Consider the following 112,499-nt stretch of genomic DNA (forward strand, 5'->3'; position numbering starts at 1 on the left):
GGTCAAAACCTTCACATCCGCCAATGAGGTTTCTTCAATTTGCATGATCCATTCCCCAGTTTAATATATTGAATCTCCTTAGCAATATGTCGACCGGTTTCCATCGCAAAATGGGAGCATGTGCAGACACTTTATTACTTAATAATTTTATCTAATCTTATCTCGCATATTTCGAAAATCATTATCCGCCACCACACAGGGATGACCCCAAATCACCCAATCATCAAACCCAGGCCATCGAAAAATAAATGATTAATGACAGGTATGAATAAATAAAACAAGCTACTTTCTAAAAATCTTAACCCTGCCGCCCTGGCTACCCCGATCGGGAATTTCCCTACTAAAAGATTCATCCAAAGCCTCATGATTTGAAGGCTGATGCCAGACTTTTATTCCTATCAATCTGTCTCGAATGTGACTTCCAGATAAAGACACTTTCCGTCCAGACTTCCTTATAAGCCCGAAATCCTTATACCGTGCCTCCACACAAATATGCCCTCGGCTACTTTCGTCCATCAATATCTCCAATGGACCTAGAGGCCTAGATTGCCCACGGCTCCCGATGAACTCGCCAGAAGAGACTGTTTCACCAGCATTCAAATCCCTAAGAAAAACCCTCGGGAAATCGACCAAAGGAAGACGAAGTCCTTCAATGAAATCCTCGCTACTGCCCCCTCGGAGCCAATCTCCAGGTCTCACATAGACATCCCCCCGATTGGAGATATGTGCCATCACATCACGATCGCGACCTTGATCATGTCGGTTAAATTTCCCATTGGGCGCTGGATATCCCTCAAATTCTGGAGAACGATCTTCCCGAGTAGCTCCACGCCGCTTTGCAATTTGACGTGATAAAGGCTCTAATTTGATACCACCTCGAGCAGGGACACCAAAATCTCTGCTCTCAATATTCAAAGTCAAAGTGGCGGGACGTAAACACTGAACAACGAAAAAGTCTCCGACTTTTTTAAGTGGATCAGAGCCACAAGTGGGATCAAGTATGATCTTCACATCATGCGCAAAGTACTCGGAGACACTTGCGCTAATTATTGCATTAGCTTCGCCACTTGCATCATCGTACTTAAGCAAAAATAAGCCAGGATTTAAATTAATATTTTGCTTCATATTTTGGCTTCCTATTTACTACTCTTCTCTCATCGCACCCTGCCAACGCTGCGTGATTGGCGATAAAATGTACTCAAGAGCGGTTCGCTTTCCAGTAGGCAAGACTACCGACACAGTCATGCCCGCAACTAACTTACTTTTAATTTCTTTTGGAATTGTATCGGTGTCCATTTGGACTTCGGCCTCATAGTAACCTACACCCGAAGACCCATCCACGATCCTATCTCTAGAAATAGAAATCAATTCACCTTCAGCAGGATTAGCTTCAACACTCTTGAATGCTGGAAATGTGATTTGCGCTTCGGTTCCTGGAAAAATATTCTCAACATCATTCGGATCTATTTTCACTGCAATTACGTAATCATTATCAGCGGGAGCAATCTTCATGATTACTTCACGCGGAGTAATTACGGCACCAATCGTGCCCAGAATGCTTTCTTGAACCGTACCACTTACTGGTGCGTGCACCTCTACTCTCCGCAGAGAATCGCGCGCGACGATCAGGTTGCTCTCGATTTCCGATATTTCACTGTTGATCGCATCCAAGCTTTCCGCAGCCTGTCTCCGATACTCATCGGTTGACTGCTGAATCTGCAACTCAAGTGACGATATTTCTTGGTTCGCCCTCGCAATATCAATTTCCGACTGCGAAATTTTCTCTTCCAGGTCAAGCTGGTCTCTACGTAAGCTAAGGACCTTAGCTTGACTGGTGAGCTTCTTTCCCAAAAGGTTTTCTTGCGCATTCAACTCCTGCTCGATTAAAGCCAACGCGCGTTTTGCGACATTTTTCTGGAGCTCAATACCTTCTATTTCCACTTTAGTCTGCTGGATCTGAGTACGTAGAATGCTCTCCGACTGACTTAGCGTCGTGCGCTCAAGGTTAAACCTCTGCATCTCCTCATCAAGAAGACCATGAACCTCTGAATTTCCAACAGCCAGTTTCAATAGCTCTTCGGGAAATGAAAAACTTTCACTCAGGCTTAACTCTTCAAGAAAGCGGAAACGTTTGGCCTTATCTCCGATAAGCTGCAGACTCAATAAATCTTCTGCTGCTTGGTAACGCGTAGGATCCAGCTTGAGCAAAACATCACCTTGCTCAACACGCTGTCCATCGCGCACGAGTATTTCCGATACAATACCACCTTCAAGGTGCTGGATCAGTTTGGTTGTCCCTGCATTTTCCAAGACGCCAGTGGCCACCGCAGCACTGTCCAATCTAGCCGTGTAAAGCCACCACCCCACACCGCCAAAGCAAAAAAATACCAGAACAATACAGTTACGGATAGAGGCCCTCAAAAGGCTGGCTCTAGCGCTAACCCTCGGAGCATTAGGTAATTTCTTGGGTTGAAAAAGGCTTTTCTCAGACGGCATAGAAATATCTGTCATGACGCCAAACCTCTGATTTGACTATCATCGTCACCTTCCTGCGATATCAGTCGATTTCCAGACTTTTCCAAACGCCCCAGCATATCCCCTTTCGTTGTAAAGGAATGCATATAACCATCTTTAATGACGAGGACATAATCACAGACATCTAGCAGAGTCGTTTTGTGAGTGCTGAAGAAAACCGAGGCCCCCTCCCGTTTCATCTCTAGAATACTATAGGCCAGATGCTTTTCTCCGGCTGCATCCAGAGCTGAATCTGGTTCATCTAGAACAATAATTTTAGGAACTCGAAAGTATGCTCGAGCCAATCCTATTCTTTGTCGTTGTCCACCGGACAATGGAGAGCCGTCAGGACCGAGTCTGAAGTTCAAACCACGCTCCAGTCCTTGCACCATCTCCAGCGCTCCAGCGCGGCCTAGAGCTTCTAGTATCGCGGTGCTATCTTCGTCAGCCGGCAGAAAACGCGAGACATTTTCACCTACTGTTCCGGGTAGCAAATCTACGGATTGAGGTAGGTAGCCTATCCCTGCCCCTCTCTGCTCATCAGGCCACTGATCCAGTGGAAAGCCGTCGATTTTAATTTGCCCCGAAGTTGGTTTGGCGGCACCTGCAAGCAGCCTCAGAAGTGTCGACTTACCCGCTCCACTTGGACCGATAACAGCAACTGCTGATCCCGCAGGAACACTGAACCGAATGCCGGAGAGAAGGTTTTTGCCGTTGCCTGTGCGATAGTAAACTTGATCGCAGGCTAGATGCCCCTTCATCTTCGGAAGCGTCGTTTTGGGTTCTGATTGGTTCTTCTGAAGCAATGTGCTGAGACGCTCCATGGCATCGCGCGTTTCCTGGACAGTCGACCAGTTCTTCGCAATACCCAGAACAGGGCTAACCCCTCGCAACATCACCGTGAAGGCCGCGAACCCGACTTCAGCCGTAACCTCATCAAGCAAGTACAGCACCGCACCCACACCAACGATCAAAACCATGAGACCTTTTTGAAGCATGCTCATGATAGACTCGACACGGCGAGCCGAAACCTTCCCCCGCATTAGATCATCAGAGGCCTCGCTCTGGAGAACCGACCATTCGCGCCTGACCCCAGGCAAAAGACCCATCGCGCGCACAACGTCGCTTTTTGATGCAGTCGCTAGACCGAACGCAAAGGCACGATCCTCCAAGGGCTTGGCAGAGCGTCTTGCAGCCTTCCAAATACGTCTTGCATAATAACCCAGAGCAGCGATCACCAATATATAAGTCACAGCGAGCCAACCAAAAACCGGGTGCAGCAAGTATAAAACCGCCACAAAAAGAGGCGTCAGGGAGCTGTCTAGAAGGTTTCCAACAAAACTACCGGTTACACCATCACGGAAGGTCGCAACATCAGCATAGGATTTGAACGCATCCTTCTCACTGCCTTGATGCACGGCATCAAACACTGAGGTTCGCAATTGATGATCAATATCAAAGCCAATTGCCGAAAGGGCGTTATCCCTATAATAACCGATGGCAGCCCATACGATCAGTAGGAATACTGTCAAAATTGTAAGGAATGCGAACGTTTCCCAGCTACGGCTTGTATATACTCGAGAGTGTATTTGCATAAGATACAAAAATGGAGACAGTGACAGGCAAGCAGCGAACGCGCTAACAAGCCAGAGCGTAAAGTAGTGGAAATTGTATCGCTTCAATAATATTGATATATTCATCAATCTGCCAAATGCCCTTAAAAAATGAAGGGCGCAACCAAAGGTTTTCTCAATGTTGTACCAATCTTTTGTACCACTTCAAGAGCTTTGGAACACGGCTCACAGGATATTTGACCCACTGTCGTACAAGGAAACTGTAAGCGAAAGATTCATACCAGTATGCCTCGAAGAGGCATTCAAGTTGTGCGCGTATTATCCAATAGTCTGGTGTCGCAATGAAGTCGGCGACCTAGAATTAATCGCAGTTAGACAATTAAGGAGCGAGGTGAGCACTTTAAACCCTGACCAAATCCGTACCAACTGCCTGCCCTTGGCCTTACAGGCATTTCCTTTTAGATACAAAAACTTAAGTGGAGGAGACCTCGAACTAGGACTGGAGCGAACAACACCTATGTCAGAACGCAACATTGGCACTTATATCTACGACCACCTTGGCAATTTTCAGACAGGAGCGGAGCTCAAGATCCGATCTTTGGAACGCTTCAAAAGCAACTATACATGCCAAAAAATTCTTACAAATAATCTACTTCGGCACTCAATGCTCGAGCCTGTAAATATGCCTGAGCAGCTTTGCAAGAAATGCCAGCTGCCAGATTTTTTTGCTGCCATCGAGCACCCAGATCCGCAACTTTCGCTTCAATCCATCCCAAAATCCGATCAAAAAATGGTACTAACTTTTCTCACGGCGCAACGCCTCTCGCTGTTCAAAATGGCTACGATTATCGGTCAATCAAAGATTTTTCAACAAAAATGACACTATGGCATGACCCTTTCTTCGAAAAAGCCCGCCCGCAATTGCCTAGCCAGCAAAAAGATGGGCGCGTTGAGATCGCAAATGAAAATTTTGAAAAACTAGATTGCCTGAGCTTCTGCCCAGTGGCGCAGAGTGAACTGCATCTGATCTCCCACCATTTACCTATTTGCGCAATGGAAGGCCTGCATGGCCCTGAGGTAGTACTAGACCTTAGGCCAGAAAATATTTTGCGCGCCCCACTCAATCGAGATGGGAAATGGTCTTTACGGTATAAGCCTCTAGCATTGCGCTTACTACCAATCGCCGCAAGCAATGATGGAGAATTGTATTCAGTTTACAAAAAAAACTTCTCCGAAGCCGAAGAAAAAAAAATAATCAATGCAACAGCAAATGGAAGCATATTATCTAATTACGCCAGCGGCAGAAAGAGGCTAACAGATTCCATTAGAATTCTAATTGATGAAAACTACCTAGAAAAGCCTAATGACGGGCATTTTTACAAGATTAACTACAAGTTGACTTTTGACCAAACCGCCTCCATTCCCGATCCATTTTCCTTTCAGCTACTGGTCATCATGATTTTTTCCCAAAAAAACCTACGAGAAAGCGACCTAGAGTACAATCTTTTCCTTAAGGAAATCCAATTTGAGCCTGCCATCACAGAACTCGATTTCACTGACTTTCTCTCAAAAGCCTCGAACATAAATTTCTGAGGCCCCAACTACGCTCAGACCTCAATGTGTAAGTATTAATTAATTTTTTAGCTTTGCAAGAGGGCCTCCTATATGGGTAAAATATTTGATATAAAATTGCCTATCGCCGGTTTATCTTTCAAATTCAGAGCGTGCTGGACTGCTCTGCCTGCTGAAAACTGGACCATTTGAAGCTGGAGTTTTCGGCTAATCTTTCCTGGCTGGGAGAGGAGCGGAAACGTATGAAAGCATCGAAGTTTACGGACGCGCAGAAGGCGTTCATTTTGCGTCAAGGCGAAGACGGGATGCCTGTTGCTGAGATTTGCCGCAAAGCTGGGATCAGTCAGGCGACCTACTTCAATTGGAAGAAAAAATACGGCGGGCTACTGCCGGACGAGATGCGACGGTTGAAGCTGCTTGAAGACGAAAATGCTCGGCTGAAGAAGATCGTCGCGGACCTGACGCTGGACCGCGAAATGCTGCAAGATGTCATCCGCCGAAAGCTCTGAAGCCGGAACGGTCGCGTGAACTCGTTCGCGGGATGTGCGCAGATTGGGCGGTCTCGATCCGCAGGGCTTGTGGGGCCTTGCGCTTTGACTGCTCGAGCTACCACTACAAATCCTGCCGCACGGATCCGGCAGCGCTGAAGGCGCGGATTAAAGAGATATGCGAAACGCGGGTTCGCTATGGTTACCGGTGTGTGCATGTCGTCCTTGATCGCGAAGGTTGGCGCCACAGCATCAAGAAAACTTACAGTGTTTACAGGGCTATGGGCATGCAGTTGCGGAACAAGACACCGAAGCGGCGCGTGAAGGCAAAGCTACGCGAGGATCGCGCCGAAGCCGTCGGACCGAACGATGTTTGGGCGATGGATTTTGTCCACGACCAGCTGGCACTGGGGCAGAAATTGCGCATTCTGACGGTCGTCGACACCCACTCGCGGTTCTGCCCTGTTTTGGATGCCCGCTTCAGCTACCGCGGTGAAGACGTCGTAAAGACCTTGGAAAAGGTCTGCGCAAAAGCGGGTTATCCGAAAACCATAAGGGTCGATAATGGCAGCGAATTCGTGTCGCGTGACCTCGATCTGTGGGCCTACGCAAAGGGTGTGACACTGGACTTCTCGCGGCCCGGCAAACCAACCGACAACGGCTTCATCTTGCGTCGGGGAAAACAGTCTCCCAGACTGTTTCCTCTTACCTCCTCACCTTCAACAGCAAGCTCCGGTCCGAATGCCTGAACGCACACTGGTTCATGACGCTTGCGGATGCCGGTGAAAAACTGGGGGATTGGCGTAGACACTACAACGACGACAGACCACACAGCGCCATCGGATATAACGTCCCAAGCGCATTGCACTTTCCCGGTGACGCAACCAGCCCGTCATCGTGAGCAAGGGCCCGAAACTCCAGCTTCGGGTGGTCCAGAGTTGGTAGGCGCAGCACAGCTTTCGCTCCCAAAAAGAATTGGCCACCGTCTCGCCATTGTCTCTCGGACCAATGGCGTTCCAATGGCTCAATCGCCGATCTTGGCGTGGAGCTCCCTCACTGGCTCCTCATCAATCACCGGCTTCTTGCGGCTTCCCCGCTCAAACACGCCTGAAGCGCCTTCGAGCAGGGCTCGCTTCCATTGATGGATCATCCCCGCCTCTCGCTGTTTGCTTCGCAATCACCTGCCGGTAACAGATGCACCCAAACCGGCTTGCCAGCTCGGCGGCCGTCTCCTCGCCTTTCAGGGCTTCCAGCGTGACCTTCGCCTTGAAACTAGGCGCGTTCTGCTAGCGTTTCTACATCTCTGATCTCCTTCTCACCGAAGACCAGCAGACTGCAAATCGTATCTTACGTCAGTGTCCGAATTTCGGGGGCAGCTCGATCCTCCGCCTTTCACGCATCTCACGCAAAAATGCCCCGCCCCATAGCGGCGCGGCTGCACCATCTTTCTGGGAAATAGTCCACACACGGGATTTTTATTGCATCGAATTGCCCAGTTCGGAGTTCCTTAGGTTGACATGCCCCGTCACAAGGGGCGTTTTCGCGATTATATAAAGAAGGACCATTTCATGCTGACCAGACGCCATTTCATCCAGACGTCAGCCGCGCTGTTCTCCGCGCCGCTGGCAAGCCCCGCCTTCGCGGCCGTGACCTCGCAGCCGGGCAAGTGGGACAGTTGGGATGCCCAAGTGACGCCGGTCGATTATGATCCTGCCACCAGCAACCCTTGGGGCCTGCACAAGCGGTTCCTGCCTGTTCAGGTCGAGACCAAATCGGGCCTGCGCGCCGGTGATATCCATGTCGATGCGGTTGCGCGCTATCTCTACCATGTGCGTGGTGACGGCACCGCGATGCGCTATGGCGTGGCGATCGCCAAGGGGAACCTTTACGAGCCCGGCAACTATACCATCCGCCGCAAGGCGAAATGGCCGACCTGGACTCCGACCCCCGCGATGATCAAGCGTGACCCCGACATCTATGCCCAGCACGCGGACGGGATGCCCGGTGGCCCCTCGAACCCGCTCGGCTCGCGCGCGCTCTATCTGTTCCAGGGAAGCCGCGACACCTATCTGCGCATCCACGGCACGCCCTATCCCAAATCGGTCGGCGGCCGGGCAAGCTCTGGCTGTGTGCGGATGGTGATGGCGCATATCATTGATCTGTACGAGCACGTGGATACCGGCGTCACCGCCCATCTGTATCCGCCCGAGGACATGATCACCGCCACCAGCTGATCAAATGAAAACGGCGTCAGGACCCCCTGACGCCGTTCTTCTTTATTCGGCTGCGGCCGTCTGGACCGCGTCCAACGCCACTTGGGAACAGATCGGGTTCCCGCCCGCCGTGCGCAGCGGCAACATGGTGTATTCCACCGCATTTTCATGCTGGTACCAGTAGCAGCCGTCCTCGGGGTTCAGCTTGATCGCGTTCAGGTTCTGGTAGGGCGCCGCAATAACGCGCACCTCTTCGGGGACTTCGATCAGATAGCCCTGTTCGGTGACCTTCGGCGCGGTGGCACAGGCGGCCAGACCCAGCATCAGGAACGGCGCGACACGCCCGAGTTTAAAACTCATATATCTACCCTCGTATTTTCCGTGACGGGCGATAATCGGCGCCCCGGCTTGCAAAGTATTGTCAGGCTCAACCTATCGCCAAGACTGCAGGAAACAAGTCGAAGCGTGAGAGTTTTGACAGACTTGTGCTCTGAACGAGGGGGGTGGTGGCTTTGCCAGCGGCCAAAACCGACAGCAAAGCCATCAAGGGCCCGCGGGCTTTAGTCTTTTTTGGCCTTTTCGGCGGCGGCTTTCATGCGCGCCAAGAGTTCGGCCTTGGGGGGCTGCTTGGCATAGGGGTTCTTTTCCGTGCCTCGTGCGTTGTGCTCCGAGTGGCGCGGCTTGTTCTTGCCCATCTTGGCGTTGCCCGATTTGCTGTAATCCATTTCTCTCACCTTCTGGCGTTCGATCGACGGTCATGGCTGGAATGGCGCTAGCTCCGCAAGATCAGCCTTGCGAGGCTAGAATCGCAAATGGCGACCCCAGAAGGACTCGAACCCTCAACCTGCCGATTAGAAGTCGGCTGCTCTATCCAGTTGAGCTATGGGGCCACATCCGTGACCCATTCCGGTCACATTCGATGCGTTCTGCGCGCCGTGTTATGGCCAAACCCCCAAGAATTCAAGCTTTCTTGTGCAGATCCGGCACTTTGTCTGATTTCCCGAAGATTGGCCCAATGCCTCCCCGATAAAGCCAGAATTGTTAACCAATTTTACACCAAAGCGGCGAAGACCGCAGACGTTGTAGTTCTGGAGAATGATTATGAGTTTTCTTGCCCACGGGCGCGCCTTCTCCGAGGCGTCCGGGCCGGTCAAGGCCATACCCAAATCCGTTTCAGCCCCCATGCGCCGTGGGATTTCAACGGGTTTTGCCCCGCGACACCCCCGCCTGCACCGCTGCTACAACGCCGCTGTTGTGTCCGTTGTCATCGTGGCTTTCCTGCCCCTGATGGCGCTGATTTCGGTGGCATTGCTGCTGACCCAAGGGCCGCGCATCATTTACTCTGGTGAACGGATTGGTAAGGACCGCGTGCCCTTCAACATCCTGAAGTTCCGCACGCTGGACGACAAGAAAGCCGCCGCCCTGACCGCCAATCAGGTTTTGCCCGCCGGTAGCAACATCGAGACTCCTTTGGGCCGGTTCCTGCGTGCCTCGCGTCTGGACGAGCTGCCCCAGCTGTTCAACGTGCTGCGCGGCGACATGAACCTTGTCGGCCCCCGCCCCGTGCGCGAAGCCATTGCCGTGATAGAACGCGCCCGCGTGCCCGATTATGACCGCAAGTTCGCGGTAAAGCCCGGTTTGGTCGGCCACTCGCAGGCCTACATGACCCACGGCACCACCAAGCGCATCCGCTCGCGCTATAACAACATGCTGATCGACGCGCCGGTGAACTATGGCGCGGAACTGGGCCTTTTTGCCAAGGTCGGTTTCAGCGTTCTGCGCCGTGCCGCCCAAGAGACCCTGAAGCGTCTGCGCGGCATCGGCCCCGATCAGATGGCCGCAACCCGCGCCAGCCAGATGGGCCTGCGCCTGCTGGACGTCCGCACCGGTATCTCGCAGACCATCGCCGCCCTCGACGCCGAGACCATCGTGCTGAATCGTCCGATCGCCCTGCCCTTTACCCACGACCTCAAGGTGCGCATCCAACTGGGCAACGGCCGCTTCCGTCAGGCACGCATCACCCTGACCCCGCTGGACGAGATCGGCGCCCGTTTCGCCTATGATTGCAAGACCGACGGTGGCCGCTACACGATCGAGCGCTACGTTCTGGACCTTGCTGTTGTTGGTCCCGCACGCCCCACCCTGCCCGAGCGTGACGAGCCGTTTGTTTCCCCCGTTCCCGTAACCGCCTGAGCCCAGAGGCCCGCCATGACCCAGCGCATCGCGTTCATCATGCCCCATTTCGACGTCGGCGGTGCCGAACACGTGGTGCTGCGTCTGCTGGCATCTCTGGACCGCACCCGCTTTGCCCCTGTTCTGGTGCTACAATCGCGCAGCGGAGCCCTGCTGGATCAGGTGCCCGCCGATGTGCCGGTCCATGATCTGGGGGGCGCTCGTGCCAGCCGCGCCATTCTGCGCCTTGCCCGCCTGATGCGCCGCGAGCGGTTCGACCTGACCTATACCGCGACCAACGCGGGCAACCTGATGGCGCTGGCCGCGCTGCGCCTGTCCGGCACCCGCACCCGCGCCGTGATTTCCGAACACACGCCCCTGACCGGCTTCTTGGGACATGCCAAGGCCCGCCAACTGCGCGTTGCCCTGATGCGCTGGCTCTATCCCGCAGCGTCTGCACTAGTCGCCCCCCTGCCCCAGATTGGCGAGGAACACCGCACCATCCTTGGCACCAGCCTGCCCCGATTTGCCTGCCTGCCGAACCCTGTGATTGATGCCTTGACCCCTGCCAAGGCCACCCCGCGTCGCCTGAACCAGCTGATCAGCGTGGGCCGTCTGGCCCCGGAAAAGCGGTTCGACCTGATGATCGACGCCTTTGCGCTGGCCCACAGCCGCAACCCCGACCTGCGCCTGACCATCCACGGCGAAGGCCCCTGCCGACCCGAACTGATGGCCCAGATCGACGCCTATGGCCTGAGCGGCATCGTCGCCCTGCCCGGCCTGACCCACGACGTCCCCGCTGCCCTGAACCGCGCCGACATGTTCCTGTGCACCTCGCGCCTTGAGGGGTTGGGGAACGCGATCATCGAGGCAATGGCCGCCGGCCTGCCCGTCCTGAGCGTCGATTGCCCCTATGGCCCGCCCCACCTGCTCGAGGATGGTGCCAGCGGTGCCCTCGTCCGGTCCGACCGCGCCGAGGATATCGCCGAAGAAATCCTGCGCATGGCCTCTGACCTGCCCCGCCGCCAGACCTATCAGCAGCGCGGCCAAGCGATGGCCGCCCGCTATTCCACCCGTGCGTCGATCACCGCGCACGAAGACCTGTTCGCCCTAGCCTGCCAGTAAACGAAGGAGTTTCCAGCATGTCCCGCCCTGCCGTTTTCGAATTCGACAACTCCCGCCGCGATGACTTCGTGACCCTGATGCGCGATGTTTTCAGCGCCGAAAGCGCAGCCCGCAAAGCCGTCGCGTGGGACTGGCTGTTCCGCAAACCCGACATCCGCGGGGCCCGCACCTTTGGCCGCGGCACGGAAAAGAACGGCCAAATGGTCGGCGCCTGCCTGATCCTGCCCCACACCATCTGGATCGAAGGCAAAGAGTCCCAATCGTGGTGGCCCGTCGCCGTGGGGGTTGATCCCCGTCATCGCGGGGCTGGCCTGCCCATGGTGCGCAGCTTCTTCCAGAGCGGGCCGTACTATGGCGGGATGCCCGCGAACGAGGATATCGCGAACCTCTATCGCAAGCTCGGCATGACCGGCGAGGTGATGCTGCGCAACTACTTTGCCCCCCTGCGCCCCGGCCGGATGCTGGCCCGCCGCAAAGGTCTGCCCGCCCCCATCGCTGCGGCGGTGGATGGCGGCTACCGCATGTGCCGCGCGGTCGGTCACCGCTATGCCGCGACCCTGCGCGCCGATGAACGGATCACCAACGTCCTGCACTTTGGCGAGCCCTTCAACGATCTGTGGAGCCGCGCGAAATACGGGTACCGCATGACCTTGGCCCGCGACGCGGACTATCTGAACTGGCGTTTTCAGGACTTCCCGCTGCACAGCTACGACGTGCTGGCCCTGTGGCAAGGCGAGGCCCTGCGCGGCTATGTCGTCACCCGTCTGGAACACAAAGAAGACCGCACCAACGGTCTGATCGTGGATATCTTCACCGAAAGCGGCGACGAGCGGTCCTTTGACCTGCTGGTCCGCGCCGCCAAGCGCCAACTGGAACGCCAAGGAGCCGAGCAAGCGATCCTGCAACTGCCCGAATGTGCGTGGCCCGTGCAGGGCCTGCGCGCACTGGGGTTCCTGCACAGCAAACCGATGGCGCTGCTGCAACTCCATGCTTCGGATGACGGGATGAATGCGCGGATGCCGTCGCTGCACGAGCACTGGTACTTTACCCGCGCAGACAGCGATCAAGATTACTGATCCGCCGCCGCCCCGCGCCCATAGGTGTCGGGGTGGTATCCGGTCTTCTGCCAGCACCAGTCCGGCCAATCGATCCCCCGCAATGCACCCCGCAACCGGTGCGCCGCCAGCAGCAGCGACAGCGGCATGGCATAGGCGATCACCTCGGCGGTCACCATCACGGTCCGGTCCATTTTCCCCAGTGGCCTGCGCGGCGCGCGGTCAAAACTGGTGTTGGGCTGGTACAGGCTTTCCATCGCCTCGGCGCTGCCCCTGACCCCCAGGAACCCCAGCAAAGCCGTCCGCAGCTCGCCATCATCGGCGTGCAGTTCCTCATAGCTCAGGTAAAAGCAGTTCGGTTTGCGCGACAGGCGCTTCAAGTACCGGCCGAACAGCGTGTTCACCACCGCCGCCCGCGTGATATCCGCATAGCGTTTCAGCCCTGTCGTCGGCGTCCGCCCGAAACCGGACAGGCGCGACAGGATCATCCCTTCGGTCCGCCGGTGGACCAGCACGAACTTGGCGTCCGGAAAATCGCGGGACAAATGCCGATACATCAGCGTGTGATGTGGGGACTTCTCGACCCACGCTTCGGCCCCCGCATTGCGAGCGTGGCGATCCATCACAATGCGGAACAGATCGGCGTATCCCTTGGCCACGCGCATATCGGCGGCCAGAAGCTCTGGCGTCAGTCCCAGCAATTGACCGTAGTCCGACAGAATGAACGCCTGCGCGAATTTCACACGGCTTTCCAGACGCTTCCACGGACCAAAGGCGCGGGCAAAGTGGGAAAAGTAGATGCTTTCGTGCACGCCGCGATGCTCTGGCGCCTCGACTGCGGCAACGGAATCCAGCGCGGCCAGCTGGTTCGCCATCCACGTCGTCCCCGATCGCTGCAATCCCAGAACAAAGATCGGTGTCACGCGATTACCCTTCCCTTACCGGCGTCCAGATCGAGCTGCTTTGCCCCTGCCAATAGCGGACCAACCCGATCAGCATGGCCAGATTGCCCATGACAAAGAACATCGCCGTCCCGACCGAGGGCAGCTTGCGCACCGCAGGCACCGCCGACGCCAGCGCCACCAGCCCATAGCCCGCAACCTGTCCTAACCCTGTCACAGCATAGAACCACCCATGCGCGATCAGGAAGAGGTTTGTTAAAAACAGCGTTATCAGCGCAAAGGGCGCCATCCGGCGCAGGAATTTGTGCGAAAAGAGCTGCCAGCCATACCACCCCGTCCGCAGCGGGTTCATTAAGCCGCGATACCGCATCAGCGCCCGCCACCCCATCTCGGTCGAGCGGACACGGCGACCCATTTCGCGGCTGGCCTTTTCGGTGACCACCTCTTCGGTCAGGGCATCGGGGGCAAAGGCCAGACGGTAGCCTGCCTCGACCGCCGCGACCGAGATATAGAAATCATCCGCCGCGCCCGCAGGGACATCGGGCACCAGATGGCGGCGCATCGCATAGATCGACCCTTGGGCGGAACACGCCCCGCCAAGCCGTGCCTCGGCGGCCTTGAGCGCCTGATCATAGCGCCAGAACAGCGACTCGGCCTTGCCGATCTGGCCGGCCTTTTTGGCATTCACGCTGATCTGGCCGCACACCCCGCCGACATTCGCATCGCCAAACGGGCGCACCAAGGCCGTCAGCGTCCCCGCCGACAGCATCGCATTGGCGTCGGTAAAGACGATGATCTCCCCGCCTAGCCGCGGCACCACCATATTCAGAGCGGCCAGTTTGCCCAACCGGCCCGGCGTCTCGATCAGCTGCACCTGAGGCAGGCCCATGTCCCGCACGATCTGCGCGGTACCATCGCTGGACCCGTCATCCACCACGGTGATCCGCACGTCATGCCCGTCGGGGTTCTGCAGCGCGAGGCTGTTGCGCACCTTGGCCGCGATACAGGCGGCCTCGTTATGGGCGGGGATCAGGATATCGACCTGCTGGGGGCGCACCTCGGTGGGTTGGCGCCGCACAGGCCCCACCGCCGCCAAACCGATCAGCAGCAGGCCATATCCGAAAATCACATAGGCCAGAAACAGAACCGAGGCCCAGAACACAAACTCCACAGGTCAGTCCCCCTTGATCAAGGCCAGCAGATCGGCTGCGTTGCGCCCGATATCATAGTCCGCTCGCACCCGCGCCTGCCCTGCGGCGGCCATCCGCACGGCGGTATCGTAAGAGGTCAGCGATTTCTCGATCCGCGCGGCCAAGGCGTGGGCATCACCGGGGGGCGACAGGCGGCCGGTTAGACCGTCCTCGACCAGTTCGGGGATACCCGAGAGACGAGAGGCCACCACAGGACGGACCTGCGCCATCGCCTCCATCAACACCACAGGGATGCCTTCGGAGCGGCCAGCCTCGCCCTCGACCGAGGGGACGACGACCAGATGCGCCTCGTCCATCGCGGCGCGCACCACGTCAGAAGGCTGAGGCCCAAGAAACTTGACCCGCCCGTCGGGCAGCGCCGCTGCCTGCGCCTGCAGGGCAGTTTCCTGACTACCGCCACCCACAACCCACAGCTCCCAATTCAGGGATTTCGGCAGATGACCCAAGGCCTTGAGCAACACGTCCACACCCTTGCGCGGCAAAAGCGCGCCGACAAAAAGGATGCGGAAGGGGTGGCCATCAGCGGGGGCGACGGGCAGCGGGGTGTCGCACCGCTCGGCGGGAACGCCGCAACGTATCACGTGGATTTTGTCCTGCGCCACACCGGCCCGCTGCACCAGAAACCGCCGGTTGAATTCGGAAATCGTGCGGACAAACGACGCATCCCGGGCCTTGGTCGCCAGCAGCCCTTGGGTGATGAAGATGTCATGGGCATGGGCCGAAAACCCGAACGGTATCCCGCTAGTGCGAGAGGCAACCCACGCCACCGTCGCCGGATATCCCGCGAACTCTGCATAGAGCCGATCCACCCCTGCCCGACGCGCCGCCTGCCCCAGCGCCAACCCCTGAGGCACCAGCATCAGCGACACCCCCAGATGGCGCGGCTGCCGCCAGAACGCCCCGACAATCCGGCGCACACAGCGCAGCGCCCGCAGGGGGCTGCGCGCCAGTCCCATCAACGCCAACCCCAGCGTGCGGGGCGCGGCATAGCCCAGATGAAAGGCCTGATCGACGATCCCCTGCGCCTCTGGGTGAACGATTTCACCGCTGCGAAAGGGCTTGATATGGAACACGTCCGCTTCATGACCCGCCGCCCTGAAAGCCTGCACATTGGCCAGGGCAAAGGTCTCGGTCACTTTGGGGAAATCACTGACGATGGCCCAGATCTTCATGCCACGTCCTTTCTGTTGACCCGTGGCAAGGCTGCGCCAAGACCCAGCATGATCCACGTGTATTTGTTGTATTCGTTGGGCACAAAGACACTGACCATCATATAGGACATCAGCCCGTACATATACGCCGTCGCCAGAAACCCGATGTTGGCGTCCACCGGTTCGCGCATCACGCGAAAGGCCCCTTTGAACGCGGAAATCACCATCGCGTAGAAAAAGGTCGCCCCGACCAGCCCGTATTCCACCATGATCGACAGGTGCATGTTGTGCAGTTGCCGCCCGAACATCGTCCTGCCCGGCAAGAACCGATAGGCGCTGTCCACGAAGTGCTTCTTGAAGTTTCCGGGCCCCACGCCGAACAGCGGATGCTCGACAAGTAGGTTCACGCCGATCACGTTATAGGTCATGCGCCGACCCAGCGTCCAATCCCCGCCGCCTGCGCCGAAAATGGACCCGATCCGCTCATAGTAACTCTCGGGCAGAAAGGGCAGCATGATCAGCACCAGCATGGACCCGATCACCATGGCCGGCACGATCAGGTGATGCTTGCGATAGCGGTAGGCCAGAAACATCCCCGTCACCGTGTACACGATAAAGGACGACCGCGCGAAGCTGAAGATCAGCGCCATCGTCCCGATGCCCGCCGCCGCCAGATAGAAGCGTTTGTACTTGTCCTGCTCCAGAAACATCACGAGCGCGATGATCACGCCTGTCAGCATCATCGTCGCCGCCGTCGTCGGGTTGTACTGGGACGCCCCCGAGGACCGCTCGAACCCTTCGGCGGTGCGGGCGGTGGTGGCCGCGTCCGAGGTCGAGATCAGGGTCATCCCCAGCTTCACATCCAAGATCAGGATGATGCCAGAGATCAGAGAGGTCAGCGCCAGGATCATCAGCGCCTTTTCGAACCGCGCCCGCGTGTTCACCATGATGATGATCAGGTACATGAAAATGATCATCGCCAAGAGGCGTCGCAGGCTATTGGCGGCCATGACTTTGCTATCGGCCCCCAAGGCGCTGACCAGCATCGACACGCCGAGCAGCATCCCCATGATGGCGATGGGCTGCATCAGGGCGTCCTTTACCATCCCGCGGTGCCGGAAAGCGGTCACAATGACCCCCACCATCGTCCCCAGGGTCATCAGCTTGAACCCGTCACCGGGGAAGATTTTGTCCTGAATGCCATCGAGCTGCGCAAAGAACAGCAGCGCGCTGACCCCCACGAACGGATGCGCGGCAAAGCCCAGCCCGAACACGGCCGCGACCGGCATGATCACCGCCAGTTTGACGTGACCTGCAATCGCAAAGGCCAAAGCAATCAAACCAGAGGTCACACCGGCGGCAATCCCGATCTTCAGATCGGTCATGCCCTTGTTCGGGGCGGGGGTCATGCGCCCGGCCCGACTGGCGGGGTGAAATGGCGGGCGCGGCGGCGCTTGGCCCAAGTGGTCACCGGGAGCCACCAGTAGTTGCCCGCCGCGACGCCGATCTTGGCGCGGAACACCAACCCCTCGACCCACAGAGGCGCAGGGCCAGCGGCGAAATCGTTGATATGAGTGCGCGACAGGAACAGCGGGTCTTCGGTTTCGCGGTTCTCGCCGCGCCCGCCGGTCAGGGTCGCAAAACCGACCTCGCGGGCGATGGCGGCGGACTGGTTGGTCACCCGATCGAAGGGCCAGCACAGAAAGTCCACGTTGCGGCCCAACACGGCCTCCAGCCGATGACGCGCGCGGATCAGGCTGGCGCGGACGCGGGCCTCGAAGGCGGCGCGGTCTTCGGGCTGGCCGTCCACCAGCGCGGGGCTGGTCAGGGCGGAATCGCTGGGGGGCACGGGGGTGCCTTCGGGGGCGGGCATGGGCCCTTCGAACCAGCGGGATTTGTCGCCCTGCCCCAGCCACCACAGGGGCGCGTGGCTGCGCCAGTTCTCGGGCGTCAGGGTCGCGACGGCGGCACTTTCGACCGGCACACGGGCATGATCGGCCCCATGGCAGGCGACCTCGAACAAGGGATCGGCGTCCACTTCGCGCAGCTCGTCGGCATTCATGTAGCCGCGCCAATCGGTGGCCCCTTCGTACATGGTGGGGCGCAGGCCGGTAGACGGGTCGATGAAATCAGCCGAAGCAAAGAACGCAGCAGGCGTGCCATAGCGGCGCATGATCGGCACGGCGGACATCCAGTTATCCAAGTAACCGTCGTCAAAATGGATCATCACCGATTTGCGCGGGATCTTCAGGCCACGGGCACGGGCGGCCTCGAACGCCTCTCGGCTGAAAACGGTCCAACGTTTGCGGCGCAGCACCTCCATGTGGCGCAGGAACACTTCGGGGCGGACCGAGGTATTGCGCGCCCAAGGCAGCCAAGACGCATCCCGCGAAACACTGTGATACACGATCACCGGAACGCCGCCGGGTTTGTGGGCCGTGTGCCCCGCAATCCCCAGACAGATTGCCGCAATGAACAGCGCCACGGGCCAACCAAGCGAGGCCGTCAGCCCCTCTTGGGCCAGCATGGCGGCCCCGAACCCCAAAGACGTCGCGGTCAACTGAGAGGACAGCCTGCGAAGGAAAATTCGGTCCGCCACGGGATCAGTTCCAGATCAGCATGAACGGTTTGCGGGGGTTGTCCTGCCCCACGGTCTGCAATTCACGGATTTCCAGCGCATCGACCTGCGCGGGCGGAACCCCCAGAATGATCGGGCCATCGGGCAGCTCGTCCCAGTCCTGAACCGAGGCCACAGGTGCAATCGCGGTGATCACATAGGGCGCATCACCGTTCCGGCGGGGGTTCGAATGCTCGACCGCCATGGCGACCACATCGCGCAGACGCTTGATTTCCTCATAGGGCAGGAAGCCGGTGACAAAGATATGCTCTTTGGTCCAGTGATCCTCGGTGCTCATCCTTCGGCCGAACTGTTCCGAGAAATTGCGGAACTCGCGGCTGAGGCCCGACATGCGGCCAGTGCGCCAGCGGGCCAGACCGGGGCGCTCCATCCCTTTGCGGGCCGAGGGCAGCGCGTGCCCGCCAAGGATGCTTTGCAGGTCCGAATAGGTCCGCACGCGCATCCCCACCACGTCGATCAGGATCACCGGCATGATCACCGCCAGCGCGCCCACGATGGTCGCGATCACGGTGTTCACCAGCACCTTGGGGAACGACGGATACAGCGCAGGCGTCGCAGGGTTGATCACCTGAATTTGCGAGAGGATCGTCGCCTCGCTCATTTCCAGATTGACCAAGCGGTCGCGCAACTCATCCAGATCCAGCTGTACGGCCTCGTAGCGGGCTTCCAGCTGCTTCAGGCTGCGCTCTTTTTCCGCCTGTTCGGACAGCTGCTTATCCGTGCGGGCCAAGGCCTGACGGCGCAGGTCCAGACGGGCTTCGCGCTGGCGGATTTCTTCTTCGACGCGGGCCACGGGTTGCGAGGCGCGCCCCCCGTCCAGCTGTTCCTTCAGCTTGGCCAGCTCGTTCTTGCGCAGCTGCAGTTCGATCACATCGTCGTCGATGTCCTGCTGGGTCGCGCTGCGGGACAAGAGCAGCACGTCCGCCTCTTGCCACAGGTCGTTGATGTTCAGCTCTTCACGGACCCGCTCCCGTTCGACCAACAGATCGCGCAGCTCGCCCTCGCGCTCGACCTTCAGCTTGCGAACCAGATCGGCCAGCTTGCCCGCTCCGCTCGAGAACTCCTGACGGGTCAGGTCCACATAGGCCTGCGCATAGGCGTTCGCGATCCGTGCGGCCAGCGTCGGGAATTCCGATTGGGCGGTCAGGTTCAGGATATAGGAGCCTTCGACAAATTCGACCTCGATGGAATCGTGGACCAGATTGACCAGCTGGGTGCGTTCATCGACCTCTTTGAAGGTGCCGTAGTTCAGCCGGACATAGGTGCGCCACAGAAACCCTTTGATCGCATCGAACAACCCAGGTTCGGGCAGGGCCTGCTCTCCGTCCGCTTGGGCCAGCAAAAGATCAAGCGTGCGCTCGGCCACGGGGCGGCTGAGCAGAACCTCGATGTGGGTCTGCGTGATGATCGTTGCAGGGTTGAACTGGCTGACCCCCATAAAGGTGCGGTTGAACGCCAGTTCTTCTTCGGATGGCTGCATGTTCATCGTCACCGTCGACTTGTACGCCGGCGAGGTGTTGAGCAGCACAGTATTGCCCATCCACGCCAAGGATGCGGCGCAGATCATGCTCACGATAATGATCCGCTTGTAAAAGCGGAGTAAGTCCCGGTAGTGGTCCAGCATTGGCTGCTCTCCAGCTGGTTCTTGGGCTTTGCCCTTTATTTGTTCAGAATATCTGTACCCAGATCGGCTTTGAAAACAAGCATCTCGTTAGAACAGTTAACGGATTCCGTGACCCTAAGGACACGGTTCGGGGCCTCGGACAACACGCAATGGGTGATTGACGGATCGCCTGCGCCACCATGAGGGAAAAGTTGCACCTTGCGCCCATCCCCTGCGCTGATTTCCCAACCCTCCGCGATCTGCCGCACAATCGCGCCCTTGGGCAGCAATCGCGACAGCAGGCGATAGGCATAGACACCGGGTTTGGGCTGGCGCTGCATGTCATATAGGGGCACACGGGCGTTCCCCACGGTGGTTTGCATCTCTTCTCCCAGTCCGAACCACAGACAGGCCTGCCCGCCATGGGCCAGCACGTTCAGGTTCCGCGCGATCACCGCCATAAAGTGCGCCTGCGGGCTGTAGGTGTCCCCGTAATCCAGATTGGGCCCGCCGCATTCCGAGGACAGCACCGGCCGCCCCGACCATTCCTGCATCGCCTTCAAGCGCAGAGGATCGCGGTCCTCGGGGCCATAGAGGTGCACGTCAGCCACGTCATAGCGAGCCTCGCGCAGGACGGGCAGCAGCTTGCCCCGCACCAGCGCGTCCACTTCGGCACTGCGGGATTTCGCGGGCGGGAACACCAGTTCGGACCCGTCATTCCAGAACTGCCGCACGGTCCAGTCCGCCCGCCCCTGATTGACCAGCGCCACATCCATCACGAAGGCCGCCGTGCCCCCTAGCACAAAGACCCCCTTGGCATCGGCCAGCTTCACCCCGTCATGGGCAGCATTCACATAGGCGATCAGCTGCTCGGTCGTTCCCGCCCAACCGCCCGAGGCATTGGTGTCGCTGACAAACTCGTTCGCGGCCTGCCACATGCGGACGGGCTGGCGCAGGCCCTGCATGTCGGCATTGCCGTCGCCATCATAGCGTTCGACCACTTGGGCCACAAACAGCTGCCACGCGTTGATATCCAACGGGGTGGCGTTCTTGACCTTGTGCGTGGCGGGATCGGTGGCCCAATCCGCGTCACTTTCAAAGGTCACGAAAGGCTGGATGCCCCGCGCCTGAAGGCCCGCGATGCGGCGGTCCAGATCGGTCCAGTCGGGCTGTTTCCCCCCGCCGCCGATATGCCCCCAAGACGCGCTGATCCGCGCCCACGACATCCCCATATCCTGAAGCAGCCCATAGTATTCCGGCGCATTCCCCGGAAAGGCGATGCCCAAAACGGGGGACTGCCCTTCGACGGGCTGGCTCAGGTCCAGATCGGCGGCCTCTGCGGCCATTGCCACACTGCCTGCCGCCAAAGCCATGATGAAACGCGAAAGCATACCCGAAGCCCCCTAGAACCGGAAAATCGACAACTGGTTGCGGGCGCGCAGGACGGCCAAGAACACGGTCAGCCCAACCAGCCCGGCCACCGCCATCCCTGCCAAAGCCCCCAGCGCACCGGTGCCTTGCCAGACCAAGGACAGGCCCCAAGCCGCCACAGCGATCGCCCCCAGCCCAAGGCCAGCCGCCACCACAGGCCCCACGCCAATCCGCGCGGCCCGAACGTCCTGCCAGCACACCGCCCCCAGCACACAGGCCGAGGCCATCGGCCCCAGAACCATCCCCAGCGCCACGGCGCTCACCCCGATCTGTGGCACCAGCCACAGGCCCAGCCCGCTGCGCACCACCAGATCGGCCGCAACTGAAACAGAAATCCAGCGCGCGCCAGCCTCCATCGGTCGGGTCAACAGCCAGATCACCATCACCCGCGCCAAGAGCGTGGCAAAGGGCGGCAGCACCATCACCCACAGCACGGGCAAGAGGGCTGCTTGATCTTCGGGCCCAAAGGCCCCCTGTCCCAGAACATCCGCCACGATCCGCGGCGCAAACAGGGCCAGCGCCCCTTGGGTCAGGATCAGCAGCGCCAAACCTGCCGTCACCACCGACGACAGCGCACGAACCGTTCGCGCCGCCGGGTCAGCTGTCCATTTCGCGAAAACCGGCATGACCAAGGCCAAGGCCAGCGTGTTCCCCAGCAGGGCCGCCACGCGCTGCGCCATCTCCAGCAGGGTCACGCCGCCGACGCCCGCCCGCGCGGCCAAGGCTGTCTCGATCCACAAGGCCGCCTGCCCCCCGGCCACCAGCAAAAGCGCGGCGGCCACATGGGGGCGCGCGGTGGACCCTTTGGCTGGAACGGCGCGGACAAACGGCACCATCAGCGCCAAGGCAACGCCGTTCCCCAGCACAAACGCCATCGCGGCCCAAGACACCGCCTGCGCCGCGTCCAGCGCCATCAGGAACACTGCCAGTACCATCAAGCGCGGCATCAACCGGACCAAGGCAGGCCAGCCGAAAGACCCCCGGAGGTTCAGCGCTGCCCCCGCCAACACTCCCAGCAAAGCCAAAGGCAAGGACGCCGACAGAACCGCAATCACTCGGGCCGCTAGGTGTGCTGCTTCGCCAGTCATCTCGGGGGCAATGGCCGCAACAATCGGGCCGGACAGCATGGCAAACGCAGCCGCCACGCCGACACCCGCCAGCGCCACCCATCCCGCCAGCCGCCACAGCGCCCGCCGGTCAGCCTGAATGGCCACCATCGGCAGAAACACCAGCGTCAGGACTTGGGCCAGCAGCTCTTGCAGGCCCGTCACCAACCGCCGCCCCAGCAGGAACGCGTCCGCCTGATCCGAGGCCCCGAGCGAATGGCTGATCGCAACCGAAATCGCGACGGCCAAGGCCAACCCCAGAAGCTGCGCCAGAAATTGGGAAAGACCCGCTTTCATCGGTCAAACGCCCCGATATGTGTCCGCGTTGGTCACAGTCGCACTCATTTCACCCAGAACCCGAAAGTTTTAATGACACGTTAATGACCGCGTAGACACGACAATTGAGCCAACATTAAGGCGATTGTTCAGAAATCGAGGCTAAGCTCATACCCGTATTTCGGCTTGGACCTGTCATCCAGACCAAAGGATGTCACCGCCTGCCCCGTGCCCGCCCCCAGCAGCAACGTTCGGCTCAGGGTCATGGCGCGTTGGCGGCGCTTGCGGTCGGCTTCGGCCTCGATGCTCAGGCCCCAGACAGTGTGATCGGCCTTGCCATAGAGGTTCAGATCCAGCTTCAGCCCGCTACCGCAGTCCAGATCGCCCTGCACCACGTCGGATTGGCAATAAAGACTCGGGGCCATCCAATACGTCGTCTGCCAATCCAGTTGGGTGGCTGCGGGGCGCTCGTACTCGACCCCCATTTCCAAGGCGCTGCGCATCCCGCGATATTCCGGAATGTCCACAGTGCCGGTCGAGGTCAGCCCGCTTCGCCGTCCCGTGACATCTACCTTTGGTGCCTGCCCATAAGCCGCGTAAAGCCCCGCCTTTGGGTGCAACACCACCGGCCCCGCCGCCCGCTGTCCCGTCAGGGCCAAGGCGCCGAACCCCGCGCCATAGTCATAGTGGCCACGAGCGTCGATCTCTCCTCCGGTCTGATCGAAGCCCAGATCAAAACTGTGCCGCCCCGCCACCAGCGCGGCGTAGTAGCTGACCATCAGCACTTTGCGCAGTCGGTCCACACCATAAAGGCCAGCCGACGCGCCCACCCCGCTGATCGTGCCGGTCGCCAGCTTTGCCACCGCCGTTTCACTGCCGTAGCCGCCCAGAAAGAACCCCTTGAGGTGGCGGGCGTCCTGTTTTTCGGTCTGGCGGGTGTAGGTCAGCAGGGACTGCCGCCCCAGCATGTCGGAATGGGACAGAGAAAAGCGGCCCGTCCCGATCCGCCGCTCGGCCCCGAGGCAATAGTAGATTTCATCGCCAAACGCCCCGCGCACACCGGCAGAGGTTTCCTTGACCTCGGCATGACCCTTGACGTCAAAGGCCTGACTGTGCCCACAACGCAGACCGTATTGCCCGCGCTTCAGGCGGGCGACGGCGCTGGTCAGCATCCCCTCGAACGCGGACTGGTGGCCGCGCAGAGTGGTGGCGAAATCCTTGTGCAGGACGGCGCGCAACCGCTCGGCGATGCGGTCCACCAGATCGTCGCGGATCGCCACACGGGGCAGCACAGCGGGCGCCGACTGATAGGCGCTGTCCGCGGTGTCCACCTGCGCGGTGGGCTGGCAGGAATGGGGCCCCTCGGGCGCTTCGTCGGGGATGGCGATCACGGAAACGGTCTGCGGATTGGCCCAGTTGGCTGGGGAAAATTCCAGCACCTCGGGGGTCACGCGACACTCGGCGTCACCTGCGAGCCGCAGGGTCACAGTCCCCTGAGGCCGGACGGTCAGGGACAGCGGCAGCAGCGCGGGATTGCCCCCTTCGGCGGCGGTCAGATCGGATTGACCGGCCAGAACCGCCGGCTCCAACTCTGCCACCTGCACGGCCCCTGCCCCGCTCGCACCTGTGATCAGGGCACCCACAGCCAACGCGGCGCCCTGCATCGTTCGTCCGGAGAAAGTCCGCAGAAGGGGTCCTGTCATTGCGGCAAGCCTGCTCTGTTTTCTTGGACGACAAGTCTACAAAACAAGGGCCACTGACCTACCCACCTATGCGGTGAAACGGTCTGTCATTCGGCTATCCCCAAAGGGATAGGCGGTTACAAAAACGCCCCGAAGCGGCGGGCAACGGGGCGTTTTGTCAAAGCACTGGAAACGGTCAGCCGCGGCCGCGATAGGGCGGCACGCCCTGATCGGGGATCCACACGCCCTCGGGCATGGGGCCGGTCTGGTAGTGCACGTCGATCGGAATGCCCCCGCGCGGATACCAGTAGCCCCCGATGCGCAGCCACTGGGGCTCGAGGAATTCGACCAGACGGCGCGCGATCGAGATGGTGCAATCCTCGTGGAAGGCGCCGTGGTTGCGGAAAGATCCAAGGAACAGCTTCAGCGATTTGCTTTCCACCAGCCACTGGCCCGGAACATAGTCGATCATCAGGTGCGCGAAATCGGGCTGGCCGGTCATCGGGCACAGCGAAGTAAACTCGGGCGCGGTGAACCGCACGTTGTACTGGACATCCGCTTGGGGGTTCTGGACGCGCTCCAGCACGGCCTCTTCGGGGGACTGGGGCATGACGGTCGCGCCGCCAAGCTGCTTGAGATTGCTATAGATGCTGTCGGTCATGTCATTCGGTCCTGTTCAGACGCCGCGCTTGTTGCCCCAGATCAGGACATGCAGCTGCGGCAGGATACGGGGGGCGAACCATGCGTCCGCCATAGTTTTCTCGGTCAGCCAAAGCAGACCGTCGGCCAAGGCCTGCGGGTCCACGGGCAGATCGGGATCGACCTCGGGATTGCCCGGTTGCAGGTAGAGCGGTAGGTCCGGATGGCGGGCGTGGGCGTCCTTGGCCCAAGTATAATCGGCGTCGTCGAAGATCACGATCTTCATTACCGTTTGCCGCGTGCCCTGCCCCGCCTGCACACAGTCGGCAAAGGCCGCCCAGTCCACAGTTTCGCCGCTGCTGGGGGGTTTGGGCGACAGAACCAGCGTGTCCAGATCGGCGAACCACGGCTTGGCAATGGACCCTTGGGTCTCGCAGGCAAAGCGATAGCCCTCGGCTCGTCCCAGCGCGATCACGGGGGCAAAGTCCTGAATGGCCGGATTGCCGCCGCTGATGCTGATGGTCAGGGGCTGGCCGCCCGACAGATCGCGGGCCTGTTGCCACACAGCCTCTGGCTCCATCGGGAGCCACGTGTGACGGAACGCGCTGTCCACCGCGTGCAGGCTGTCGCACCAGCTGCAACGGTAGTCACAGCCGCCCGCGCGGATGAACACCGTCGGCTCCCCGATCAGGACGCCTTCGCCCTGAATGGTGGGGCCAAAGATTTCAACGATCCGCAGGGTCATGGGCGGTACTCGGCCCATGTCTTTGGGGTTTCGCTGACTTTGACGGCGGTGGTTTCGGGCCAGCGGGCCTTGCACCAGTCGTAGAAGTGCTTTGCCATGTTTTCCGCGGTCGAAGGGCCGGTCATCACATCGTTCAGATGACGGTGATCGAACACATCGTCGATATAGGTCTTCAGGGGCTTCAGCTCGTGGTAATCCCGCACGAAGCCATCGCTGTTCAGCTCTGCCGCCGACAGTTCGACCACGACGATATAGTTATGCCCATGCAGGCGTGCGCACTGGTGATCCGCAGGCAAATGGGTCAACTGGTGCGAGGCCGAGAAGTGGAATTCTTTGCTGATCCGGAACATCACTTGCCCTCCGCATCGCGGGCGGCTTTGTCCGCCACGGCCTGCTCCCAGAAGTCGGGATCGGCATAGGTGGTGGGGTCCGCAACGCCCGCCAGATGGAACGCCTCGCGCCGTTCGACGCAGGTGCCGCAGCGGCCGCAGTGATGCGATCCGCCCTTGTAGCAGGACCACGTGTCGGCAAAGGGCGTGTTGTGGCGCGCGCCTTCGGTGACGATGTCGGCCTTGGTGCGGTGCACGAAGGGGGTGTAGAGCGACACGTCCGCATATCCATCCAGCGCGGCCTTTTGCATGGCCTCGAACGCTTGGGTAAAACCGGGGCGGCAGTCGGGATAGATGAAATGGTCGCCCCCGTGCACAGCGGTCGCCACCGCGTCATCGCCATTCGCCGCCGCCACGCCAAAGGCGATGGCCAACATGATGGCGTTGCGGTTCGGAACCACGGTGATGCGCATGGTCTCTTCGGCATAGTGGCCGTCGGGCACGTCGATGTCGTCGGTCAAGGCCGATCCCGTCAACGCTGCCCCGATGGGTCGCATGTCGATGATGTCGTGGGGCACGCCCAAACGCGCGGCGGCGCGGGCGGCATAGTCCAGTTCTTTGCGGTGGCGCTGACCATAGTCGAACGACACCAGCCGCGTCAGCGTGTGCTGATCCGCGACCATATGGGCGAGGGATACGGAATCCAATCCGCCCGAGCAGATTACAATCGTCTTCATGTTTGTCCCTTGTTTTGATGTACCGGGTAGGCTGCGACCGGTTGGGCGTGCGTTTAGGCGCACCGCCCCGAAATGGCAAGCATTACGAGGCGACAGGGATCATGGTGCCCTGCATCATCGCGACCTGACGGCGGCGCGTCCCGTCATCGGCCCAGATATCGGCGGCCACAACGACCATCCGGCGACCGGCCTTGATGACGCGCCCCACGGCCTCTAGCTGGCCTGCGGCGGGGGCCAGATAGTTGATCTTCATCTCAATGGTCATGACATCGGTGCCTTCGGGCTGGGTGGTCAGGGCCGCGTACCCCGCCGCACTGTCCCCGATGCTGAACAGCATTCCCCCGTGGGCAAAGCCCTGCTGCTGGCGCACCCCGTCCCCCACGGGCGCGGTGATAGTGACGGTGCACTTGGCTACACTGGTCAGCTCGGCCCCGATGGTTTGCATCATGGATTGCTGCGCGAAACTGGCCCTGACGCGGGCCTCGGTCGTGTCGGTCATTGTGGTCCCTCCCTGCCCCGCGATTAGGGGCCAAGGCGGCTCGGTCAGGCAACTGTGACGTCCCGTTCAGTCCGGTTGCACCAGAACACGGGCGGCATTGCGGATGGCGCGGGTCAGCGGCGCGATCGCCTGCGCGGTCAGCCGGTTGAACTGCCAATAAAGCGGCACGTCAAAGGGCCGGTCCGCCAGCAGCACCAGATCCCCCCGCGCCAGATCATCCTGCACCAGAACCTCGGGGTTCAGGGCCCAGCCTATGCCCAGCCGACATGCCTCGACAAACCCTTGGGTCGAGCCAAGCCGGTGGGTCGGCAAAGTGACGGGCTGGCCCAAATGCGCCTCGGCCCAGCGGTCTTGCAGCCGATCCTTGTCGGAAAAGCGCAAGGCGGGCGCGCGGGTCAGGGCTTGTGCCGTTGCGCCATCCGGCATCCACCGCGCCAAATATGCGAGGCTTGCCGTGGGCAGATACCGCAGCGACCCCAGCGCCACAGTCTCGCACCCCTGAAGGGGGCGTTTGTGGGCGGTGACCACGCCAGCAACTTCGCCCCGTAGCAGCCATTCCTGAGAGGCATCCTCGTCATCAATGGTGATGTCGAACAGGAAGCCATCGCCGACCAAAGCAGGCAGGAACCACGTCGCCAAACTGTCCGCATTCACCGCAATCCGCAGGGTGCTAGAGGCAGGCGCCTGCGCAAACTCCCTCCGCACTTCGTTTTCTAACAGGGCCACGGTGTCGAAATGACGGACCAGCCGCATCCCCGCCTCGGTCGCCTGACAAGGCGATCCGCGCAGCAACAGAACCGCGCCGACCTGATCCTCTAGCGCCTTGATCCGCTGGGACACCGCCGATTGCGTCACCCCCAGATCAGAGGCCGCCAGATGGAACGCTCCGCGCCGGTGCACCGCCGCCAAGGCCGCCAGTTGCTGTGGATCAAACATTAGTCCACCTAATCATCCGTCAGATTATTTAATTCGATTAATTGAACTGGGCCGGTTAGGTCAACTGCACACCACCCAAAGGACCGCCCATGCTGACCGCTGCTTTTCACGGATTACTGGTTTCGCTTAGCCTGATCGCCGCCATCGGATCGCAGAACGCCTTTGTCCTGCGCCAAGGTCTGCGGCGCGAGCATGTGGGGCTGGTCGTGGCCACCTGCGCCCTGTCCGATGCGATGCTGATCACGCTGGGGATCAGCGGGATGGGCACCCTGATCGCAGGCATTCCGTGGCTGGCCACAGGGATGAAGTGGCTGGGGGCCGCCTTCCTTTTCGCCTATGGCGTGCTGCGGTTCCGCGCGGCCTATCAAGGCGGCGAAAGCCTGATCCCTGCCGACAAACCCTCGGTCCCTGCACGCGATGTTCTGCTGGTGTGCCTGACGCTGACATGGGCGAACCCCCATGTGTATCTGGACACGGTCCTGCTGCTGGGAACGATCGGCACGCAATACGCCCCCTATCAGGCCCTGTTCGGCGTGGGCGCGGCGCTGGGATCGCTGGTGTTCTTTGTGGCGCTGGGATACGGTGCGCGTCTGCTGGCCCCCCTGTTCGAAAAGCCCCGCGCTTGGGTGGTACTGGAGCTGATCATCGGCTGCACCATGTGGGCCATCGCGTGGTCCCTGCTGGCGGCTTAGGCGGCCTCGGTTTCCAGCATGTTGATCAGCCCGAACAGGTCGTCATAATTCGAGAACGCCGCAGTATGCGGGATCAGCGCAGGTGCGGTTTTGCGATAACCTTCGGTGAACAGGATGAACGGGACCAAAGCGCGTTGCGCCGTTTCCGCATCCACTTCGCTGTCGCCGACATAGATTTCCGGCCCCTCGCCCAAGTCTGCCAAAGCCGTATCCAAGGGCCGCGGGTCGGGTTTGTGCACCGGCAGGCTGTCGCCCCCGTAGACCACGTCGAAATAACCGGCCAGCCCCGTGGCCTGCAAAACGATGCGGGTCGGGCGGATGGGTTTGTTGGTGCAAATGCCCAGCTTGTGGCCCGCCGCGATCAGCCGTTCCAGCGCCGCGACCACACCGGGATAGGGGCGGGTCAGTTCGGTCGCTGAGTCGTAGCGGCGGGTGAACTGGGCCAGCATGTGGTCCTGACGGTGATCGCCGATGCCCCGTGCGGCCCGCATACGGGCGACGAACACCGCCGCCCCGTTGCCGATGAAATCCCGCGCCTGCGCCAAGGTAATGGGCTCGGCCCCTTCGTCCGCCAGCACCTGATTGGCGATGACGTGGATGTCGGGGGCGCTGTCGATCAGCGTCCCGTCCAGGTCGAATACGATGCGCGCCATCACGTCTCCTTCCACTTGATCGAACACCCCATCGAGGGGATCTGGTCCTTGGGGCCCTGCCCCATTTCGGCGACCTGTTTCATCGCCTCGAACAGATCGCGGCGCAGGTCCACCGGCCCCGCCGCCTTGGTCGAGGCATCAAGGCGCCCGCGATATTGCAGTCCCCCATCCGCGTCGAAACCAAAGAAATCCGGCGTGCAGGCCGCATCATAGGCCCGCGCGACCGCTTGGCTTTCGTCATAGAGGTAAGGGAACGGAAAGCCCCGCGCCTCGGCCATCACGCGCATGTTGTCGAAACTGTCCTGAGGATAGGTTTCGGCGTCATTGGCACTGATCGCCACCACGCCAATCCCCATCTCCATCAGCTCGGACGCATCGCGGATGATGCGGTCCAGAACCGCCAACACATAGGGGCAATGGTTGCAGATAAACATGACCAGAGTGCCCTTGGTCCCTGCCACATCGCGAAGGCTGACCTGACGGCCATCGGTGCTTGGCAGGGTAAACTCGGGCGCTTTCCAGCCGAAATCGCAGACGGGGGGTGTGACGGCCATGGCAGGTCTCCTTCAGGAACAGGCGTTGCGGATTGCCGCGATATTAGCGCCGTAAACCTCTGGGTTGTCCACCGACCCACCGCGAAAGACCGCGCTTCCCGCGACCAGCACATCGGCCCCCGCTGCGGCCACCAAAGGCGCCGTGGTCGGGTCCACCCCGCCGTCAATCTCGATATGAATGGGGCGGTCCCCGATCATCTCGCGCAGCTTGCGCACCTTGGCCGTCATGTCGATGAACTTCTGCCCGCCGAAACCGGGGTTCACAGTCATCACGCAGACCAGATCGGTCAGGTCCAAAAGATGCTCCACCGCCTCGGCCGGCGTGCCGGGGTTCAGGGCAATTCCCGCCTTCATCCCTGCCCCGCGAATGGCCTGAAGCGTGCGGTGGCTATGCGGCCCCGCCTCGATATGCGCGGTCAGAATATCGGCCCCCGCATCGGCATAGGCCTCAATGTACGGGTCCACCGGCGCGATCATCAGATGCACATCCATGACCGTTTTCACATGAGGCCGGAACGCCTTTACCGCAGGCGGACCAAAGGTCAGGTTGGGCACGAAATGCCCGTCCATGACATCCACATGGACCCAATCCGCGCCCTGTGCCTCGATCGCCTGAATCTCGGCACCGAAATTCGCAAAATCCGCCGACAAAATGGACGGAGCAATCTTCACCGACCGATCAAAACTCATTCCGCAGCCTCCCGCATCCGGTCCACATCCAGACCGCCCTGAAACACACGGCTGGCCCGCAAATCCGCCGCCGTAATGGTGGACAAGGCCACCGCATCCAGCGGCCCCTTACTCTCTGAAAACAGCCGGTTCGCCTGCCGCAGCCGCGCACGGTCCAAAGCATTCCGGATCGACCGCGCATTGGCGAAGTGGGGCTGCATCCGGCGCATCGAAATATACTCGGCCATCGCCGCCTCGGCCTCGGGATCAAAGACATAGCTCTGCCCCTCCAGCATGGACTTCGAGATCCGCAGCAACTCCTCGTCCGAATAATCGGGGAAATCGATGTGGTGAGCGATACGCGACCGGAACCCGGGATTGGCGGCAAAGAACCGGTCCATCCGGTCCGCATAGCCCGCCATAATCACCACCAGATCGTCGCGATTGTTCTCCATGACCTGAAGCAGGATCTCGATGGCCTCCTGCCCGTAATCCCGCTCGTTATCAGGCTTATACAGGTAATAGGCCTCGTCGATGAACAGCACGCCGCCCATGGCCCGCTTTAGAACCTCTTTGGTCTTGGGCGCTGTGTGGCCGATGTACTGGCCCACCAGATCATCCCGCGTCACCGACACCAGATGCCCCTTGCGCACATAGCCCAAGCGGTGCAGCAGCCCCGCCATCATCCGCGCCACTGTGGTCTTGCCCGTCCCCGGATTGCCCGTGAACGACATGTGCAGGGTCGGCGTCTCGTTCGACAGCCCCATCTCGCGCCGCGCCTTATCGACCAGCAACAAAGCCGCCGTCTCGCGAATGCGCTGCTTGACCGGAGCCAAGCCGATCAATTCGCGATCCAGCTCCTCCAGCACCTCGCGCACGCCCGAGGCCTCGTATTCCGCGGCCAGATCGACAGTCTGTACAGTGCCCTCAACCATCACCCTGCTTCTTTCTTCTTTGCCAAAATACTCCGGGGGTCCGGGGGCAGCGCCCCCGGCCTCTCAATCCAGCCCGCAGGCCGGACCTATCAGCGCCGCACTTCCCAGCCGTAGCGCTGCGACCGTCCGTCCACGTCGATGCGCGACATGTGGAAGGTCGGCTCGACCTCGGGGCGGTTGACGATAAAGCTCATCATCACCGTCTCGAACCCGCGGCTGTTGTCGAAAGCCTGAATGCGGATGTAGGTGCCGGGGTTGGCCTTGCGGCACTCGTCCAGCTCCATCATCACACCCTTGGCGTCGCGCAGGTCGAACATGGGGTTGCCCCACATCTCCCAGTAGGTGTTCCGAGGGTGCGGATCGTCCGTATACTCGAGGCTCACCGCCCACTCTTTGCCAAGGATATATTCGACCTGTTTGTTGATCTGCTCGTCGGTCAGATCGGGAAGAAAGCTGAAGCAGCCCTGTGTGATACGCATGGTAAATCTCCTGAATGTCGGGGGCCGCGCGCGCATCCGGCACGCGGCCGAATGGCTTACATCGCGGGCATCGCCGTCGGCACGAAGTCCGAGGTATCCGTCGAGGTGTAGTTGAAGGTGATGTTCCCCCAGGTATCCAGCGCCGCTTCCAGCGGTTTGCACCACTTGGCTGCTTCACGCAGGATTTCGGGGCCTTCGACTGCGATCTCGCGGCCTTCGTTACGGGCCAGGATCATGGCTTCCAGCGCCACACGGTTCGCGGTTGCGCCCGCCTGAATGCCCATCGGGTGACCGATGGTACCGCCGCCGAACTGCAGCACCACATCGTCGCCGAACAGATCGATCAGTTGGTGCATCTGGCCCGCGTGAATACCGCCCGAAGCCACAGGCATCACCTTCTTGATGTCGCCCCAGTCCTGCTCAAAGAAGATCCCGCGCGGCAGGTCGACTTCGTTATGTGTTTCGCGGCAGACGTTGTAATAGCCCTGAACGGTCAGCGGATCGCCCTCGAGCTTGCCCACGGCTGTGCCGCAGTGCAGGTGGTCGACGCCAGCCAGACGCAGCCACTTGGCGATCACGCGGAAGCTGATGCCGTGGTTCTTCTGGCGGGTATAAGTGCCGTGACCTGCGCGGTGCATGTGCAGGATCATGTCGTTGCGACGGCACCATTCGCTGATCGACTGGATCGCGGTCCAGCCCACGATCAGGTCCACCATCACGATGACCGAACCCAGCTGCTTGGCGAACTCGGCGCGGGCATACATCTCTTCCATGGTGCCAGCGGTGATGTTCAGGTAGTGACCTTTGACCTCGCCGGTTTCGGCGGTCGCCTTGTTCACGGCCTCCATGCAATACAGGAAGCGGTCACGCCAGTGCATGAAGGGCTGCGAGTTGATGTTCTCGTCATCCTTCATGAAGTCGAGGCCACCCTTCAGACCTTCGTAAACCACGCGGCCATAGTTCTTGCCCGACAGACCTAGCTTGGGCTTGGTGGTCGCGCCCAGAAGGGGCTTGCCGAACTTGTCCAGACGCTCACGCTCGACCACCAGACCGGTGGGCGGGCCTTTGAAGGTTTTGACGTAAGCAACCGGGAAGCGCATGTCTTCCAGACGCGCGGCCTTCAGCGGTTTGAAGCTGAACACGTTGCCGATGATCGACGCGGTCAGGTTCGCGATCGAGCCTTCTTCGAACAGGATCAGATCATAGGCCACATAGGCAAAGTACTGGCCGGGCTGGCCGGGGACCGGATCAACGCGGTAGGCTTTGGCACGGTACTGGTCGGCAGCGGTCAGACGGTCGGTCCAGACCACAGTCCAGGTGGCGGTCGAAGATTCGCCTGCCACGGCGGCCGCTGCCTCGATAGGGTCCACGCCCTCTTGGGGGGTGATGCGGAACAAGGCCAGCAGGTCGGTGTCCTTGGGCTGGTAATCGCCATCCCAGTAGCCCATCTGCGCGTATTTCAGAACGCCGGCGGCGTAGCGCTTCTTGGCGTCTTTGATCTCGGTGGGTTTGCTCATGTCGTTCATGGGTCAGGCCTCCTCTGACTGACTCAGGCTGCGCGAGCGGCAGCGATTTGCGGGTTCAGCGCGCCGCTGGCATAGCGGCGGGCCATATCGTCCATGGAAATCGGCTTGATGCGGTCGGACTGACCGGCAGTGCCAAAGCGTTCGAAGCGGTCACGGCACAGATCCTCGAGCTCTTTCATCGCGGGGATCAGGAACTTGCGCGGGTCAAATTCACCGGGTTTTTCGGTCGCGATCTTGCGGAACTGGCCAGTCATCGCCATGCGGCAGTCGGTGTCGATATTGACCTTGCGCACGCCCATCTTGATGCCGCGTTCAATCTCTTCGACCGGCACGCCATAGGTCTGGGGCATCGCGCCGCCATTGGCGTTGATCAGGTCCTGCAGTTCCTGCGGCACCGAGCTGGACCCGTGCATCACCAGATGGGTGTTGGGCAGCTTTTCGTTGATCCGGCGGATGGTCTCCATCGACAGGATGTCACCGTCGGGCTTGCGGCTGAACTTGTAGGCGCCATGCGAGGTCCCGCATGCAATCGCCAGCGCATCGCAGCGGGTGGCCATCACGAACTCGACCGCTTGATCGGGATCGGTCAGCAGCTGGTCGTGGGACAGTTTGCCCACCGCGCCAGAGCCATCCTCTTCGCCCGCCTCGCCGGTTTCCAGCGAACCCAGAACACCCAGCTCACCCTCGACCGAGGCACCGACCGCATGGGCGGCTTTGGTGACCCGCGCGGTGATCTCGACGTTGTAGTCAAAGTCTGCGGGGGTCTTCATGTCCTCGTGCAGCGAGCCGTCCATCATCACCGAGGTAAAGCCGTGACGGATCGCGGACAGACAGGTGGCGTCGTTATTGCCGTGGTCCTGATGCAGCACGATATGGTTGTCGGGGTACATCTCTGACAGGGCCACGACCATGTGGCGCAGCATGATGTCACCGGCATAGGACCGCGCCCCGCGGCTGGCCTGCAGGATCACCGGCGAACCGGTCGCCTTGGCGGCCTCCATGATCGCCAGACCCTGCTCCATGTTGTTGATGTTAAAGGCGGGAACGCCGTAGCCATGCTCGGCCGCGTGATCCAGCAGTTGTCTCAAGGTAATCAATGCCATGTTGGTCTCCTCCCCCTCAGGCTGCCTTGGCTGCCCCTTGCAGGGCCGCGATACCGGGAAGGGTCTTGCCCTCCAGCCATTCCAGAAATGCGCCACCGGCGGTGGACACATAGGTAAAGTCTTGGGTCACAGCGGCGCCGTTCAGGGCGGCCACCGTATCGCCCCCGCCCGCCACGCTGGTCGCACGACCCTGCCGCGTCAGAGCGGCGGCGGTGCGGGCCAGTTGGTTCGTGGCGTGGTCAAAGGGCGGGATTTCGAACGCGCCCAAAGGCCCGTTCCACAGGATCGTGCGGCATTCGCTGAGAACCCGCTGGAAGTTCGACAGCGCGCGCGGACCCGCATCCAGGATCATCGACCCTTCGGTGCATTGGGTGGCGGCCACTACGCGGTTTTCGGCGCCTGCCTTGAACTCGGTCGCGATGACCACGTCCTCGGGCAGATGGATCTGGCAGCCCGACTTGGCGGCCAAAGCGCGGATTTCCGCGACGGTGTCCACTTGGTCGGCCTCGTGCAGGGATTTGCCCATCGGGGCCCCGTCCGCAAACAAGAAGGTGTTCGCCATCCCGCCGCCGATGATCACATGGTCCAGCTTGATCACGAGGTTCTTGAGAACCGCGATCTTGCTGGACACCTTGGCCCCGCCGACAATCGCCACTGCGGGCTGCTTGGGCGCTTCCAAGGCTGCGGTCAGGGCGTCCATTTCCTCGAGCAGGAGCGGACCGGCAAAGGCAGGCATCAGCCCCGCCAGCGCATAGGTCGAGGCATGGGCGCGGTGGGCGCAGCTAAAGGCGTCGTTCACATAGACGTCCCCCAGCTGCGCCAGCGCCGCAGCGAATGCTGGGTCATTCGCCGTTTCACCGGGATTGTAGCGCAGGTTTTCGCACAGCAGGACCTCGCCATCCTTGAGCGCGCGGCTCAGGATCACCGCCGAGTCCCCGACACACACGTCCGAGAACCGCACCGCCCCACCCAACGCCTGCGACAGCGCAGGGCGCAGTTTGTCGACGGAATAGGCCGGGTTCAGCTCGTTCGCTTTGGGGCGGCCAAAGTGGGTCAGGATCACCAGCCGCGCGCCCCGCTCCAGCAGGGTCCGCATCCCGACCGCAAAGCGCTCGATGCGGGTGGCGTCGGTGACAACGCCATCCTCGACAGGGACGTTCAGATCGGCCCGCACCAGAACACGGCGCCCTTTGACGTCGATATCCATGATCGAGGGCAGCATCAGATCAGCCTCCCCATGGCGCAGGCGGTGTCCGCCATCCGGTTCGAGAAGCCCCACTCGTTGTCGTACCAGCTCAGGATGCGGACCATGCGGCCGTCCATGACTTTGGTCTGGTCCATGTGGAAGATCGACGAATGCGGATCGTGGTTGAAATCCATCGAAACGTTGGCGGTGTCGGTATAGCCAAGGATGCCCTTCAGCCCGCCATCGGCCGCCGCACGGATCGCGTCGTTGATTTCAGCGGTGGTGGTGTCGCGGCTGGCCATAAAGGTCAGGTCCACGACCGACACGTTCGGGGTCGGCACGCGGATCGCCACACCGTCCAGCTTGCCGTTCAGTTCGGGCAGAACCAGACCCACGGCCTTGGCCGCGCCGGTGGATGTCGGGATCATCGACAGGGCGGCCGCACGGGCGCGGTACATGTCCTTGTGCATCGTATCCAGCGTGGGCTGGTCGCCCGTGTAGCTGTGGATGGTGGTCATGAAGCCCTTTTCGATCCCGACCGCCTCGTGCAGCACTTTCGCCACAGGGGAGAGACAGTTCGTGGTGCACGAGGCGTTCGAGACAATGATATCGCTGCCAGTCAGATCGCGGTGGTTCACGCCGAACACCACGGTCCGGTCCACACCGTTCGCAGGGGCCGAGACCAGCACGCGCTTGGAACCGTTCTCCAGATGCAGGGCAGCCTTGTCGCGGTCGGTAAAGATGCCGGTGCATTCCAGCGCCACATCCACACCGTCCCAAGGCAGGTCTTTGGGATCACGGATCGCAGTGACTTCGATGGGGCCACGACCGATGTCGATGGCGTTTCCAACGGTTTTGACTTCGCCCGGGTAGCGGCCATGCACGCTGTCGAACTTCAGCAGATGGGCGTTCATCTCCACCGGGCCCAGATCGTTGATCGCGACCACTTCGATGTCATTGCGGCCCGACTCTGCGATCGCGCGAAGCACATTTCTCCCGATACGGCCGAAGCCGTTGATGGCAACCTTGGTTGTCATGGTACTGTTATCCCTTGTTAATCTGGTTCTTGGCCGAGGCTGCGATCGCTTCGGCGGTGATGTTGAAGTGGCGGTAGAGTTCATCTGCGGGCGCGCTGGCGCCAAAGCTGCTCATGCCCACGAAGCCGTCGTTGCGTTCCAGGAACAGCTCCCATCCCTGACGGATCGCGGCCTCGACCCCCACGCGGGGGGCGGTGCCACGGACCAGCACGCGGTAGGCGGCGGGTTGGGCCGCGAACAGCTCGAAGCTGGGGGCGGACACCACAGCGGCGCGGATGCCTTCGGCGGCCAGCATATCCGCGGCCTCTAGGGCGATCTCGACCTCGGAGCCGGTGGCGATCAGCGTCACATCCCGAGCCCCTGCCGTTTCCCGCAGCACATAGGCCCCGCGAGCGGTCAGGTTGGCATCGGTGTGCGTGGTGCGCAGGGTCGGCAGGTTCTGACGCGACAGGCACAGCAGGGTCGGCGTCGCCTCGGACGTGGCGCACAGTTCCCATGCTTCGGCGGTTTCCACGGCGTCAGCGGGGCGGAACACCGTCAGGTTCGGCATAGCCCGCAGGGATGCGATGGTTTCCACCGGCTGGTGGGTCGGGCCGTCCTCTCCCAGACCAATCGAGTCATGGGTCATCACATAGGCGACCGGAACCCCCATCAGCGCAGACAGACGGATCGACGGGCGGCAGTAGTCGGCAAAGGCCAGGAACGTCCCGCCATAGGTAAAGAACCCCCCGTGCAGCGCGATCCCGTTCATCGCTGCGGCCATGCCGTGCTCGCGGATGCCATAGTGGATGTAATCGCCGCTATAGTCGTTGCGGCTGACCGGCTTCATCGCACTGGTGCGGGTGTTGTTCGATCCGGTCAGGTCCGCGGACCCACCCACGGAATTGGGCAGCGTGGCATTCACCACCTCCAGCGCCATTTCCGAGGCTTTGCGCGTGGCGACCTTGGGCTGGTCCTTGGACAGGCGGCGCTTGTAGGCGGTGATCGCGGCGTTCAGACCCTGCGCGTCCGGAGCGGACAGCGAACGGTCAAAGTCCGCGGCCTTCGGGCTGGCCTCTTTGCGGGTGGTCCAGTTGGCGCGGGCGTTGGCGCCGCGGGTGGCGATGGCTTCCCACGCGGCCTTTACCTCGGTCGGGACCACGAACGGATCATGGGGCCAGTTGAGCGCATCGCGGGTTGCGGCGATCTCGTCAGCGCCGAGTGGCGAACCGTGCACCTTGTGGCTGCCCTGCATGTTGGGCGCGCCCTTGCCAATGGTGGTGCGGCAAGCGATCAGCGACGGGCGCAGGTCTTTGCGGGCGTTCTCGATGACGCGGGCGATCGCTTCGGGATTGTGACCGTCCACGGCCTGCACGTGCCAGCCTGCGGCCTCGAACCGAGCGCGCTGGTCCATGCTGGTGGACAGGTCGGTCGGCCCGTCGATGGTGATGCGGTTGTCGTCCCAGAAAACGACCAGACGCCCCAAACCCAGATGGCCAGCCAAATCGATAGCCTCGTGGCTGATCCCCTCCATCAGGCAGCCGTCACCGGCCAGCACATAGGTGAAGTGATCGACCAGCTCGTCGCCGAAACGCGCATTGTGCATCCGCTCGGCCAAGGCCATGCCGACGGCGGTCGAAATCCCCTGCCCCAGCGGGCCTGTGGTGGTCTCGATCCCCATAGCGTGACCGTATTCGGGATGACCTGCGGTGCGCGAGCCCATCTGGCGGAAGTTCCGCAGCTGGTCCGCATCCATGTCCGCATAGCCCAGCAGATGGTTGATCGCATAGACCAGCATCGAGCCATGCCCCGCGCTCATGACAAAGCGGTCACGGTCGGGCCATTTGTGATCGGCGGGGTCCACTTTGACAAAGCGGTTGAACAGAACCGTCGCCACATCGGCCAGCCCCATAGGCGCGCCGGGGTGGCCCGAGTTTGCCGCCTGCACCGCGTCCATGGTCAGGGCGCGGATGGCGTTGGCCATAGTGGTTTCGTCGACTTTGACAGGTGTTTGCACAGTCATGGCAGCCTCCTCAGCTCCGCTTGGATTCTTGGACAAGGCGCAGGATCATCGGGGTAAAGATCAGCTGCATCGCCAGATCCATCTTGCCCCCCGGGATCACGAGCGAGTTCGCACGGGTCATCCAGCTGTCGTGGATCATCGACATCAGGTAGGGGAAATCGATGCCGCGCGGGTTCTTGAACCGGATCACCACAAGGCTCTCGTCAGCCGTGGGAATCCAGCGCGCGATGAACGGGTTCGAGGTGTCGACCACAGGCACCCGCTGGAAGTTGATGTCGGTCTCCGAGAACTGCGGGCAGATGCAGTGCACATAGGCGTGCATCCGGCGCAGGATGGTGTCGGTCACGGCCTCGGTGGTGTAGCCGCGCTTGGAGCTGTCGCGGTGGATCTTCTGGATCCACTCAAGGTTAATCACGGGCACCACGCCGACCTTCAGATCGGCCAGCTTCGCCAGATTGACCTGATCGTTCACAACGGCGCCGTGCAGGCCTTCGTAGAACAGCAGGTCGCTGCCATCCTCGAACGGGGCCCAATCGGTAAAGGTGCCGGGCGCGCTGCCATACCGTGCGGCCTCGTCATCGTCGTGGACATAGTGACGGGTCTCGCCCTTGCCGGTGTCGGCATAGCTGCGGAACACGCCCTCCAGCTTTTCCAGCTCGTTCGCGTCATAGGAAAAGTGGCTGAAGCCCTGATCCCCTTCGGCGTAGCGACGCTCCAGCTCGGCCTTCATGGCGGCGCGGTCATAGCGGTGGAAGGCATCGCCCTCGATCGAGACGGTGCTGACCCCTTCGCGGCGGAAAATCTGGTCAAAGGTACTTTTTACAGTGGTGGTTCCGGCCCCCGAAGAGCCTGTCACCGAGATAATGGGATGTTTCTTGGACATGGGATATTCCGTTCAAAATCAGGCGCGGAACAGGCCGCGATTGCCAAACAGGGCAGAGACTTCGGGTTCGGGCAGATCGTGATAGATGCTCACGCGGTCCACCTTGTCGGCGGTGCCAAAAACCATCGGCGTGCGGGCATGAAGGCTGGCGGGCACCTGCGTCAGAACGCGGTCGGTCCCGGTGGTCGCCTTGCCCCCTGCCTGCTCGATCAGAAAGGCGATGGGCGCGCATTCATAGACCAGACGCAGGCGGCCGTTCTTGTAGCCGGGACGCTCGTCGCCGGGGTACAGGAATATCCCGCCGCGGCACATGATCCGGTGGGTTTCCGCAACCAGCGAGGCCACCCAGCGCATGTTGAAGTTCTTGCCCCGCGGCCCTTCGGACCCCGCCAGACAGTCGTCGATATAGGCGCGCACAGGGCTGGACCAGTGACGATAGTTCGAGGCGTTGATCGCAAATTCGCTGGCCTCGGGCGGGATCATGGTGGCGTCGGTCTGGATAAATTCGCCAGCCGTGCGGTCCAGAATGAACTGCAGCACACCGTTGCCAAAGGTCACAACCAGCGCGGTGTGTGGCCCGTAGATAAAGTACCCCGACGCCAGCAGATGGCTGCCATCCCGCAGGAACGTCGCCTCGCCTTCGGACAGCGCGGGCTGGATCGAAAAGATCGTCCCGATCGACACGTTGCAGTTGATGTTCGACGAGCCGTCCAGCGGATCAATCGCCACCGCCAACGCGCCGTTCACGTCGATCTCGGCCACGGTCTCTTGCTCCTCAGAGGCATACCAGCGCACGCCGGTCCCCTTCAGGGCAAAAGCAAAGGCATCATCGGCCAGCACATCCAACGCCTTCTGGTCGTCGCCATCGGTATTGCTGCCGATGCTTGCCGCCAGTTGTCCCGCAAGGGGGCCCCGTCCGATGGCATCCGACAGTCCGGTGGCCACATCACAGAGCGCATTCATTACCGGCCAGAGCGGCGCGGGAACGCCCTCTCTGGGAATTCGTATCTCTTGCATCATGACTAGGGCCTCCCCTCCCCGATCCGGTGCTGAGGTTGATATTCCCGAGGTTGAGTGATAATTAAATTTCAATTTTCTGTACGGAGTGTCAGGAAAATTTAATGCCACGTATTGATCAGATCACCATCAAGCAGCTTCGGGCCCTACAAGCTGTGGTGGAAGAGAACACCATTCTGGCCGCCGCAGAGCGCCTGCACCTGACCGGTCCGGCGGTTCATAACCAGCTGAAAAACCTAGAGGATCTGATTGGATCGCCCCTCTTGGTTCGCAGCGGATCAGAGCGCAATGTTCCCACCGCCCAAGGGCGTGCCCTGCTGCGCGCTGCCGCAGAGATTGAAACATCGCTGGATCGGGCCCTGCGACATATTGGTGCGTTGGATCAGGGGCTTCAGGGGCGGGTCGTGCTGGGGGTCGTCAGTACGGGCAAGTATTTCGCCCCCAGAATCGTCGCCCTTCTCAAGCGCGAGATGCCCGATGTGGACGTCGCCCTGCGTGTCGGCAACCGAGAGGAGATCATCGAAGCGATGGAGCGCGGCGAGCTCGACCTGTGCGTCATGGGTCGCCCGCCCCGCACCTTTCTGGCCGAGGCCGTGCCCCTGTTCGACCACCCCCACATCATCATCGCCAGTTCGGACCACCCGCTGGCCGCCGATCCCATCGTTCCGCGCGAGGCGCTGCTGCGCGAACGCTTTGTGATGCGCGAGGCCGGTTCGGGCACCCGCATTCTGGCCAGCCGCTTTCTGGACGAGATCGGCCATGACCAAGAGGCGGGCGTGACCGAGATGTCCTCGAACGAGACAATCAAGCAGGCGGTGATCCACGGGCTGGGGATCGCCATGATCTCTGCCCATACGGTGGCGGACGAACTGGAGTCGGGGCGGCTGGTGCGCTTGCGGGTTCAGGGGCTGCCGATCTATCGCAAGTGGTACCTGCTGCCCCAACCGCGCGACGCCAAGCCCGCCGCCGTCAGCGCGGTCGAAGAATGGATCCTCACCCACGCCGGGTTGATTGAGCCTAAGCTGGACCTATCCTGATCCGCCTTTGCAGGCGCAGCATTTTCGCGTTATAGTTGCGGGCATGACCCAAAAATTCGTTGGATTTCTGCGATCAGTGAACGTGGGCGGCACAGGAAAGCTGCCCATGAGCGACCTTGTCCGCATGTGTCAGGACATCGGTTTCACCGAGGTGCACACCTATATCGCCAGCGGCAACGTCTTGTTTTCCACAGCGATGGAGCGGGCCGCAGCCCAACGCGCGCTCGAGGCACGGCTCTTGGAATATTGCGGCAAAACCATCCGCGTCCACCTGCGCACCCCCGAGGAATTGCAGGGCATCGCGGCGGACAATCCCTTTGCGGATCAGGCGGGCAACAAGGTGGCGGTGATCCTGCTGGACACGCCCCCCGACCAGCCCGAAACCAAGGGCCAGAAGGACGAGGAAATCGCCACCGGCACCCGCGAACTCTATGTCCACTACCCCGATGGGATGGGCCGGTCCAAGCTGGTGATCGCGGGCACCGAACAGGGCACGGCGCGGAACATGAACACCATCGCCAAGCTGGTGACCCTGCTCTAGCCCCACGAAAAAGGGCGCCCGAAGGCGCCCTGAATTCTGTGTCTCAGCCAACCCTTAGGCGGTGAAGCCGCGAGCCTTGACCACTTGCAGCAGGGGCATAACCGCCGACATGTCGGGGCCGCTGTCCTGACCGGTCACGGCGCGGCGCAGGGGCATGAACAGGCCCTTGCCTTTGCGGCCGGTGGCCTCTTTGACGGCGTTGGTCCAGTTGCCCCAGGTGCTGCCATCAAACGGGCCTTCGGGCAGCAGGGTCATCGCCTGAGCGATCATCTCGCGGTCCTCATCGGCGACTTTGGGCTCTGCGCCATCGCGGAACAGTTCCCACCAACCCTTGAGGTCGGACAGAACGGTGATGTTCTCGCGCGAGACGGTCCAGAACTGTTCGGCCAGCTCGGCGGGCACACCCAGTTCGGCGATCACGGGCGCGACCTCTTCGAAAGGTTTTGCCGCGTTGATGCGGGCGGTCAGCGGGAACAGATCGTTGCTGTCGAACTTGGTCGGTGCGGAACCGAAGTGCGCAATGTCGAAGCCTTCGATCAGCTCTTCCATCGAGGAACGCAGTTCCACCGGCTGGGACGATCCCAGACGCGCCATCAGCGACAGCAGCGCCATCGGCTGAACGCCGGCAGCACGCAGGTCACGCAGCGACAGGGTGCCCAGACGCTTGGACAGAGCCTCGCCCTGCGGGCCGGTCAGCAGCGAGTGGTGCGCGAACGCAGGGGGCTCGAAGCCCAGCGCGCGGATGATCTGGATCTGGGTCGCGGTGTTGGTCACGTGGTCAGAGCCGCGCACAACGTGGGTCACGCCCATGTCGGTGTCGTCCACAACCGACGCCAAGGTGTACAGCATCTGGCCGTCCGCACGGATCAGCACGGGGTCAGACACCGAAGCCGCGTCGATCGACAGATCGCCAAGGATGCCGTCGGTCCACTCGATCCGTTCCTGATCCAGCTTGAAGCGCCAGACGCCATCGCCGCGCTCGGCGCGCAGCTTGGCCTTATCCTCGTCCGACAGGGCCAGCGCGGCGCGGTCATAGACGGGGGGCTTGCCCATGTTCAGCTGTTTCTTGCGCTTTAGGTCCAGCTCGGTCGGGGTCTCGAAGCATTCATAGAAACGGCCCATGTCGCGCAGTTTCTGGGCTGCCTCTTCGTAGCGGTCCAGACGCAGGGACTGACGCTCGATCTGATCCCATTCGATGCCAAGCCATTCCAGATCCTGCTTCAGGGCATCGACGTATTCTTCCTTGGAGCGGTCCGGATCGGTGTCGTCGATACGCAGGATGAATTTGCCGCCCTCTTTGCGGGCGATCAGATAGTTCATCAGCGCGGTGCGCAGGTTGCCAACGTGGATATAGCCGGTCGGCGAAGGGGCAAAGCGGGTGGTCGTCATAGCGTTCTCCTGTTGGGCATTCGTCTTTCACAGAGGGCGCGAAATGTCCATATTCCCGTAGGGTGGCGCGGCCATGCACAGACGGCATGGCACGCGAATGTGTGGCCGCCGCGCAGGCGTCAGCGCAGTTTCGGCGGGTTGTCGGGGTCCATGCCGGGGGCTTTGGGTTCCTCGCCGCGTTCGGGTTCGGGCAGATCAAAGCGCAGTCCGACCTTGGCTAGCGCCGCCGACATCGGATCCGAGGCACGGAAGAACGACACGTCGATGCTGCCCGCCTCGATCCCGCTAAAGGTCAGCGCAGCGTGAACGGTGCGGGCAATCGCGGGCTCGGCGCCCGGAACGGGATCGACGACACCCAGCATATGACCCAACGCACCGCCCTGATAGCGGACCCCCACCAGATAGGCGAAGCGCGCCAGACCGGCGGCCGAGGCCAAGCGGCTGTCCAGCGACACCAGCAGGCTGTCAGGCAGGCCACGGGGGGACAGGAATTCCTCGATCGTTGCTTCGCCCTCTTCGGGGGCCGAGGACAGGGTATCGGTGATCCACGTCACGGCCTCGGGGGGCAGCAGCATTTCCGACGGCGCAACAGTCAGGTTGACCCCAAGGCCGATCCCCTGCCCGTTCAGCATCTCGGCCAGAACACGGCCCGGCACGGCGGCATAGGGGGCTTCACCCTCGGCGAATTGGGCCAGACGCTGCTCGGTATCGAAAACCACGGCGAACTGGGTGTCCTCGACGGGGAAAAGACGCGGCTTGATGGTCTCGCCCTCGGGCTCTTCCTCGAGCAGCAAGTACAGTTCGGACCCGGACAGCACGTCATAGAACCGCAGGCGGGCGGCTTCGCTGTCGGGGGCGGCTTCCATCGCGGCGTGGGCCTGATCCAGCAGAGTCTCAGTCATCTAGCACCTCTTTGACCTTGGCCCGCAGAACGGGCAGCAATTCTGCCTCGAACCACGGGTTTTTCTTGAGCCATGCGGTATTGCGCCAAGACGGATGTGGCAAGGGCAGGACGCCCTTTTCCAGATGATCGCGCCATTCCGCCACTGTTTGGGTCACCGATCCGCGCCCCCCGATGTGCCAGCGGTGGGCATAGCCGCCCACGGCCAGCGTCAGGCGCACGTCAGTCAGCCCCTCCATCACCCGCGCGCGCCACGTTTGCGCGCAGATCGGGGGCGGCGGCAGGTCGGCCCCGCGCACATCATAACCCGGAAAGCAGAACGCCATCGGCAGGATCGCCACGCGCGAGCGGTCATAGAACTGTTCCGGTGTCACCCCCATCCAGTCCCGCAGCCGGTCCCCAGACGGGTCGGTAAAGGGCTGCCCGCTGTTGTGAACCCGCATTCCCGGCGCCTGCCCCGCAATCAGCAAACGCGCCCCGTTTTGAAACCAAATCACGGGCCGCGGAGTATGATGAGTGACGGTCCCAGCAAATTGGTCCGCACAGATACCGCATTTCGATAGTTCCAGTTTGAGATTATCAAACGCGGGTTGTTCTTGTTCGCGTTTTTTTGACATACTTCCTGCAAAGTTTGCGCTTAGTTAACCGTTATCCTACCTAAGAATAAAACCGCCTAAACAAAGGCCCGAGGCAAGGCATGCTGGAATTCAGAAATGTCAGCAAGTCGTTCTGGACCGGAACGCAGCACAAGGTGATCCTCGATCGCGCGTCCTTTCGCGTGGATCTTGGTGAATCGATGGGCATTCTTGCGCCCAACGGCACGGGCAAGACCACGGTCATCAACATGATGGCAGGACTGGAAAAACCCGACGAGGGCGAGATCATTCGCGGCTGCCGGATTTCCTTCCCCCTGGGCTTCATGGGCGGTGTGATTTCGCGCCTCTCGGCGATGGAGAACGCCCGCTACATCGCGCGGCTCTATGGCCTTGACCCCGATTACGTCGAGGCGTTCTGCCGTTGGCTCTGCGGATTGGGCGAATATTTCGATCAGCCGCTGGGGACATACTCGGCGGGTATGAAATCCAGATTTACGTTTTCCTTGATGCTGGCGCTGGATTTCGACATCTACCTGATTGACGAGGGCATGCCCTCTACAACGGATGTAGAATTTAACAAAAAGGCGGCCGACCTCTTGAAGGAAAGGCTGCGTACAACCACGATCGTGATCGTGTCCCACCAGCCGGAGACGCTGGAAAAATACTGTCGCAAGGCAGCAGTCCTGATGCACGGGCAACTGCATATGTTCGACAGCCTTGAGGAAGCGAAGCAGCTGTATGACTACGAAACCCAAAGTTAAGAAGTTCCGCATCCGGCGAGAGCCCCTTGCCTCGGTCGCGGCCGCCCCTGCGCAGCCCGCCCCCGAAGAGATGCGCGAAACGCTGCTGCGCAAGGTCACGATGGGTGGCGAGGTGTCCTCGGCTGCAGATGTGGAATCAGAAGACGATATCGATGCCATCCGCAAAGAGGGTTTGACCGGCCGCCAACTGCGCTTGGCCCGCCGTTTGGCCCAGAAACACGACATTCCGGCGACTTCGGATTTTGACGCGATCCGCCAACTGCGCAAACGGGGCATCGACCCGTTCCAACGCTCGGCCTCTTTGGATCTGGTGACCTCGGATCCCGAGGAAACTGCGCTGACCCAGCTGCCCCAGACCCTGCCCGAGCGGCGCATGGAAACTCTGCCCAGCACCGAAATGGCCGAGGGCGAAAGCCCCGCAGAACGCCGCGCCCGCGAGATTGCCCGCATTCAGGCCGAGATCAGCGCCCGCCGCCGCAAGAAATCCGGCCTGCTGGCCCTGCGTCTGCTGTTCTTTGTGCTGCTGCCGACCGCAATTTGCGGCTGGTTCTTCTATAACGAGGCAACGCCGCAATACGCGACCACCTCGGACTTCCTGATCCAGACCGCGGACCAGAACAGCGTGGGCGGCCTTGGGGGCCTGTTGCCTTCGCAGATGAACACCAACCAAGAGGCCGTGGCGATCCAACGCTACCTGCAATCGCGCGAGGCGATGTTGCGACTGGACAGCGAACTGGGCTTCAAAGCGCACTTTGAGCAGCCGTGGATCGACCCGATCCTGCGCCTGCCCGACGATGCCTCGAACGAAGACGCCTACAAGCTGTACAAACGTAAGGTCCTGATCGGCTATGACCCGACCGAAGGCGTGATGAGCCTTGAGGTGATCGCCGTTGATCCCAACACCAGCAAGGCGTTCTCTGACGCGCTGATCCGTTATGCCGAAGAGCGCGTCGATAACCAGACCCTGCGCAAACGCGAAGACCAGCTGAGCGAATCCCGCAAATCGCTGGCCGAGGCCGAGCGCCTGCGCCGCGAGGCCCAAGAAGCCCTTGTTGCCCTGCAACAAGAGGCCGCGATCGTGGACCCCGAAGGCGTCATTGGCGCGCTGCGCTCCCAGATCACCCAGCGCGAGATCGAGCTGCAGGAAAAGCAGATACAACTGCAAGCCCTGCTGGACAACTCTCGTCCCAACCAGAGCCGCGTGGACGGCGTGCAGGGCGACATCCGCCGCCTGCAAGCTGCGATCAACGATCTGGAAACCCGCATGAACGAAGCGACCAAGGGCGAGGATTCGCTGGCGTCGATCTCGGCCAAGATTTCGCTGGCACAGGCGGACGTGGCGACTCGTGACCTGATGTTACAATCCGCCCTCCAGAATCTGGAGGCCGCGCAGATCGAAGCCAGCCGTCAGACCCGCTATTTGGCCCGCGGCGTGGAGCCCGTGATCCCCGATCAGGCCACTTACCCCAAAGCGTTCGAGAATACTGTTGTAAGTTTTCTCATTTTCGCCGGAATTTACCTCATGATCTCGCTAACTGCGTCGATCCTTCGTGAACAAGTCACAAGCTAAGGGTAAAAGGGGGTTGCAGTATGCTTGTTGGTGCCAATTAGTGGCATATGTAAGGTATGTGTAGCTGCCCCCTTTTAGGAAATACAAAAAGAGTGATTTCGACTATGACCAAGCCGATTGCCGACGTAACGCCCAACACCTGGGATTTTCTGCTGCGTCCGATGATCAAGCCGACGGGTTTCCGCGAATATGATGCGCGCTGGAAATACCCCGAGGAAATCAACCTGCCCGGCATGACCGCCCTTGGCCTTGGCCTTGGCACCCAGATGCGCAAGCGTGGCATCGAGCCGGTGATCGCCGTCGGCAACGACTATCGCGATTACTCGCTGGCGATCAAAAACGCGCTGATCCTCGGCCTGATGCAGGCTGGCATTCAGGTCAAGGACATCGGCCCTGCCCTGTCCCCCATGGCCTATTTCAGCCAGTTCCATCTGGACGTGCCCGCTGTGGCTATGGTCACCGCATCGCACAATCCCAACGGCTGGACCGGCGTGAAGATGGGCTTTGACCGCCCGCTGACCCACGGCCCCGACGAGATGGCCGAACTGCGCGACATCGTTCTGGGTGGTCTGGGTGAGACTCACGAAGGCGGCTCGTACGAACTGGTCGAGGGCGTCAAGGAAGCCTACATCCAAGACCTGATCGGCGACTTCAAAATGTCCCGTCCGCTCAAGGTCGTTTGCGCGACCGGCAACGGCACTGCGTCGGCCCTGGCCCCCGAAATTCTGGAGCGTATCGGCGTCGAAGTCGTCCCCTCGCACAACGAGTTGGACTACACCTTCCCGAACTACAACCCGAACCCCGAAGCCATGGAAATGCTGCACGACATGTCCGACACGCTGAAGGCGTCGGGCGCAGACATCGCGCTGGGTTTCGACGGTGACGGCGACCGCTGCGGCGTTGTCGACGACGAGGGCGAAGAGATTTTCGCGGACAAAGTCGGCGTCATCATGGCCCGCGACCTGTCGAAGCTGTACCCCGGCTCGACCTTTGTGGCGGACGTGAAATCGACCGGCCTGTTTGCCTCGGACCCCGAACTGCAGGAACGCGGCGTAAAAGCCGACTACTGGAAGACCGGCCACAGCCACATGAAGCGCCGCGTCAAGGAAATCGGCGCTCTGGCGGGTTTTGAAAAGTCAGGCCACTACTTCTTGGCCGAGCCCGTGGGCCGCGGCTACGACTGCGGCATGCGCGTCGCTGTCGAGATCTGCAAACTGATGGACCGCAACCCCGACATGTCCATGTCGGACCTGCGCAAGGCTCTGCCCAAGACCTACTCGACCCCGACCATGTCGCCCTACTGCTCGGACCTCGAGAAGTACGACGTGCTGGCACGCATCGTCGAGAAGCTGGTTGCCAAGGCAGACGCAGGCGAAACCTTTGCTGGCAAGGCGATCAAAGAGGTTGTCACCGTGAACGGCGCCCGCGTCATTCTGGAAAACGGCAGCTGGGGTCTGGTGCGCGCTTCGTCGAACACCCCGAACCTGGTTGTGGTCTGCGAAAGCTCGGAAAGCGATGAGGAACTGCGCGCGATCTTCAAAGAGATCGACGACGTGATCCGCACCGAGCCCGCCGTTGGCGACTACGATCAGACCATCTGATCGCGCTGACCGGAAACACAAAGGCCCCCGATTTCGGGGGCCTTTTTCGTTGGATCAGGCCGCCAGACCGCGCCCTTTGAGCAGCGCCTCGACCCCGGGCATCCGGCCGCGGAAGGCGGTGTACAGATCCTCGGCGGGTTTGGAGCCGCCCATGGACAGGATGTTGGCCTGAAGGCTGGCCGCGGTTGCGGCATCGAACGCGCCGCCCGCCTCTTTGAAGGCATCAAACGCGTCGGCATCCATAACCTCGGACCACATGTAGCTGTAGTAGCCGCTGGAATACCCGTCGCCCGCAAAGACGTGGGCGAACTGCGGAGTCGCGTGGCGCATCCCGATGGCTTTGGGCATGTCGATGGCGGCTAGAACTTCGGCCTGTTTGGCCATGGCATCCTCGGGGGCGGCACCTTCGTGGAAGGCCAGATCGACCAGCGCCGAGCCCAGATATTCCACGGTCTGGAAGCCCATGTCATAGGTCGCAGCCCCCAGAACGGCATCCGCCATTTCCTGCGGCATCGGCTCGCCGGTTTCGGCGTGGACGGCGAACTGGGCCAGAACTTCGGGAACCTCGAGCCAGTGTTCATAGAGCTGGCTCGGCAGCTCCACGAAATCGCGCGCGACCGAGGTGCCGGACATCGAGCCATAGCGCACGTCCGACAGCATCTGGTGCAGGGCGTGGCCGAATTCGTGGAACAGGGTCCGCGCATCGTCATAGGACAAGAGCGCCGCCCGCCCTTCGTCCGGCTGGGCAAAGTTGCAGACGTTCACCACGATGGGGGCCTGATGGTGGGGCCAATCGGCCTGCGACTGGAACGCGCTGCACCATGCGCCGGACCGTTTGGACGGGCGGGCAAAGTAATCGCCGACGAACACAGCGACGTGCTGGCCACCACGGGTCACTTCCCACGCGCGGGCGTCGGTGTGATAGAGCGGCACATCCAGCGTCTTGAACTCGAGACCGAACAGGCGGGTCGAACAATCGAACGCGGCCTCGATCATCTTATCGAGCTGGAAATAGGGCTTCAGTTTCGCCTCATCTAGCGAATGCTCGGCCTGACGGCGGCGCTCGGAATAGAAGCGCCAGTCCCATGCCTCGAGGTCGCCATTGATGCCGTCACAGCGCATCATCTCGGTCAGGACGGCGGCATCGGCATCGGCCTGCGCCCTGGCGGGGGCCCAGACCTGCATCAGCAGATCGCGGACACGCTCGGGGGTGCCGGCCATCTCGGTTTCCAGCTTGAAGGCCGAGAAGCTGTCATAACCCAGCAGTTTCGCACGCTCTTCGCGCAGGTTCAGCATCTCGGTGGCGATACCGCGGTTGTCGGTCTCTCCGCCATTGGCACCGCGGGCGGCCCATGCCTTGTAGGCGGTTTCGCGCAGGGTCCGGTCGGGGCAGAACTGCAGGAACGGCACGATCAGGGACCGCGACAGGGTGATCACCGGCTTGCCATTGCCCGCACGGCGCGCGGCCGAAATCAGGAAGTCCGGCAGACCGTCCAGCTGATCCTCGGCCAGTTCCATTTTCCAGCTCGACTCGTCCTTGAGTAGGTTCTGGGTGAACTGGGTGCCAAGGGACGACAGACGCGACATCACTTCGCGCATCCGATCGGCCTGATCCCCATCCAGCGCCGCGCCAGAGCGGACAAAGCCACGGCGGGTCAGGTACAGAAGGCGCGCGTCTTGCTCATCCAGCCCCAGTTCGTCGCGCTGGTTCCACAAGGTTTCCACGCGGTCAAACAGCGGACGGTTCGCGTTGATATCGCTGTAATGAGCCGAAAGCTTGGGGGCGAATTCGCGCTGCAACTCCTGACGTTTGTCGTTCGAGTCACTGCCCGCGAGGTTGTAAAACACCGACAGAACGCGGTCCAAGGCAAAGCCCGACCCTTCGATCGCCTGAATGGTGTTGGCGAATGTCGGTGCCTCGGGGTTCTGGGCAATCGCGTCGATCTCGGCCTTGTGGGCGGCCAAAGCCGCCTCGAACGCGGGCTCGAAATCGCTGTCGGAAATGGCGTCGAAACGGGGCAGACCGAACGGGCCGTCCCAAGGCTGCATCAATGCGTCAATCATGGTTCAATCCTTGTGATGTCCGCAGACGGGGCAATCGGCCCGCGCCCGCAGGGTAATACTGCGTGTTTCGGCGTAAAGCGCGTCGTGGATCACCATCCGTCCGCGCACGGTCTGACCTGCGCCGGTGATGTCCTTGACGGCTTCCATCGCCATCATGGATCCGATGATCCCCGGCAGCGGGCCCGCGACACCGGCCTCGGCACAGGCGGGGGCCAGATGGGGCGCGGGGGCCTCGGGGAAGATACACTGATAACATGGGGTGCCGTTCGCCGGATCAAAGAGGCTCAGCTGCCCCTCCCACTGGGTCAGGGCGCCGGAAATCAGCGGTTTGCCCAGTTTGGCGCAGATCCGGTTGGTCAGATAGCGGGTGGCAAAGTTATCCGTGCCGTCCAGCACCAGATCGTATTCGCCGATCAACTCTTCGGCAAAATCCTCGGTCAGGCGGCGGTGATAGGGTTTGACGGTCACAAAGGGGTTCAGGGCCAGCATGTGATCTTGGGCGCTGAACACCTTGGGGCGGCCAATGTCGGCATCCGCGTGCAGGACCTGGCGCTGCAGGTTGCCGTTATCCACCTCGTCGGCGTCGATCACACCGATGGTCCCCACGCCAGCCGCCGCCAGATACAGCAGCGCAGGACTGCCCAGCCCCCCTGCCCCGACGACCAGCACCTTGGCCTCCTTCAAGGCCTTCTGACCGGGGCCGCCGATTTCGCGCAAGACGATATGGCGGGCGTAACGCTCTAGCTCGACGGGCTCGAAGGTGGATTTGGGTTTGGCTTCGGCCTTGGGGGCTTCTTTTTCAGCGATCTTGGTGCGGATGGCCCGCAGTCCGACACGGTACACCAGCGCCAGCCCGATCAAGCCGCCAACGATCAGCCACGGCTCCTTGCTGCCGCCAAGGGACATACGCAGCGGCGCCCCGTCCGGCAGCACCAGATGCGCCGCCAGAACGGCAAAATACAGGATCAGGATCATCACCCAGCGCGCGGACTTGGGCGTTTTCATCAGTACGCCGATGCCCCACAGCGCGCCAGCCATCACCAGAAACAGCAGCATAGCGTGTCCTTACTTCGACCCGGTCGAGCCGAAACCGCCGCCACCGCGCGCCGTCTCGCCCGAGAATTCTTCGACCACTGACAAATTAGGGCGAATGACCGGCAGGAACATCATTTGTGCGATACGTTCGCCGGGCTGGATCACAATCGGCTCGTTTCCGGCGGGATTGCGGTTCCAGACGCTAACGAAAATCTGGGCCGTATAGTCGGGATCAATCAGGCCGGTGCCGTTCCCCAGAACCAACCCGTGCTTATGCCCGAGGCCGGAACGCGGCAGGATCACTGCCGCCACATGGGGGTTGTTCATATACAGCGCCAGCCCCGACGGGATCAGAACCGCCTTGGCCTGAGGTTCGATCTGCATGGGCGCGTCGATACAGGCGTGCAGGTCGATCGCGGCCGCCATTTCGCTTTGATAGGTCGGCAAACCCCAGTCATTCAGCCGTTTGTCCAGAACCTTGACCTCGATTTCGGGGGTGAACGACGGGCTGGACATGGGCTCTCCTGACTTGGTGCGATTGCCTGCCATCTAAGGCCCCTTGCGGCGCGGGATGCAAGCACCTGCGGTCAGGAATTCCACAGCTGACCTATCCGGAAGGGGCACTTGGCAGAAAGGTATCTGAAATTTGAATGTTTGCAGAGAGAGGCGCGGTGCACTACCATGTTGGATAACAGTCGTAATTATTCTGCAGATTTTCTTTTCGCCATTTCCGACGCGCCTGTTTCCAAGAAGCCGATTTACTTTGTGCCTCACCGAAACGCGAGAAAAGAACAAGAATGCACAACTGGGATGACCTGAAATACTGCTTGGCGTTGAAACGGTACGGAACCATGTCCGGCGCCGCTCAGGCCCTTAAAACAAACGTCGCGACGGTATCCCGCCGCATACACGGCCTGTCCGAGGAACTGGGCATCCAGCTGTTCGTCAAGGACGGCCAGAAGTGGAAAGCCACCCCCTTTGCCGAGTCCCTGGCCGAGTTGGCAGAAAGCACCGACACCGAGTTGTCGCGCATCCGCCAAGAGGGCGAAGCCAGCAGCGATCCCAAGGAAGTCCGAATCAACTATGACGAGATGATCCGCCAATCGCGCCTGATGAGCGCGGTCTCGAACCTGTTCGAGACGGTGCCGAACATCACGTTCAAGTTACGCTTCGGCTCGGCCAGCCTGGGTTTCGGGGAAACGGACATCTTTCTGACCACCATCCCACTTGAGGAAGGCAATCTGGTCCAAAAACGCGTGGGCACCCTGCGGTCGGCGATCTGGTGCGGCTCTGCCCATCAGGACCGGCTGCAATCGTGGATCCGGGTCGAGGGCAACACCTCGATGGAAGAGCACCACTCTGCCCTGCTGGACGAAATGGGCGAAGAGCACATGATCCTGAATGACGGCCTGCTGTGCGCCGAAGTGATCCAGCGCGCGCCCTTTGCCGCCGCCTTGGTCGAGGATTATGCCGTGCGCCAGCGCGGCCTGCGGTTCCTGCCCCAGTTCGCCAAGAAAGAGCACGCAGTCTGGGCCTATTTCCACGCCACGCGCCGACAGGACAAAGTGATCCATGTGGCGCTGGACTGGATCGCGGAATCCTTCAAGGCCAAGGAAGAGGCTCTGGCCATCCCCGCCAAGATTCCCGATCTGACTTTGAAATCGATTGACGCCTGATCAGCCTTAGCCGCGCAAAAAGGTCGCCAGTTTCTGGCGGCGGCGCGCCGACTGGACGGCCAGCCCAGCGACCATGGCAAGACGTTCGCGGGACAGGTCATCCTTGAGCAGGAAGCCGTCCACATCCAGTCCGTTCAGCACGGAATTGAATTCCGAAATATCCAGACCGGACAGCAGCACGATTCCGATATCGGCACGGGCATCGCCCAGGCTGCGAGTCTCGGCCACGAACTCTGCACCCGTGGTGTCGCCCAAGTGGTAGTCCACAAAAACGACATCGGGCAGACCGTCGGTTCTGTTAGAAAGATCAGTGAAAAATTCTGTCGGCGAGCGGAATCTTTCAAGGCGAACGCTCGCCTCTCTGGTTAGCCAACGCCCCACTACTTCTGCATGCAGGTCATCATCTTCGATGAGCGCAATGCGCATCCCATACCCCAGTTCTGTTCTCTTTGGATTGGCGATTCGCCCGGAACCGCCATTGGAAACGGCGTATACTGGTAACGGGCAGCTTACCCCGGTTGGGGTATAGCAGCTGCTGGAAATACTATAGACAGGTTTCACATACCCTGTACCACAAAACCAGCCCCCAAGTACGTTTATCCGTCCAACACGTCCCATCCATGTAACACAATCCGCGTCCAACTATCGGAATGTAGAAACGTCTCTGCCCGGTTTTTCTTACATCTACTTATGCGCGCATTCGGATATCTGACAAAAACTTGCTGGTGCGACAGTTTTGGGTGTAAACTGATTAAGTCTTATTGGACGGGCACAGACGTGCACTTGTGCATAAGTAACCGGAAACGGGCCTACTTTGACCACAGGCGATGAACAGTCAGCTCTTCAGTTGGACTCTATTCCCGTTAGGGAATCTTTCGGAGGGGCAAATGGCGTCTGGATTTCCTGCAGGAGAGTCGTCCTCTAGGGGCGATGCGAATGTTACGGTACTCGTGGTCGAAGATGACATCGTCGATCAGGAAATCGTGCAACGTTCGTTCAAGCGGGCCAAGCTATCCCATCCACTGATTTTCGCCGAAAACGGGTTCGAAGCGCTGAAGATCATGCGCGGCGAACATCCCAAGACCAAAATTCAGGGCCCCTATATGGTGCTGCTGGATCTGAACATGCCTGTCATGGACGGTTTCGAGGTGCTCGAGGAAATGCGCTCGGATCGCGAACTGCGGGACAAAGTGGTCTTCGTGCTATCCACATCCGATGACGAGGGCGATGTCAAACGCGCCTATTCGCGCGGCATCTCGGGCTACATCCAGAAGGGCGACATCTCCGAAGGCTTCTCCGAAGCCACCAAGATGCTGTCGTCCTTTAGCAATGTCGTGATTATGCCCTAGGCCAGCGCGGCCGCGATCTCTGCTGCCAGTTTTGCGGATACCTCGGCCTTGCTCATGCGGGGCCAGTCCAGCACGTCATCGGCGCGCACAATCGTCACCTTGTTTTCGGTCCCGCCCATGATACCGGTTTCGGGCCGCACATCATTGGCGACGATCCAGTCGCACCCTTTGCGGGCGCGTTTCGCGGTGGCGTTCTCGATCACGTCATTGGTTTCGGCGGCAAAGCCCACGACCAGCGACGGACGCCCCTGCTCCATCTGCGACACGCGGGCCAGAATGTCGGGGTTTTCTGCGAATTCCAGCGTGGGCAGTTTGCCCGATTGCTTCTTGATCTTCTGACCAGAGGCGCTGGCCACCCGCCAATCCGCGACAGCCGCCGCGAACACCGCCGCATCCACGGGCAAAGCCCCCTCGACCGCAGTCAGCATTTCGGCCGCGGTTTCGACCTTGATCACCTGCGCCCCCGCGGGCGGCGCGACCGAGGCTGGCCCCGTCACAAACACCACCTCTGCCCCCAGCGCCATCAGCGCCTGCGCCAAAGCCGTGCCTTGCGCGCCCGAAGACCGGTTCGCGATATAGCGCACCGGATCAATAGGCTCATGGGTCGGGCCAGATGTCACCAGAATGCGCTTGCCAGCCAGCGGGCCAGTGGTCAGCGCCCTGCGGATCGCCTCAAGGATTTCGGCAGGTTCGGACATGCGGCCGGGCCCGTGTTCCCCGCAGGCCATGTCGCCCACATTGGGGCCGACCACCTGAATGCCATCGCCGATCAGGGTCGCCAGATTGCGCTGGGTCGCGGGATGCTCCCACATGCGGACGTTCATCGCGGGGACGATCATCACGGGCGTATCCGTCGCCATCAACAGAGTCGTCGCCATGTCATTCGCATGACCACCCGCCATCCGCGCCATCAGATCAGCGGTCGCAGGGGCCACCACCACCAGATCGGCCACGCGGCTGAGTTGGATATGGCCCATCTCGGCCTCATCGGTCAGGTCAAAAAGGTCGGTATACACCTTCTCGCCCGCCAGCGCCGACACGGACAGGGGCGTCACGAATTCACCGGCGGCCTTGGTCATCACGGGGGTCACATGGGCGCCCTGACCGCGCAGCAGGCGGATCAGTTCCAGCGTCTTATAGGCCGCGATACCGCCACCAATGATCAGAAGAATGCGTTTTCCGGCCAGCATGGCGCCCTCCCCTCTGGGTTCGGGTCAAGAGGTAAAGCCCCCGCCGCCAAAGCGCAATCACTGCGTTTTGCCAAAGCCTTCGCAGGGATCGCCGCGATCGGTGGGCTCGGTCACCAGCCACAGGTCATAGGGCGGGGCCTGATCGGGGGTCTCTTCGAACTGCCCGACGGACAGCACCGCCACAACCGGCGCGGCCAAGCGCAGCAGCGCGGGCATCCCCCAATCGGTGCGCGCGTGGCCATTTCCGGTGATCACCGCGACGGGCCCGCCGGTGTCGCGCAGCGCCCGCAGCGCCGCCTCGGCCAGCCGCGCGTCCCTGATCCGCTGAGCCGCAACCATGCCGCCCATCATCTCCATAGGCATCGCCTCGCAATGGGCGTCGAACTGTTCCTGTTCCCGCTCGGCCTGCTGCGCTTCGGGCAAGGGCTGTTCCAGACCATACGCCCCGGCCCCTGCACCAAAGACTGCCGCCGCCCCATCACTGAAGGCTGCGCGCAACTCCGCGCTCGGGACATTGCCGCCATAGAGGGCCGCCTTGGGCGCCGCCTGAAACACCGGCCAATACATGGACAGCTCTGGCCAGCCGCTGTTTTCCCAGTCGGTCGCTTTGGCAAACGCCGCCATGTCCGTGCGGTCCACACCCTCCAGCGCCGCGACCTGCGCTGGCGTCAGCATCTCGAACACCATTGCCTTGGGGCCAAGGGCAGCCACAGCCGCCGCTTGGTTCAAATGCTGCTGCTCGGAATCGTGGAATTCGCCAAAAACAAAGACCTGCGCATCGGGCAGATGCTGCAGGTCTGTCACATCAATCTGCTCTGCCCCCACGGGGGCAGCCAGACAGATCATCATCGGGATCAAAGCACAGGGTTTCATCCCAAGAAGGCATGAACCTCTTTGCGACCGCCTTCAAGCGACTTGCGCATTTTCTGATAGGCCGCAGCCTCAAGCTGGCGCACGCGCTCTTTGGACAGGCCCAGTTCCGTGCCCAAGCTCTCAAGCGTCCGTGCCTCGTCCCGCAGTTTGCGTTCACGAATGATGAACCGCTCGCGCTCGTTCAGGGCCGACATCGCCTCAACCAGCCAGTCGCGCAGGCGCTCGGTGTCATGGGCGTGTTCGACCACCTCGGAGGATTGCGCGCCGTCATCTTCCAGCGCCTCGATCCACTCGCGCCCCTCTTCGTCAGAGCTTTGCGAGACGTTGAGCGAGAAGTCGTTCCCCGACAGACGCCCTTCCATCATCACCACATCCGCCAGCGGAACGCCGACCTCGGTCGCGATCAGCTGGTGCAGCTGGTCGCGATCCAGATGCTCGCCATTCGCAGCGGCCTCGCGCTCCAGTCGGGCCTGAACGCGGCGCATGTTGAAGAACAGGGACTTCTGGCTGCTGGTAGAGCCCGTGCGCACCATCGACCAGTTGCGCATCACGTAGTCCTGAATAGAGGCCTTGATCCACCAAACCGCGTAGGTCGAGAACCGCACACCGCGATCGGGATCGAACTTGTCTGCCGCCTTCATCAGGCCCAGACCGGCCTCTTGGATAAGGTCATTCATGGGCGCGCCATAGCGCTTGAACTTTGCCGCCATAGAGATCGCCAGCCGCATATACGCCGTGATCAGGCGATGCAGCGCGGCCTCGTCGCGATGGTCCCGCCATGCGTAGGCCAGCGCCAGTTCGGTTTCCGCGTCCAGAAGTTCAGCCTTTTTGGCTGCGCGCGAAAGTGAAAGATCAACCTGACTATCCAATACCGCCATCACAACCCCCTGAGCCATGGCCCGCTTGACGCGTGCCTCATTTCGGTTTCTGCATTACCTACGCACGAGCCCCCCATTTGGTTCATTCGAAGGAGCAAAAAAATGTTGCCGGATCTCACAATCGTTATAGGGGGCGCGGCATCGGGCAAGTCGGACTACGCAGAACGGCTGGTGCGAGAGGCCTCGGATCAGCGCCTGTACATCGCCACCGCGCAGGCGTGGGACGACGAAATGCGCGTGAAAATTCAAGCACATCAGGATGCCCGTGCCGCCGACGGCTGGCGCACGGTCGAGACCCCGATGGACCCCGCCAAGGCCCTGACCGCCATGGCCTCTGACGAGGTCGCGTTGCTCGACTGCGCGACTATGTGGCTGACCAACCAGATCCTGTCCGAGGGCGATCTGGACACCGCCAAGCATGCTCTTTTCGATGGCCTCTCGCAGGCACCGGGCCGCGTCGTGATCGTCACGAACGAGGTCGGCGCAGGCATCGTGCCGGAAAACGCCCTCGCCCGCCGGTTCCGAGAGGCGCAGGGCCGTCTGAACCGCGATCTGGCCGAGCGCGCCGGATTGGTCGTGACCGTCATCGCGGGCCTGCCGCTGGTGCTCAAGGGCACCCTGCCATGAGCCGCCTGTATCTGGTGCGCCACGGCCCGACCCATGTGAAGCGCCTGATCGGCTGGACGGATGTGCCCGCCGATCTGTCCGACACCGCCGCGTTGACGCGTCTGTCCGCCGCCCTGCCCGATGCGCCCGTGGTGTCATCCGACCTGCTGCGCGCCCGCACCACCGCCGACGCGATCTGCGGAGGGCGTCCCCGCCTACCCCATGATCCCCGCCTGCGCGAAATCCACATGGGCGCGTGGGAGGACCGCGATTGGCAAGACGTGGACAGCGCCTATGGCGACGCCCTGCGCGATTACTACGAGCACCCCGGCGACACCGCCCCGCCCGAGGGCGAAAGCTGGAACACTCTGTCCGCCCGCGTCTGGTCCGCGATCACCGAGTTGATGCCCCATCACCCCACCCTGATCGTCGTCGCCCATATGGGGCCGATCCTGTCGGTCGTTCAGCGCGCCAAGGGCATCACCGCCTATGAGGCGCTCGGCCACCGGATCGACCCCTTGTCCCTGACCGAGATAGACATGCACGTTCCCTCGTCGATCCGCATCAACCACCTTCCCTGAGTTAACCAACCGGAAACCATCCCTGCGCTATCCCGATCCCACGGGGGCTGAAACATGGTTACCAAAACCTACACCGTTGCGTTCGAGGGCGTCACCGCCCGCCAGGTCGAGGTCCAGTGCACCCTCGCCGCTGGCCTGCCGTCCTTTGCCGTGGTCGGTCTGCCGGACAAAGCCGTGTCCGAAGCCAAAGAGCGTGTCCGCGCCGCGCTGGAAACCTTGGCCATCGCGCTGCCCTCAAAGAAGATCACGATCAACCTATCGCCTGCCGACCTGCCCAAAGAGGGCTCACATTTCGACCTCCCCATCGCATTGGCCCTGCTGGCCGCGATCGAAGTGATCCCAGCCGACATGGCCGAACAGACGGTTGCTCTGGGGGAATTGTCCTTGGATGGGCGGCTCATTCAGGTGTCGGGCGCCCTGCCCGCCGCCATGACCGCCGCCGCCGAAGGCCGCACCCTGCTATGCCCCGCCATTTCGGGCCCCGAGGCCGCTTGGGTCGGCGACTGCCCCGTCATCGGAGCGGCCGATCTGGGGGCCGTCCTGCGCCATTTCACCGGTCAGGCTCTGCTCGAACACGCCACTCCGGGCGAAGTCCACCAGTCCACCGCCGCCACCTGCCTCCGCGATGTTCGCGGTCAGGAACGGGCGAAACGCGCGCTGGAAATCGCCGCCGCCGGCCGCCATCACCTGCTCATGATCGGCACGCCGGGTGCTGGCAAATCCATGCTGGCCGAACGTCTGCCCACAATTCTGCCGCCACTTAGCGCCGCCGAAGCGCTGGAAACCAGCATGATCCATTCCGTCGCCGGACTGTTGAAACAAGGGGGCATTTCCCGCACCCGCCCCTTCCGCGCCCCGCATCACACGGCCTCGATGGCGGCCATGGCGGGCGGCGGCAAAGGCGCGAAACCGGGCGAAATGAGCCTTGCCCACAACGGCGTTCTGTTCATGGACGAATTTCCGGAATTCCCCCGTAACGTGCTAGAAACCCTGCGCCAACCCATCGAAACCGGCCAAATCATGGTGGCCCGCGCGAACGCCCACACCCATTATCCTTGCCGGTTCATGCTGGTCGCGGCCGCAAACCCGTGCCGCTGCGGTTACCTAACGGACGCCGAGCGCGCCTGCACCCGCGTCCCGAAATGCGGCCAAGACTACATGGCCAAGGTCAGCGGTCCCCTCATGGACCGCTTCGACATGCGGATAGAAATGCCACCGGTCAGCTACCAAGACCTGACCCTGCCCCCATCGGGCGACACAAGCGCCACCGTAGCCCAGCGCGTGGCCGGCGCATGGTCGATCCAGTCCCAAAGGTATCAGGACATTCCGTCAATCCGATCAAACGCCGAATGCTCCGGCGCCATTCTGCACGAGTGCGCCGCCCCCGACCCCGAGGGCGCGCAACTTCTGCATCGCGTTGCCGAAAAGATTGGACTAAGCGCCCGCGGATACCACCGCATCCTACGGGTCGCTCGGACAATTGCCGATCTGGATCACAGCGCCGCGGTCCGCATGCCTCACATAGCTGAGGCCGTCAGCTACCGCTTGACAGTGTCCCCCGATCGGGAAATCACTTGATTAGCCGCGTTTTGCTTCGATCACTTGCCAGATCTTCTCGGCCACATTGATCCCGTCAAAGCGCTCGAGTTCCTGAATACCGGTTGGCGAAGTCACGTTGATCTCGGTCAGGTAATCGCCAATCACGTCGATCCCGACAAAGATCAGCCCCTTCTCTTTCAATACCGGCCCGATGGTCGCGCAAATCTCTTTGTCGCGCTCGGTCAATTCAACCTTCTCGGGCTTGCCACCGACGTGCATGTTGCTGCGGGTCTCGCCTTCTGCCGGAACGCGGTTGATTGCGCCTACAGGCTCACCATCCACCAGTATGACCCGTTTGTCGCCCTTGGACACAGCAGGCAAAAACTGCTGCGCAATCAAGGGCTCGCGGGAAAATCCGGTAAATGTCTCGAAGAGTGATGCCAGATTGCGATCATCGCGCGTAAGCTTAAAGACACCTGCCCCACCGTTCCCGTAAAGCGGCTTGACGATGATATCGCCATGATCGGCTTTAAAGGCCTTCAGCGTTTCAAGGTCGCGGGCAATCGCAGTCGCTGGAGTTAATTCGGGAAAATCCAGAACCATTAGCTTCTCGGGGCTATTCCGAACCCAGAACGGATCATTAACGACCAGCGTCTTGTCCCGAATCCGATCCAGAAGGTGCGTCGTGGTGATATAGTGCATGTCGAACGGCGGGTCCTGACGCAGCCAGACCACATCTATCTCCGTCAGCGGAGTATCGACGAACTCACCTAAAGAAAAATGGTCACCCACCACACGCCGCACCGTCAGAGGAGCCATGCGCGCATAAACTTGCCCCTCGCGGTAGTACATATGATCCGGCTCGTAATAATAGAGTTCATGACCCCGAGCCTGTGCCTCTTCGGCCAAACGGAAAGTACTATCTGCGTTGATGTTGATCGGACCGATCGGGTCCATCTGGAATGCAACTTTCAGGGCCATGGCGCTTCTCCTTCGTCATTGACCGAATAGATGGCGCGGAGATGGCTCTACTGCAATGCCTCAGGCCGCCATTAGGGCATTTTCCAGAATTTGGATCGCCCCCATCTGGTCCATGAGCGCCACATCCAAACGCATACCGACATTGGTGCGACCGTAAAGTTTTCCGGCATATTCTTCGGCGGCGCGCATAATGCGCTGCTGTTGACGGCCAGTCAGGGACTGGGCCGCACGATCATGGGTTTTGGAAGCTTTGACCTCTACGAAGACAAGCTCACCCGCTTTTTCAGCGACGATATCAATCTCACCGCTGCGTCCACGCCAACGGCGTGCCACGATACGATGTCCAGCATCTTCATACTGCCTTGCCACTGAGTCCTCGGCGGCGAGGCCCGCCAGATACGAAACTTTTCCGCTCATCCATCGTCCTTTCCCAGTTTCAGCGCCAACTGATAGACCTTGCGTCGCGGCATCGCATTGGCTTGGGCCACCGCGTCGCTCGCATCTTTTACAGACATACGCGAGAGCGCATCTTTTAGCTGCTGCTCAATGGATTCTTCGTTAACCGCCGATGCGATCTGGCGGCCGATCAGAACAACGATTTCGCCCTTGAGTTGGCGCTCAGACAGCTGTGCGTTGATTTCGCTCAGGTTTCCGCGCAGGACTTCCTCGAATTTTTTAGTAAGTTCTCGGCAGATCGCAACCTCACGATCGCCGCCCAAAACCTCGACCGCATCGTTGATCATCGCAGCGACACGCTTCGGCGATTCGTAGAAAACCAGTGTGGCGGGCACTTGGCCAAGCTCGACCAAGGCGGAACGGCGCTGCGATTTTGTGTTGGGCAAAAAGCCCGCAAAAAGAAACTTGTCGGTCGGCAGGCCCGCGATGGTCAATGCGGTCAGAATGGCCGACGCGCCGGGGGCTGCGTGAACGGGAAATCCTGCTGCGATCGCGTCTTTGGACAGCTGGAAGCCCGGATCGGCGACCAGGGGCGTACCCGCTTCGGAGGCATAGGCGACCGTTTTCCCCTCGGCCAGCGCTTGCATCAAGCGCGGACGGGCTTGGGGGCCGTTGTGATCGTGATACGCGACCAAAGGCCGGTCCCCCAGCGGGATGCCGTGGATATCCATCAGATGGCGCAGGGTGCGGGTGTCTTCGGCTGCCAGAACGTCTGCCGAGGCCAGAACATCCAAGGCTCGCAATGTGATATCGCGGGCGGTCCCGATCGGTGTTGCAACAAAATACAATCCCGAGGCGAGAGCTTCTATTTTATGATTACCCACTGGACCCATGCCCCCTGTACTCTATGATCCGCCCCAACAACTGCTCTGTGGTCAATTGTGTGTCAGGGGGATTCTGAAGTGGCTATCATCAAGTTTTTGGCGCAGGCCCGCAAGGCCGTGAAGTGGGCGGCATTGCCTGTCGCCGCTTTGGCTTTGTCGGCGTGCGAACCTATTGCCACCAGCCCCAGCGCTGCCAAAGGCCCGAAACTGGGCGCCGGCGACAGGGTCAAGGTCGCACTTCTGGTTCCCAAAGGCACAGGTCAGGCCGGTGACGAAGTGATTGCCACCGCTCTGGAAAACGCCGCCCGCATGGCGATTGCCGATCTGAACGGCGCAAATATTGACCTGACCGTTTACGGCACCGCTGGCAGCGCTGCAGGCGCAACGAACGCTGCCACCGCCGCCGTAAACGAAGGGGCCGACATCATTCTGGGCCCGGTTTACGCCGATGCCGCGAACGCCGCCGGTGTTGTCGCCGCGCAGAAAGGCGTGAACGTGCTAGCGTTCTCGAACAACCGCACCATCGCGGGGAACAACGTTTTCGTTCTGGGGCCGCTGTTTGAAACCTCGGCCGAGCGTCTGCTGAAATATGCGAAATCGCAGGGCAAGCAGTCGGTTGCAGGCATCTACGCCGATAACCTGGCCGGTCAGCTGGCAAAGCACGCGGTTGACAACGCCGCCAGCCGCGCGGGCATCACCGTGACCGGCAGCGTCGTGCACCCGTTCTCGCAGCAGGGGATCGTCGATGCGATGCCCAGCATCAAGCAGGCCGCACAGGCCGCTGACAGCGTCTTCCTGACCTCGACCACCGATGGCGCCCTGCCCTTGCTGACCCAATTGCTGCCCGAGCAAGGCATCAACTCGGCCGAGCACCAATTCATCAGCCTGACCCGTCTGGACATCCCGCCGCAGACGCTGGAACTGCCCGGCGTTCAGAACGCATGGTTCGCCCTGCCCGATCCGGCGCGCACCACCCTGTTCAACGATCGCTATAAATCCGCTTACGGTTCGCCCGCGCACTCGATCGCCGGTCTGGCCTATGATGGCATAGCAGCGATCGGTGCATTGGTGGCTTCGGGCCGTCAGAACGCCCTGAGTGCCCAAAGCCTGACCCAATCGCAGGGTTTCGAAGGTGTAACTGGCATTTTCCGCCTGAATCCGGACGGAACCAACGATCGGGGTCTTGCTGTTGCCACCATCCGCGATAAGCAGGTCGTCGTAATCGACGCCGCCCCCCGCAGCTTTAGCGGTGCCGGTTTCTGATCCGGCACCCCTTTAAGGGACAGAAATGACGAACGACCTGATTTGCCCGGCCGAAGAAATTTTCGACCGGGCAGCGATTGATACAGCCATTGCCTCGGCGTTTGCAGAGGCCGCTGGAAACACCTCCGAGTTCCGCAAAAACGCTCTGAAGATCCTGCAGGACGCCCAGAAACTGGGCCGCACCCGCATCGAAGAGGCCTTGGCGAAGTCCCCCTTTGCCGCACGCGAGACGACCCACGCCTATACCTATCTGACCGATGGGCTGGTGATTGCGGTGCTGAAGATCGCCTCAACCTACATCCATCCGCTGGCCACCCCGACCGAAGGCGAAAAGCTGTCGGTTCTGGCTGTGGGCGGCTACGGGCGTGGGGACATGGCGCCGTTTTCGGACGTGGACCTGCTGTTCCTGACCCCCTACAAGATCACCCCTTGGGCCGAGAGCGTCATTGAAACGATGCTCTATCTGCTGTGGGACCTGCGGATGAAGGTTGGCCACGCCAGCCGCACCATCCCCGACTGTATCCGCCTCGCCAAAGAGGACTTCACCATCCGCACCGCTCTCTTGGAGCAGCGCTATCTGGCGGGTGACGAGGCCCTTGCGAACAAGCTGCACACCCGCCTGCGGGACGATCTGTTCAAATCCACGGGGCGCGAATTCATCGCAGCCAAGCTCGAAGAGCGGGACACCCGCCACGAAAAGCAAGGCGGCCAGCGTTATGTCGTTGAACCCAACGTCAAAGAGGGCAAAGGCGGCCTGCGCGACCTGCAATCCATGTTCTGGATCGCGAAATACGTGCACGGCGTCGATGATGCGGCTGATCTGGTGCCCTTGGGCGTGTTCACCAAAGACGAATACCGCCTGCTTGTCCGCGCCGAGGATTTCCTGTGGGCCACCCGCTGCCACCTGCATCTGGTGACCAACCGCCCGACCGAACAGCTGACCTTTGACCTGCAGGTCGAGATTGCCAGCCGGATGGGCTATGTGGACACCGGCGGGCGCCGCGCGGTCGAACACTTTATGCAGGACTACTTCCGCCACGCCACCTCGGTGGGCGATCTGACCCGCATCTTCCTGACCTCGCTCGAGGCCAGCCACAACAAGCCGGGCCCCTCTCTGGCGACCCTGTTCCGCCGCCGCAAGAAACTGCGCGACGGGTACAAAGAGATCAACAACCGCCTCGCCATCGTCAACGACAAGGAATTCCTGTCGGACCCGCTGAACTTCCTTCAGCTGTTTGACGAAGCCTTGCGCACCGGTCTGCTGATCCACCCCGATGCGATGCGTCTGGTGGTGGCGAACCTCAAGCTGATCAACGACGAGATGCGCAACGATCCGGCGGCGAACAAGATCTTCCTTGATCTGCTGCTGAAACGCGGCAACCCCGAGCGCGCCCTGCGCCGGATGAACGAACTGGGTGTTCTGGCGGCCTTTATGCCGGAATTCGCCCCCATCGTCGCGATGATGCAGTTCAACATGTACCACAGCTACACGGTGGACGAGCATACCATCCAGTGCATCAGCCAGATGGCGCAGATCGAACGTCAGGAACTGACCGAGCCGCTGCCGCTGGCCTCCTCGATCTTTGACGAAGGGCTGAACCGCAAGGTCCTCTATGTCGCCATGCTGCTGCACGATATCGGTAAGGGCCGCAAAGAGGATCACTCGATCCTCGGGGCGCAGATTGCCCGCCGCGTGACCCCGCGTCTTGGCCTCAAGAAAGAGGAATGCGAGACCGTGGAATGGTTGGTCCGCTATCACCTGCTGATGTCCGACGTGGCACAGAAACGCGACATCTCGGACCCGCGGACGGTGCGCGACTTTGCCAAGGTGGTGAAGAACCGCAAGCGTCTGGACCTGCTGACCGTGCTGACCGTCTGTGACATCCGCGGAGTGGGCCCCGACACGTGGAACAACTGGAAGGCCATGCTGCTGCGCCAGCTCCACGCGGAAACCGCCAAGGCGCTGGAACACGGGCTCGAGGAAATCAACCGCGAGACCCGCGGCAACGAGGCCCGCAAAGCCCTTCGCGATGCCCTGCCCAAGTGGTCCGAGGCCGATCTCAAGCACGAGACCAAGCGCCACTATCCGCCCTACTGGACCGGCCTGCCCCCGCAGACCCACGTGATCTTTGCCGAGCTGCTCAAGGACATTCCGGACGATGAAATCCGCATCGACCTGAAGCCCGACACCGACCGCGACGCGACCCGTGCGTGCTTTGCCATGGCGGACCATCCGGGCATCTTTGCCCGTCTGGCCGGTGCGCTGGCGCTGGTGGGCGCAAACGTGGTGGACGCGCGGACCTATACGTCCAAGGACGGCTACGCGACCGCCGTGTTCTGGGTTCAGGACGCCGATGGCCACCCCTATGAGGAATCCCGCCTGCCCCGTCTGCGCGACATGATCGGCAAGACGCTCAAGGGCGAGGTTCTGGCAGGCAAGGCGCTCAAGGACAAAGACAAGTTCAAGAAGCGCGAGAAAGCCTTCCGCGTGCCGACCCACATCACCTTCGACAACGAGGGATCGGAAATCTACACGATCATCGAAGTCGACACCCGCGACCGCCCCGGTCTGCTCTATGATCTGGCGCGCACCCTGTCGGGGGCGAACGTCTATATCAGCAGCGCGGTGATTGCGACCTACGGCGAGCAGGTGGTCGACACCTTCTACGTCAAGGACATGTTCGGATTGAAATTCCACTCTGCCAGCCGGCGCGAGAGCCTTGAGAAGAAACTCCGAGAGGCGATCGACAAAGGCGTTGAAAGGGCAATTGCTTGAAACCTATACGGTTGATGTCAGGCTTTCTGACGGTCGGCGGCTGGACCTTTGCCAGCCGCATTCTCGGCTTTTTGCGGGATATGGCCATCGCATCCATGTTGGGTGCGGGCCCCGTCGCCGAGGCGTTTCTGATCGCGTTCTCGCTGCCGAACATGTTCCGCCGCTTCTTTGCCGAAGGGGCGTTCAACATGGCCTTCGTACCCATGTTCTCGAAAAAGCTCGAGGGCGACGAGACGCAGGCGCAGGCCCGGGTTTTCGCGCAGGATGCCTTTGCAGCACTGGGATCTGTGCTGATCGTGTTCACCGTCATTGCCCAGATTTTCATGCCCGCGCTGGTGCTGGCGATGGCCAGCGGCTTTGCCGGGGATGAGCGGTTCGATCTGGCCGTTCTGTTTGGCCGCATCGCGTTTCCCTACATTCTGCTGATCTCCTTGGCGGCTCTGCTGTCGGGTCTGCTGAACGCGACGGGCAAGTTCTTTGCCGCGGCTGCTGCGCCTGTTGCGCTGAACCTTGTGTTTCTGGGGGCGCTTGGGCTGGGGAATATCTTTGGCTGGAACCCCGGTCTGACGCTGGCGTGGTCGGTGCCTGTGGCGGGTGTGATCCAGATGGGCATCGTGTGGCGCGCCGCTGCTGCCGAAGGCTACCGTCTTTACCCCCGCCTGCCCCGCCTGACACCCGAAGTGCGCCGACTGGCCGTGATCGCAGGCCCTGCCGCGCTGGCGGGCGGTGTGGTTCAGGTGAACCTGCTGATCGGCCGTCAGGTCGCCAGCTATTTCGATGGGGCCGTGGCGTGGCTGAACTATGCGGACCGCCTGTACCAGCTGCCCTTGGGCGTGGTGGGTGTGGCCATCGGCGTGGTGCTACTGCCCGACCTGTCCCGCCGCCTGCGCGCGGGCGATACCGCTGGCGGGCGTGACGCGATGAACCGCGCAGCCGAGGTGTCCTTGGCACTGACCATCCCCGCCGCCGTGGCGCTGATTGCGATGCCCCATGCGCTGGTGACGATCCTGTTCCAGCGCGGCGCCTTTGACGCGGCGGACACCCAGTCCACGGCGCTGGCGGTTGCGGTCTATGGCCTCGGCCTGCCGTCATTCGTGCTGCAAAAGGTCCTGCAGCCCCTGTTCTTTGCCCGCGAGGACACCAAGCGCCCGTTTTACATCGCGCTGGCCTCGCTGGCGATCAACCTTGGTATGGCGGTCGGCCTGTCGCCCTTTATCGGGTATATCGCGGCCGCTTGGGGCACCACTCTGGCCGGTTGGGGCACTGTTGTGCTGCTGTGGATCATGTCCCGAGGCATGGGAGAAGCCGCCCAGACCGACGCCCGTTTCCGTTCGCGGATCTGGCGGATCATCGTGGCCTCGCTGGCAATGGGGGCGATTCTGGCGGCCCTGAGCAGCGTTCTGACCCCGATGTTGGCCAATGGCGCCCTGAAACTGCCGACCCTGCTGGCGCTCGTGATTTCGGGCATCGTCAGTTATTTCGGGATCGGTCAGGTGATCGGCGCCTTCCGCCTGTCGGAATTCAAGCGCAACCTAAAAAGGTAAGAAATACCTACACTACCGATTAAGGTGTGAACTGCTAGTCTCCCGCCACGCAGCCAAGTGGTGGGAGATGAGGCATGCCAAACAACACAGCCCTGCGGATCGTGGGGTTCTTATTCTGCTTGTCCGGCGCGTTGGCCTTGGGGCTGCCCGCCGTTGCCTCCTTGGCGATCGAGGTCGCGATCGGGTGGCTTTTTATTTTCATTGGAACGATCCAGATCATCTCTGCCGCACAGGGCGCGGGCCATCCCGTGATGCGCGGCACAGTCGGTCTGGGTGTGGTTTCGCTGCTGCTGGGGGTGGTGCTGATCAGCGCGCCTGCGGCAGGGCTTCAGACCCTGACAATGCTGGTGGCGCTGCTGTTCATGCTGTCCGGCCTGCTGAAAATCGCGATTGGCCGTTCCCTGCGCAGCGGGCCATCGGCCAGGCCCCTGATCCTGTCCGGCGCGGTGTCCATGGGGCTCGGCCTTTGGGTGCTGGCCACCCTGCCCCGCAGCGCCGCCGTTACATTGGGGCTGCTCTTGGGGCTAGAGCTGCTGTCCCACGGGATCGCAGCCCTGTTTGTGGCCAACCTTTTCGCAGATCAGTCGGAACGCTGACGCAGCTTGTTCAGGATTTTGGCCCAACCGCCGGGGCTGACCACAAAGGACATCAGGAACCCTGCGGCAAAACCGCCGATATCGGCAACCCAATCCTTGGGGCCGCTGAACAGCACCGCAAACAGCAGCTGAACCCCCAGCAGCATACCGATCAGGGAAAAGGCGCGGATCTGCGCCTCTCCCATTTCGCCCATGCGCAGCCACAGCAAATAGGTGAACCCGCCGATCAGACCGTAGGCCCCCGGATAGGCCCCAAAGAGCAGCTGCTCACCGCCGACGAACACCCCATAGGTGATCGCCCCGATCACCGTTGCCACAAAGAAAACCGAGATGGTGGCCAGTGCGCCGAACCGTTCGCCGACCATTTTCCCAAGGGCCAGCACGAAAACCCCGCCGAACAGCGCATGGGTGAACGTCCCGTGGATAAAGGCATAGGACACAAAGCGGATCATATGCTCGGCCGGGAATACGCGGTTCTCGATCATCCACCAGAACACGCGGGGCGAAAAGGCGTACTTCTCGAGCAGAGACATGCGCCAGCCCACCGCCAACGGCCCGCCGATGATGCCGCGATCGGCCAGCGACAGCACGGCCTCGATCCCGATCAGCACCAGAAACAGCGCCATAATGTAGGGCGGTACAGGGTTGATGGGACGATTATGGGGCTGGTTGTTCATGGGGCAATCCTTGACGTGGCCTTTGGGCAGGGGGTAAGCGATGCAGGCCTTAAAATCCAGACGGAGAATTCCGATGACTGCAGCCACCCATACCCCCCGTGTGCTTTCGGGGATCAAACCTTCGGGCGGTTTGACACTGGGGAACTACCTCGGTGCGATCAAACGCTTTGTGGATATGCAGGGACAGGACTACGAGACCATTTATTGTGTCGCGGACCTGCATGCGATCACCGTCTGGCAAGACCCGGCCGAGCTTAAGAACGCAACGCGCGAAGTCGCCGCCGGTTTCCTTGCGTCGGGCATCGACCCGACCAAATCGATCCTGTTCAATCAGGCGTCGGTCCCGCAGCACGCGGAACTTGGCTGGATCTTCAACTGCGTCGCGCGTGTGGGCTGGATGAACCGCATGACCCAGTTCAAGGACAAGGCCGGTAAAAATTCCGAAGCGGTGTCGCTGGGTCTGTATGCCTATCCCGCGCTGATGGCCGCCGACATCCTGATCTATCACGCGACCCACGTCCCCGTGGGCGAGGACCAGAAGCAACACGTGGAACTGACCCGCGACATCGCGACCAAGTTCAACAACGACTTCAAGGCCGAGAACTTCTTCCCGCTGTGCGAGCCGATCATCGAAGGCCCCGCCACCCGCGTGATGAACCTGCGCGACGGGTCGAAAAAGATGTCGAAATCCGGCGAGTCGGACATGGAGCGCATCAACATGACCGATGACGCGGACACCATCGCCAAGAAGTTCAAGAAGGCCAAGACCGACCCCGAGCCCCTGCCCGAGTCGCTGGACGGCCTGAAAGAACGCCCCGAGGCGCGCAACCTGGTGAACATTTATGCCGCCTTGTCTGAGCAGAGCAGCGAAGCCGTGATCGGCGAGTTCGGCGGCGAAGGCTGGGGTAAGTTCAAGCCCGCGCTGGCAGAACTGGCGGTTGAAAAGCTGGCCCCCATCTCGGCCGAGATGAAGCGCCTGATGGATGACCCCGCCGAGATTGACCGACTGCTGCTGAATGGCTCCGAGGCGGCGCAGGCGATTGCCGAGCCGATCCTGCAGCAAACCTACGATATCGTGGGCCTGCTGCGTCCGCGCCGTTAAGGGAAGCTGCATGGTTTTAGAAATTGTTTACACGACTCGGCTAGATTGAGGGTGTTGACGATTTTCATGACCATTCCTGTTTCCCCAACAGAAGTCTTTTTATGACGAAATGGCCCTCGCGAAAGCGGGGGCTTTTTCGTTGCAGGCTCTTCTGAAGCGGCGCGGCACGTCGCGGTGGTGCCGTGGGTATTTGAACCAAGATGAAGGACACGCGCTTGCCAGACGGGATGGGGCAGTGCAGAGTTGGCCCCTAGTCAGGAGGGCCAAGATGCGCAAATTCCTAGTTGTTCTGGACGACACCCGAGAGTGTCTGAATGCCATGCGCTTTGCTGCGATGCGTGCGTCCCACACCGGTGGCGGCGTCACGATCCTGTCGATCATTCCGCCCGACGAGTTCAACCACTGGATCGGCGTTGGCGACATCATGCGCGAAGAGGCCCGCGAACGGATCATCGCCCATTACGAGGTGTTCGCCAAATGGATGCGCGACAAGCAGCACGTGGAACCCGAACTGGTGATCCGCGAGGGTGAGCCTGTGCCGGAAATTCTGGCACATGTTCGTGAGGACCCCGAGGTCGGCGTGCTGGTGTTGGGGGCGGGTTCGGGCAAGGGCGGACCGGGCCCCTTGGTCACGCAACTGACGCGCAGCTCGGGATCTTTGCCCATTCCGTTCACCATTGTGCCGGGCGATCTGAGCAAAGAGCGGCTCGAGGCGATCACCTGATAAGCTGACTTTAGAATTATTCTAAACCTTGACACCACGACGGCCCGCCCGCATATCCAAGGGCGAGACAACCGGAGGCTTCCTATGTTCATCCAGACTGAATCGACCCCGAACCCGGCCACGTTGAAGTTTTTGCCCGGTCAGGCTGTTCTAGAGGTTGGCACTGCGGATTTCCCCAGCGTCGAGGCTGCGGCCAAGTCGCCTCTGGCCAAGCGCCTGTTCGCCGTTTCGGGCGTGAGCGGCGTATTTCTGGGCAATGATTTCGTGACCGTCACCAAGAGCGACAGCGTCGAGTGGGATCACATCAAGCCGAACCTGCTGGGTGCCATCATGGAGCATTTCCAGTCCGGCGCGCCCGTGATCGACGAAGGCGAGACTGCGGCTTCGGGTCATGCGGACCACAGCGGCGAGGATGCCGAGATCGTCACCCAGATCAAGGAACTGCTGGACACCCGCGTGCGTCCGGCTGTGGCTCAGGATGGCGGCGATATCACGTTCCACGGCTTTGACCGCGGCGTTGTGTATCTGCACATGCAGGGGGCCTGCGCGGGCTGCCCGAGCAGCACCTTGACCCTGAAAATGGGCATCGAGAACCTGCTGCGCCACTACATCCCCGAAGTCACCGAAGTCCGTCCCGTCGCCGTATAACGATGGTCTGGACTCTGGCATTCGATACGTCGGCCGCGCATTGCGCGGCCGCTTTGCTGCGCGGGGACCAGTTGGTTGCTGCGCGGGCCGAGGATATGGGGCGCGGTCAGGCAGAACGTCTGATGCCCCTCATTCAGGAAGTTCTGGCCGAGGGTGGCTGCCCCATGTCCGATCTGGATGTGATCGGTGTGGGCGTCGGCCCCGGCAACTTTACCGGCATCCGGATTTCTGTGTCCGCGGCGCGGGGCATGGCGTTGGCCTTGGGCATTCCGGCGGTCGGGGTTTCGACCTTGGACGCGACCGCGCTGGACGCAGAACGCCCCGTGCGCGTGCATGTCCCTGCCCCCCGTGATCAGGTCTATGAGCAAGGCTTTGGCTGCGAACCCGCTGTTCCGCTCATGCGCGCCGGTGGCACGGACGGCGACACCCCTGTGATCCTGCCCCCTGCCCCCGCCGAACTGGCCGAACGCATCGCGCGCATCGCCCTGACCCGCGCCCCGTTCGAGACCGAGGCCCCCGCCCCCCTGTACCTGCGGGCCGCCGATGCCGCTCCGGCCAAGGACGCGCCGCCGGTCATCCTGCCATGACGCCCCAAGAGCTGGCCGATCTGCACCACAAAGCGATGACCGAAACCCGCCCGTGGACGGATGCGGATTTCGCCGATCTGCTGGCCCAACCCGATGTCTTTGTGGTGGGGGATCTGCGCAGCTTTGCCTTGGGGCGTGTTGTGCTGGACGAGGCCGAGCTGCTGACCATCGTGACCGATCCGGATTTGCGCCGTCAGGGCCTTGGTGCCCAAACTCTGAGCGCCTTTGACACCGAGGCCGTTGCCCGCGGAGCCGTCATGGGCTTTCTCGAGGTCTCGGTTGAAAACCAAGCTGCCACAGCGCTTTACCTGCGCAGCGGCTGGACGCGCGCGGGAACTCGCAAGCGATACTACCACTTGCAGGACGGCCGCGTGGTCGATGCATTGGTGATGTCGCGATCATTGGCGCAGTGAACGCTGGGTCAACTGACCAAACAATCAAAAATTCTATTGACCCTTTCGGGCCCGTGCGCACTAAACTGGCCGGAGCCGGACTCTGATGTCCCGAGCCAAAGGGAGCGCCATTCGCAACAGGCAGCCCCCGCGTCCAACAGGAGAAACACCATGACCGTGATGCAGAAATTCTTTGGCGCCGCCGCAGCGCTGGCCCTGACCGCAGGTGCCGCCGCCGCCGAGCCCGCCTTGATCTATGACCTTGGCGGTAAGTTCGACAAAAGCTTCAACGAAGCCGCCCACACCGGCGCGGAAAAATGGGCGTCGGAAACCGGCCAGAAATACCGCGAGATCGAGCTTCAGTCCGAAGCCCAGCGCGAGCAGGCCCTGCGCCGCTTTGCCGAGGCTGGCGCGAACCCGATCGTCATGGCGGGCTTTGCGTTCGGCAGCGCCCTAGAGGAAGTCGCGGGCGACTATCCCGACACCAAATTCGCGATCATCGACATGGTGACCGACAAGCCGAACGTGCGCTCGGTTGTCTTCAACGAGCACGAAGGCTCGTATCTGGTCGGCATGCTGGCCGCGATGAAGTCGGCCTCCGGCACCGTTGGTTTCGTGGGCGGTATGGACATCCCGCTGATCCGCAAATTCGCCTGTGGCTACGTGCAGGGCGCCAAAGCGGCCAACCCCGATGCCAAGGTCATCCAGAACATGACCGGCACCACCCCTGCCGCGTGGGGTGACCCGGTCAAGGGCGCCGAACTGACCAAAGCCCAGATCGCTCAGGGCGCGGACGTTGTGTACCACGCAGCAGGCGGCACCGGTGTGGGTGTTCTGCAGGCTGCTGCCGACGAGGGCATTCTGGGCATCGGCGTCGACAGCAACCAGAACTACATGCACCCCGGCAAGGTTCTGACCTCGATGCTCAAGCGCGTGGATAACGCGGTTTATGACGCCTTTACCGCTGGTCCCGACATGGAAACCGGCATTCAGGTCATGGGCATCGCCAATGGCGGCATTGGCTATGCGATGGACGACAACAACTCTGCCCTCGTGACCCCCGAGATGAAAGCAGCCGTCGACGCAGCCGCCGCGAAAATCGCAAGCGGCGAGCTGGTCGTGCACGACTACATGTCCGACAACACCTGCCCCGTCGAGTAAGGCGCACATGGTGTCCAACCAACATACGGGGCGGCCAGACATGGCCGCCCCTGATGCTGCCAAAGCTCCGGCGATCGAGCTGCGCGGTATCTCGAAATCCTTTGGGCCCGTGCAGGCGAACAAGGACATCTCGATCCGCGTGATGCCCGGAACGATCCACGGGATTATCGGTGAAAACGGCGCGGGGAAATCGACGCTGATGTCGATCCTCTACGGCTTTTACAAGGCCGACGCGGGCGAGATTTTTATCAACGGCACCAAGACCAACATCACCGACAGTCAGACCGCCATCGCGGCAGGCATCGGCATGGTGTTCCAGCATTTCAAGCTGGTTCCGAATTTTACCGTCCTCGAGAACGTGATCCTCGGGGCCGAAGATGGCGCTTTGCTGCGTCCGTCGCTGGCCAAAGCACGCAAGGAACTGACCGCGCTGGCCAAGGAATACGAGCTGAACGTGAACCCCGACTCGGTCGTCGAGGACCTTAGCGTCGGCCACCAGCAGCGCGTCGAAATCCTGAAGGCGCTGTACCGCCGCGCCGAGATCCTGATCCTTGATGAGCCGACCGGCGTGCTGACTCCTGCCGAGGCCGACCACCTGTTCCGCATTTTGGAAAACCTGCGCCGCGAGGGCAAAACCATCATCCTGATCACGCACAAACTACGCGAGATTATGGAAACCACCGACACCGTCAGCGTCATGCGCCGCGGCCAGATGACAGCCACTGTCAAAACCGCCGAAACCAGCCCCGAAGAGTTGGCCGAGCTGATGGTCGGCCGCAAGGTGCTGCTGCGGGTGGACAAAACCGCCGCCACCCCCGGCGCCAAGGTCTTGGAAATCGAGAACCTGAAGGTCGTGGACAGCGCGGGCGTCATGCGCCTCAAGGGGATCAATCTGGACATCCGCGCGGGCGAAATTCTTGGCATCGCGGGTGTGGCTGGGAACGGGCAATCCGAACTGCTCGAGGTCCTTGGCGGGATGCACAGTGCCACCGGAACCGTGCGCCTGAACGGCAAACCCCTGCCCTTGACCGGCCCCGGATCGGACGCGAGCGCGCGTCGTGATCTGGGCATCGCCCATGTGCCCGAGGATCGCCACCGCGAAGGTCTGATCCTTGATTTCCACGCATGGGAAAACGTCGCCTTTGGCTACCATCGCGACGCGAAATACCAGCGCGGCATGTTCATGGACAACGCCGCCTTGCGCGCCGACACCGAGGCCAAGATGGCCAAATTCGATGTGCGTCCGCCGGACCCATGGCTCGCTGCCAAAAGCTTTTCCGGCGGCAACCAGCAAAAGATCGTCGTCGCCCGCGAGATCGAGCGTAATCCCGACCTGCTGCTGATCGGCCAGCCAACCCGCGGCGTGGACATTGGCGCGATCGAGTTCATCCACGAACAGATCATCGCCCTGCGCGACCAAGGCAAAGCGATCCTGCTGGTCTCGGTCGAACTGGACGAAATCTTTGCCCTGTCCGACAGGATCGCGGTGATGTTCGATGGCCAGATCATGGGCGTTCGCAACCCCGCCACCACCAACGAAAAAGAGTTGGGCCTGATGATGGCCGGTATTACCGACACCAGCGCCCTCGCAACACAAGAGGCGTCCCAAAATGGATAAGATGCCCCGTTGGGCGGAGGTCTTTCTGGTCCCGCTCATCTCCCTACTGCTGGCGGCGGTCCTGTCCGCGCTGGTGATTCTTGCCATCGGTGAAAACCCGTGGGCTGCGGTCAAAATGATGGTCTCCGGCGCATTGGGCTCGACCTATGGCTGGGGGTACACGCTGTACTACACCACCAACTTCATCTTCACCGGTCTGGCGGTCGCGGTGGCCTATCATGCCCGGCTGTTCAACATCGGCGGCGAAGGTCAGGCGATGCTCGGCGGCCTTGGCGTGGCGCTGGCCTGCCTGTATCTGCCCCTGCCCCACTGGCTGATCGCCCTGCCCGTAGCGGCGATTGGCGCGGCACTGTTCGGGGCGGCTTGGGCCCTGATCCCCGCCTATCTGCAAGCCAAACGTGGCAGCCACATCGTGATCACCACGATCATGTTCAACTTCATCGCGGCGGGTTTGCTGAACTACCTCTTGGTAAACCTGATGCGACCCGTGGGCTCGATGGACCCCGCTACCGACAAGTTCCCCGAAGGCACCCACTTGCCTACCCTGCACGACCTGCTCGCCCCCATCGGGATCGAGTTCTCAAAGGCCGCGCCTGCCAACGTGACTTTCATCGTCGGCCTGCTGGCCTGTCTGGTGGTCTGGCTGCTGCTGTGGCGCACGCGCCTTGGTTATGAAATCCGCGCGTTCGGCCATTCGGAACCCGCTGCGGTCTACGCCGGCATTAACCCTGTCAAAATCACCATGATCGCCATGCTGATCTCTGGCGGATTGGCGGGCATGATGGCCGTGAACAACGTCATGGGCGAAGCGGAACGTCTGGTCATGAACGCCGTCGAGGGCGCAGGCTTCATCGGGATCGCTGTTGCCCTGATGGGTCGCAACCACCCGTTCGGCGTCTTGATCGCAGCGCTTCTGTTCGGCTTCCTCTACCAAGGCGGCGCGGAACTGGCCCTTTGGACCAGCATCCCGCGCGAGTTGATCGTGGTAATCCAAGCGCTCGTGATCCTGTTCACTGGCGCACTCGACCACATGGTCCGCATGCCGCTAGAGCGCCTGTTCCTCGCCTTTAGAAAAGGAGCCTGAGCATGGATTTTCTGACAATCATCCAGATCCTCGACTCCACCATCCGGCTGGCGACCCCGCTGCTGCTGGCCTGTCTCGCGGGTCTGTATAGCGAACGCGCGGGCGTTTTCGACATCGGGCTAGAGGGCAAGATGCTGGCCGCAGCCTTCCTCTCTGCCGCCGTTGCCTATGTGTCGGGTTCGGTCTGGCTGGGTTTGTTGGCGGGCATTGGCGCGTCGGTGGTGCTGGCGATGGTCCACGGGCTGGCTTCGATCACCTTCCGTGGAAACCAGCTAATTTCGGGCGTCGCGATCAACTTTCTGGCCGCGGGTCTAACGGTTCTGGTCGCCCAAAGCTGGTTCCAACAAGGCGGCCGCACCCCCAGCCTGATGGGTGGCGCACGGTTCGAGCCGATCACCCTGCCCTTTGCCGACGCCCTGTCCGGCGTCCCGTTCCTCGGGCCGATCTACGGCGACCTGATCAGCGGCCATTCGGTGCTGGTCTATCTGGCCTTCGCGCTGGTGCCGACCACATGGTGGGTGCTGTTCCGTACCCGTTTCGGCCTGCGCCTGCGGGCTGTGGGCGAAAACCCCGCTGCCGTCGATACCGCTGGCGTCTCGGTCACCCGTCTGCGCTATGCCGCCGTGCTGATCTGCGGCGTCCTTTGCGGGATCGCGGGGGCCTATCTGGCGACAGGCCTGCAAGCGGGCTTTGTCAAAGACATGACCGCCGGCCGTGGCTTCATCGCCCTCGCCGCGCTGATCTTTGCCAAGTGGCGCCCGTGGAATTCCCTGTGGGCCTGCCTGCTGTTCGGCCTGCTGCAAGCGGTCGCCCTGCGCTACCAGAACCTTGATCTGGGGGGCGTTGTGATCCCCGTGCAGGTGATGGACGTTCTGCCCTATATCCTGACCGTGATTTTCCTGGCTGGCTTCGTGGGCAAAGCCATTCCGCCCCGCGCTGGTGGCGAGCCCTACGTCAAGGAACGCTAACACCGAAGCGGGGCCCCGGCGGCCCCGTTTCTGCAACTGCACCGCAACATTTTGTCCGAAATTACAGACACCAAACGCGACCGCCTTGTGCTGGGGCAAAATCGCGGTTTACGGTGAATCATGCAGATATACCTCCCGATTGCCGAAGTTTCCGTTAACGCTTTCCTCCTGCTAGGGCTGGGAGGCATTGTGGGTTTTCTGTCCGGCATGTTCGGGGTTGGCGGGGGCTTTCTGATCACCCCTCTGCTGTTTTTTATCGGCGTTCCGCCCGCTGTGGCCGTGGCCACCGGCGCGAACCAGATCGTGGCCTCGTCCTTTTCGGCGCTGATGGCGCACCTCAAACGCAAGACCGTCGATTTCAAGATGGGCGGCGTGCTGCTGGCGGGGGGCCTTGTCGGATCGGCACTCGGTGTCTGGGTCTTCAACTTCCTGAAAACGCTGGGCCAAGTCGACCTGCTGGTGAACCTGTTCTACGTGGTTTTTCTGGGCATCGTCGGCGGCCTGATGATGATCGAGAGCCTGCGCGCCCTCAGCCGCGCCAAACATGCGGGCCCCTACAAGGCCAAGAAACGCGGCCGCGGCATCGTCCAGACCCTGCCCCTGAAGATGCGGTTCCGCGCATCGGGCCTTTATATCTCGGTCATTCCGCCGTTCGTGGTTGGCCTGTCGGTCGGCGTTCTGGCGGCGATCATGGGCGTTGGCGGCGGCTTCATCATGGTGCCTGCGATGATCTATATTCTGGGGATGCCCACCAAAGTGGTGATCGGCACCTCGCTGTTCCAGATCATCTTTGTGACCGCGTTTACCACGCTGCTGCATGCGACCACCAACTACACCGTGGACATCGTTCTAGCCCTCTTGCTGCTGATCGGCGGCGTGATCGGCGCGCAATTCGGCACCCAAGTGGGCGCGAAACTCAAGGCCGAGCAGCTGCGCATCGCGCTGGCCTCTCTGGTGCTTATCGTCTGCGGCAAGCTGGCCTTTGACATGCTGATCACCCCGTCCGACCTCTACTCGATCGGATCGAACTGATGCTGCGCCTGATCGCCATTCTGTGCCTTGCGCTGCTATCCCCCCTGCCCCTGCGTGCCGAGGAGGTCGTCCTTGGCCTCAGCCACGAGGAAATCCGCATCACCACCCGCTTTGACGGGTCCGACATCCTGATCTATGGCGCGGTCAAGCGGGACGAAACCTCGGCCCCCGATCTGCCCCTGCAGGTCATCATCACCGTGGCAGGCCCCTCTGGCCCCACCACCGTCTGGCGCAAAGAGCGTGTGGGCGGCATCTGGATGAACACGGACTCGGTCGAAATCGACCGCGCCCCCAGCTTCTACGCCGTGGCTACCACCGCCCCGCTTAAGGAAATCCTGTCCGAGACAGAGGACCTGCGCCACAAAATCTCGATTCCCCGCGCGATCCGTTCTGTTGGCGCACCGCAGAACATCGATGATGCCGAGGCCTTCACCGACGCCCTGATCCGCATCCACGAGCGCAACCACTCGTACCTCACAGCCGAGGGCGCGGCGCAGCTGCACGAAAACACCCTGTTCGACACGAACATCACCCTGCCCTCGAACCTGACCGAGGGAGAATACAAGATCCGCATCTTCCTGACCCGCGATGCTGCGGTGGTCGCGAACTACGAAACCCCGATCTCGGTCCGCAAAGTCGGCCTCGAACGCTGGCTCTACGCCCTGTCGCGGGAACATGCGCTGCTCTACGGCCTCTTGTCGCTCGCACTGGCCGTGGCCGCAGGCTGGGGTGCCTCGACCTTCTTCGCGTTAATCAAACGCTAATTCATCTTGGCAAAATTACCCCGGGGAGTGAATTGCGCCCCAAGGGCGCAAGAGAGGGGCAGCGTCCCTCTTATTCCGTGAAATCCATCTGCAAGGGCGCCGGTGTGCCCCCCAGATCATCCACGCTCAGCGGCCCCGACGGTTTCGACAGGCGCGGACGCACCACCCAGTACAGCCGCTCGGACGCGCGCGTCACCGCCACATAGGCCAGACGTTTCCACAGGGGTTGCCCCGCCTCGGTCCGCCCCATCCGCGCGGCGGCATAGATGTCAGGCGCAAAGACCTGCACATCGCTCCATTGCGACCCCTGCGCCTTGTGAATCGTGACAGCCGCCCCATGCAGGAACGCCGCCCCCATCCGCGCCGCAAAGGGGATAAAGGGCTCTTCCTCGTCCGGTTTCTCGATCTTGACGATGGACGCAGCACTGACCTGAGGTTCCTCTGCCCCCAGCACATGCAGGCGCGAGAACCCCGGCTTTCGCCCCGGCCCCAGATACACGACCTGAGCGCCCTTGATCAGGCCTCTGGCCTCCAGATCGATGCGCTTCTTGCGGTGTTTCAAAGGCAGTTCGATACCGTCGCAAATCAGCGGCTCTCCCTCAAGCAGCTCGGTCTCGGGCGCGCCATAGACGCTGCGGAAGGCGTTGATCAGCCGGATGCGCGTCGCGTTGCGCCAAACCAGAACAGGGCTGCGGGCCATCAGGTCCACCTCGACCCGCTGGCCCCAGATCACGCGATCATCCTCTCGGGCTTTCTGTTCAATCAGACGTTCGAAATCCTCGAACTCGACCGCCGGATCGGCCAGCGCATGGGCGATGTCCAGAATGGGGCTGTCCCCCTGCTGGCGGTGAATGCGGTTCAGGTGCATCACCGCAGGCTGAGGCAGCTTGTCGAACACCATCTTGCCCGACTGGTTCACAGGGGCCAACTGCGCCGGATCGCCGAACAGCATCAGCGTCGGGAAAATGTCCCGCAAATCGTCATACTGGCGGTCATCCAGCATCGAGGCTTCGTCCACCAGACCGATGTCCAAGGGCTGCTCGCGCCGTTTCCAACCGGTGATGAAATCGGATCCGCGCAGCCCCGCCGCGGCCAAGGCCCCCGGCACGGATTTGTGGGTCTCATAGCTGGCCTTGGCGCGTTCCAGCGCCTCGTCCGTCAGGCCCTCGATATCCGGGCGCTCGGCGTTGCCCGCCAGCCATTCCGCGACCCGCTCGTATTCGGGGTCATAAACGGGGGTATAAAGGATGCGGTGGATCGTCGTCGCGGGCACACCGCGCATACGCAACACGCTCGCGGCCTTGTTCGTCGGGGCCAGAATAGCGAGCGACCGGCGCTCCTTCTTCTTTTTGCCCTCGTAATCGCCCGAGACGATCTCGACACCTGCTTCCTCCAGCGCCTTGACCACGGCGGCCAGCAGCATCGTCTTGCCCGAGCCCGCCTTGCCGGTCACGGCCAGAATGGACTGCTTTTCCTCGATCAACGGGGTGAGGATACCGTTTTCCACGTCCACGCCGACACCCCGCAGCATCTGCGTGATACGGTCGTGGGCCTCGGCCTGATCTTCGGAGAAAATAATGCTGGGAACGCTCATGGCGCGGACACTACACAGGCGGCGCGGGCAACGGAACTGGCAAAACGCCAGCCCCCTGCCCTAGATGATGATGAAGCCGTGGCTGATCGCCTTGGCCACCGCATTCACGGTGTTCGTAGCCCCCAGCTTTTCGCGGGCGGACTCGATATAGGCCCGCAGGGTGTGTTCGGAAATTTCCAGCGTCGCCGCGACCTTGGCCCGACTGTAGCCGCGCGCCAGATAGGTCATCGCGTCCACCTCGCGCGGGGACAAGGGGCGGGTCAAGCTGTGCCGCTCGACTGCGCCAAGTTCCAGAACGCAGTCGTTCAGCAGATGGGCTAGCACCAGCAGGTCTGCCATGTGGTCCGCGCATTTGATGCGCCAAGCCTCGGGGCAGGTATCGTCGCTGATGGTGAAGACCGCATATTGCGCCTTGGGGCCACGGACCGGGATGGTCAGCCCTTGGGGGCCAACGCCTGCTGCGACGGCCTCGGTCATGATGGTTTGGGCTGCCTTGGTGGACCAATCCAGATCCTGCCAGTCGATCGGACGGAAGCTGTGATAGCAAGCGTGCACAACAGGATCCTGCCGCCCGTACCCTAATTCCAGATAACGGGTCAGCCACGCCTCGGGATAGGTGCCGACATGATGAACCGCGCCGTCCGAGTTGGTCCAGAAATAGATCGCGTGCGCGACATCAAAGTGATCGCAGATCATCTTCATCACGCCGTGCAGATCATCCTGAGATTTAATTCCCTGAATAACCTCGAATATCGCCTTGATACCAACCTCGGGCAAAGCAATGGCTCCAATCAGAATACACGAAAGCCAAATAAGAAGCGGCCAAACATGTATAAAAAATCTAACAATATTAATGCCATTAGATTGGTTTGAACCGCGCCGAACCGCAAGGGATTAATTGCCGCTAACAGGTCGAAATGTAATTCAGTGCAACAAAAAGGCCGCGCATTTCATAATGCGCGGCGCTTCTGTAGCTTGAGCGGCTATCGTGCGTTGATTAACGCGCGGCCAGTGCGTCCTCGAAGGTGCGCAGGCCGGTCTTGGGGGCCTGAACCAGCACCGCCATGTTGCCGGGCTTGTGCTCGTTACGCAGCATCTTGGTGTGCGCCTGGGGAATCTGGTCCCAAGTGAACACTTCGGACATGCAGGGGTCCAGACGGCGTTCGCACATCAGGCGGTTTGCCGAAGCTGCCTGCTTGAGGTTCGCAAAGTGCGAGCCCTGAAGACGCTTCTGGTGCATCCACATGTAGCGCACGTCGAAGGTGCAGTTGAAGCCAGAGGTACCGGCGCAGATCACAACGATACCGCCCTTTTTCACGATCAGGGTCGATACGGGGAAGGTCGACTCGCCGGGGTGTTCGAAGACCATGTCCACGTTCACACCCTTGCCTGTGATGTCCCAGATCGCCTTGCCGAACTTACGTGCTTCTTTCAGCCACTCGTTGTACTCGGGCGAGTTTACGGTGGGCAGCTGACCCCAGCAGTTGAAGTCCTTGCGGTTGATGACGCCCTTGGCACCCTGATCCATCACGAACTGACGCTTGCTCTCGTCCGAGATCACACCGATCGCGTTTGCACCTGCGGTATTCGCCAGCTGGATTGCGTACGAACCCAGACCGCCCGAGGCACCCCAAACCAGAACGTTCTGGCCGGGCTTCAGCTCGTGGGGGTGGTGGCCGAACAGCATACGGTATGCGGTTGCCAGAGTCAGAGTGTAGCAGGCGCTCTCTTCCCAGGTCAGGTGCTTGGGACGGGGCATCAGCTGCTGGGCCTGAACGCGGGTGAACTGAGCGAACGAACCGTCGCCGGTCTCGTAGCCCCAGATGCGCTGGGTGGGCGAGAACATGGGATCGCCACCGTTGCACTCTTCGTCGTCACCGTCGTCTTGGTTACAATGGATGACAACTTCATCACCCACCTTCCAGGTTTTCACTTTATCGCCAACGGCCCACACAATCCCTGCGGCATCCGAACCCGCAATGTGGTAATCCTGCTTGTGTACGTCGAAGGGCGAAATCGGTTTGCCGAGACCAGCCCAGACACCGTTATAGTTAACACCGGCAGCCATCACGAGAACCAGCACTTCGTGGCTGTCGATTTTCCAAGTGTCTACAACTTCTTTCTGGAACGAAACTTCGGGTTCGCCGTGACGTTCGCGGCGGATCGCCCACGCATACATCTTGGGGGGAACGTAGCCGAGGGGCGGCATTTCGCCCACTTCGTACAGGTCCTTTTCCGGCGCATCGTAGGGGGCAATCCCAGTGTTTGTATCAAGTGCCATCGTCGTGCCTCCATGCTCCCGAAGTGTCGGGGGGGTAAACTCGTTCTGCGGCGCAGAATCGCGCTGCCTCTGCAGCATGGATATAATCCGTCGCGCAACATAGCAACAGTTATCCCGCGTCATTTTGTAATTTTATGTCGCGACCAAAGTCTAATGCTGCGCCAGCAGCTTGTAAAATAGGGGTTTGCGCCGCATCGCGGCGAATTGACAGCGCCATATAATTCCAAGTACTAAATCACGAACGCAAGAAAATTGCTGAACCAGATTCATTGCGAGGCACCGATGACCGAGACTCAGAAAGACCGCCCGTGGCTGATCCGCACTTATGCGGGGCACTCGACCGCAGCGAAGTCGAACGCCCTTTATCGTGGCAACCTGGCCAAAGGTCAGACCGGCCTGTCGGTGGCTTTCGACCTGCCCACCCAGACTGGCTATGACAGCGACCACGTGCTGGCCCGCGGCGAAGTCGGCAAGGTTGGCGTGCCCGTCTGCCACCTTGGCGACATGCGCACCCTGTTCGACCAGATCCCGCTGGAACAGATGAACACCTCGATGACCATTAACGCGACGGCGCCTTGGCTGCTGTCTCTTTATATTGCGGTCGCCGAGGAACAGGGCGCGGACATTTCCAAGCTGCAGGGCACCGTCCAGAACGACCTGATCAAGGAATACCTGTCGCGCGGCACGTATATCTGCCCGCCCAAGCCCTCGCTCAAGCTGATCGCGGACGTGGCCGAGTACTGCTATCAGAACGTGCCCAAGTGGAACCCGATGAACGTGTGTTCCTATCACCTGCAAGAAGCCGGCGCGACGCCCGAGCAGGAGCTGGCCTTCGCTCTGGCCACCGCGACCGCCGTTCTGGACGAACTGCGCCCCCGCGTTTCGGCCGAGGACTTCCCTGCCCTCGTCAGCCGCATCAGCTTCTTTGTGAACGCAGGCATCCGCTTTGTCACCGAGATGTGCAAGATGCGCGCATTCGTGGACCTGTGGGACGAAATCTGTCTGAACCGCTACGGCGTTGAGGAATCGAAGTACCGCCGCTTCCGGTATGGCGTTCAGGTGAACAGCCTTGGCCTGACCGAGCAGCAGCCTGAAAACAACGTCTACCGCATCCTGATCGAGATGCTGGCCGTGACCCTGTCGAAAAAGGCCCGTGCCCGCGCCGTGCAGCTACCCGCTTGGAACGAAGCGCTTGGCCTGCCCCGTCCGTGGGACCAGCAGTGGTCGATGCGGATGCAGCAGATTCTGGCCTATGAGACCGACCTTCTGGAATACGAAGACCTGTTCGACGGCAACCCCGCTGTGGATGCCAAGGTCGAAGCCCTGAAAGAAGGCGCGCGTCAGGAACTGGCGCAGCTGGACGGCATGGGCGGCGCGGTCAGCTCGATCGAATACATGAAGGGCCGTCTGGTCGAATCGAACGCGGATCGCCTGAACCGCATCGAAAAGAACGAGACTATCGTGGTTGGCGTGAACAAGTTCCAGCAGGGCGAACCCAGCCCGCTGGTCGGCTCGGACGGCGGCATCATGGTTGTCGACCCCGCGGTCGAAGTCGAGCAGATCGAACGCCTGAACGCATGGCGCGCCGAGCGTGACGAAGCCGCCGTTCAGGCCGCTCTGGCCGAGCTGCGCGAAGTCACCAAAGCGGGCGACAACGTCATGCCTGCCTCGATCAAAGCGGCCAAGGCTGGCGCGACCACCGGCGAATGGGCGGCAGAGATGCGCGCGGCGTTCGGCGAATACCGTGGCCCGACCGGCGTTGCCCGCGGTGTGTCGAACAAAACCGAAGGTCTGGACGATATCCGCGAAGCTGTGGACGCCGTCAGCGACAAGCTGGGCCGCCGCCTGAAGTTCTTGGTGGGCAAGCCCGGCCTCGACGGTCACTCGAACGGGGCCGAGCAGATTGCTTTCCGCGCCCGCGACTGTGGTATGGACATTGAATACGAAGGTATCCGTCTGACACCCGAAGAGATCGTTGGCGCCGCCCGAGAGAACGACGCCCATGTGGTCGGCTTGTCGATTCTGTCCGGCAGCCATATTCCGCTGGTCGAAGACGTGATGAACCGTATGCGGTCAGAGGGGTTGGGGGACATCCCCGTTGTGGTTGGCGGTATCATCCCGGACGAGGACGCGAAGCGCCTTTTGGGCTTTGGTGTGGCCAAGGTCTACACGCCCAAGGACTTCGAACTGAACCGCATCATGATGGACATCGTGGCGCTGGTCGATCCGGCACCGGTTGCCGCTGAATAACCGGCGTTCGCGGCGGCTGGACCGCCGGTGACGTTGAGTATTTATCGCAAAAAGAAGCATGGGGCTTGCCAATCGGCGGGCCCCGTTCTTTTTTGACCGTCAGGTAAATGCGGGAGACTTCGAGATGACGGTACATATTGGCGCAAAGCCGGGGCAAATCGCCGAGACGGTGCTGATGCCGGGTGATCCCTATCGGGCCAAGTGGGCGGCCGAGACGTTTCTGGAAAGCGCCGAGTTGGTGAATGAGGTGCGCGGGATGCTGGGATTCACCGGCACGTGGCGCGGGCATCGGGTGACCATTCAGGGCAGCGGGATGGGAATGCCGTCGCTGTCCATCTATGCCAACGAGTTGATCAAGGACTACGGTGCGCAGACATTGATCCGGATTGGGTCGGCTGGCGGGATGCAGCCTCAGGTCAAGATCCGCGATCTGGTGATTGCGATGACCAGTTCGACGCTTTCGACGCCGTCCTCGGGGATTTTCCGAGAGCTGAAATATGCGCCCTGTGCCGATTTCGGGCTCCTGCGGGCGGCGGTTGCAGCGGCCGAGGCGCGTGGGTCGGTGCCCCATGTGGGCGGGATCTATAGCTCTGACGTGTTTTATGACGAGCGCCCCGATCTGAACGAGCAGATGACCCGTCACGGTATTCTAGCGGTCGAGATGGAGGCGGCTGAGCTTTATACCTTGGCAGCGCGCTATGGGCGGCGGGCTTTGGCGATCCTGACGATCTCGGACCACCTTCAGACCGGTGAGGCGCTGCCCTCCGAGGACCGCGAGCGCAGCTTTGGCGAGATGGTCGAGATTGCTTTGGAAGCGGCCTTCGCCTGAGGGTTAACGCCCGTGGCTGCGGTCGTATCCGTTGGCTGCGGGCAGTTGCCATGTGTCAAGTGCCCCCTCTGCAGGGCGCAGGATGTCGATTTGCAGTGGATAGCAGGCGGCGGTGTCGCTGGAGTGTTCGCTGCTACAATCTCCCCCCGGACAGGCGCTGAGTGCGCCCAGTAGGTCGATTTCCGCGAAGAACTCGATGTAGTCGCCGGGGCGCACGGGGCTGGCCTTCATAAAGTACTGGCCCGTGTTGCGGGTGAAGCCTGTGCACATAAAGACGTTCAGCACATCGTGGACGTGGGGCTCGGCCTCGGCCAAGGACAGGCCCGAGTGGTCGGACAGCGCCCGCGTCAGGTTTGAATGGCAACAGTGGTGATATTGCCCGCCGGACAGCAGATAATGGGTGTAGGGATCGCAGCGGGTGCCGATCACGTCGTGGACCGAACCGCCGAATTGGTCGATCCCGTACCAGCCCAAGGTATCGTGGGTCACCGTCGCCATGGGGCGCAGGTGCGGCAGGTTCGACCATAGCCGATCCCCCGTGGTCACGTGGGTGCCATGCAAAGCACGGGTTTTGCCGCTGAAGAACCGCTCGGTCAGATCATGGGCATTCCACAGGTTCAGGTCCCCGACCTGAGGCCCCTGCACCGAACTGATGCGAAAGAAATGCCCTGCAGGAACGGTGAAGCTGGCGGCGTCTCGGGGGGATGCGGTGACGGTCTCGATCACCTTGGCGCCGGTGCGGGCGGCCAGAAACAGCGCCATGTCGGGCTTGGGCAGCGTCTCCACCGGATAGCAGATCACGGGCGGGATCGCGCGGCGGGCGTCTGCGTCATCGGGGGTGGTACACATGGGTTGGCCTCCTGCAACTGGTCGGGTCAGAAGGCCACAAAATGCAGGCTCGGGATAGCACGAAGTCGCCCCATCACGATCCAACCGCGCCGTCTAGTCCTGCGGCTTCAGGCAGTCCTGCGGCTGCTTTTTCGGATCGCCCCATGTTTCGGCCCCGCAGTTCACGCAGTGATAATAGCGCAGCCCGTCTCGATCATTCCGCCGGTTTTCCCGCCAACGGCAGTTACGGGTTTTTCGGTTCGAGAAAATCATCACCAGCACAAAGGCGATGGCCAGTCCGACTACTGCGATCATCTGGGGGCTCCGGTTCGCGGGGGTTGGCAGGTACCTATGCCCTGCCCCGCCAAAAGCAAACCCCGTGCATGGAGGAGGGTCCAGCACGGGGTCGCGAGGTCACGGATTATGCGGCCTCGGAATATTCTACGTAGTCGTAGTCGGCAGTTTCGTCCTCGTAGAGGTTCGGGGTCGGAACGGCCAGTTCTGCTTCAGGCATGTAGTAGCCGAACATCTGCTCAAGAGCTTGGTCGGCGGGGGAGAGTACAACATCCATCATTAGAGCACCTGTTTTTACAAAGGTAGCTCCTCCCTGACAGGGGATATGGTCCTGTTTTTCGCCAAGGACACCCCCACACCTTCGCAGGTGCAGCATAACCTTTGGAAGTGTGCCAGAAATGCAACGCGCCGCTACCCACTACTGGGTAACGGCGCGCTAATTCGCAATAGTGTCGGCCCGATTAGTAGGCGCGATCGACCATCATCTTCTTGATCGACGCGATTGCCTTGGCGGGGTTCAGACCCTTGGGGCAGGTTTTCGCGCAGTTCATGATGGTGTGGCAGCGGTACAGCTTGAAGGGGTCTTCAAGGTTGTCCAGACGCTCGCCGGTGGCCTCGTCACGGCTGTCGATCAGCCAGCGATAGGCGTGCAGCAGCGCGGCGGGGCCGAGGTAACGGTCGCCGTTCCACCAGTAGCTGGGGCAGCTGGTCGAGCAGCAGGCGCACATGACGCACTCGTACAGACCATCCAGCTTTTCGCGATCTTCGATCGACTGCTTCCACTCTTTCTTCGGAGTGTTGGTCTTGGTTTCCAGCCAGGGCATGATGCTGGCGTGCTGCGCGTAGAAGTGGGTCAGGTCCGGAACAAGGTCCTTGACCACCGGCATGTGCGGCAACGGATAGATTTTCACATCACCTTTGATCTCGTCCAGGCCATAGATACAGGCCAGGGTGTTGATCCCGTCGATGTTCATGGCGCACGAGCCACAAATCCCTTCGCGGCACGAGCGGCGGAAGGTCAGGGTGGGGTCGATCTCGTTCTTGATCTTGATCAGAACGTCCAGAACCATCGGACCACAGGTGTCCATGTCGACAAAGTAAGTGTCTACGCGGGGGTTCTGACCATCGTCAGGGCTCCAGCGATAGATCTGGACCGTGCGAACATTTTTCGCGCCCTCGGGCTTGGGCCAGGTTTTGCCTGTGGTGATACGGCTATTCTTGGGCAGAGCCAATTCAACCATGGGTCTCTCCTCTCAGAGAAGCTGTTTCGCGATACAATCGTTGGCGGCGGGCGCCTTGATCAATTCCAGAATGCGGCGGGTCTGCATGTCGCTGGCCACGCCCATCTGGACGAAGTCGGTAATGTCTGCGGCAGGCGCGGTCTGGGCCACACAGGTGGCAACCACCCCAGCCTGCGCCGCAGGCACGTAGTTTTCAATGACCGGAAGGATGGCCATAGCCGCCCCATTCCGGTCGATCGGAGCCGCGAGAGGCTGCTGGACAGTCTGTTGGCCACAGGCCGAAACCGCCAGCAGCAGACCGGCGGCCGTAGCCGCGCGGTATACTCCCGCAAATCCCATCAGAAGGTCCGTGCCTTGGGCGCGATCTTCTTCAGCGCGATACCGCCCTGCTCTTCGGTTGTCAGCGGATCGACGATGACGGGGCGGTAGGTCAGATCGACCTTGTTGCCCTCGACGCGGCTGACGGTGTGGACGCGCCAGTTATCGTCGTCACGGGTTGCGAAGTCCTCGTGAGCGTGTGCACCGCGCGATTCCTTACGCGCCTCTGCGCCGACGATGGTCGCCAGAGCGTTGGGCATCAGGTTGGTCAGTTCCAGCGATTCCATCAGGTCGCTGTTCCAGACCAGGCTGCGGTCGGTGACTTTGATGTCGCCCATTTTGCCCGCGATTGCGGTCATGTCGGTGACACCTTGGCTCAGGGTTTCCGAGGTACGGAACACCGCTGCGTCACGCTGCATGGTCTTCTGCATTTCCAGACGCAGGTCTGCGGTCGGAATGCCACCCTTGGCATAACGGACGCTGTCGAAACGCTCGAAGCACTTCTCGACGCTGGCCACGTTGGTCGCGGGGATCGCGGCTTCGCGGTCCACAACCTGACCGGCGCGGATTGCGGCGGCGCGGCCGAACACCACGAGGTCGATCAGCGAGTTCGAGCCCAGACGGTTCGCACCGTGTACCGAAGCACAGCCAGCCTCGCCCACAGCCATCAGGCCGGGAACGACAGCGGTCGGGTTCTCTTCGGAGGGGTTCAGCACTTCGCCCCAGTAGTTGGTCGGAATACCGCCCATGTTGTAGTGCACGGTCGGGATTACGGGGATCGGCTCTTTGGTCACGTCAACGCCAGCAAAGATGCGGGCCGATTCCGAGATACCGGGCAGACGCAGGTGCAGCGCTTCGGCGGGCAGGTGCGACAGGTTCAGGTGGATGTGATCCCCGTCCTTGCCAACGCCGCGGCCTTCGCGGATTTCCATGGTCATGCAGCGCGAAACGTAGTCGCGGGGCGCGAGGTCTTTGTACTGGGGCGCATAACGCTCCATGAAACGCTCGCCTTCGCTGTTGGTCAGGTAACCGCCTTCGCCGCGCGCACCCTCGGTGATCAGACAGCCTGCGCCGTAAATCCCGGTGGGGTGGAACTGAACGAATTCCATGTCCTGCAGCGCCAGACCCGCGCGGGCCACCATACCGCCACCGTCACCGGTGCAGGTGTGCGCCGAGGTCGCGCTGAAGTAGGCACGGCCGTAACCGCCGGTCGCCAGAACAACCATCTTCGCGTTGAAGACGTGCATGGTGCCGTCGTCCAGCTTCCAGCAGACAACGCCGGTGCAGACGCCATCGTCGGACATGATCAGGTCCAGCGCGAAGTATTCGATGTAGAATTCCGCGTTGTTCTTGACCGACTGGCCGTACAGGGTGTGCAGGATCGCGTGACCGGTACGGTCAGCCGCCGCGCAGGTACGCTGCACTGCGGGGCCCTCGCCGAATTCGGTGGTGTGACCGCCGAAGGGACGCTGGTAGATCTTGCCTTCTTCGGTACGGCTGAAGGGCACGCCATAGTGCTCCAGCTCGTAGACCGCTGCCGGCGCTTCGCGCGCCAGATATTCCATCGCGTCGGTGTCACCCAGCCAGTCCGACCCCTTTACGGTGTCGTACATGTGCCACTGCCAGCTGTCGGGACCCATGTTCCCCAGCGAAGCAGCGATACCGCCCTGCGCCGCAACAGTGTGCGAGCGGGTCGGGAATACTTTGGTCACACAGGCGGTACGCAGGCCCTGTTCGGCCATACCGAGGGTCGCACGAAGACCCGCACCACCGGCGCCGACGACGACCACGTCATATTCGTGTGTTTCGTACTGATATGCAGCCATTTGCGCTTCTCCGAATTAAAGTGCGATGCGGATGATCGAGAAGATGCCGGTTGCCGCAGCAGCGTAGCACAGGCAGTTCATCGCGATGATCGCATACTGGCCGGCCGCACCGTGAACGTAGTCCTCGATCAGGACCTGGAAACCGTTCTTGAAGTGCATGAAGCCGACGCCAAGGGTCAGGATCGCTACGATCGCGGGGAACGGATGCGCGTAATATGCGACCATTTCCTCGTAGCTGCTGCCCAGAGCAGGACCGAAGGTGAACACGAACAGCGGGACCAGGATCAGCAGACCGATCGAGCTGACTTTCATGTTCCAGAAATGCTCGACGCCCGATTTGGCCGAGCCCATGCCGGTAGCGCGCTTGCGGGGGGTAAGATATGCCATCTGACGCTCTCCTCTTATGCGACCAGCATGATGATCCAGGTCAGCACGGTCAGTGCTGCGGACCCGATAACCACGGCCCAGCTCAGGCTTTCGGCGGTTTTGATGTCCAGCGCGATGACCTGATCCCAGATCAGGTGACGGACGCCTGCCAGGGTATGGTACCACAGGCCCAGGACGGACAGACCCATGACCAGATCGCCGAACCAGCTGGTGACGATGCCATCTGCGAACGCATAGTATTCGGGGCCCGAAGCGGCCGCCAGAAACCACCATACGGTCATCAGCGCTGCAACCAGCAGAGCGTTACCGGTGATACGGGTCAGGATCGACGTAATCGCAGTAATCGGCAAGCGATAGATCGTCAGGTGCGGTGAGAGCGGGCGGTTGCCCCGATTCACATCAGCCATAAGTGTTCCTTTCGGTTGCGCAGCCGACTCCCAGGCGGCCGCGGTGCCTCGGGCAGATTGATAGCCGATTTTCACGATCTGTCACGGCTTCAACGTGCCGCAGAGCAGCATTTTATCGCGTTTCTGTCATATTTTTTGCGAATGTGATCACACAATTATTCCGTGTGATCACATTTTAGCGTTAACAGGGAATCAATACCCAGTAATCCAGATCCAAGAGTACTTCGCTCAGGTATTTTCCGTTTTCGTCCTTGAGCGCAAAGGGTTCACCACCCTTGGTTGCGACCAGTCGCAGACGAAGAGCGCCAACACCGGGCGCTGCGGTTTCGGCTTTGTCCAGAACTTCGGTCCAGCATTTCACGGTATCACCGGCGAAACAGGGGTTCGCGTGCGCCCCGCCGTTAATGCCCACGATCATCTGCGCGTTGGCCAGACCGTTGAACGACAGCGCCCGCGCCATCGAGATCACGTGGCCGCCGTAAATCAGGCGCTTGCCATCTTCGCGGAAGGTCGCGTCGAAGTGCACCTTGGCGGTGTTCTGCCACAGGCGCGTGGCCAGCATATGCTCGGCTTCTTCGATGGTCACACCGTCCACGTGGTCGATCTTTTCGCCCACTTCGTAATCGGCCCAGCGATGCCCCTCGCCTGCCAAGGTGAAGTCATAGCCGGTGAAATCCAGCCCCTCGGGGATCACCAGATCCTCGACCGACAGGACCTTTTTCAGGTCGGGCACAACGGCATCGGGCGCAGGCGCGGTCACATCGCGTTTGCGGACCATCACCCAGCGGACATATTCCATGACCACTTCGTCGTTCTGGTTCAGGCCCTGAGTGCGCACATAGACCACCCCGGTCTTGCCGTTCGAGTTCTCTTTGACGCCGATCACTTCGCTGCGCGAGCGCAGGGTGTCCCCCTCGTAGACCGGTTTCAGGAAGCGGCCCTCGGCGTAGCCAAGGTTTGCAACCGCGTTAAGCGAAACGTCAGGGACGGTTTTGCCGAACACGGTGTGGAACGCGATCAGATCATCCATCGGCGATTTGGGCAGACCGCTGGCCTGCGCAAAGGCGTCCGACGAATACAGTGCATGACGGGCAGGATAGAGCGCGTGGTACAGCGCCCGCTCCCCGCCCGATACCGTCCGCGGAACCGCGTGGTCAATCACTTGGCCCACTGCATAATCTTCAAAGAAACGTCCCGCGTTGGTCTTGCTCATGTCATTGCTCTCCGAGTTTCATGCCGGGGGTGTACTCACCCTCGATCTCTTTGGTGACCGCCTGACCGCAGCGCATTTTCCCTGCCGCATGATCAAACGAATAAGTCGGGTTGCCATGCAGTTCCCAGCCCTTGGACAGGGCCAGAGTCACCTTGTGGCAAAAGTCCGAGGTGTCGTCCTCGGTCAAAAAACGATAGATTTTGCTCATCAGTCTTATCCTTGTGGGAAGGGCGAGACGCCCAAAGCCATATGAATGCCCGTGATCGCGCCGAACGCAACCAAGGTGATGATCACAAGGATGATGTCCCGTTTGGCGGGGCCCTTCTCGGGACGCTCCCATTCGGGGGCCGCGCGGTTGATCAGCATGACCTGCAGGCCCGCCCACAAAAGCATACCGCCGAACAGCACTATCGAGGCCAGATCCCCGTTCACAAGCAAATGCGCAACCGCCCAGATTTTCACCGCGATCAGCATCGGATGACGGGTCCAACCGCGCAGGCGGCCTTTGGTGTGGGCCGTGCCGAACACGAACACCGCAACCAGCATCAAGAGGTTATTCAGGTGAACGGTCCACGTGGGCGGGAACCACACGTTGATGAAGTCGGCGTTGCGATAGCCGACAATCATCATCCCGAGGCCCATGACGATCAGCAGGGTCGACAGACCTTTGGCCTTCTGGCCCATCTGTTCATGAAGTTCGGGAAGAATTCGCTTGTAATAGTGGCCCCCTGCCCAAAGCAGGAGACCGAGGATAAGGATCAGCATTCTGGATTACTCCGCGGATAGAGCTGCAATTGCCTCCGCTTGTGCCAGAATTTTCTTCGCTGTGACAATGTGAAGGTTCTCGACGATCTTGCCGTCGACCACCGCAACGCCCTGCCCTTCGGCCTCGGCGGCCTCGAACGCGGCGATTTGGCGCTGGGCCAGATCAATCTCGGCCTGGGACGGTGCAAAGGCTGCGTTGCAAACCTCGACCTGTGCGGGGTGGATCAGCGTCTTGCCGTCAAAGCCCATGTCGCGGCCCTGCTCGCATTCCGCTTTCAGACCTTCGTCATCTTTGAAGGCGTTATACACACCATCAACGATAGTCACGCCGTGGGCCTTGGCGGCCAGCAGGCACAGTTGCAGGCTGGTGATCATCGGCAGACGGTCGGCGCGGAAGCGGGTGTTCAGCTCCTTGGCCAGATCGTTGGTGCCCATGACAAAGCCCTTCAGCGCGGGGTGGGCTGCGATCGCCTCGGCGTGCAGCATCCCTTTGCAGGTCTCCATCATGGCCCAGATGTCCTTGCCGGGTACCAATGCTGCAAGCGCATCCAGCTGCTCGGGTCCGTCGACCTTGGGCAGCAGAACCGCGTCGCATTCCATAGTGGCTGCGGCGCGGGCATCGTCTTCGCCCCACTGGGTGTCCAGACCGTTGATCCGGACGATCTTCATGCGGCTGCCATAGCCCCCTGCGGCCAGCGATGCCTTCAGGGTGTCACGAGCGCCCAATTTTTCATCAATCGCAACAGCATCTTCGAGGTCGAAGATGATCGCATCGACGGGCAGGGTCTTGGCCTTGTCCAGCGCACGCTCTTTGGAGCCGGGGATGTAAAGTACCGAGCGGGTGGGCCGTGTGGTCGCGTCCATCGCAAATCTCCTCGCAATAATCTTGCGTGGATGGATACATTTCCGACCGACTATTTCAAGCCCAATCTTGCCGCAACGCAGAATACTTTAGAACAATGCGTCCCAGATCAGCTTGGCCCCTGTTAGCGTTAGCGCAACATAGGTGAACACAAAGAACGGCTTCTCGGGGACCAGATGGTGCGCTTTGACGCCCAAGTAGACACCCAGAATGCCGAACGGCGCAAGGAACAGATCCGCAAGGAACGTCTGCTTGGTAAAGATGCCCAAGGCGAAATAAGGGATAAACTTCATCAGGTTGATGGCCCAGAACACGATGATCGTGGTCGCCTGAAACGTGGTCTTGTCCAGCCCCTGACGCAGCAGATACACGGCCACGGGCGGGCCGCCCGCATGGCTGACAAAGCTGGTAAACCCCGCCATCAGACCGGAAAACGCCCCCGCTTTGGCCCCGAGCAGATCGCCAGACACCTCGATCCAGCCCTGCGAACGGGCCACTGCCCAAATAACGAACGCAATCGAGATGCCGCCGATCAGCAGACGGAACAGATCCGGATTCGCGAGGTCATAAAGGAACGCCCCCAAGGCGACTCCGGGCACCGCGCCGATGATAATCCGCTTTGCATCACGGCTATTCCACCGCTTCCAGTAGGGACGCAAAGAAGAAATATCCATGAGCATCAGCAGCGGCAGCATGATTCCCAATGCAACCCCAGGTTCAAGCAGCAGCGCCAGAATCGAGGCAGAGGCGAACGACGCCCCCGAACCAAAGCCCGCCTTTGTAATTCCTGCGAAAATCACTGCCGGGATCGTGATGGCGAAGAACACCATGCTAAAATCGATCACGAAATTTCCTTTCAAAAAAACGCTTATCAATAGGGCTTTAGCACACGGTTAGCGTTCACATAAGTTGCTGATTTTGCAGCGCCGCATCGCAGCACACTTGCGCGGCGTCAAACAAAGCACTACCCAAAAGCCCAATTTCAACCGACCCGGAGATGAAATCCATGGCTCGACCCAAGATTGCCCTTATCGGCGCAGGTCAGATCGGTGGCACCCTTGCACACCTGGCTGCAATGAAAGAACTCGGCGACGTCGTACTGTTCGACATCGCGGAAGGTACCCCGCAGGGCAAGTCGCTCGACATCGCAGAATCCGGCCCCGTTGCTGGCTTTGACGCGGTAATGAAGGGCACTCAGGACTACGCCGATATCGCTGGCGCAGACGTCTGCATCGTGACCGCAGGTGTTCCCCGCAAGCCCGGCATGAGCCGTGATGACCTGCTCGGCATCAACCTGAAAGTAATGAAGTCGGTCGGCGAAGGCATCAAAGCACACGCCCCCAACGCATTCGTTATCTGCATCACCAACCCGCTCGACGCGATGGTTTGGGCTCTGCAGCAGTTCTCGGGTCTGCCCGCGCACAAAGTTTGCGGCATGGCTGGCGTTCTGGACTCGGCGCGTTTCCGTCACTTCCTGTCGCTGGAGTTCAACGTCTCCATGCGCGACGTGACCGCGTTTGTTCTGGGTGGCCACGGCGACACCATGGTTCCGCTGACCCGCTACTCGACCGTAGCCGGTATCCCGCTCCCCGATCTGGTAGAGATGGGCTGGACCACCGCAGAGAAGCTGGAAGCAATCGTTCAGCGCACCCGTGACGGCGGCGCAGAAATCGTGAAGTACCTGGGCAACGGCTCGGCGTTCTACGCACCTGCGACCTCGGCGATCGAAATGGCCGAAGCCTACCTGAAAGACCAGAAGCGTCTGCTGCCCTGCGCGGCTTACGTTGACGGCGCGTTCGGCCTGAACGGCTTCTACGTTGGCGTTCCCACCATCATCGGCGCCGAAGGCATCGAGAAAGTTGTGGACATCAAGCTGTCGAAAGACGAGCAGGCAATGTTCGACAAGTCGGTCGACGCGGTCAAAGGCCTCGTTGCTGCTTGCAAAGAGATCGAGCCCTCGCTGGCCTAATCGCCGCACCGGTTCCGGATTTCGAAACGCGCGCCCTAACCGGCGCGCGTTTTTCATTTCAGGCGGTCCAGCAGGTCCCCTGCCCGTTCGCGCAGGATCGCATCGAACCCCTCGACCGACAGATCGGGCATATAGCCCAGTTGCGCCGCGATCTGGTTCGCCGGATCAAAGGGCGCGTCCACGAACATATCCCGATCCTCGAGCCGCGCGCGCAAACCGCCATCGGTGACCTTCAGGCGGTTGTGGAACTTCAGCAGCCCACCGGGGCTATGGGACCGTCGCAGCGCCATCAGCACCTGTTCGCGCCGGTGCCCGCCAAGCATCCCCTCCACGACCTCTCGGGGCAGACGGGCATAGCGCAGCACCTTCACCATCCAGTGCAACGGCGTCATCCCGTCAAAGTGCAGCAAAGCCATCTCTGGCACGTAATCGCCGCGGATGCGTTTCTCTTCCTCTTTCGGGGAATGAATGCCGATCCGCCACCCCTGCCGCGTGGGCATCAGGGCTTTGCCCGCGGAATGGCCTGTCAGCCCTTTGGTCAGGAACGGCGTGGAGCGCCAGAATAGGTCCTGATCGTCCTGAAGCTTGCCCAGATAGGGCACACGAAAGCCGCCCTCGAACAAAGAGGTCGGCGGCGTGTCGGTCAGGTAGGTGCGTTCCCACGGCTGGATGCGCAGGAATCGCCCCTCACGGGCGTATTCGCCGATGATCTGGGACACGGGCCGTTCGGGCATCAGGAACTCGTCCGCGTCCAGATGGATCATCCAGTCCGCGCCGGTTTTCCGGTAGGCATCGGTCGCGTTCAAGCCTTGCCTACGGGTCTGCCGCGCATCCCCTGCCCGACCGTCCAAACGGGCCCAATGGGCGGCACCGCACCGAATGACGTTGACACCCGCAACCACTTGCAGTTGATCACCCACAGTGTCCATTGGGTCATCAAGGTACACATGTACCTCAGAAGCACCAAGGGACAGGTGCCACGCCACATTGGCCATAACCAATGGCGCAGGCTCCCTGACGGTCATGACAACCGCCCAACTTATGTTAGCGCCCGACGTCATGCGAATCTTTGTGCAACACCGTTATCGGTTGTGATCACACCCTCAAAACCTGTGATCACAAAATGCAGATTTTTGCCGATTTTCAAGCTGATCACGCAAAAACTCCTTAATCCGGCGATTTCATGAGCGTATAGGTACACCGAATTTCAGCAAGATGGGACAGGTCCATGAACATTCACGAATATCAGGCCAAAGCACTGCTGCGCGAATACGGCGCACCGGTCAGCGACGGCCGCGTCGTGCTCAAGGCCGAAGACGCTAAAACCGCTGCTGGCGAGCTTGACGGCCCCCTCTGGGTTGTAAAGGCGCAAATCCACGCAGGTGGCCGCGGCAAGGGCAAATTCAAAGAAGCCGATGCTGGTGAAAAGGGCGGTGTCCGCCTTGCCAAGTCGGTTGAAGAAGCAGCCGAAGAAGCCAAGAAAATGCTTGGCCGCACTCTGGTAACCCACCAGACCGGTCCCGCTGGCAAGCAGGTCAACCGCATCTACATCGAAGATGGCTCGGACATCAGCCGCGAACTGTACCTCGCGCTGCTCGTTGACCGTCAGACCAGCCGCATCTCGTTCGTTTGCTCGACCGAAGGTGGCATGGACATCGAGGAAGTCGCAGCATCGACCCCCGAAAAGATCCTGTCGTTCTCGGTTGATCCGGCAACCGGCTACCAGCCCTACCACGGCCGCCGCATCGCGTTCTCGCTGGGCCTCGAAGGTGCGCTGGTCAAGCAGTGCGTCAGCCTGATGGGCACTCTCTACAAAGCCTTCGTCGAGAAGGACATGGAGATGCTGGAAATCAACCCGCTGATCGTCATGGACAACGGCAACCTCAAGGTTCTGGACGCCAAAGTCGGCTTTGACGGCAACGCCATCTACCGCCACCCCGAGATCGCCGCTCTGCGCGACGAGACCGAAGAAGATCCCAAAGAACTGGCAGCCTCGAAGTTCGACCTGAACTACATCGCGCTGGACGGCGAGATCGGCTGCATGGTGAACGGTGCGGGTCTGGCGATGGCCACCATGGACATCATCAAACTGTACGGCGCAGAGCCTGCAAACTTCCTCGACGTTGGCGGCGGCGCCACCAAAGAGAAAGTGACCGAAGCCTTCAAGATCATCACCTCGGATCCGAACGTAAAAGGTATCCTCGTGAACATCTTCGGCGGAATTATGCGCTGTGACGTGATCGCAGAAGGCGTAATTGCGGCTGTTAAGGAAGTCGGACTGAAAGTTCCGCTGGTCGTACGCCTCGAAGGCACTAACGTCGAGAAGGGTAAAGAGATCATCAACACCTCTGGTCTCGACGTGATCGCCGCAGACAACCTTAGCGACGGCGCGGAGAAGATCGTTAAAGCAGTGAAAGGTTAAGTATGCGTTTTTTGGTTCTGGTTGGCTGTGTTTTTGTTTCGGCCTGTGTGAATTTCAATGCCCCCGCTCATCCGGTGGGACAAACTCAACAGGACGACTTCATCGGGTATAACGAGGGCGACCGCCCCGCGCCTCTGGCAGGCATACCCGCAGATGCAGCCCCAGGACCAATCGCATCGGGTTCGGACGGCCCTCTTAGCTGCCCCGCAGGTACATTGCTGATCCAAACTACGGACGGCCGAGCCTGCGCACCCGAATAACCACTCACTGAGTGTAGGGTAGAGAGTGAAAAACCAGTCCTGACCGGGCCCCATTCCCGGAACCTTGGTCAGGAAATGGTCGCGCTCTACCCGGCGCCAGATGTAACAAGGGTTCGGAACCATCCGGACCGTTTCGTAGAAAAACTTAGGAGCCAACAACATGGCAGTCCTCATCGACGAAAACACCAAGGTCATCTGTCAGGGCTTTACCGGCTCGCAGGGCACCTTCCACTCGGAACAGGCGATCGCTTACGGCACCAAAATGGTCGGCGGCGTAACCCCCGGCAAAGGCGGCTCGCAGCACCTCGGCCTGCCCGTGTTCAACTCGGTCCACGAAGCCAAGCACGTCACCGAAGCAAACGCGACCGTGATCTACGTTCCCCCGCCGTTCGCAGCGGACTCGATCCTCGAGGCCATCGACGCGGAAATGGAACTGATCGTCTGCATCACCGAAGGTATCCCGGTACTGGACATGATGAAGGTGAAGCGCGCGCTTGAAACCAGCAAATCGCGCCTGATCGGCCCGAACTGCCCCGGCGTCATCACCCCCGATGCATGCAAAATCGGCATTATGCCCGGCCACATCCACAAGCGTGGCTCGGTCGGCGTTGTGTCGCGTTCGGGCACCCTGACCTACGAAGCTGTGAAGCAGACCTCGGACGCGGGCCTCGGCCAGTCTACCGCAGTCGGCATCGGCGGCGACCCGATCAAGGGCACCGAGCACATCGACGTGCTGGAAATGTTCCTGGCAGACCCCGAAACCCAGTCTATCATCATGATCGGTGAAATCGGTGGTTCGGCCGAAGAAGAAGCGGCACAGTTCCTGGCCGACGAAAAGAAAAAAGGCCGTTGGAAGCCCACCGCTGGCTTCATTGCTGGCCGTACCGCTCCTGCTGGCCGCCGCATGGGCCACGCCGGTGCGATCGTCGCAGGCGGCAAAGGTGGCGCAGAAGACAAGATCGAAGCCATGCTGTCGGCTGGCATCGTTGTCGCTGACAGCCCCGCCGGTCTCGGCGAAGCCGTGCTGAAAGCAATCGGCAAATAAGCCCTTGTACCGGACCTGCTGCACATTGCGGGTCCGGCTGAACCCATCAGCCCGCCCGAGGGACGCCTCGGGCGGGTCCAACCTAACTCAGGTGCAGCGATGACCGACCAATCCCCGAACGACCAGTTCCATGCCTCGAGCTTCTTGCAAGGGCACAATGCTGAATACATCGAACAGCTTTACGCCCGTTATGCCACTGACCCGAATTCCGTAGATGAATCCTGGCAGGCTTTCTTTGCGGCCCTCGGTGATGGGGAAGTCGAAGTCAAGAAAGAGGCCCAAGGCGCCTCGTGGGGCCGCACCGACTGGCCGCCGCTGCCCGCAGGCGACAACGTCTGGGCTCTGACCGGCGAATGGCCGGAAGCTGCCAAAGAAGTCAAAGGCGCTGGCGACAAGATCAAAGCCAAAGCCGCCGAAAAGGGCGTAGAGATTTCCGACGAGCAGGTGAAACGCGCTGTTCTCGACTCCGTCCGCGCGCTGATGCTGATCCGCGCCTACCGTATTCGTGGCCACCTGGCTGCCGACCTGGATCCGCTAGGTCTGCACGGCCGTGAGCCCCACCCCGAGCTGGACCCCAAAGCGTACGGCTTCACCGAAGCCGACATGGATCGTCCGATCTTTATCGACAACGTTCTGGGCCTTCAGGTCGCGTCGATGCGCCAGATCGTGGACATCGTCAAACGCACCTATTGCGGCACCTTTGCCCTGCAGTACATGCACATCTCGGATCCCGAGCAGTCCGCATGGCTGAAAGAGCGCATCGAAGGCTACGGCAAGGAAATCACCTTTACCCGTGAAGGCCGCCGCGCGATCCTGAACAAACTGGTCGAGGCCGAAGGCTTCGAAAAGTTCCTGCATGTGAAATACATGGGCACCAAGCGTTTCGGCCTCGACGGTGGCGAAGCGCTGATCCCCGCGATGGAACAGATCATCAAGCGCGGTGGCGCGCTGGGTGTTCGTGACATCGTTATCGGTATGCCTCACCGCGGCCGTCTGTCGGTCCTGGCCAACGTGATGGGCAAACCCTACCACGCGATCTTCAACGAATTCCAAGGCGGCAGCTTCAAGCCCGAGGACGTCGACGGTTCGGGTGACGTGAAGTACCACCTCGGCGCATCGAGCGACCGCGAGTTCGACGGCAACAGCGTTCACCTGTCGCTGACCGCGAACCCCTCGCACCTCGAGGCCGTGAACCCCGTTGTTCTGGGCAAGGTCCGCGCGAAACAGGAACAGCTGGGTGACAAGGCGCGTACTCAGGTTCTGCCGATCCTGCTGCACGGCGACGCGGCCTTCGCAGGTCAGGGCGTTGTGGCGGAATGCTTCGGTCTGTCGGGTCTGGTCGGTCACCGCACCGGCGGCACCATGCACATCGTGGTGAACAACCAGATCGGCTTCACCACCGCGCCGCACTTCTCGCGCTCGTCCCCCTACCCCACCGACATCGCTCTGATGGTCGAGGCGCCGATCTTCCACGTGAACGGCGACGATCCGGAGGCTGTGGTTCACGCGGCCAAGGTTGCGACCGAGTTCCGTCAGAAGTTCCACAAAGACGTTGTTCTGGACATCTTCTGCTACCGCCGCTTCGGTCACAACGAAGGCGACGAGCCGATGTTCACCAACCCGCAGATGTACAAGCAGATCAAGTCGCACAAGACCACTCTGTCCCTGTACACCGAGCGTCTGGTCAAGGACGGCCTGATCCCCGAAGGCGAAATCGAGGATATGAAGGCGCAGTTCCAGGCGCACCTGAACGACGAGTTCGAAACCGGCAAGACCTACAAGCCCAACAAGGCTGACTGGCTGGACGGCCGCTGGTCGCACCTGAACAAGCAGGGCGAAAAGTACCAGCGCGGCAAAACCGCCATCAAGCCCGAGACCATGGCAGAGGTCGGCAAGTCGCTGGTGCACGCACCCGCGTCCGTGGACATCCACAAGACCGTTGCCCGTCAGCTGGACGCCAAGGCGCAGATGTTCGCCACCGGCGAAGGCTTTGACTGGGCCACCGGCGAGGCACTGGCGTTCGGCTCGCTTCTGACCGAGGGCTACCCCGTTCGTCTGGCAGGTCAGGACTCGACCCGTGGTACGTTCTCGCAGCGTCACTCGGCCTTCATCGACCAGACCACCGAAGAGCGTTACTACCCGCTGAACAACATCCGCGAAGGTCAGGCACGCTACGAAGTCATCGACTCGATGCTGTCGGAATACGCGGTTCTGGGCTTTGAATACGGCTACTCGCTGGCAGAACCCAACGCGCTGACCATGTGGGAAGCCCAGTTCGGCGACTTCGCAAACGGCGCTCAGATCATGTTCGACCAGTTCATCTGCTCGGGCGAAAGCAAGTGGCTGCGTATGTCGGGTCTGGTCTGCCTTCTGCCCCACGGCTTCGAAGGTCAGGGCCCCGAGCACAGCTCGGCCCGTCTGGAGCGTTTCCTGCAGATGTGTGGTCAGGACAACTGGATCGTGGCGAACTGCTCGACCCCGGCGAACTACTTCCACATCCTGCGTCGCCAGATGCACCGCAGCTACCGCAAGCCGCTGGTTCTGATGACCCCGAAATCCCTGCTGCGCCACAAGCTCTGCGTCAGCAAGGCCGAGGACTTCACCACTGGTTCCAGCTTCCACCGCGTCCTGTGGGACGATGCGGAACGCGGCAACTCAACCACCCAGCTGGCCGCAGATGCGGATATCAAGCGCGTGGTGATGTGCTCGGGCAAGGTCTACTACGATCTGCTCGAAGAGCGTGACGCACGTGGCATCAACGACGTGTACCTGCTGCGTATCGAACAGTTCTACCCCTTCCCGGCGATCTCGCTGGTCAAGGAACTGGAGCGTTTCCCACACGCAGAGATGATCTGGTGTCAGGAAGAGCCCCAGAACCAGGGCGCCTGGACCTTTATCGAGCCCAACATCGAGTGGGTCTTGCGCCGGATCAAGGCAACGCACGGCCGTCCCCGTTACGTAGGCCGCGCAGCAAGCGCGTCGCCCGCAACGGGTCTGGCATCGCAACACAAAGCACAACAAGCGGCGCTCGTGGACGAGGCGCTGACCATCGAAGGAAAGTAAGCAAATGACTGAAGTCCGCGTTCCCACCCTGGGTGAATCCGTGACCGAGGCAACCGTTGCCACCTGGTTCAAGAAACCTGGCGACCGTGTCGAGGCTGACGAAATGCTGTGCGAACTGGAAACCGACAAGGTCACCGTCGAGGTTCCCGCACCCGCCGCTGGCGTCCTGACCGAGATCGTTGCTGCCGAAGGCGAGACCGTCGGCGTTGACGCTCTGCTGGCCAACATCAGCGCCTCGGGCGAGGCAGCAGCCCCCGCCCCCAAAGCAGCCGCCCCCGCGGCTGCCCCCGCAGCGGCTGCCGCTTCGGTTGACGTCATGGTCCCGACCTTAGGTGAATCCGTGACCGAAGCCACCGTTTCGACCTGGTTCAAAAAGGTCGGCGACACCGTTGCTCAGGACGAGATGCTCTGCGAGCTGGAAACCGATAAAGTATCGGTCGAAGTGCCCGCACCCGCAGCTGGCGTTCTGACCGAGATCCTGTTCGCCGAAGGCACCACCGTCGAAGCTGGCGGCAAGCTGGGTGTCATCGCATCGGGCGAAGGCGCAGCCGCAGCTGCCCCCGCCACAGCACCTGCCGCAGCCGCTCCTGCCGCTGCATCGGGCGCCAAGGATGTCGAGCACGCCCCCGCCGCCAAAAAGGCAATGGCAGAGGCTGGCCTGACCGCTGCTCAGGTTCAGGGCACCGGCCGTGACGGTCGCATCATGAAAGAAGACGTGGCCGCTGCTGCCGCCGCTGTTGCCGCCGCCGCCAAGGCCGCGCCCGCACCGGCCGCTGCACCCCGCGCCCCCGTTGCTGCAGACGACGCATCGCGCGAAGAGCGCGTGAAAATGACCCGTCTGCGTCAGACCATCGCGCGCCGTCTGAAAGACGCGCAGAACAACGCCGCAATGCTGACCACCTATAACGAGGTGGACATGACCGGCGTGATGGAACTGCGCAACGAGTACAAAGACCTCTTCGAGAAGAAACACGGCGTCCGTCTGGGCTTCATGTCCTTCTTCACCAAGGCGTGCTGCCACGCTCTGAAAGAGGTCCCCGAGGTCAACGCCGAGATCGACGGCACCGACATCGTCTACAAGAACTACGTCCACATGGGCATCGCGGCCGGCACCCCCCAGGGTCTGGTTGTGCCTGTCATCCGTGACGCGGACCAGAAGTCCTTTGCCGAGATCGAAAAAGAGATCAACGAAAAGGGCAAGCGCGCACGTGACGGCAAGCTGTCGATGGCCGAAATGCAGGGCGGTTCGTTCACCATTTCGAACGGCGGCGTCTACGGCTCGCTGATGTCCTCGCCGATCCTGAACCCCCCGCAGTCGGGTATCCTCGGCATGCACAAGATCCAGGATCGTCCGATGGTCGTGAACGGTCAGATCGTCATCCGTCCGATGATGTACCTGGCGCTGTCCTATGACCACCGCATCGTTGACGGCAAAGGCGCTGTGACCTTCCTCGTCCGCGTCAAAGAAGCACTCGAAGATCCCCGCCGTCTGCTGATGGATCTGTAATAAATGACGGGCCAGCCCGCGAAGCGGCAGAAGACGTTCTCCGGAATGTTGACGCCGACACTAAATAACTTCGCGGGCTGGCTCTTTCTTTACCTCGTATCTTTCTTTTTCTACGCCAGCTTCGGCTTCCAGCTATCGACTGCACTGCAAGACCCGCACGGCAAGGCCGGCCTTCTTGCTTTGGCGGCAGCGATAGTCACCTACACAGGCTGGATACCGCTGGTAATCATTCTGGTTCGCGCCCTGATGGGGCAGGAAAACACTGAAACGCCTCATGGTGAATGAGATGACGACCGAACTCACAGTCCTCACCCTCGCCGCCCTGCTACAGGTCGTCCAGTTCGTCCTGATGTCCGTTCCTGCGAACCTCGAACTCGGCCCCGGCAAAACGATGGGACCCCGCGATCCGGAGCGCCTTGGCAAACCGTTGATCGAACAGGTCTCCCCCCGCACCGGCCGCCTGTTCCGCGCCCTTAATAACCACTTCGAGGGTCTGATCCTCTTTTCCATCGCCTGCGTCGTGATCACCCTGTCGGGCCAATCGACCGCCCTGACCGGCGCCTGCGCGTGGATCTACCTTGTGGCCCGCATCCTCTATGTGCCCGCCTATGCCTTCGGGCTTGTGCCGTGGCGCTCGGTGATCTGGGCTGTCGGCTTCATCGCCACCACCATCATGCTGGTCTCGGCCCTCGTCTAGACCCGCCCCGCCAACACCGCCAAGGCCTCTTCATCTTGGCAAAAATACCCCGGGGGCCCGGGGGCAGCGCCCCCGGCCTCGACCACCAGAAAGGAACTTCGAAAATGGCATCCTACGACGTCATCGTGATCGGCGCCGGACCCGGCGGCTATGTTTCGGCCATCCGCGCCGCACAGCTCGGCCTGAAAACCGCCTGTGTCGAGGGTCGTGAAACCCTCGGCGGCACCTGCCTGAACGTGGGCTGCATCCCCTCCAAGGCGCTGCTGCACGCCACCCACCAGCTGCACGAAGCAGAGCACAACTTTGCGGCCATGGGCCTCAAGGGCAAAACCCCGACCGTCGATTGGGACCAGATGCAGTCCTACAAGGGCGACGTGATCGGCCAGAACACCAAGGGCATCGAGTTCCTGTTCAAGAAGAACAAGGTTGACTGGCTCAAGGGTTGGGCCTCGATCCCCGAAGCTGGCAAAGTCAAAGTCGGCGACGAAGTCTATGAAGCCAAGAACATCATCATCGCGTCCGGCTCGGCTGTGGCCACCCTGCCCGGCATCGAGATCGACGAAGAGATCGTCGTGTCCTCGACCGGCGCGCTGTCGCTGCCCAAGATCCCCAAGAAGATGGTTGTGATCGGCGCAGGCGTCATCGGTCTGGAACTGGGCTCGGTCTACAAGCGTCTGGGTGCCGAAGTGACCGTCGTGGAATACATGGACGGCATCACCCCCGGTCAGGACCTCGAGGTTGCGCGCACCTTCCAGAAACTGCTGGCAAAACAGGGCCTGAACTTTGTTCTGGGTGCCGCCGTTCAAGGCGTCGAAAAGGCCAAGAACAAAGCCAAAGTCACCTACAAGCTCAAGAAAGACGACAGCGAGCATACCCTCGATGCGGACGTCGTTCTGGTGGCCACCGGCCGCAAGCCCTTCACCGACGGTCTGGGCCTTGCCGAACTGGGTGTCGAGATGACCGAACGCGGCCAGATCAAGACCAACGCCCACTGGCAGACCAACGTGCCCGGCATCTACGCGATCGGTGACGTGATCACCGGCCCGATGCTGGCCCACAAAGCCGAAGACGAAGGCATGGCCGCCGCCGAAGTGATCGCGGGCAAGCATGGCCACGTGAACTATGGCGTCATCCCCGGCGTGATCTACACCCACCCCGAGGTTGGCAGCGTTGGCGCCACCGAAGAGCAGCTCAAGGCCGAAGGTCGCGCCTACAAGGTTGGCAAGTTCAGCTTCATGGGCAACGGCCGCGCCAAGGCGAACTTTGCCGCTGACGGCTTTGTCAAACTGCTGGCCGACAAAGAAACCGACCGCATTCTGGGCTGCCACATCATCGGCCCGATGGCGGGCGACCTGATCCACGAGATCTGCGTTGCGATGGAATTCGGCGCTTCGGCCGAGGATATCGCCCTGACCTGCCACGCGCACCCGACCTATTCGGAAGCGGTTCGCGAAGCGGCTCTGGCCTGCGGCGACGGCGCAATCCACGCCTGATCCCTGCGATCAAAGACCTTCGGAAAACCCCTGCCCTGCGCGGGGGTTTTTCATTTTCGGCCTCCTAAGCGGGCCCCTGTCAATTATCTGACTCTTGTCAGATATATTTATCTGACCTAAGTCAGACAAATGACCCATGATCCCATCTCCCGATTCCGCCGCTTTGCCCGCTCTGTCACGACCGAGGTCGGCGCACTGGACGAATCCTTTCTTGGCCGCGGCCGGTCCCTTGGGGCGGCGCGCGTGCTCAATGCCATTGGCCATGGTCGCACCGACGTGGCCGAGGTGCGCCAGTACCTGAACCTTGATTCCGGCCTGCTCAGCCGCCTGCTGCGCCAGTTGGAATCCGAGGGGCTGATCACCCTGTCCCCCCACCCCACCGACGCCCGCGCCCGCATCGCCGCGCTGACACCGCTCGGCCAGTCGGAATTCGACGCCTACGAGGGGATCAGCAACACCCGCGCCAGCGAATTGTTCGCCCGCCATCCCCGCCCCGAGGCGCTGCTGGCCGCCATGGACCTGATCGCCAGCGCCCTAGGCCAAGACCGCATCACGATCGAGGAACGCGATCCCCGCGACCCCCAATCCCTGTTTTGCCTGAACGAATACTACGCCGAACTGGGACGGCGCTTCAAAACCGGCTTTGACGTGAACCTGTCCTGCGATCCCCAAGCCACCGACATGATCCCCCCGCGCGGGGCGTTTCTGGTGGCGATGTCTGACGGGATGCCCATCGGCTGCGTCGGCGTCAAAGGGCACGGCGGCGACACCGCCGAGATCAAGCGCCTGTGGATTGCCCCCTCGGCCCGCGGCCTTGGGCTGTCGAAACGTCTGATGACCGCCGCCGAAACCCGCGCCCGAGAGCTGGGGATCAGCACCCTGCGGCTGGACACCAACAGCGCCCTACCCGAGGCCGTGCGCCTCTATCAGACCAGCGGTTGGACCGAAATCGACCGTTTCAATGATGACCCCTATCCCGACCATTTCTTTGAAAAGCGGATATGAAAAAACCGGATGGGGGAGGATCAGCCCCATCCGGCCAAGTTGGAACACAAGCAAGCTTGTGAGCGGTGCGACCGACCCACCGGGTCTAGTGGGTCAGACAAGAGGTTTAACGAAAGGTGAAAACTCTTCCGTCGCTGCAACCGCGAAAAATCCGAAAAAAGTTAGCCCTCGCTCCGGACGAAGCCAGCCTCGGCCATCAGTTCGTCCGAGCGGGTTTCGACCATGTCCTTGAGCACAGTCATCATGCTGTCGATGCTGGCCCCCGGCGGAATGGGATCAAGGAACTCGACCACCGCCAGACCGGGCTTGCGATAGATGCCCGTGCGCGGCCAGAAGACGCCCACATTGGTCGCCGCCGGCACACAAGGCTGGCCGGTTTCGCGGTACAGAACCCCCGTCCCCACCTTGTAGGGCGCGTCCACACCGGGCGCGACGCGGGTACCTTGGGGGTAAATCACCAGCTGGCCACCGGGCATGACCCCGTGTTTGACGTCCTTGACCATCTTGCGCATGGCCTCGGCGCGCTTGCCCCGCTCGACGGCGACACAGCCGATACGGCTGGCGTACCAGCCCAGAACCGGCGTGTAGCGCAGCGAATGCTTCATGATGTACTTGGGCTGAGGCAGCACGCTCGCAATCATGATGATGTCCAGAAAGCTCTGGTGCTTGGAGGCCACGATGACCTCGCCGGTGGGAATTTGGCCGCGGATTTCGGTCTTTAGCCCGATCATCCAGCCCGCCGTCCACCGCACCCAGCGGCAATACCCATGAATGCCGCCATAGGCGCCTTTGCGGTCAACCAGAGCCCAAGGCAAGTAGATCAGCCCGATCACCGGCAGCATGATGTACATCTGGATGACGAACAGGATGGACCGGATCCACTGGAATGCCTTAGCCATTTACCGCAACCCCCTCAATGTGCGCATTGCGGCCCCGCGGGTCGCAAAGAAGGCCACGACAGCCCCCATCGGGGGGATAATCAGCGGCCACAGCCATTGCCACCCCTGAAATCCCAGACCGGTCAGAAAACCGCCTTCGGCTTGGGCGCCGGGCAACAGGAACACCGCGCCCATCCCGATCACAGTGCCAATCACCCCGCCAATCAGCGCCCGCAGGGTAAACCGCCGGACAAAGGCGCTGGCGATGTAGCTGTCGGTCGCCCCGACCAGCCGCAGCACGCGGATCACCTGCCCGTTCGCCGCCAAAGCCGCCGTCGCCGCCAGCGTAATGATCGCCGCCATCGTCCCGCCAATCAGCAGCAAAGACAGCGTCCCCAGCCGCCGCAAGCTATAGGCCGCGCGGATCAAGGGTTTGCGCCACTGGGAATGGTCGTCCAGCGTGGCCCCCGGCACCTCGGCCTGAAGACGCAGGCGCAGGCCGTTCACGTCATAGCCGTCCCCCTCTTCGATCACCTCGATCAGCTGGGGGACAGGCAGCGCGGACAGCAGCACCCCGTTGCCGAACCACGGCTCCAGCAGGGCTTGTTCCTCTTCGGGGGTCAGCGCGCGGGCGCTCTTGATGCCGGGTGTGGTGGACAAAACGCGCAGGGCGGCCTCGGTCTGGGCCGCCTCTTGGGCTGCGGGCGCCGAGATGCGGATGGTCGAGGACCGCGCCAATTCGTCACCCCATCTTACCGCCAAGCGCCCTGTGGCCATCGACAGCGCCATCGCGAACACCGCCAGAAAGGCCATCGCCGCCGCAGAAAACAGCGTCAGCCGCACCGTATGACCGGTCGGAGGCACCACGCGATCGGCCTGCGTATCTGCCTCGAGAATCGACATCACGTATTGAATCGGGTTCATAGATCGGCTCCCGCAAACTGCAGTTTACGGTTCGCGATGCGCAGCACCCGCGCCTGAACCTGTGACTTGGCCGCACGGATCAGCGCCAGATCGTGGGTCGCAATCAGCACGGTTTTGCCCAGACGGTTCAGCTCGATCAGCAGGGTCAGCAGGCGCTGGGACATCTCCCAATCCACGTTGCCCGTGGGCTCGTCCGCCAGAATAACATCCGGCGACATGATGATCGCCCGCGCTAGCGCGGCCCGCTGCCGTTCCCCGCCCGACAATTCCGGCGGCAGCGCGCGGGCGCGCTTGGCCAGGCCAACCCATTGAATTAGCTCGCGCAAATGGGCCTCTTCGACGCCACCCTGTTCTGACACCGTCAGCGGCAGCGCGATATTTTCATACAGCGGCAGGTGATCCAGAAACTGGCAATCCTGATGCACCACGCCAATCCGGCGGCGCATAATGGCCAGATCATCGCGGCTCAGGTCGCGCACATCGTTCCCGAACAGGCGCACCGCCCCCGCTGTGGCGGTCAGATCCCCGTAGCACAGGCGCAAAAAAGTGGTCTTTCCCGACCCCGACGGCCCCGTCAAAAAATGGAACGCGCCCGGCTGCAACTGCAACGAGACGCCGCTCAGCAGCTCGCCCCCGCCATAGCTGTAAGCCATGTTGTCCAGCTCGATCACCGTTTGCCCCTCGTTTTATCAGCTTTCTATGCTTTTTGCCGTAAGCTGTAGAGTGTTGCAATGCACGGCAATCATTGACTTTGCCTTCGTTTCGACAAGGATTACAACGAACTGGAAATGATAACTCACCTATGGCGCGATTTGCTGCCGGAACGAGGAACAGATGCGGCTAACCTGTCCGAACTGCGACGCCCAATACGAAGTCCCGGATAACGTGATTCCGGACGACGGACGTGACGTGCAATGTTCGAACTGCGCCCACACCTGGTTCCAGATGCCCGCCGACTGGCAGGCCGACGACTCTATCCCTGCGGACGACGAAATCCCGCTCGACATGGCCGATTTCGCCGAAGAACCCGAAGATTCCCCCGAGGATGACACCGAAGTCGATGAAAACGACCTCTCCCCCGAGGAGTTTCTGGATCGGCTGGAGCAGGAAGAAACCACCGAAATCGACGTCCCCATGGACGCTGCGATGGGTGCCACCGCCGCCGGTGGCCTGCCCCGCCGCGAACTGGACCCCATGGTCCGCGAGGTTCTGCGCCAAGAGGCCGAGTACGAGGCAGAGCGCCGCGCCCGCGCCGATGCTGGTCTGGAAAGCCAGCCGGAACTGGGCCTCGATCAGCCCGTCCGCAAGCGCATCATCCCCGCCGACATCCCCTCTTTGCGCGAAAAAGAGGCGAAAGAGGCCGCAATGGTTGCCGAAGCCGCCGATGCGAACCCCGAGCCAGAGCATAAATCCCGCCGCGATC

General features: G+C 61.2%; 111 protein-coding genes, 1 tRNA gene and 1 pseudogene (1 of these 113 running past the window's edge). 45 read left to right on the forward strand and 68 right to left on the reverse strand.

The window, feature by feature from the left end; all coding sequences use genetic code 11:
• Nucleotides 1-282: 282 nt before the first annotated feature.
• The 3 genes from HJ536_RS00005 to HJ536_RS00015 are packed head-to-tail and all read right to left on the reverse strand — an operon-like array spanning nucleotide 283 to nucleotide 4,046.
• Nucleotides 283-1,125, reverse strand: a complete 843-nt coding sequence (locus HJ536_RS00005; RefSeq protein ID WP_177156262.1) for a hypothetical protein — start codon at nucleotides 1,123-1,125, stop codon at nucleotides 283-285.
• A gap of 18 nt (nucleotides 1,126-1,143) precedes the next feature.
• A complete protein-coding gene (locus HJ536_RS00010) occupies nucleotides 1,144-2,511 on the reverse strand; it encodes an HlyD family type I secretion periplasmic adaptor subunit (RefSeq protein WP_177156263.1) in 1,368 nt (455 codons plus the stop codon).
• Entirely contained in the window at nucleotides 2,508-4,046 is a 1,539-nt protein-coding gene (locus HJ536_RS00015) for an ATP-binding cassette domain-containing protein (protein ID WP_177156264.1), read from the reverse strand. The genes HJ536_RS00010 and HJ536_RS00015 overlap by 4 nt, the downstream gene beginning before the upstream one ends.
• A 220-nt stretch (nucleotides 4,047-4,266) precedes the next feature.
• On the opposite strand from HJ536_RS00015, the gene HJ536_RS00020 reads away from it, so the two are divergent.
• The 3 genes and pseudogenes from HJ536_RS00020 to HJ536_RS00030 all read left to right on the forward strand — a co-directional run bounded on the left by HJ536_RS00020 (nucleotide 4,267) and on the right by HJ536_RS00030 (nucleotide 7,049).
• Entirely contained in the window at nucleotides 4,267-4,968 is a 702-nt protein-coding gene (locus HJ536_RS00020) for a SapC family protein (RefSeq protein ID WP_177156265.1), read from the forward strand.
• Nucleotides 4,965-5,681: a hypothetical protein gene (locus tag HJ536_RS00025; RefSeq protein WP_177156266.1), complete on the forward strand. Its 717-nt coding sequence runs from the start codon at nucleotides 4,965-4,967 to the stop codon at nucleotides 5,679-5,681. Before HJ536_RS00020 ends, HJ536_RS00025 begins: the two co-directional genes overlap by 4 nt.
• 221 nt (nucleotides 5,682-5,902) lie before the next feature.
• Nucleotides 5,903-7,049 (forward strand): annotated as a pseudogene (locus HJ536_RS00030) (IS3 family transposase).
• A gap of 123 nt (nucleotides 7,050-7,172) precedes the next feature.
• Here HJ536_RS00030 and HJ536_RS21070 read toward each other — a convergent pair.
• Nucleotides 7,173-7,298 (reverse strand): hypothetical protein, encoded by a 126-nt coding sequence (locus tag HJ536_RS21070; RefSeq protein ID WP_265575589.1) that lies wholly within the window; start codon nucleotides 7,296-7,298, stop codon nucleotides 7,173-7,175.
• A gap of 418 nt (nucleotides 7,299-7,716) precedes the next feature.
• Here HJ536_RS21070 and HJ536_RS00035 point away from each other — a divergent pair, with 418 nt between their 5' ends.
• Nucleotides 7,717-8,382, forward strand: a complete 666-nt coding sequence (locus tag HJ536_RS00035; RefSeq protein ID WP_176853050.1) for a L,D-transpeptidase — start codon at nucleotides 7,717-7,719, stop codon at nucleotides 8,380-8,382.
• Between the two features lie 42 nt (nucleotides 8,383-8,424).
• Here the strand turns inward: HJ536_RS00035 and HJ536_RS00040 are convergent, their stop codons facing one another.
• From HJ536_RS00040 to HJ536_RS00050, 3 genes are all read right to left on the reverse strand, one after another.
• Complete coding sequence (locus HJ536_RS00040; protein ID WP_176853049.1) at nucleotides 8,425-8,721, reverse strand: hypothetical protein; 297 nt, start codon at nucleotides 8,719-8,721, stop codon at nucleotides 8,425-8,427.
• 200 nt (nucleotides 8,722-8,921) lie between these two features.
• On the reverse strand, nucleotides 8,922-9,086 hold the full coding sequence (locus HJ536_RS00045) for a hypothetical protein (protein WP_176853048.1): 165 nt from the start codon (nucleotides 9,084-9,086) through the stop codon (nucleotides 8,922-8,924).
• 88 nt (nucleotides 9,087-9,174) lie between these two features.
• Nucleotides 9,175-9,251 (reverse strand) — tRNA-Arg (locus HJ536_RS00050).
• 211 nt (nucleotides 9,252-9,462) lie between these two features.
• Between HJ536_RS00050 and HJ536_RS00055 the strand changes: the two genes are divergently transcribed.
• Genes HJ536_RS00055 through HJ536_RS00065 form a run of 3 tightly spaced genes read left to right on the forward strand, consistent with a single transcriptional unit; the run spans nucleotide 9,463 to nucleotide 12,734 of the window.
• Nucleotides 9,463-10,554 (forward strand): sugar transferase, encoded by a 1,092-nt coding sequence (locus HJ536_RS00055; protein WP_177156267.1) that lies wholly within the window; start codon nucleotides 9,463-9,465, stop codon nucleotides 10,552-10,554.
• A gap of 15 nt (nucleotides 10,555-10,569) precedes the next feature.
• Nucleotides 10,570-11,658 (forward strand): glycosyltransferase, encoded by a 1,089-nt coding sequence (locus HJ536_RS00060; protein ID WP_177156268.1) that lies wholly within the window; start codon nucleotides 10,570-10,572, stop codon nucleotides 11,656-11,658.
• Between the two features lie 17 nt (nucleotides 11,659-11,675).
• Nucleotides 11,676-12,734: a GNAT family N-acetyltransferase gene (locus HJ536_RS00065; RefSeq protein WP_176853045.1), complete on the forward strand. Its 1,059-nt coding sequence runs from the start codon at nucleotides 11,676-11,678 to the stop codon at nucleotides 12,732-12,734.
• Here HJ536_RS00065 and HJ536_RS00070 read toward each other — a convergent pair.
• The 15 genes from HJ536_RS00070 to HJ536_RS00140 form a co-directional block, all read right to left on the reverse strand.
• The gene (locus HJ536_RS00070) at nucleotides 12,728-13,636 is read right to left on the reverse strand and encodes a sulfotransferase (RefSeq protein WP_177156269.1); all 909 of its coding nucleotides are present in this window, start codon (nucleotides 13,634-13,636) and stop codon (nucleotides 12,728-12,730) included. The two genes, HJ536_RS00065 and HJ536_RS00070, sit on opposite strands and share 7 nt — an antisense overlap.
• A gap of 4 nt (nucleotides 13,637-13,640) precedes the next feature.
• Nucleotides 13,641-14,786, reverse strand: a complete 1,146-nt coding sequence (locus tag HJ536_RS00075) for a glycosyltransferase (protein WP_177156270.1) — start codon at nucleotides 14,784-14,786, stop codon at nucleotides 13,641-13,643.
• Nucleotides 14,787-14,789: 3 nt separating this feature from the next.
• Complete coding sequence (locus tag HJ536_RS00080) at nucleotides 14,790-15,998, reverse strand: glycosyltransferase family 4 protein (RefSeq protein ID WP_177156271.1); 1,209 nt, start codon at nucleotides 15,996-15,998, stop codon at nucleotides 14,790-14,792.
• Complete coding sequence (locus HJ536_RS00085; protein WP_177156272.1) at nucleotides 15,995-17,386, reverse strand: O-antigen ligase family protein; 1,392 nt, start codon at nucleotides 17,384-17,386, stop codon at nucleotides 15,995-15,997. Before HJ536_RS00085 ends, HJ536_RS00080 begins: the two co-directional genes overlap by 4 nt.
• The gene (locus tag HJ536_RS00090) at nucleotides 17,383-18,537 is read right to left on the reverse strand and encodes a polysaccharide deacetylase family protein (RefSeq protein WP_177156273.1); all 1,155 of its coding nucleotides are present in this window, start codon (nucleotides 18,535-18,537) and stop codon (nucleotides 17,383-17,385) included. Before HJ536_RS00090 ends, HJ536_RS00085 begins: the two co-directional genes overlap by 4 nt.
• A gap of 43 nt (nucleotides 18,538-18,580) precedes the next feature.
• Nucleotides 18,581-20,239, reverse strand: coding sequence for a GumC family protein (locus HJ536_RS00095; RefSeq protein ID WP_177156274.1), 1,659 nt, complete (start codon nucleotides 20,237-20,239; stop codon nucleotides 18,581-18,583).
• Nucleotides 20,240-20,274: 35 nt separating this feature from the next.
• On the reverse strand, nucleotides 20,275-21,609 hold the full coding sequence (locus tag HJ536_RS00100; RefSeq protein WP_177156275.1) for a hypothetical protein: 1,335 nt from the start codon (nucleotides 21,607-21,609) through the stop codon (nucleotides 20,275-20,277).
• 12 nt (nucleotides 21,610-21,621) lie between these two features.
• A complete protein-coding gene (locus HJ536_RS00105) occupies nucleotides 21,622-23,052 on the reverse strand; it encodes a lipid II flippase MurJ (RefSeq protein WP_177156276.1) in 1,431 nt (476 codons plus the stop codon).
• Between the two features lie 128 nt (nucleotides 23,053-23,180).
• Nucleotides 23,181-24,695 carry a hypothetical protein gene (locus HJ536_RS00110; RefSeq protein ID WP_177156277.1) on the reverse strand — a complete coding sequence of 505 codons (1,515 nt, stop codon included), beginning with the start codon at nucleotides 24,693-24,695 and terminating at the stop codon, nucleotides 23,181-23,183.
• Between the two features lie 214 nt (nucleotides 24,696-24,909).
• Entirely contained in the window at nucleotides 24,910-25,374 is a 465-nt protein-coding gene (gene queF, locus HJ536_RS00115; RefSeq protein ID WP_177156278.1) for a preQ(1) synthase, read from the reverse strand.
• A 15-nt stretch (nucleotides 25,375-25,389) separates the two neighbouring features.
• Nucleotides 25,390-26,097 carry a 7-carboxy-7-deazaguanine synthase QueE gene (gene queE / locus HJ536_RS00120; RefSeq protein ID WP_177156279.1) on the reverse strand — a complete coding sequence of 236 codons (708 nt, stop codon included), beginning with the start codon at nucleotides 26,095-26,097 and terminating at the stop codon, nucleotides 25,390-25,392.
• Entirely contained in the window at nucleotides 26,094-26,447 is a 354-nt protein-coding gene (gene queD, locus HJ536_RS00125) for a 6-carboxytetrahydropterin synthase QueD (protein ID WP_177156280.1), read from the reverse strand. The genes queE and queD overlap by 4 nt, the downstream gene beginning before the upstream one ends.
• Entirely contained in the window at nucleotides 26,447-27,163 is a 717-nt protein-coding gene (gene queC / locus HJ536_RS00130) for a 7-cyano-7-deazaguanine synthase QueC (RefSeq protein ID WP_177156281.1), read from the reverse strand. The genes queD and queC overlap by 1 nt, the downstream gene beginning before the upstream one ends.
• A gap of 82 nt (nucleotides 27,164-27,245) precedes the next feature.
• On the reverse strand, nucleotides 27,246-27,662 hold the full coding sequence (locus tag HJ536_RS00135) for a PaaI family thioesterase (protein ID WP_177156282.1): 417 nt from the start codon (nucleotides 27,660-27,662) through the stop codon (nucleotides 27,246-27,248).
• A 66-nt stretch (nucleotides 27,663-27,728) separates the two neighbouring features.
• Complete coding sequence (locus HJ536_RS00140) at nucleotides 27,729-28,598, reverse strand: LysR family transcriptional regulator ArgP (RefSeq protein ID WP_177156283.1); 870 nt, start codon at nucleotides 28,596-28,598, stop codon at nucleotides 27,729-27,731.
• An 89-nt stretch (nucleotides 28,599-28,687) separates the two neighbouring features.
• On the opposite strand from HJ536_RS00140, the gene HJ536_RS00145 reads away from it, so the two are divergent.
• The gene (locus HJ536_RS00145; protein WP_177156284.1) at nucleotides 28,688-29,290 is read left to right on the forward strand and encodes a LysE/ArgO family amino acid transporter; all 603 of its coding nucleotides are present in this window, start codon (nucleotides 28,688-28,690) and stop codon (nucleotides 29,288-29,290) included.
• Here HJ536_RS00145 and gph read toward each other — a convergent pair.
• From gph to HJ536_RS00205, 12 genes are all read right to left on the reverse strand, one after another.
• On the reverse strand, nucleotides 29,287-29,943 hold the full coding sequence (gph, locus tag HJ536_RS00150) for a phosphoglycolate phosphatase (RefSeq protein WP_177156285.1): 657 nt from the start codon (nucleotides 29,941-29,943) through the stop codon (nucleotides 29,287-29,289). The genes HJ536_RS00145 and gph overlap by 4 nt on opposite strands.
• Complete coding sequence (locus HJ536_RS00155) at nucleotides 29,943-30,497, reverse strand: thioredoxin family protein (RefSeq protein WP_177156286.1); 555 nt, start codon at nucleotides 30,495-30,497, stop codon at nucleotides 29,943-29,945. Before HJ536_RS00155 ends, gph begins: the two co-directional genes overlap by 1 nt.
• A 12-nt stretch (nucleotides 30,498-30,509) precedes the next feature.
• On the reverse strand, nucleotides 30,510-31,187 hold the full coding sequence (rpe, locus tag HJ536_RS00160; RefSeq protein ID WP_177156287.1) for a ribulose-phosphate 3-epimerase: 678 nt from the start codon (nucleotides 31,185-31,187) through the stop codon (nucleotides 30,510-30,512).
• The gene (cbbX, locus tag HJ536_RS00165; protein ID WP_176853025.1) at nucleotides 31,184-32,101 is read right to left on the reverse strand and encodes a CbbX protein; all 918 of its coding nucleotides are present in this window, start codon (nucleotides 32,099-32,101) and stop codon (nucleotides 31,184-31,186) included. Before cbbX ends, rpe begins: the two co-directional genes overlap by 4 nt.
• 89 nt (nucleotides 32,102-32,190) lie before the next feature.
• On the reverse strand, nucleotides 32,191-32,580 hold the full coding sequence (locus tag HJ536_RS00170; protein ID WP_176853024.1) for a ribulose bisphosphate carboxylase small subunit: 390 nt from the start codon (nucleotides 32,578-32,580) through the stop codon (nucleotides 32,191-32,193).
• Nucleotides 32,581-32,636: 56 nt separating this feature from the next.
• Nucleotides 32,637-34,106, reverse strand: a complete 1,470-nt coding sequence (locus HJ536_RS00175; RefSeq protein ID WP_176853023.1) for a form I ribulose bisphosphate carboxylase large subunit — start codon at nucleotides 34,104-34,106, stop codon at nucleotides 32,637-32,639.
• Nucleotides 34,107-34,129: 23 nt separating this feature from the next.
• A complete protein-coding gene (fba, locus tag HJ536_RS00180) occupies nucleotides 34,130-35,209 on the reverse strand; it encodes a class II fructose-bisphosphate aldolase (protein ID WP_176853022.1) in 1,080 nt (359 codons plus the stop codon).
• 16 nt (nucleotides 35,210-35,225) lie between these two features.
• The gene (locus HJ536_RS00185) at nucleotides 35,226-36,431 is read right to left on the reverse strand and encodes a phosphoglycerate kinase (RefSeq protein ID WP_420811072.1); all 1,206 of its coding nucleotides are present in this window, start codon (nucleotides 36,429-36,431) and stop codon (nucleotides 35,226-35,228) included.
• On the reverse strand, nucleotides 36,431-37,432 hold the full coding sequence (gene gap, locus HJ536_RS00190; RefSeq protein ID WP_176853020.1) for a type I glyceraldehyde-3-phosphate dehydrogenase: 1,002 nt from the start codon (nucleotides 37,430-37,432) through the stop codon (nucleotides 36,431-36,433). The genes HJ536_RS00185 and gap overlap by 1 nt, the downstream gene beginning before the upstream one ends.
• 7 nt (nucleotides 37,433-37,439) lie before the next feature.
• Nucleotides 37,440-39,434 carry a transketolase gene (tkt, locus tag HJ536_RS00195; protein ID WP_177156288.1) on the reverse strand — a complete coding sequence of 665 codons (1,995 nt, stop codon included), beginning with the start codon at nucleotides 39,432-39,434 and terminating at the stop codon, nucleotides 37,440-37,442.
• Between the two features lie 10 nt (nucleotides 39,435-39,444).
• Nucleotides 39,445-40,317, reverse strand: a complete 873-nt coding sequence (locus HJ536_RS00200) for a phosphoribulokinase (RefSeq protein WP_177156289.1) — start codon at nucleotides 40,315-40,317, stop codon at nucleotides 39,445-39,447.
• Between the two features lie 18 nt (nucleotides 40,318-40,335).
• The gene (locus HJ536_RS00205) at nucleotides 40,336-41,334 is read right to left on the reverse strand and encodes a class 1 fructose-bisphosphatase (protein ID WP_177156813.1); all 999 of its coding nucleotides are present in this window, start codon (nucleotides 41,332-41,334) and stop codon (nucleotides 40,336-40,338) included.
• A gap of 104 nt (nucleotides 41,335-41,438) precedes the next feature.
• On the opposite strand from HJ536_RS00205, the gene HJ536_RS00210 reads away from it, so the two are divergent.
• Together HJ536_RS00210 and HJ536_RS00215 are read left to right on the forward strand one after the other, a co-directional pair.
• Complete coding sequence (locus tag HJ536_RS00210) at nucleotides 41,439-42,371, forward strand: LysR family transcriptional regulator (protein WP_177156290.1); 933 nt, start codon at nucleotides 41,439-41,441, stop codon at nucleotides 42,369-42,371.
• A gap of 43 nt (nucleotides 42,372-42,414) precedes the next feature.
• The gene (locus HJ536_RS00215; RefSeq protein ID WP_177156291.1) at nucleotides 42,415-42,912 is read left to right on the forward strand and encodes a DUF1697 domain-containing protein; all 498 of its coding nucleotides are present in this window, start codon (nucleotides 42,415-42,417) and stop codon (nucleotides 42,910-42,912) included.
• 54 nt (nucleotides 42,913-42,966) lie between these two features.
• On the opposite strand, the gene gltX is transcribed toward HJ536_RS00215, so the two are convergent.
• The 3 genes from gltX to HJ536_RS00230 all read right to left on the reverse strand — a co-directional run bounded on the left by gltX (nucleotide 42,967) and on the right by HJ536_RS00230 (nucleotide 45,819).
• Nucleotides 42,967-44,301 (reverse strand): glutamate--tRNA ligase, encoded by a 1,335-nt coding sequence (gene gltX, locus HJ536_RS00220; protein ID WP_176853015.1) that lies wholly within the window; start codon nucleotides 44,299-44,301, stop codon nucleotides 42,967-42,969.
• 119 nt (nucleotides 44,302-44,420) lie between these two features.
• Entirely contained in the window at nucleotides 44,421-45,203 is a 783-nt protein-coding gene (locus HJ536_RS00225; RefSeq protein ID WP_177156292.1) for an SseB family protein, read from the reverse strand.
• On the reverse strand, nucleotides 45,196-45,819 hold the full coding sequence (locus HJ536_RS00230) for a uracil-DNA glycosylase family protein (protein WP_177156293.1): 624 nt from the start codon (nucleotides 45,817-45,819) through the stop codon (nucleotides 45,196-45,198). The genes HJ536_RS00225 and HJ536_RS00230 overlap by 8 nt, the downstream gene beginning before the upstream one ends.
• A gap of 80 nt (nucleotides 45,820-45,899) precedes the next feature.
• Here HJ536_RS00230 and HJ536_RS00235 point away from each other — a divergent pair, with 80 nt between their 5' ends.
• The 3 genes from HJ536_RS00235 to HJ536_RS00245 all read left to right on the forward strand — a co-directional run bounded on the left by HJ536_RS00235 (nucleotide 45,900) and on the right by HJ536_RS00245 (nucleotide 49,730).
• Complete coding sequence (locus tag HJ536_RS00235; RefSeq protein ID WP_176853012.1) at nucleotides 45,900-46,559, forward strand: ABC transporter ATP-binding protein; 660 nt, start codon at nucleotides 45,900-45,902, stop codon at nucleotides 46,557-46,559.
• The gene (locus HJ536_RS00240; protein WP_177156294.1) at nucleotides 46,537-48,129 is read left to right on the forward strand and encodes a KpsE/RkpR family capsule polysaccharide export protein; all 1,593 of its coding nucleotides are present in this window, start codon (nucleotides 46,537-46,539) and stop codon (nucleotides 48,127-48,129) included. The genes HJ536_RS00235 and HJ536_RS00240 overlap by 23 nt, the downstream gene beginning before the upstream one ends.
• Nucleotides 48,130-48,233: 104 nt before the next feature.
• Nucleotides 48,234-49,730, forward strand: coding sequence for a phosphomannomutase/phosphoglucomutase (locus HJ536_RS00245; RefSeq protein ID WP_176853010.1), 1,497 nt, complete (start codon nucleotides 48,234-48,236; stop codon nucleotides 49,728-49,730).
• A gap of 54 nt (nucleotides 49,731-49,784) precedes the next feature.
• Here the strand turns inward: HJ536_RS00245 and HJ536_RS00250 are convergent, their stop codons facing one another.
• The 3 genes from HJ536_RS00250 to dut are packed head-to-tail and all read right to left on the reverse strand — an operon-like array spanning nucleotide 49,785 to nucleotide 53,378.
• Nucleotides 49,785-51,794, reverse strand: coding sequence for a M3 family metallopeptidase (locus tag HJ536_RS00250; protein WP_177156295.1), 2,010 nt, complete (start codon nucleotides 51,792-51,794; stop codon nucleotides 49,785-49,787).
• A gap of 3 nt (nucleotides 51,795-51,797) precedes the next feature.
• Nucleotides 51,798-52,850: a HesA/MoeB/ThiF family protein gene (locus HJ536_RS00255; protein ID WP_177156296.1), complete on the reverse strand. Its 1,053-nt coding sequence runs from the start codon at nucleotides 52,848-52,850 to the stop codon at nucleotides 51,798-51,800.
• A gap of 9 nt (nucleotides 52,851-52,859) precedes the next feature.
• Nucleotides 52,860-53,378 carry a dUTP diphosphatase gene (gene dut, locus HJ536_RS00260; RefSeq protein ID WP_476699283.1) on the reverse strand — a complete coding sequence of 173 codons (519 nt, stop codon included), beginning with the start codon at nucleotides 53,376-53,378 and terminating at the stop codon, nucleotides 52,860-52,862.
• Between the two features lie 248 nt (nucleotides 53,379-53,626).
• Here dut and HJ536_RS00265 point away from each other — a divergent pair, with 248 nt between their 5' ends.
• The gene (locus HJ536_RS00265) at nucleotides 53,627-54,505 is read left to right on the forward strand and encodes a LysR family transcriptional regulator (RefSeq protein WP_177156297.1); all 879 of its coding nucleotides are present in this window, start codon (nucleotides 53,627-53,629) and stop codon (nucleotides 54,503-54,505) included.
• Between the two features lie 6 nt (nucleotides 54,506-54,511).
• On the opposite strand, the gene HJ536_RS00270 is transcribed toward HJ536_RS00265, so the two are convergent.
• Nucleotides 54,512-54,931 (reverse strand): response regulator, encoded by a 420-nt coding sequence (locus tag HJ536_RS00270; protein ID WP_177156298.1) that lies wholly within the window; start codon nucleotides 54,929-54,931, stop codon nucleotides 54,512-54,514.
• Between the two features lie 461 nt (nucleotides 54,932-55,392).
• Between HJ536_RS00270 and HJ536_RS00275 the strand changes: the two genes are divergently transcribed.
• Nucleotides 55,393-55,854 carry a response regulator gene (locus HJ536_RS00275; protein ID WP_176853005.1) on the forward strand — a complete coding sequence of 154 codons (462 nt, stop codon included), beginning with the start codon at nucleotides 55,393-55,395 and terminating at the stop codon, nucleotides 55,852-55,854.
• Here the strand turns inward: HJ536_RS00275 and coaBC are convergent.
• From coaBC to HJ536_RS00290, 3 genes are read right to left on the reverse strand one after another with little or no spacing between them, the layout of a single operon-like run.
• Nucleotides 55,851-57,044, reverse strand: a complete 1,194-nt coding sequence (gene coaBC / locus HJ536_RS00280) for a bifunctional phosphopantothenoylcysteine decarboxylase/phosphopantothenate--cysteine ligase CoaBC (RefSeq protein ID WP_177156299.1) — start codon at nucleotides 57,042-57,044, stop codon at nucleotides 55,851-55,853. The genes HJ536_RS00275 and coaBC overlap by 4 nt on opposite strands.
• Nucleotides 57,045-57,101: 57 nt before the next feature.
• The gene (locus HJ536_RS00285; RefSeq protein ID WP_177156300.1) at nucleotides 57,102-57,917 is read right to left on the reverse strand and encodes a ChaN family lipoprotein; all 816 of its coding nucleotides are present in this window, start codon (nucleotides 57,915-57,917) and stop codon (nucleotides 57,102-57,104) included.
• Nucleotides 57,914-58,795 carry an RNA polymerase factor sigma-32 gene (locus tag HJ536_RS00290; protein WP_176853002.1) on the reverse strand — a complete coding sequence of 294 codons (882 nt, stop codon included), beginning with the start codon at nucleotides 58,793-58,795 and terminating at the stop codon, nucleotides 57,914-57,916. Before HJ536_RS00290 ends, HJ536_RS00285 begins: the two co-directional genes overlap by 4 nt.
• Before the next feature lie 102 nt (nucleotides 58,796-58,897).
• On the opposite strand from HJ536_RS00290, the gene cobU reads away from it, so the two are divergent.
• Genes cobU through HJ536_RS00305 form a run of 3 tightly spaced genes read left to right on the forward strand, consistent with a single transcriptional unit; the run spans nucleotide 58,898 to nucleotide 61,560 of the window.
• On the forward strand, nucleotides 58,898-59,422 hold the full coding sequence (cobU, locus tag HJ536_RS00295; protein WP_177156301.1) for a bifunctional adenosylcobinamide kinase/adenosylcobinamide-phosphate guanylyltransferase: 525 nt from the start codon (nucleotides 58,898-58,900) through the stop codon (nucleotides 59,420-59,422).
• Nucleotides 59,419-59,982, forward strand: coding sequence for a histidine phosphatase family protein (locus tag HJ536_RS00300; protein ID WP_177156302.1), 564 nt, complete (start codon nucleotides 59,419-59,421; stop codon nucleotides 59,980-59,982). The genes cobU and HJ536_RS00300 overlap by 4 nt, the downstream gene beginning before the upstream one ends.
• Before the next feature lie 54 nt (nucleotides 59,983-60,036).
• Nucleotides 60,037-61,560: a YifB family Mg chelatase-like AAA ATPase gene (locus HJ536_RS00305; RefSeq protein WP_177156303.1), complete on the forward strand. Its 1,524-nt coding sequence runs from the start codon at nucleotides 60,037-60,039 to the stop codon at nucleotides 61,558-61,560.
• On the opposite strand, the gene gshB is transcribed toward HJ536_RS00305, so the two are convergent.
• The 3 genes from gshB to rsmI form a co-directional block, all read right to left on the reverse strand.
• Complete coding sequence (gshB, locus tag HJ536_RS00310; protein WP_177156815.1) at nucleotides 61,561-62,496, reverse strand: glutathione synthase; 936 nt, start codon at nucleotides 62,494-62,496, stop codon at nucleotides 61,561-61,563. It abuts the gene before it with no gap.
• 66 nt (nucleotides 62,497-62,562) lie between these two features.
• The gene (locus HJ536_RS00315; RefSeq protein WP_177156304.1) at nucleotides 62,563-62,919 is read right to left on the reverse strand and encodes a YraN family protein; all 357 of its coding nucleotides are present in this window, start codon (nucleotides 62,917-62,919) and stop codon (nucleotides 62,563-62,565) included.
• Entirely contained in the window at nucleotides 62,916-63,791 is an 876-nt protein-coding gene (rsmI, locus tag HJ536_RS00320) for a 16S rRNA (cytidine(1402)-2'-O)-methyltransferase (RefSeq protein WP_177156305.1), read from the reverse strand. The genes HJ536_RS00315 and rsmI overlap by 4 nt, the downstream gene beginning before the upstream one ends.
• A 75-nt stretch (nucleotides 63,792-63,866) precedes the next feature.
• On the opposite strand from rsmI, the gene HJ536_RS00325 reads away from it, so the two are divergent.
• From HJ536_RS00325 to HJ536_RS00340, 4 genes are all read left to right on the forward strand, one after another.
• A complete protein-coding gene (locus HJ536_RS00325; RefSeq protein WP_420811076.1) occupies nucleotides 63,867-65,045 on the forward strand; it encodes a penicillin-binding protein activator in 1,179 nt (392 codons plus the stop codon).
• Nucleotides 65,046-65,070: 25 nt separating this feature from the next.
• A complete protein-coding gene (locus tag HJ536_RS00330; protein ID WP_177156306.1) occupies nucleotides 65,071-67,821 on the forward strand; it encodes a [protein-PII] uridylyltransferase in 2,751 nt (916 codons plus the stop codon).
• Between the two features lie 14 nt (nucleotides 67,822-67,835).
• Entirely contained in the window at nucleotides 67,836-69,365 is a 1,530-nt protein-coding gene (gene murJ, locus HJ536_RS00335; RefSeq protein WP_228028605.1) for a murein biosynthesis integral membrane protein MurJ, read from the forward strand.
• A 74-nt stretch (nucleotides 69,366-69,439) separates the two neighbouring features.
• The gene (locus HJ536_RS00340) at nucleotides 69,440-69,961 is read left to right on the forward strand and encodes a DUF308 domain-containing protein (RefSeq protein ID WP_177156308.1); all 522 of its coding nucleotides are present in this window, start codon (nucleotides 69,440-69,442) and stop codon (nucleotides 69,959-69,961) included.
• On the opposite strand, the gene HJ536_RS00345 is transcribed toward HJ536_RS00340, so the two are convergent.
• A complete protein-coding gene (locus tag HJ536_RS00345; protein ID WP_338082397.1) occupies nucleotides 69,946-70,725 on the reverse strand; it encodes a rhomboid family intramembrane serine protease in 780 nt (259 codons plus the stop codon). The two genes, HJ536_RS00340 and HJ536_RS00345, sit on opposite strands and share 16 nt — an antisense overlap.
• Between HJ536_RS00345 and trpS the strand changes: the two genes are divergently transcribed.
• The 11 genes from trpS (at nucleotide 70,712) to HJ536_RS00400 (ending at nucleotide 80,718) form a co-directional block, all read left to right on the forward strand.
• Entirely contained in the window at nucleotides 70,712-71,740 is a 1,029-nt protein-coding gene (trpS, locus tag HJ536_RS00350) for a tryptophan--tRNA ligase (protein WP_177156309.1), read from the forward strand. The genes HJ536_RS00345 and trpS overlap by 14 nt on opposite strands.
• A 268-nt stretch (nucleotides 71,741-72,008) precedes the next feature.
• Nucleotides 72,009-72,464: a universal stress protein gene (locus HJ536_RS00355; protein ID WP_177156310.1), complete on the forward strand. Its 456-nt coding sequence runs from the start codon at nucleotides 72,009-72,011 to the stop codon at nucleotides 72,462-72,464.
• 84 nt (nucleotides 72,465-72,548) lie between these two features.
• Entirely contained in the window at nucleotides 72,549-73,112 is a 564-nt protein-coding gene (locus HJ536_RS00360) for a NifU family protein (protein ID WP_176852991.1), read from the forward strand.
• A 2-nt stretch (nucleotides 73,113-73,114) separates the two neighbouring features.
• Nucleotides 73,115-73,699, forward strand: a complete 585-nt coding sequence (tsaB, locus tag HJ536_RS00365; protein WP_177156311.1) for a tRNA (adenosine(37)-N6)-threonylcarbamoyltransferase complex dimerization subunit type 1 TsaB — start codon at nucleotides 73,115-73,117, stop codon at nucleotides 73,697-73,699.
• A complete protein-coding gene (locus HJ536_RS00370) occupies nucleotides 73,696-74,112 on the forward strand; it encodes a GNAT family N-acetyltransferase (protein ID WP_177156312.1) in 417 nt (138 codons plus the stop codon). Before tsaB ends, HJ536_RS00370 begins: the two co-directional genes overlap by 4 nt.
• 150 nt (nucleotides 74,113-74,262) lie before the next feature.
• Entirely contained in the window at nucleotides 74,263-75,252 is a 990-nt protein-coding gene (locus tag HJ536_RS00375) for a BMP family lipoprotein (RefSeq protein WP_177156313.1), read from the forward strand.
• Nucleotides 75,253-75,292: 40 nt separating this feature from the next.
• The gene (locus HJ536_RS00380) at nucleotides 75,293-76,870 is read left to right on the forward strand and encodes an ABC transporter ATP-binding protein (protein ID WP_177156314.1); all 1,578 of its coding nucleotides are present in this window, start codon (nucleotides 75,293-75,295) and stop codon (nucleotides 76,868-76,870) included.
• The gene (locus HJ536_RS00385) at nucleotides 76,863-77,954 is read left to right on the forward strand and encodes an ABC transporter permease (RefSeq protein ID WP_177156315.1); all 1,092 of its coding nucleotides are present in this window, start codon (nucleotides 76,863-76,865) and stop codon (nucleotides 77,952-77,954) included. Before HJ536_RS00380 ends, HJ536_RS00385 begins: the two co-directional genes overlap by 8 nt.
• A gap of 2 nt (nucleotides 77,955-77,956) precedes the next feature.
• Nucleotides 77,957-78,922, forward strand: a complete 966-nt coding sequence (locus HJ536_RS00390) for an ABC transporter permease (protein WP_176852985.1) — start codon at nucleotides 77,957-77,959, stop codon at nucleotides 78,920-78,922.
• A 120-nt stretch (nucleotides 78,923-79,042) separates the two neighbouring features.
• Nucleotides 79,043-79,954 carry a sulfite exporter TauE/SafE family protein gene (locus tag HJ536_RS00395; RefSeq protein ID WP_177156316.1) on the forward strand — a complete coding sequence of 304 codons (912 nt, stop codon included), beginning with the start codon at nucleotides 79,043-79,045 and terminating at the stop codon, nucleotides 79,952-79,954.
• Nucleotides 79,954-80,718 carry a TIGR02186 family protein gene (locus tag HJ536_RS00400; RefSeq protein WP_177156317.1) on the forward strand — a complete coding sequence of 255 codons (765 nt, stop codon included), beginning with the start codon at nucleotides 79,954-79,956 and terminating at the stop codon, nucleotides 80,716-80,718. Before HJ536_RS00395 ends, HJ536_RS00400 begins: the two co-directional genes overlap by 1 nt.
• A gap of 70 nt (nucleotides 80,719-80,788) precedes the next feature.
• Here HJ536_RS00400 and HJ536_RS00405 read toward each other — a convergent pair whose 3' ends face one another.
• The 3 genes from HJ536_RS00405 to ccrA form a co-directional block, all read right to left on the reverse strand.
• On the reverse strand, nucleotides 80,789-82,312 hold the full coding sequence (locus tag HJ536_RS00405) for an ATP-dependent DNA helicase (RefSeq protein WP_176852982.1): 1,524 nt from the start codon (nucleotides 82,310-82,312) through the stop codon (nucleotides 80,789-80,791).
• A 60-nt stretch (nucleotides 82,313-82,372) separates the two neighbouring features.
• A complete protein-coding gene (locus tag HJ536_RS00410; protein ID WP_177156318.1) occupies nucleotides 82,373-83,089 on the reverse strand; it encodes a helix-turn-helix transcriptional regulator in 717 nt (238 codons plus the stop codon).
• Between the two features lie 220 nt (nucleotides 83,090-83,309).
• Nucleotides 83,310-84,593 (reverse strand): crotonyl-CoA carboxylase/reductase, encoded by a 1,284-nt coding sequence (gene ccrA, locus HJ536_RS00415; protein WP_176852980.1) that lies wholly within the window; start codon nucleotides 84,591-84,593, stop codon nucleotides 83,310-83,312.
• Between the two features lie 282 nt (nucleotides 84,594-84,875).
• On the opposite strand from ccrA, the gene HJ536_RS00420 reads away from it, so the two are divergent.
• Entirely contained in the window at nucleotides 84,876-86,843 is a 1,968-nt protein-coding gene (locus HJ536_RS00420) for a protein meaA (RefSeq protein ID WP_177156319.1), read from the forward strand.
• 124 nt (nucleotides 86,844-86,967) lie between these two features.
• Nucleotides 86,968-87,672: a purine-nucleoside phosphorylase gene (gene deoD, locus HJ536_RS00425; protein ID WP_177156320.1), complete on the forward strand. Its 705-nt coding sequence runs from the start codon at nucleotides 86,968-86,970 to the stop codon at nucleotides 87,670-87,672.
• Nucleotides 87,673-87,675: 3 nt separating this feature from the next.
• Here the strand turns inward: deoD and HJ536_RS00430 are convergent, their stop codons facing one another.
• From HJ536_RS00430 to HJ536_RS00490, 13 genes are all read right to left on the reverse strand, one after another.
• Nucleotides 87,676-88,521, reverse strand: a complete 846-nt coding sequence (locus tag HJ536_RS00430; RefSeq protein ID WP_177156321.1) for an urea carboxylase-associated family protein — start codon at nucleotides 88,519-88,521, stop codon at nucleotides 87,676-87,678.
• A 93-nt stretch (nucleotides 88,522-88,614) separates the two neighbouring features.
• Nucleotides 88,615-88,815: a hypothetical protein gene (locus HJ536_RS00435; protein ID WP_176852976.1), complete on the reverse strand. Its 201-nt coding sequence runs from the start codon at nucleotides 88,813-88,815 to the stop codon at nucleotides 88,615-88,617.
• 106 nt (nucleotides 88,816-88,921) lie between these two features.
• On the reverse strand, nucleotides 88,922-89,074 hold the full coding sequence (locus tag HJ536_RS00440) for a hypothetical protein (RefSeq protein WP_176852975.1): 153 nt from the start codon (nucleotides 89,072-89,074) through the stop codon (nucleotides 88,922-88,924).
• 181 nt (nucleotides 89,075-89,255) lie between these two features.
• Nucleotides 89,256-90,035 carry a succinate dehydrogenase iron-sulfur subunit gene (locus HJ536_RS00445; RefSeq protein ID WP_176852974.1) on the reverse strand — a complete coding sequence of 260 codons (780 nt, stop codon included), beginning with the start codon at nucleotides 90,033-90,035 and terminating at the stop codon, nucleotides 89,256-89,258.
• A 12-nt stretch (nucleotides 90,036-90,047) separates the two neighbouring features.
• The gene (locus tag HJ536_RS00450; RefSeq protein ID WP_176852973.1) at nucleotides 90,048-90,374 is read right to left on the reverse strand and encodes a hypothetical protein; all 327 of its coding nucleotides are present in this window, start codon (nucleotides 90,372-90,374) and stop codon (nucleotides 90,048-90,050) included.
• Complete coding sequence (gene sdhA, locus HJ536_RS00455; RefSeq protein ID WP_177156322.1) at nucleotides 90,374-92,179, reverse strand: succinate dehydrogenase flavoprotein subunit; 1,806 nt, start codon at nucleotides 92,177-92,179, stop codon at nucleotides 90,374-90,376. Before sdhA ends, HJ536_RS00450 begins: the two co-directional genes overlap by 1 nt.
• Nucleotides 92,180-92,194: 15 nt before the next feature.
• Nucleotides 92,195-92,566 (reverse strand): succinate dehydrogenase, hydrophobic membrane anchor protein, encoded by a 372-nt coding sequence (sdhD, locus tag HJ536_RS00460; RefSeq protein WP_176852971.1) that lies wholly within the window; start codon nucleotides 92,564-92,566, stop codon nucleotides 92,195-92,197.
• 14 nt (nucleotides 92,567-92,580) lie between these two features.
• Complete coding sequence (sdhC, locus tag HJ536_RS00465; RefSeq protein WP_176852970.1) at nucleotides 92,581-92,973, reverse strand: succinate dehydrogenase, cytochrome b556 subunit; 393 nt, start codon at nucleotides 92,971-92,973, stop codon at nucleotides 92,581-92,583.
• A 181-nt stretch (nucleotides 92,974-93,154) separates the two neighbouring features.
• Complete coding sequence (locus HJ536_RS00470) at nucleotides 93,155-94,186, reverse strand: MaoC family dehydratase (protein ID WP_177156323.1); 1,032 nt, start codon at nucleotides 94,184-94,186, stop codon at nucleotides 93,155-93,157.
• Nucleotide 94,187: 1 nt separating this feature from the next.
• A complete protein-coding gene (locus tag HJ536_RS00475) occupies nucleotides 94,188-94,394 on the reverse strand; it encodes a DUF1737 domain-containing protein (protein ID WP_176852968.1) in 207 nt (68 codons plus the stop codon).
• Between the two features lie 5 nt (nucleotides 94,395-94,399).
• Nucleotides 94,400-94,951: an NnrU family protein gene (locus HJ536_RS00480; RefSeq protein ID WP_177156324.1), complete on the reverse strand. Its 552-nt coding sequence runs from the start codon at nucleotides 94,949-94,951 to the stop codon at nucleotides 94,400-94,402.
• A 6-nt stretch (nucleotides 94,952-94,957) separates the two neighbouring features.
• Entirely contained in the window at nucleotides 94,958-95,815 is an 858-nt protein-coding gene (locus HJ536_RS00485; RefSeq protein WP_177156325.1) for an HpcH/HpaI aldolase/citrate lyase family protein, read from the reverse strand.
• Between the two features lie 87 nt (nucleotides 95,816-95,902).
• Entirely contained in the window at nucleotides 95,903-96,658 is a 756-nt protein-coding gene (locus HJ536_RS00490; protein ID WP_338081956.1) for a sulfite exporter TauE/SafE family protein, read from the reverse strand.
• Nucleotides 96,659-96,819: 161 nt separating this feature from the next.
• Between HJ536_RS00490 and mdh the strand changes: the two genes are divergently transcribed.
• A complete protein-coding gene (gene mdh, locus HJ536_RS00495) occupies nucleotides 96,820-97,782 on the forward strand; it encodes a malate dehydrogenase (RefSeq protein ID WP_176852965.1) in 963 nt (320 codons plus the stop codon).
• Nucleotides 97,783-97,835: 53 nt separating this feature from the next.
• Here mdh and HJ536_RS00500 read toward each other — a convergent pair whose 3' ends face one another.
• Nucleotides 97,836-98,807 carry a glycosyltransferase family 2 protein gene (locus HJ536_RS00500; RefSeq protein ID WP_177156326.1) on the reverse strand — a complete coding sequence of 324 codons (972 nt, stop codon included), beginning with the start codon at nucleotides 98,805-98,807 and terminating at the stop codon, nucleotides 97,836-97,838.
• A 203-nt stretch (nucleotides 98,808-99,010) separates the two neighbouring features.
• Here HJ536_RS00500 and sucC point away from each other — a divergent pair, with 203 nt between their 5' ends.
• The 8 genes from sucC to HJ536_RS00540 all read left to right on the forward strand — a co-directional run bounded on the left by sucC (nucleotide 99,011) and on the right by HJ536_RS00540 (nucleotide 109,274).
• Nucleotides 99,011-100,204, forward strand: a complete 1,194-nt coding sequence (gene sucC / locus HJ536_RS00505) for an ADP-forming succinate--CoA ligase subunit beta (RefSeq protein WP_176852963.1) — start codon at nucleotides 99,011-99,013, stop codon at nucleotides 100,202-100,204.
• Between the two features lie 420 nt (nucleotides 100,205-100,624).
• Nucleotides 100,625-101,509 (forward strand): succinate--CoA ligase subunit alpha, encoded by an 885-nt coding sequence (gene sucD / locus HJ536_RS00510; RefSeq protein WP_176852962.1) that lies wholly within the window; start codon nucleotides 100,625-100,627, stop codon nucleotides 101,507-101,509.
• Nucleotides 101,510-101,608: 99 nt separating this feature from the next.
• On the forward strand, nucleotides 101,609-104,572 hold the full coding sequence (locus tag HJ536_RS00515; RefSeq protein ID WP_177156327.1) for a 2-oxoglutarate dehydrogenase E1 component: 2,964 nt from the start codon (nucleotides 101,609-101,611) through the stop codon (nucleotides 104,570-104,572).
• A gap of 4 nt (nucleotides 104,573-104,576) precedes the next feature.
• Nucleotides 104,577-106,079: a 2-oxoglutarate dehydrogenase complex dihydrolipoyllysine-residue succinyltransferase gene (gene odhB, locus HJ536_RS00520; RefSeq protein WP_177156328.1), complete on the forward strand. Its 1,503-nt coding sequence runs from the start codon at nucleotides 104,577-104,579 to the stop codon at nucleotides 106,077-106,079.
• Between the two features lie 3 nt (nucleotides 106,080-106,082).
• Nucleotides 106,083-106,364: a hypothetical protein gene (locus tag HJ536_RS00525; RefSeq protein ID WP_177156329.1), complete on the forward strand. Its 282-nt coding sequence runs from the start codon at nucleotides 106,083-106,085 to the stop codon at nucleotides 106,362-106,364.
• A 1-nt stretch (nucleotide 106,365) separates the two neighbouring features.
• Nucleotides 106,366-106,776 (forward strand): MAPEG family protein, encoded by a 411-nt coding sequence (locus HJ536_RS00530; protein ID WP_176852958.1) that lies wholly within the window; start codon nucleotides 106,366-106,368, stop codon nucleotides 106,774-106,776.
• Nucleotides 106,777-106,880: 104 nt separating this feature from the next.
• A complete protein-coding gene (gene lpdA, locus HJ536_RS00535; protein ID WP_177156330.1) occupies nucleotides 106,881-108,269 on the forward strand; it encodes a dihydrolipoyl dehydrogenase in 1,389 nt (462 codons plus the stop codon).
• A gap of 129 nt (nucleotides 108,270-108,398) precedes the next feature.
• The gene (locus HJ536_RS00540; protein WP_177156331.1) at nucleotides 108,399-109,274 is read left to right on the forward strand and encodes a bifunctional helix-turn-helix transcriptional regulator/GNAT family N-acetyltransferase; all 876 of its coding nucleotides are present in this window, start codon (nucleotides 108,399-108,401) and stop codon (nucleotides 109,272-109,274) included.
• A gap of 161 nt (nucleotides 109,275-109,435) precedes the next feature.
• Here the strand turns inward: HJ536_RS00540 and HJ536_RS00545 are convergent, their stop codons facing one another.
• From HJ536_RS00545 to HJ536_RS00555, 3 genes are read right to left on the reverse strand one after another with little or no spacing between them, the layout of a single operon-like run.
• Nucleotides 109,436-110,173, reverse strand: coding sequence for a lysophospholipid acyltransferase family protein (locus tag HJ536_RS00545; RefSeq protein ID WP_176852955.1), 738 nt, complete (start codon nucleotides 110,171-110,173; stop codon nucleotides 109,436-109,438).
• A complete protein-coding gene (locus HJ536_RS00550; RefSeq protein ID WP_177156332.1) occupies nucleotides 110,174-111,076 on the reverse strand; it encodes a cell division protein FtsX in 903 nt (300 codons plus the stop codon).
• On the reverse strand, nucleotides 111,073-111,747 hold the full coding sequence (locus tag HJ536_RS00555; RefSeq protein WP_176852953.1) for an ATP-binding cassette domain-containing protein: 675 nt from the start codon (nucleotides 111,745-111,747) through the stop codon (nucleotides 111,073-111,075). Before HJ536_RS00555 ends, HJ536_RS00550 begins: the two co-directional genes overlap by 4 nt.
• 163 nt (nucleotides 111,748-111,910) lie before the next feature.
• Here HJ536_RS00555 and HJ536_RS00560 point away from each other — a divergent pair, with 163 nt between their 5' ends.
• Nucleotides 111,911-112,499, forward strand: the 5' portion of a protein-coding gene (locus tag HJ536_RS00560) for a zinc-ribbon domain-containing protein (protein ID WP_177156333.1). 326 nt of this gene lie beyond the right edge of the window; the window shows 589 of its 915 coding nt (coding positions 1-589); the start codon lies at nucleotides 111,911-111,913; the stop codon falls past the right edge of the window.

The organism is Donghicola mangrovi (assembly GCF_013377535.1).
GTDB classification, from domain to species: domain Bacteria; phylum Pseudomonadota; class Alphaproteobacteria; order Rhodobacterales; family Rhodobacteraceae; genus Donghicola; species Donghicola mangrovi.

Coding starts and splice junctions, on each gene's coding strand:
- sdhC (WP_176852970.1), bottom strand. CDS start 92,973: ATGGCTGATGTGAATCGGGGCAACCGCCCGCTCTCACCGCACCTGACG.
- HJ536_RS00250 (WP_177156295.1), bottom strand. CDS start 51,794: ATGATTGACGCATTGATGCAGCCTTGGGACGGCCCGTTCGGTCTGCCC.
- HJ536_RS00210 (WP_177156290.1), top strand. CDS start 41,439: ATGCCACGTATTGATCAGATCACCATCAAGCAGCTTCGGGCCCTACAA.
- sucC (WP_176852963.1), top strand. CDS start 99,011: ATGAACATTCACGAATATCAGGCCAAAGCACTGCTGCGCGAATACGGC.
- HJ536_RS00390 (WP_176852985.1), top strand. CDS start 77,957: ATGGATTTTCTGACAATCATCCAGATCCTCGACTCCACCATCCGGCTG.
- HJ536_RS00545 (WP_176852955.1), bottom strand. CDS start 110,173: ATGGCTAAGGCATTCCAGTGGATCCGGTCCATCCTGTTCGTCATCCAG.
- HJ536_RS00360 (WP_176852991.1), top strand. CDS start 72,549: ATGTTCATCCAGACTGAATCGACCCCGAACCCGGCCACGTTGAAGTTT.
- HJ536_RS00055 (WP_177156267.1), top strand. CDS start 9,463: ATGAGTTTTCTTGCCCACGGGCGCGCCTTCTCCGAGGCGTCCGGGCCG.
- odhB (WP_177156328.1), top strand. CDS start 104,577: ATGACTGAAGTCCGCGTTCCCACCCTGGGTGAATCCGTGACCGAGGCA.
- lpdA (WP_177156330.1), top strand. CDS start 106,881: ATGGCATCCTACGACGTCATCGTGATCGGCGCCGGACCCGGCGGCTAT.
- HJ536_RS00380 (WP_177156314.1), top strand. CDS start 75,293: ATGGCCGCCCCTGATGCTGCCAAAGCTCCGGCGATCGAGCTGCGCGGT.
- HJ536_RS00400 (WP_177156317.1), top strand. CDS start 79,954: ATGCTGCGCCTGATCGCCATTCTGTGCCTTGCGCTGCTATCCCCCCTG.
- HJ536_RS00035 (WP_176853050.1), top strand. CDS start 7,717: ATGCTGACCAGACGCCATTTCATCCAGACGTCAGCCGCGCTGTTCTCC.
- HJ536_RS00175 (WP_176853023.1), bottom strand. CDS start 34,106: ATGAACGACATGAGCAAACCCACCGAGATCAAAGACGCCAAGAAGCGC.
- HJ536_RS00005 (WP_177156262.1), bottom strand. CDS start 1,125: ATGAAGCAAAATATTAATTTAAATCCTGGCTTATTTTTGCTTAAGTAC.
- HJ536_RS00445 (WP_176852974.1), bottom strand. CDS start 90,035: ATGGTTGAATTGGCTCTGCCCAAGAATAGCCGTATCACCACAGGCAAA.
- HJ536_RS00080 (WP_177156271.1), bottom strand. CDS start 15,998: ATGAAGATCTGGGCCATCGTCAGTGATTTCCCCAAAGTGACCGAGACC.
- HJ536_RS00110 (WP_177156277.1), bottom strand. CDS start 24,695: ATGCAGGGCGCCGCGTTGGCTGTGGGTGCCCTGATCACAGGTGCGAGC.
- HJ536_RS00395 (WP_177156316.1), top strand. CDS start 79,043: ATGCAGATATACCTCCCGATTGCCGAAGTTTCCGTTAACGCTTTCCTC.
- dut (WP_476699283.1), bottom strand. CDS start 53,378: ATGGCAGGCAATCGCACCAAGTCAGGAGAGCCCATGTCCAGCCCGTCG.
- sdhD (WP_176852971.1), bottom strand. CDS start 92,566: ATGGCATATCTTACCCCCCGCAAGCGCGCTACCGGCATGGGCTCGGCC.
- HJ536_RS00285 (WP_177156300.1), bottom strand. CDS start 57,917: ATGAAACCCTGTGCTTTGATCCCGATGATGATCTGTCTGGCTGCCCCC.
- HJ536_RS00430 (WP_177156321.1), bottom strand. CDS start 88,521: ATGTGTACCACCCCCGATGACGCAGACGCCCGCCGCGCGATCCCGCCC.
- HJ536_RS00290 (WP_176853002.1), bottom strand. CDS start 58,795: ATGGCGGTATTGGATAGTCAGGTTGATCTTTCACTTTCGCGCGCAGCC.
- HJ536_RS00170 (WP_176853024.1), bottom strand. CDS start 32,580: ATGCGTATCACACAGGGCTGCTTCAGCTTTCTTCCCGATCTGACCGAC.
- HJ536_RS00540 (WP_177156331.1), top strand. CDS start 108,399: ATGACCCATGATCCCATCTCCCGATTCCGCCGCTTTGCCCGCTCTGTC.
- HJ536_RS00265 (WP_177156297.1), top strand. CDS start 53,627: ATGCACAACTGGGATGACCTGAAATACTGCTTGGCGTTGAAACGGTAC.
- queF (WP_177156278.1), bottom strand. CDS start 25,374: ATGACCGACAGCATCTATAGCAATCTCAAGCAGCTTGGCGGCGCGACC.
- HJ536_RS00140 (WP_177156283.1), bottom strand. CDS start 28,598: ATGTTTGATCCACAGCAACTGGCGGCCTTGGCGGCGGTGCACCGGCGC.
- HJ536_RS00245 (WP_176853010.1), top strand. CDS start 48,234: ATGACCAAGCCGATTGCCGACGTAACGCCCAACACCTGGGATTTTCTG.
- trpS (WP_177156309.1), top strand. CDS start 70,712: ATGACTGCAGCCACCCATACCCCCCGTGTGCTTTCGGGGATCAAACCT.
- sucD (WP_176852962.1), top strand. CDS start 100,625: ATGGCAGTCCTCATCGACGAAAACACCAAGGTCATCTGTCAGGGCTTT.
- HJ536_RS00240 (WP_177156294.1), top strand. CDS start 46,537: ATGACTACGAAACCCAAAGTTAAGAAGTTCCGCATCCGGCGAGAGCCC.
- HJ536_RS00100 (WP_177156275.1), bottom strand. CDS start 21,609: ATGCTTTCGCGTTTCATCATGGCTTTGGCGGCAGGCAGTGTGGCAATG.
- HJ536_RS00500 (WP_177156326.1), bottom strand. CDS start 98,807: ATGACCGTCAGGGAGCCTGCGCCATTGGTTATGGCCAATGTGGCGTGG.
- HJ536_RS00230 (WP_177156293.1), bottom strand. CDS start 45,819: ATGTCAAAAAAACGCGAACAAGAACAACCCGCGTTTGATAATCTCAAA.
- HJ536_RS00470 (WP_177156323.1), bottom strand. CDS start 94,186: ATGAGCAAGACCAACGCGGGACGTTTCTTTGAAGATTATGCAGTGGGC.
- HJ536_RS00515 (WP_177156327.1), top strand. CDS start 101,609: ATGACCGACCAATCCCCGAACGACCAGTTCCATGCCTCGAGCTTCTTG.
- HJ536_RS00530 (WP_176852958.1), top strand. CDS start 106,366: ATGACGACCGAACTCACAGTCCTCACCCTCGCCGCCCTGCTACAGGTC.
- tsaB (WP_177156311.1), top strand. CDS start 73,115: ATGGTCTGGACTCTGGCATTCGATACGTCGGCCGCGCATTGCGCGGCC.
- HJ536_RS00475 (WP_176852968.1), bottom strand. CDS start 94,394: ATGAGCAAAATCTATCGTTTTTTGACCGAGGACGACACCTCGGACTTT.
- coaBC (WP_177156299.1), bottom strand. CDS start 57,044: ATGCTGGCCGGAAAACGCATTCTTCTGATCATTGGTGGCGGTATCGCG.
- cbbX (WP_176853025.1), bottom strand. CDS start 32,101: ATGGTTGAGGGCACTGTACAGACTGTCGATCTGGCCGCGGAATACGAG.
- mdh (WP_176852965.1), top strand. CDS start 96,820: ATGGCTCGACCCAAGATTGCCCTTATCGGCGCAGGTCAGATCGGTGGC.
- HJ536_RS00205 (WP_177156813.1), bottom strand. CDS start 41,334: ATGCAAGAGATACGAATTCCCAGAGAGGGCGTTCCCGCGCCGCTCTGG.
- HJ536_RS00330 (WP_177156306.1), top strand. CDS start 65,071: ATGACGAACGACCTGATTTGCCCGGCCGAAGAAATTTTCGACCGGGCA.
- HJ536_RS00185 (WP_420811072.1), bottom strand. CDS start 36,431: ATGCTGCCCTCGATCATGGATATCGACGTCAAAGGGCGCCGTGTTCTG.
- HJ536_RS00275 (WP_176853005.1), top strand. CDS start 55,393: ATGGCGTCTGGATTTCCTGCAGGAGAGTCGTCCTCTAGGGGCGATGCG.
- gap (WP_176853020.1), bottom strand. CDS start 37,432: ATGACAACCAAGGTTGCCATCAACGGCTTCGGCCGTATCGGGAGAAAT.
- gltX (WP_176853015.1), bottom strand. CDS start 44,301: ATGACGACCACCCGCTTTGCCCCTTCGCCGACCGGCTATATCCACGTT.
- HJ536_RS00025 (WP_177156266.1), top strand. CDS start 4,965: ATGACACTATGGCATGACCCTTTCTTCGAAAAAGCCCGCCCGCAATTG.
- queE (WP_177156279.1), bottom strand. CDS start 26,097: ATGACCCTGCGGATCGTTGAAATCTTTGGCCCCACCATTCAGGGCGAA.
- HJ536_RS00270 (WP_177156298.1), bottom strand. CDS start 54,931: ATGCGCATTGCGCTCATCGAAGATGATGACCTGCATGCAGAAGTAGTG.
- HJ536_RS00305 (WP_177156303.1), top strand. CDS start 60,037: ATGGTTACCAAAACCTACACCGTTGCGTTCGAGGGCGTCACCGCCCGC.
- HJ536_RS00435 (WP_176852976.1), bottom strand. CDS start 88,815: ATGATCGCAGTAGTCGGACTGGCCATCGCCTTTGTGCTGGTGATGATT.
- HJ536_RS00385 (WP_177156315.1), top strand. CDS start 76,863: ATGGATAAGATGCCCCGTTGGGCGGAGGTCTTTCTGGTCCCGCTCATC.
- HJ536_RS00060 (WP_177156268.1), top strand. CDS start 10,570: ATGACCCAGCGCATCGCGTTCATCATGCCCCATTTCGACGTCGGCGGT.
- HJ536_RS21070 (WP_265575589.1), bottom strand. CDS start 7,298: ATGATCCATCAATGGAAGCGAGCCCTGCTCGAAGGCGCTTCAGGCGTG.
- HJ536_RS00480 (WP_177156324.1), bottom strand. CDS start 94,951: ATGCTGATCCTTATCCTCGGTCTCCTGCTTTGGGCAGGGGGCCACTAT.
- HJ536_RS00065 (WP_176853045.1), top strand. CDS start 11,676: ATGTCCCGCCCTGCCGTTTTCGAATTCGACAACTCCCGCCGCGATGAC.
- HJ536_RS00010 (WP_177156263.1), bottom strand. CDS start 2,511: ATGACAGATATTTCTATGCCGTCTGAGAAAAGCCTTTTTCAACCCAAG.
- HJ536_RS00020 (WP_177156265.1), top strand. CDS start 4,267: ATGTTGTACCAATCTTTTGTACCACTTCAAGAGCTTTGGAACACGGCT.
- HJ536_RS00370 (WP_177156312.1), top strand. CDS start 73,696: ATGACGCCCCAAGAGCTGGCCGATCTGCACCACAAAGCGATGACCGAA.
- HJ536_RS00155 (WP_177156286.1), bottom strand. CDS start 30,497: ATGGCCGTCACACCCCCCGTCTGCGATTTCGGCTGGAAAGCGCCCGAG.
- queD (WP_177156280.1), bottom strand. CDS start 26,447: ATGTTCCGGATCAGCAAAGAATTCCACTTCTCGGCCTCGCACCAGTTG.
- HJ536_RS00040 (WP_176853049.1), bottom strand. CDS start 8,721: ATGAGTTTTAAACTCGGGCGTGTCGCGCCGTTCCTGATGCTGGGTCTG.
- deoD (WP_177156320.1), top strand. CDS start 86,968: ATGACGGTACATATTGGCGCAAAGCCGGGGCAAATCGCCGAGACGGTG.
- HJ536_RS00135 (WP_177156282.1), bottom strand. CDS start 27,662: ATGACCGACACGACCGAGGCCCGCGTCAGGGCCAGTTTCGCGCAGCAA.
- HJ536_RS00145 (WP_177156284.1), top strand. CDS start 28,688: ATGCTGACCGCTGCTTTTCACGGATTACTGGTTTCGCTTAGCCTGATC.
- HJ536_RS00105 (WP_177156276.1), bottom strand. CDS start 23,052: ATGAAAGCGGGTCTTTCCCAATTTCTGGCGCAGCTTCTGGGGTTGGCC.
- HJ536_RS00200 (WP_177156289.1), bottom strand. CDS start 40,317: ATGTCCAAGAAACATCCCATTATCTCGGTGACAGGCTCTTCGGGGGCC.
- HJ536_RS00255 (WP_177156296.1), bottom strand. CDS start 52,850: ATGCTGCTGTTTCTGGTGATGGCTGGCGCGCTGTGGGGCATCGGCGTA.
- sdhA (WP_177156322.1), bottom strand. CDS start 92,179: ATGGCTGCATATCAGTACGAAACACACGAATATGACGTGGTCGTCGTC.
- murJ (WP_228028605.1), top strand. CDS start 67,836: ATGTCAGGCTTTCTGACGGTCGGCGGCTGGACCTTTGCCAGCCGCATT.
- HJ536_RS00355 (WP_177156310.1), top strand. CDS start 72,009: ATGCGCAAATTCCTAGTTGTTCTGGACGACACCCGAGAGTGTCTGAAT.
- HJ536_RS00095 (WP_177156274.1), bottom strand. CDS start 20,239: ATGCTGGACCACTACCGGGACTTACTCCGCTTTTACAAGCGGATCATT.
- HJ536_RS00300 (WP_177156302.1), top strand. CDS start 59,419: ATGAGCCGCCTGTATCTGGTGCGCCACGGCCCGACCCATGTGAAGCGC.
- HJ536_RS00215 (WP_177156291.1), top strand. CDS start 42,415: ATGACCCAAAAATTCGTTGGATTTCTGCGATCAGTGAACGTGGGCGGC.
- HJ536_RS00550 (WP_177156332.1), bottom strand. CDS start 111,076: ATGAACCCGATTCAATACGTGATGTCGATTCTCGAGGCAGATACGCAG.
- tkt (WP_177156288.1), bottom strand. CDS start 39,434: ATGACTGTGCAAACACCTGTCAAAGTCGACGAAACCACTATGGCCAAC.
- HJ536_RS00225 (WP_177156292.1), bottom strand. CDS start 45,203: ATGACTGAGACTCTGCTGGATCAGGCCCACGCCGCGATGGAAGCCGCC.
- rpe (WP_177156287.1), bottom strand. CDS start 31,187: ATGAGTTTTGATCGGTCGGTGAAGATTGCTCCGTCCATTTTGTCGGCG.
- ccrA (WP_176852980.1), bottom strand. CDS start 84,593: ATGGCACTTGATACAAACACTGGGATTGCCCCCTACGATGCGCCGGAA.
- HJ536_RS00085 (WP_177156272.1), bottom strand. CDS start 17,386: ATGACCCCCGCCCCGAACAAGGGCATGACCGATCTGAAGATCGGGATT.
- HJ536_RS00235 (WP_176853012.1), top strand. CDS start 45,900: ATGCTGGAATTCAGAAATGTCAGCAAGTCGTTCTGGACCGGAACGCAG.
- gph (WP_177156285.1), bottom strand. CDS start 29,943: ATGGCGCGCATCGTATTCGACCTGGACGGGACGCTGATCGACAGCGCC.
- fba (WP_176853022.1), bottom strand. CDS start 35,209: ATGGCATTGATTACCTTGAGACAACTGCTGGATCACGCGGCCGAGCAT.
- queC (WP_177156281.1), bottom strand. CDS start 27,163: ATGAAGACGATTGTAATCTGCTCGGGCGGATTGGATTCCGTATCCCTC.
- HJ536_RS00525 (WP_177156329.1), top strand. CDS start 106,083: ATGACGGGCCAGCCCGCGAAGCGGCAGAAGACGTTCTCCGGAATGTTG.
- HJ536_RS00420 (WP_177156319.1), top strand. CDS start 84,876: ATGACCGAGACTCAGAAAGACCGCCCGTGGCTGATCCGCACTTATGCG.
- HJ536_RS00045 (WP_176853048.1), bottom strand. CDS start 9,086: ATGGATTACAGCAAATCGGGCAACGCCAAGATGGGCAAGAACAAGCCG.
- HJ536_RS00485 (WP_177156325.1), bottom strand. CDS start 95,815: ATGGACGCGACCACACGGCCCACCCGCTCGGTACTTTACATCCCCGGC.
- rsmI (WP_177156305.1), bottom strand. CDS start 63,791: ATGGGTCCAGTGGGTAATCATAAAATAGAAGCTCTCGCCTCGGGATTG.
- HJ536_RS00340 (WP_177156308.1), top strand. CDS start 69,440: ATGCCAAACAACACAGCCCTGCGGATCGTGGGGTTCTTATTCTGCTTG.
- HJ536_RS00375 (WP_177156313.1), top strand. CDS start 74,263: ATGACCGTGATGCAGAAATTCTTTGGCGCCGCCGCAGCGCTGGCCCTG.
- HJ536_RS00405 (WP_176852982.1), bottom strand. CDS start 82,312: ATGAGCGTTCCCAGCATTATTTTCTCCGAAGATCAGGCCGAGGCCCAC.
- HJ536_RS00450 (WP_176852973.1), bottom strand. CDS start 90,374: ATGGGATTTGCGGGAGTATACCGCGCGGCTACGGCCGCCGGTCTGCTG.
- cobU (WP_177156301.1), top strand. CDS start 58,898: ATGTTGCCGGATCTCACAATCGTTATAGGGGGCGCGGCATCGGGCAAG.
- HJ536_RS00315 (WP_177156304.1), bottom strand. CDS start 62,919: ATGAGCGGAAAAGTTTCGTATCTGGCGGGCCTCGCCGCCGAGGACTCA.
- HJ536_RS00440 (WP_176852975.1), bottom strand. CDS start 89,074: ATGATGGATGTTGTACTCTCCCCCGCCGACCAAGCTCTTGAGCAGATG.